Here is a 111,052-nt window from a genome sequence, read left to right as displayed (position 1 = left end):
CCGTTCCACCTTGACCTGCGTGATCCTGAAGCCTCGCCGGGTGCAGGTCTGCATCAGACGCGGCAGCAGGGCCGAGCCGGTGCGGTAGGTCAGGCGTGCCTCGAAGGCGGCGGCGGCCGTGCCCGGCAGCAGCCGGGACGTGAACCGCGCGTACCCCCGCACCACGAGGAAGTGCAGCGCCGTCACCGCCACCGCGAGGACCGGCAGCCCGCCGCCGCAGGCCATGCCGACCGCGCAGGTCAGCCAGATGGTGGCGGCCGTCGTCAGGCCGCGCACGGCGTCCCGTCGTACGAAGATCAGGCCGCCGCCGATGAAGCCGATGCCGGAGACGATCTGGGCCGCGACCCGGGAGGGGTCGAAGGAGACGTTCTGCAGGCCGAGCACGGCGGTGAACCCGTGCTGGGACACCTCCATCATCAGCGCGCTCGCGATGCCGACCAGCGTGTGCGTGCGCAGCCCGGCGCTCTTCTGCTGCGTCTCCCGCTCCCAGCCGATCAGGGTGGAGAGCAGCAGCGCCAGCGCCAGTTCGGACAGCTGCCGCAGCCCCTGGCCGTTGTGCAGGTCCCACAACGGTGCCGCCGAACCCGCTCCGGTCATGAACCCCTCACTCTCGCTCCGCCGGCGTCCGGATCGTCCGACGATCCGCCGATCACGCCTACCCCCGGGACGGCGCCGGCACTCCGGCGAGCCGGGTACCGGCCGCGGCGACCGGGTACTCGGGGCCTTGGGCGGGACCGGGTTGCGTGCCGTGCCCGCGGCCGGGCCGTACCGCGGTCGGCACGTACCGCACCGTTCGGGGCTTCGTGGAGAAGGGACCGGTCTCATGCGGCACGACGAGATGATCGGAAAGGTGCAGGCGCTGGCGCAACTGCCGGACCGGGGTTCGGCCGAACGGGCCGCGCACGCGGTCGTGCGGACGCTGGCGGAGCGGCTGCCGTCCGGGCTGGCCCGGCACGTGGCCGCCCAGTTGCCGCCCGACATGGCGGCGGCGATGCGGGAGGCGGCCGATGCCTCGGCCGGGACGGACGCCGGTGCGGCGGGCGAACGGTTCGGGCTGACGGTGTTCGCCGGACGCATCGCCGACCGGGCGGGCACCGACGAGGACCGGGCGCTGCGCGAGGCCGCCGCCGTGCTGGAGGTGCTCGACGCCGCGCTCGCCCCGGAACTGACCGAGCGGATGGCCGAGGCCCTCCCCCGGGACATCCGCGAGCTGCTGCCGGTGGCCCGGGCCACCGAGAGCGCACGCCAGGAGGCCTGACACCGGCGCGCGCACGCGGGCGCACGGGCCTGGAGCCGGCGCATCGGACGTGCGCGCCGGGTGGCACGCCGGTGCGGCGTGACGGTGACGTGCGCCGCTGGTTCAAATGGTGGTCAAGCGCCCATCGGGGGCCGGTGTGCAAGCATCCATCGAGGGCAGGCGTGGCAGTATGACGCCCTCCATCCGCAAAGGTGCTCCATGACCTTCTTCGCCCTCTCGCGGCACGACCCGCTGGTCCTGCTCTCGGCCACCGACCTCGCCGCGGAGTACGACCGGCTGGTCGCCGAGAACGACCAGCTGCAGCGTGCGGTGACCTCGCACGCGGTGATCGACCAGGCCATCGGCGCCGTGGTCGTCCTCGGGCAGATCGCCCCGGAGGAAGCCTGGCGGGCGCTGCGAGACGTCTCCCAGCGCACCAACACCAAACTGCGCACCGTCGCCGAGCACATCCTGGAGTACGCCCAGGGCGGCACGCTTCCCGAGGAGGAGCGCATCGAGCTGGGCCGGGCGATCGTGCGCTACCAGCGGTGCGCCGAGGCCGGCGAGGGCGGTACGACCGACCGGTGAGCGGTGCGCAGAGGCGGCCTCCCGAGGAGTCGGGGGCCGCCTCGCAGCTGTTCAGTGACGGCCCACCCTCATACGGCGGTGCCGGTGCGGCTTCGCCTTCCGAGCCTCGGGAGACCTCACGAACCACCGGTCCTCGACCTGGTCGAGGCCGTACAGCAGGATGCTGAGCACGGGGAGCAACAACACGGCGACAAATATCACGGCGGACTTCTCTCTGCCGGCGACACCGCCCGAGTGCCCCCGGCACCCCCGGCCACCCGTCACGCATGTGAATGTCCTGTGAGCGCCGTCCGACGGCGCCGCACACCGCCTCCTGTCTGTGGCAGGAGCGCACGGCTGGGGCCGGCGTGGCGACCCGGCGGGCGGTACAGCCTTCACGGACGGGTCCGTCCCGGGGGGAACCGCGCGCGGACGCATTCCGCGCGCCACCCACGCCGCGGGCGCTTACCGTTCTGTCCATGTGACCGACCGTCATCAGAGGTGACGGAGAGGAGCCGGAAGCGTGGTGGGCGATGCGCGTCGGCGGGCGACCGGGCCGGACGGCCGGCGGCGCGGTCGGTACGTGCTGCGCGGCCGGCCGGCGTACACCGTGCGGCTCCCGGCCGTCCCGCGCACCGAGCCGGTGCCGGTGGCCGAGCGCACGGTGCCGTGGCTGCGGGTCGGCGCGGCGTACGCCTGGCGGCTCATCCTCGTCGGGCTCGTCGTCTACGGCGTCTTCAGCGTCCTCGGCCGCTTCCAGCTCATCGCCGTGGCCCTGTTCCTCGCGCTGGTCGTCACCTCCGTGCTGCGCCCGCTCACGGATCTGCTGAACCGGTTCCTGCCGCGACCGCTGTCCGTCGCCGTGGCCCTGGTGGGCAGCATCCTGCTGCTGCTGGCGCTGCTCGCGCTGGTGGGCAACGCCGTGGCGGGCGAGTCGGCCCGGCTCGCGGGCGAGTTCCGGGGCGGTGTGCACCGTATCGAGCAGTGGCTGCGGCGGCCGCCGTTCCATCTCAGTCCGGGCCGGCTGTCCGCGCTGGAGAGCCAGGTGACGGGGTACCTCGCCGCGCACCGGTCCAGTCTGCTCAACCGCGCCGTCAGCGGGCTGACGCGGGTGATCGAGCTGGCCACCGGAGGCGCGCTCGCGCTGTTCGCCTCGGTGTTCTTCATCCACTCCGGCGAACGCCTGTGGCGCTGGATGCGCGACCAGCTGCTGCCGGCCGGTGCGCGTCCGGCCTGGGACCGGGCGGGCTGGGCGGCCTGGCGGGCCTTCGCCGGGTACACCCGCGGGATCATCATCGTGGCCGCCACCAACGCCGTACTCGTCGGCGTGGTGCTGCTCGTGCTGCGGGTGCCGCTCGCGCTGCCGCTGACGCTGCTGGAGTTCTTCGCCGCGTTCGTGCCGCTGGTGGGCTCGCCGGTCGCGCTCAGCGTGGCCACGGTCGTCGCGCTCGCCGGGCGGGGGCCGCTGACGGCGCTGGCCGTGCTGGCGCTGATCGTGGTGATCGGCCAGCTGGAGGGACATGTGCTGCATCCGCTGGTGATGAGCTGGGCGGTGCGGCTGCATCCGCTGGTCGTCGCGGTGTCGGTGATCGCCGGCAGCATCGTCGCGGGGGTGATCGGCGCCGTGGTGGCCGTACCGCTGGTGTCGGTGGTGTGGGCGGTGCTGCGCGCACTGCGCGCGGCGCCGCCGTGACGGGCGCCCGCCGGCCGCTCGGGAGCACGCCGGTCTCGCCGCTCAGCGCAGGGCCGCCGCCACCAGTCCGCGGATCTCCTCCTCCGACACGCTTCCGCCGTTCACCAGCCGGTCGAAGACCAGGCCGTCCACACAGGTCAGCAGCGTCACGGTGCGCTGCTCCGGGTCCGCCACGCCCTGGGCGGCGAGGAAGTCGCCCACCGCCCGGCGGGCCGCGTTGTCGCGGGGCAGGAGGATCTCGCGCAGCTCCGGATGCCGCGCGCTCTCCACCGCGCACGCGTAACGCGCCAGCGACCGTCTGCGGCTCTCCCCGCCGAGCCGTACGCCGGTCAACTCCACGAGTCCCGCGACGAGTTGCTCGGCGGTCAGCGGGGACGGCACCCGCGACCCGATCTCCGCCAGCTCGGCCTGGTCGAGTGCCACCAGACGCCGGACCAGTGCCGTCAGCAGGGCCTGCCGGGTGCGGAAGTAGGCCGAGGTGGTACCGGGAGGCAGCGCCGCCGCCCGGTCCACCGCGCGGTGTGTCAGGCCCCGCATCCCGGCGTCGGCGAGCACACCGATGGCCGCGTCGGCGAGGAGAGTACGTCGGTCGGTGGACACGCCCTCTTTCTACACCCCCTCCCGCACCCCGCTTCTACAGCCGTAGAGGGCTGGTTGTACGCTCTCGGCAGGTCTTCTACAGCTGTAGAAGACCGGGACGAACCGAGGTCGAAGGGGGTCCGGCATGGGCGGCACGGCGGTGGTGGTCGGCGGTGGCATCGGCGGTCTCGCGGCGGCGATCGGGCTGCGCCGGGCCGGCTGGGACGTAGGGGTCCTGGAGCGGGCCGGCACCCTGACGGACGCGGGTGCGGGCATCTCGCTGCACGCCAACGGGCTGCGCGCGCTCGACGCGCTCGGCGTCGGCGCGGCCGTGCGGGCGGCGGCCCGACCGCAGTACACCGGCGGCACCCGCACCCCCGGCGGCCGGTGGCTGGCGGCGATGGACGGTGCCGCCCTCGAACGCGCCCTCGGCACGCCCATCGTCGGCATCCGGCGCGCGGAACTGCACCGGCTGCTGCGCGCGGCCCTGCCGCCGGAGTGCCTGCACGTCGGCGTCACCGTGCCCGGGGTGTACCGCTCGGCCGCGGGCCGGGTGCGTGTGCCGGCCGGGGACGAGGTGCTGGAGGCGGACCTGGTCGTCGCGGCCGACGGGGTGGGCAGCCGGCTGCGCGGACTGCTGTTCCCCGGCCATCCGGGACCGGCGTACAGCGGCTCCACGGTGCTGCGGGCCGTCACCGACCGGCCGCTGGAGCTGCGCACCGACTTCGAGCTGACCTGGGGCGAGGGCGCGGAGTTCGGGCACATCGCGTTCGCCGACGGCCGGGCCGAGTGGCACGCGGTGCTGACCGCGCCGCCCGGCGTCCGCCACGCCGACCCGCTCGGCATGCTGCGCCGGCGCTTCGGCGGCTGGCACGATCCGATCCCGGCGCTGCTGGACGCGACCCGGCCGGAGGCCGTGCTCCACCACGACATCCATGAACTGGCCACACCGCTGCGGTCGTTCGTGGCGGGCCGGGTGGTGCTCCTCGGCGACGCGGCGCACGCCATGACGCCGAACCTGGGCCAGGGCGCCTGCCAGGCCCTGGAGGACGCGGCCACACTCGCCGCCGCGCTCGCCGCGGAAACCTCGGTGGGCTCCGCACTCGCCCGCTACGACGCCGAACGCCGGCCACGCGCCCAGGCCGTCGCCCGCGCCGCACGGCAGGCGGGCAGGATGGGCCAGCAACTGTCCCGTCCGCTGGCCGTCGCCCTGCGCAACACCGCGCTGCGGATCACCCCGTCCCGGGTGGCGATGCGCGCGATCCTCCGTCACGCCGACTGGACCCCGCCCGCCCTGCCCTGACAGCCACCGGGCCGCGCCCGCACCCGCCCCGGCGACCGCAGTGACCGGCGGCACCGCAGGTCCGCGGTGTGGGCCGGCATCTGGGTGGCACTCAGCACGGTGTGCGGGACATACGGAAGACGGGGCAGGCGCTGCGGCGGGAGGTGACCGCCTCGGCGCGCGCTGTGGGGCGGGCCTGGGCGGGGCCGTGCAGGGAGCGGGATCTGGCGGCGCAGGCGGTGAAGGCGGCGCTGGCCGCGTGGCTGGCGTGGGCGGTCGCGGGCTGGTGGCTGCACGCCCCGGTGGCGTTCGTCGCGCCGTGGGTGGCGGTGGTCCTGGTGGAGTCCACCGTGTACCGGTCGATCGCGCACGGCCTGCAGCAGCTGGCGGCGATCGCGGCCGGCACGGTCCTGGCCACCGCCGTGGCGCTGCTGCTGCCCGGCACGATGGTCGCGATGGCCGTCGTCCTGCCGCTGGCGATGCTGCTCGGCCAGTGGCGGCGCCTGGGCAGCCAGGGCATCTACGCGGCCACCGGCGCACTGTTCGTCCTGACCAACGGAGCCGTCAGCGTCGCCACCTCCGCGGCCCGGCTCGCCGAGGCGCTGTTCGGCGCCGTGGTCGGCATCGCCGTCAACGCGTTGCTCCGGCCGCCGCTGTACCTGCGGGACAGCCGGGCCGTGCTGCGGGACGCGACCGAGGAGGCCCACGACATCCTGCGGGCGGTCGCGGAGGGCCTGACCGAGGGACGCTGGGACGCCGAGGAGGCCACCGCCTGGCACCAGCGGGCGCTGCGGCTGCACGGGCTGGTGGAGCAGGCCCGCTCCACGGTCGCGTGGAGCCGGGAGAGCCTGCGCGCCAATCTGCGCCGCCGCACCGGCCGCGTACCACCGCCCGGCAAGGGGTACGACGACGCGATCCTGGTACTGGACTACGCGGCCGTGCACACGGCGGGCGTGACCCGCACGGTGCTGGAGGCCGCCACCGAGGACCGCGCCGCACCCCGCCCGCATCCGGAACTGGCGCGCCACTACGGCGAGTTCCTGTACCGCTCCGCCCACGCGCTGCGGCTCTACAGCCACAGCCGGTTCGACGACGAGCGCGGCGACGAACTGCGCGCCGCCGTGGCGCGGCTGCGCACGACGCTGGACACGCTCCGCCGGGACCTGGTCCGTTCCACGACGGACGACCCCGACGAGGTCGCCACGTACGGCGCGCTGCTCGCCCAGGCCCACCGGCTGGCCGACCAGCTGGTCGTCCCGGGCTCCTGACGGCGTCCGCGGCGCCCGGGTCGTCGTCCTCGTCCGCCGCGCGTCACTGCCTGGGCGGTCCGGGCTCCCGTACGCCGAACAGGGCCGGGCCGACGGTGAGGATGCCGTCGGTCAGCGGCCGGCAGCGCACTCCCCCGCCGCCGCGCAGCGCGCGCTGCGCACCGGGGCCGACCGTGGCGTCCATCCAGGCGCAGGGCCGCGCCGCGCTGTGCACCCGCAGTTCCACGGGGCCGGTGCCGCAGTCGAGGAAGACGGTCGCCCCGACGTAGTCGTCGATGTCGACGCCGTGCAGCAGGACGTTGCGCCGGGTGCGCAGCAGGTCCGCCGGCCCCGGCCGCGGAAGCCGTTCGACGGCCATGAGGGTGAGGGAGGCGTTGCGGTGCGCGGGCTGATTGAAGTACCGGTCGCCGACCAGGCCGAGCCCGGCACGCACCTGCGCCGTCGTCACCAGTTCGCCGGACGGCAGGTCGGGCACCCCGTCCCCCGGCCGGCCCGCGAGCCGGTGCACCGGGGAGACCAGCAGCTGAAGGATGTCCACACGCGGCACATGCCGAGCCTACGGGCCGCGCCGCGCGGCGGCAGTGCCGGAAAAGGAGTTGTCGCGGCGGCCTGACTGCCGTCATGATCGCGGCATGATCTCGCTGACCGCCCTCATGTCTCCGGCCACCACCGACCGATCGGTGTCCGGGCAGCAGCGCGGCCGACGGCAAAGGCCGGCACCCGTCTCCGCATGACCGCCGCCCTGGTCGCGGGGCTCGTCGCCGGGTACGGCATCGCCGTGCCGGTGGGGGCCGTCGGGACGTATCTGGTGGCGCTGACCGCCCGGACCTCGATGCGGACCGGCACCTGCGCCGCGCTGGGGGTCGCCACCGCGGACGGTGTCTACGCGCTGGTCGCCATGATCGGGGGCTCGGCGCTGGCACAGGCCCTCCAGCCCGTCATGAGCCCCCTGCGCCTGCTCGCCGGCTCGGTGCTGGTGGTGCTTGCGGTGCGCGGCGCCGCGACGGCCGTCGCGCAGTACCGCAGGCCTCGGGCGGCCGCGCGGAGCGACGGTACGCCGCAGCGCCCGGCCCGGGCCTTCCTGGGGCTGTGGGGTGTCACGATGATGAACCCGGTCACCGTGATCTACTTCGCCGCCCTGGTGCTGGGCGGCCAGGCCTCGGCGACCGCGGACCGCCTCGACCGGGCCGTGTTCGTGCTGGCCGCCTTCGCGGCGTCCGCCAGTTGGCAGCTTCTCCTCGCCGGCGGAGGGGCGCTGCTCGGCCGGCTCCTGACCGGCCGCCGCGGCCGGCTGGTCACGGCCGTGCTCTCCAGCACCGTGATGGCCGCGCTCGCCCTGCGCATGCTCGCCGCGCCCGGCTCCTAGCGGCGCCGGCCGCACGCGGGTGGGCGGCGGGTCAGCCGTTCGCGAACACCTTCAGCCGGTCCAGGGAGCCGTTGAAGCGGTCGTGGTCGCCCACGGTCTTGCCGGACGAGGTGTACTGCCACAGGGTGTAGATCGACCAGCCCGCCGGCAGTGTCCCGGCGGTCGAGGCGTAGCGGGCGATCCACAGCGGATTGCCGCCGAAGCCGGAGTAGTTGCCGGTGCACTGCTTCCACCAGTTGGTCGCCGTGTAGATGACGGCGTCCCGTCCGGTGCGGGACTTGTAGCGGTTGACGAAGTCGCGGATCCAGCCGACCATGGCGCTCGCGGACTTGCCGTAACAGGCGTCGCCGTACGGGTTCCACTCGATGTCGAGCACGCCGGGCAGGGTCTTGCCGTCACGGCTCCAGCCGCCGCCGTGCGCCACGAAGTAGTCGGCCTGCGCGGCGCCCCCGGTCGAGTCCGGGGTGGCGAAGTGGTACGCCCCGCGGATCATGCCCACGCCGTAGGAGCCGGTGTACTGCTGGGTGAAGTAGGGGTTGGTGTAGGACGTCCCCTCGGTGGCCTTGGTGTACGCCCACTTGGTGCCCGCGGCCCACAGGGTGGACCAGGCCACGTTGCCCTGGTGGCTGGAGACGTCGACGCCCTCCGGCTGGCTCGCCCGGCCGGCGGAGGGCAGGGCGTCGGAGGCGCGTCCGTCGTGGGCGAGGACGCCGATGCCCATGTAGGCGCTGCCGCGCGGGGGTGTGGCCGGGGCCCAGTCCGATCGGGCCGCGGGGCTGGACAGGGTCAGGAGAAGGCCGGTCAGGGCGCCCATGAGGGCCAGGCGTGAGCGGCCGCGCTTCAGGCACATGGAGCTTCGCACGTAACCCATCTGACCGGGTCCCGGGCCGTGCCGCACTCCGGGAGCGCCCCAACGAAGCCATCGCGGGCCGTGCTTGGGCCGTATGGGTGGCTCCGGTTGGCGTACGGGCCGGCCGTGGGAGCAGCCGGGAAGGAGTGGGCCGCACGGGCGTCCCGCGCCGGATCAGCCGCCGCCGCGGTGCCGGGTCCGGCAGGAGGCGGGGCCCGTGCTCGGGGCGGCGGCAAGCGCCGTACCGGTCACGAGGTGTGCAGCGACACGAGGACCGCGGTCAGCGGGGTGCCCTGCGGGTCCTGCCAGCCGCGCGCCACATGGCCGATGGCTCCCTCGGGACGCAGCGGCGGGTTCTCGGGGACGGGGCTCGGAACCCGGTGGATGTGGAGGACCGTGCCGTGCGGCGCGGGGATGCGGGTGCCCGCGTGGTCGTCGGCCGGCTCGGGGGTGCGGCCGTCCGGGATCAGGGGGGCGCCGGTGTAGGAGCGGACCACCTCGGGGTCGAGGGCGCCGTCGATGCTCTGGGCGTGCGCGGGGGCCCTGCCCTCGATCAGCGCGAGCAGTCCGGAGACCAGCACCGGGTCGTGGCAGCCGTCGTAGACCCAGCGCCTGCCCAGTACGCCGTGCTCCGTGGTGCCGACGAGGGCGTGCCCGGCACCCGCCAGCGGCGCGGCGCGGTAGGTCAACGGGACCAGATAGGCGGTCGGTTCGGGGGTGGAGGTGTCGGTGGCCACCATGAACTCGATGCCGACCTCGCCCTCGGGGTCCTCCAGCCGGAAGCCGCCGGACTTCGTCAGCACCGGGGCGTCCGGGCCGCCGCGGTACCAGGGGCGCGAGGGCAGCCAGTCGGTGAGCAGCTCCAGCTTCGTGGGCTCGAGCGTCGTGCGGTGGATGATGGCCATGCCGGCAGAACTCCTGGACGTCGTACGGAAGCTGACCCGCACCAGCTTGGCACACGGTTCCCGCAGCTCCTCCCCCGCGCCACCGCCGGCTGGACCTTCATATGCCGCCCGGCTGCCGGGAGTCGGGGCCCGGCGGTGCGGCGCGCGGCCGGGGCCGGGCGCGGGCGCGGGCGGCCCGGGGGACGCCCAACTCGTTGCCTCCCGCTTCTGGCCGGGGAGACCTACCGGACGGTATACAGACCCAGTCGAACGCGCGAGGGCCGCTCTTCGGGGCCGCAACCGTGCGATGAACCGGCCTCAGGGGGAGGATCCATGGCGAACGGCACGGATGCGGCGAGCGGGGCGAGAGGCCGGCGGGCATCGGCCGTACTGGGCGCGGTGCTGGGCGGGTGCGTCCTCGTGACCGCCGCCACGGCGCCCGCGTCCGCGCAGGCCCCGGGAAACGGACACGGCACCGACTACGTCGCCCTCGGCGACTCCTACACCTCGGGCCCCGGCATCCCGCAGCAGGTGGACGCCAACTGTGCGCGCTCCGACCACAACTACCCCTCACTGGTGGCGGCCCGGCGGCAGGTGAGCGGCTTCGACGACGTCAGCTGTGCCGGGGCCACGACCGCCGAGATGTGGCAGGCGCAGGGCACCAACGCCCCCCAGCTCGACGCCGTGCGGCGGGACACCGACCTGGTGACGCTCCAGATCGGCGGCAACGACGTGGGCTTCGGGCCGATCATCGGCACGTGCGCCCGCCTGGCCGCCCAGGACCCGACGGGCGACCCCTGCGAACGCTCCTACAACGCGGCCGGCTACGACCAGCTGGAACTGGCGATCGTGCAGACCGCGCCGAAGGTCGCCCGGGTGCTGCGGGCCGTGCACGCGCGGGCGCCGCACGCGCGCGTGATCGTCGTCGGCTATCCCGACCTGCTGCCCGACGACGGCAGCGGCTGCTTCCCGCAGGTGCCGTTCGCGCAGAAGGACTTCCCGTACCTGAGGGACACCGAGAAGCGGCTGAACCTGATGCTGCGCCTGGTGGCCGGGGTGAACCGCGCCGAGTACGTGGACACCTACACCCCGACCGCCGGCCACGACATGTGCAAGGCGCCCGCGGACCGCTGGATCGAGCCCCTTCAGCCGGCCGCCCCGGCCGCCCCGGCCCACCCCAACGCCAAGGGAGAGGACGCCATGGCGCAGGCCGTGCTGGAGCGGCTCGGCCAGGGACGCGGCCGGGACTGATCCGGGCCCGGGGCCGCCCGTCGGACGGCCCCGCCTCGGCTCAGCCGCCCAGTGCCGCCAGCACCACCGCCTGGGCCTCCTCCTGCACCCGGGCGAGGTGGTCGGGGCCGAGAAAGGACTCGGCGTAGACCTTGTAGACGTCCTCGGTGCCCGAAGGACGGGCCGCGAACCAGGCGTTGTCGGTGGTGACCTTGATGCCGCCGATCGCGGCGCCGTTGCCGGGCGCCTCGGTCAGCACCGCCGTGACGGCCTCCCCGGCGAGCGTGTCGGCGCCGACCTGGGCCGGTGACAGTTTGCCCAGCAGCGCCTTCTGTTCGCGGGTCGCGGGCGCGTCGGTGCGGGCGTAGGCGGGTTCGCCGAAGCGGGCGGTCAGGCCGGCGTAGTGCTCCGACGGGGTCCGGTCGGTGACGGCCGTGATCTCGGAGGCGAGCAGGGCGAGGAGGATGCCGTCCTTGTCGGTGGTCCACACCGATCCGTCCCGGCGCAGGAAGGAGGCGCCGGCGGACTCCTCGCCGCCGAAGCCGAGGGTGCCGCCGGCCAGTCCGTCGACGAACCACTTGAAGCCGACCGGCACCTCGACCAGCCGCCGGCCGAGGTCGGCGGCCACCCGGTCGATCATGGTGGAGGACACCAGCGTCTTGCCGATGCCGATGTCGGAGGGCCAGCGGTCGCGGTGCCGGTAGAGGTAGGAGATGGCGACCGCCAGGTAGTGGTTGGGGTTCATCAGGCCCGCGTCGGGCGTGACGATGCCGTGCCGGTCGGCGTCGGCGTCGTTGCCGGTGGCGATGCGGAACCGGTCGCGCTGCTCGATGAGGGAGGCCATCGCGTACGGCGAGGAGCAGTCCATGCGGATCCGGCCGTCCCAGTCCAGCGTCATGAACCGCCAGGTGGGGTCGGTGTGCGGGTTGACCACGGTGAGGTCGATGCCGTGCTGTTCGGCGATGCGTCCCCAGTAGGCGACGGAGGCCCCGCCGAGCGGGTCGGCGCCGATGCGCACCCCGGCCGCGCGCACGGCGTCCAGGTCCAGCACGCTGGGCAGGTCGCCGACGTAGGCGGTGAGGAAGTCGTACCGCCCGGTCGTCTGCGCCGCCAGCGCCCGCTCGTACGGCATCCGGCGCACGTCCTTCATGCCGCCGGTGATGATCTCGTTGGCCCGGTCCTGGATCCAGGAGGTGGCGTCGGAGGCCGCGGGGCCGCCGCTCGGCGGGTTGTACTTGAAACCGCCGTCGGCGGGCGGGTTGTGGGACGGAGTGACGACCACGCCGTCCGCAAGGCCGGTGGTGCGGCCCCGGTTGTGGGTGAGGATCGCGTGCGAGACGGCCGGGGTGGGCGTGTAGCCGTCGGCACTGTCGACGAGCACGGTGACGCCGTTGGCGGCGAACACCTCCAGCGCGGTGACCTTCGCGGGCTCGGACAGGGCGTGGGTGTCGGCGCCGAGGAACAGCGGGCCGTCGGTCCCCCGCAGCGCCCGGTACTCGCAGATGGCCTGGCTGGTGGCGGCGATGTGGTCCTCGTTGAAGGCGCTCGCCAGGGACGAACCCCGGTGGCCGGAGGTGCCGAACGCCACCCGCTGCGCCGGGTCGGCCGGGTCCGGGTGCAGTGCGTAGTACGCCGTGACCAGCCGGGCAACGTCGACAAGGTCCTCGGGACCGGCCGGCCGGCCGGCTCGCTCGTGCGGCATGAGTCCGCTCCTCCGCGTCGTCGGATCGATCGCTCAGGCCCATCTTTCCCGGTCAGGGCCCTGACACGCGAACGCACCCCGCCTTATGATCCGGTGCCGCGATCTTCCCGCGGGCCCGCCGCCGTGCGGGCCGCCTTCCACAGACAGGTCTCTCCGTGACCGGATCCCCCGTCAGAGCCCCCTGGGCACTCGCTCGTTGCGCCCAGATCGCCGTGTCCGCCGCCGCCGTCGCCGGGCTCGCCCGGGCGCTGGAGGTCCGTGCCCGTCTGCTGCATCCGTCCGCCGCGGCGGCCGCCGGCTCCGGCCGGGTGTCGGTGATCTACGTGAACGTGATGACGGTCGCGGTCGTGCTGTTCCTGCTGTGGTTCGCCCGCTGCCGGCGCAACGCCGAACTGCTCTCGCCGGGCCGGGTGCCCGGTTCCACCGCCTGGGCCGTACTGGTCTGGCTGATACCGGTGTTCAACCTCTGGGCGCCGCACGGGCTGGTCCGTGCCGTCGACCGCGCGAGCGCGCCCGACGGCACGGACGACGGCGCGGACGCGCGTCGCGCGGACCTCCTCGTGAACGTCTGGTGGGCGGCCTGGGTCGGGCGCGCGGTGCTGGCCCTCGCCGCCGCGAACCTGGCCGGCGGAACCTCGCTGCCGCTGCTGGTGGCGTCCGAGTCCCTGGACCTGCTGGCCGCCGCCCTGGCGGTCGTGCTGATCCAGCGGATCACGGTGCGGCAGGCCGCCGGGTCCGGCGCGGGGGGCCAGGTGCCCGCTCCCGCCGGCCTGCCGCACGTCTCGTGACGCCGGTGCGTCAGCCGATGTGGTAGCTGTCGCCGTACACCTTCCAGTCGAGCGGGGTGTTCAGGTCGAGGTTGCCCTTGTGCAGGAAGACCCGCTGCTCGGTGTCGACGCGGCTGGTGTCGCTGTGCGCCTCCTCCTGCTTCATGGCCCACACCCGGGCGTCGAGGAAGGCGTCGAGGTACGTCTTCTCGTCGCCGCCGCGCGCCGGCGGCTGGGCGTTGCGCAGGGCGCGCGCCCGGATGTTGCGGAAGCTGGTGGGGTCGTCGCCGTCGCCGTGCATGACGATGGCGTCGTAGTAGCAGAACTGGCCGAGGGCGCGCAGTCCGTCGGCCTTGCCCTGGGCCACCGCGGGGTTGAAGTAGACCCGGTCGCGTTCGTCGTTCTGGCACTGCTGGAAGACCGGGTCCTGGGCGGCCTTGCGCCAGTCCTTGGGGAAGTTCGGGTCCAGGCCCTCGTGCGAGTCGCTGCCGTTGACCCTGCGCAGGGCGGGCAGGTACTTGGCGAGGACGTTGCCGGGCTTGCGGTCGGCGTAGAGCTGGACCACCTCGAGCATGTCGCCGGTGCCGGAACAGAATCCGATGATGCCGGCGGTGTAGCCGCGGCCGTCGCCGATGTCCTCGATGTACTTGTACTGGGCCTTCCAGTCGAGCGAGGAGTTCTCCGCGCTCGACACCAGTTCCATGGCGATCTCCTTCTTCGCCGGGTCGTCGAGGCCCGGTGCCGCGGCCGGGGCGGCAGTGGCGCGCTGGGACACCAGCAGGGCGCCGGAGGCGACGCCGGCGCCGAGCAGGGCGACGACGCTGCGGCGGGAGATGTGGGCGGGGACTGCTGTCTCGCGGTCGGCGTTCACCACAGGGACTCCTGGGGTAAGTGGGGGGTGGGCGGCGGGAGTTGGACCCGCCAGCTCTGGTAGGAAAGTTTCCTATCAAATACACCGCGGCGCGGTAACCCGGCTCGCGAGAAGTTCGTAGGATCGAACGACGACGGGACGGCGGCGCCGCGTCAGCGGTTGCGCGCGCCGTCCCCGTGCTCCGCCAGGGTGGACAACTGCCGTGACACCGTGATGAGTTCGCTGCGCTCCTCGCGCGAGCCGACCATCGGCTGGGAGCCCTTGAGCGGCATCTGGGCGCTCTCCGGGAGGAACTTCACCGTCAGCAGGCCGATGGCACCGGCGAGCATCAGGTAGTACGCCGGCATCAGGTCGTCATGGGTGGCGGTGACCAGCGCGGCCGTGACCAGCGGGGTGGTGCCGCCGAACGCGGAGACGGCGACGTTGAAGCCGATGCCCATGGCCGCGTACCGGACGGCGGTGGGGAACAGCGCGGGCAGCGTGGCCGCGCTCGGCGCGGCGAAGCAGGCCAGCAGGGTGGACAGCACGAGCACCCCGAGGTACGGCGGCCAGGTGCCGTGCGCCTTGATGAGCAGGAAGGAGGGCACGGCCAGCACGATCATCGCGGCGGCGGAGACGCCGTAGACGGGCCGCCTGCCGACACGGTCGCTGAGCCGGCCGATGAAGGTGATCAGCACGACGATCCAGAGCATGCCGACGAGCACCAGGAGGTCCGCGGTGCCGCTGGATCGGTGCAGGGTCTCGGTCGCATAGGTCGGCAGATAGCCGGTGACCATGTAGTTGGTGACGTTGTACAGCAGCACCAGGCCCATGCAGACGAGCAGTTCCCGCCAGTGGCCGCGGATGATGTCCTTGAACTCGCTGCGCGCCGATTCCTGTGCCAGGGCCTTCTCGTGTTCGTCCAGCTGCTTCTGGAAGGCCGGGGACTCCTCCAGCTTGAGCCGCATGTACAGGCCGATCACGCCGAGCGGCCCGGCGATCAGGAACGGGATCCGCCAGCCCCAGGACAGCATCTGAGCGTCCGTCAGGGCGAGGTTGAGCACGGTGACCACGGCCGAGCCGAGCGAGTAGCCGACGAAGGTGCCGAAGTCGAGCCAGCTGGAGAGGAAACCCCGCCTGCGGTCCGGCGAGTACTCGGCGACGAAGGTGGTGGCGCCGCCGTACTCGCCCCCGGTGGAGAAGCCCTGGACCATGCGGGCCAGCAGGAGCAGCATCGGCGCGGCGATGCCGATCGTGCCGTAGCCGGGGATGACGCCGATGGCGAAGGTGCCCACCGCCATCAGGATCATGGTGGTGGCGAGCACCTTCTGCCGGCCGATGCGGTCGCCGAGCGGCCCGAAGACCAGGCCGCCGAGCGGCCGCACGACGAAGGCCGCGGCGAAGGTCGCGAAGGAGGAGATGACCTGGGCGGCCGGGGAGGCGCCGGGGAAGAACACCTTGCCGAGGGTGGCGGCGAGATAGCTGTAGACGCCGAAGTCGAACCACTCCATGCAGTTCCCGAGCGCCGAGGCGCCCACGGCGCGGCGCAGCAACGGCGGCTCGACGACCTGGATGTCGTCCGTGCCGAAGGCCCGCCGGCCCCGGACCCTGCGGATCAGCTCGTCGCGGACCTGGTGCGGCAGCCGCGCCACGGCCCCCGGCGCCCGCCCGTCCGGCCTCGCCTCGCTCACCTGAACGTCTCCTTCCGTCGGTCCACCGGTCACCGCCTGCCCCTTCGGGCGATTCAGAAACGGAACCGCTCAATCCCATCGCGTCCGGCGGTTGGACTTGCGCGGCGCGCCGGAGCAGGGTGGACGGGCCCGTCCGCGCACCGGAGGGGCGACCACCACGCACCACCCGGAGAAGACCCGATGACCCACGTCGCGGACCCCGCACGCTACGACGGCACCATGCGCTACCGGCGCACCGGCCGCTCGGGGCTGGACCTGCCCGTCCTGTCCCTGGGCTACTGGCACAACTTCGGCGACGACCGCCCCTTCGAGACCCAGCGCGAGATCGCGCTGCGCGCGTTCAACCTCGGGATCACCCACCACGACCTGGCCAACAACTACGGCCCGCCGTACGGCGCGGCCGAGCTGAACTTCGGCCGGCTGCTGAAGCGGGACCTCGCGCCGTACCGGGACGAGCTGGTGATCTCCACCAAGGCGGGCTGGGACATGTGGCCGGGCCCCTACGGGCAGGGCGGCGGCTCCCGTAAGTACCTGCTGGCCTCGCTGGACCAGTCGCTGCGCCGGATGGGCGTGGACTACGTGGACATCTTCTACTCGCACCGGCTGGACGCGTCCACGCCGCTGGAGGAGACGATGGGGGCGCTCGACACCGCCGTGCGCCAGGGCAAGGCGCTGTACGTCGGCATCTCCTCCTACGACGCCGAGCGCACCCGGCAGGCCGCGGCGATCCTGCGGGAGCTGGGCACCCCGCTGCTGATCCACCAGCCGTCGTACAGCATGCTCAACCGCTGGATCGAGACGGACGGCCTGCTGGAGGCGGCCGAGGAGGAGGGCTTCGGGGTCATCGGCTTCACGGCGCTCGCCCAGGGCCTGCTGACCGGGCGCTATCTGGAGGGGGTGCCCGAGGACTCGCGGGCGGCGCGCGGCACGTCGTTCGACCCCTCGTGGCTGACCGACGACATGCTGCGACGGCTCCGTGCGCTGAACGGCATCGCGGCCCGGCGCGGCCAGACGCTGGCGCAGCTGGCCCTGGCCTGGGCGCTGCGCGACGAGCGGGTCACCTCCGTCGTCATCGGCGCCTCCCGGACCGAGCAGCTGGAGCAGAACGTCGCCGCGCTGGAGAACCTGGCGTTCGACGCGGAGGAGCTGGCCGAGATCGACGCCTACGCGACCGACGGCGGCGTGGACCTGTGGCGGGAGGCCCGGCTGGGCCGGATGGGATGAGCCGGGCGGGCGGCCGCGGGGACGGAAGGGCGCCCGGAAGGGCGCTCAGTGAGATCCGTCACTGACAGCGGAAATAAATAGGACATAATGGACGTCATACGGACAGCGTTGTCAGCGCGGACGACAGCACGCACACCGTTCTCACGCGACTTCCGAGGAGCCGCTCACCCTATGGCGCACGGAGCCCACCGCAGCCCCTTCCTGCCTCCCCGCCCCGACATCGGCCTTGCCCGCGACTGCGAGGTGTGCCTCGGCTGGGGCACCGTCGTCACCCGCGACGGGACCCACGAGCTCTGCCACATGTGCCAGGGCGCCCCCGCCGACGGCGAGGGCATGATCCGCTCCGAGTCGTAGCCGCTCCCCCGCCCGGCGGCCCGCACCGCCGGTGCGGGGCGCCGAGGCTACCGTGGAGGCATGGCCGCCCCTCCGCTTCCGGGTCCGCTGGCGCATCTGGCGCCGCTGCTCGGCCACTACGGCTACTGGGCCGTGGGCGCCGTGATCCTGGTGGAGGACTTCGGGGTGCCGGCGCCCGGCGAGACGATCCTGCTGGCCGCGGGCGTGTACGCGGGCGCGGGCCGGCTGAACATCGTGGCCGTGGCCGTCATCGCCTTCGTGGCGGCCGTGGTCGGGGACAACATCGGCTATCTGATCGGCCATCTCGGCGGGCGGGCCTTCGTGCACCGGTGGGGACGGTACGTCTTCCTGACGCCCAAGCGGTTCCAGGCCGCCGAGGAGTTCTTCGGCCGGCACGGCGGCAAGATCGTGACCGTGGCCCGGTTCATCGAGGGCCTGCGCCAGGCCAACGGCATCATCGCCGGCACCACGGGCATGCCCTGGCGCCGCTTCCTCGCCTTCAACGCCCTCGGCGCGGCTCTCTGGGTGGGCCTGTGGACCACCCTGTCGTATCTGGTGGGCAGCCACATCACGACCGTCTACGACGAGGTCGCGCGCTACCAGATCTACGTCCTCGTCGGCGTGGCGGTGCTGATCGCGGCCTTCGTCGTACGGCACGTCGTACGCCGGCGCCGCGAGCGCTGACCGCAACAGCGGCGGGCGGTCCACGGCCGTGGGCGCCTACCCCGGCCGGGACGAGGTGCCCGTGGGCCGGTCCTCCGGCGTGCGGTCCGGCGCAGGCTGCCGGGTGTCGTCGTCGGCGCGCCGATGGCCGCCGCGCAGGGCGGAGGCGAGCGCGGACACCAGGGCCATGCCCGCGGCGACGCTGAAGACGATGGTCAGGCCGTGGTGGAAGGGCCCGGAGACCAGTTCGGGGAAGAAGGTGTGGCCGGTCAGGGTGGCTCGCTGGGCGTCGGTCAGACGGTCCAGGGTGCCGCCGTCGCCGAGCAGATGCCCGATCGGGTTGTTTCCGAGGAACGTGGCGAACAGGGTGCTGACCGGCGGCAGCGAGGCCGCCTCGTGCGCGGTCCCCGCGGGCACGCCGTGCGCCTGCAGTCCGCTGCTGAGCGTCTTCGGCAGGGAACCGGCGAGGCCGGAGACCATCAGCGAGAAGAACACGCCGATGGACAGGGCCGTACCCGAATTCTGGAAGGTGGAGCGCATGCCGGAGGCGACGCCCCGGTAGCGGGCCGGCACGCTGCCCATGATGGACGAGGTGTTCGGCGAGGAGAACATGCCCTGGCCGAGGCCGTTGAGCAGCAGCAGCGTCGCGAAGACGCCGTAGTCGAAGTCGACCGGCAGGGCCAGCAGGCCGAGGAAGGACCCGGCGACGACGAGCAGTCCGGCGGTGGAGAACAGGCGGGCGCCGAACCGGTCGGACAGATAGCCGGAGACCGGCCCGGCGATCAGGAAGCCGACGGTGAGCGGCAGCATGAAGATGCCGGCCCACAGCGGGGTGTCCTCGAAGTCGTAGCCGCGCAGCGGAAGCCAGATGCCCTGCAGCCAGATGATCAGCATGAACTGCAGTCCGCCCCGGGCGATCGCGGTCAGCAAAGCGGCCAGGTTGCCGGCGGCGAACGCCCGCACCCGGAACAGCGACAGCCGGAACATCGGCTCGGCCACGCGCCGCTCGACGCAGACGAACGCCAGCAGCAGGAGCACCCCGCCGATCAGACCGGCGAGCACCCAGGGGTTGGTCCAGCCGGTGGGGTGGCCGCCGTAGGGCTGGATGCCGTAGGTGATGCCGGCGAGCAGGATGCCGGCGCCGGCGGCGAAGGTGAGGTTGCCGAGCCAGTCGACGCGGCCCCGGCCGCCGGCGGAGGTCTCGCGCAGGCTGAGGTACGACCAGACGGTGCCGGTGACGCTGACCGGGACGCTCACCCAGAACACCGCCCGCCAGTCGACCTCGGCCAGCAGGCCGCCCGCGAGCAGGCCGAGGAACTGCCCGGCGAGGGCGGTGATCTGGTTGACGCCGAGGGCCATGCCGCGCTGCCGGGCCGGAAAGGCGTCGGTGAGGATGGCGGCCGAGTTGGCGGTGAGCATGGAGCCGCCGAAGGCCTGCACGATGCGCCACAGGATCAGCCACAGCGCGCCCGCACCGGCCGTGAAGGGGTCCAGGGACAGCGCCACGGAGGCGCAGGCGAAGACCAGGAAGCCCAGGTTGTAGATGCGGACCCGGCCGAACATGTCGCCGAGCCGGCCGAGGACGACCACCAGGACGGCCGAGACCAGCAGATAGCCGAGGATCATCCACAGCAGATAGCCGATGTTGCCGGCGGCGAGCGGGTCGAGGCCGATGCCCCGGAAGATGGCGGGCAGCGAGATGATCACGATGGAGGCGTCCATCGTGGCGATCAGGACGCCGAGCGTGGTGTTGGACAGGGCGATCCACTTGTAGCGGGGGCCCGCCGGCGTGTCCCTCAGCCGCGCCGAACGGGCGAGGAGGCGGCCGCGTATGCCCGCGGTGGGCGCGCCGCCGGTCACAGCCGGTCCGCCAGCCGGTCGAGCAGGGGCAGGGCGTCCTGCAGGGTCTGCCGCTCCTGCGGGGTGAACTCGTCCAGGGCGTGGGCGAGCCGGCCCACGGACTCCGAGCGTCGCTGCTCCAGCATGGTCCGTCCCTCGTCGGTGATCGAGACGATGGCCCGGCGACCGTCGGCCGTGTCGGGCGTACGGCGCACCAGGCCGCGCTGTTCGAGTCCGGCGAGGGTGCTGGCCATCGCCTGCGGCCGGACCCGTTCCCGTTCCGCGAGCGCGCCGGGCGAGTCCGGGCCGGTGCGGGAGAGCCGGGCCAGCACCGAGACGCCGGACAGCGTCACGTCGCCGACCGCGTGCGCCTGCCGCAGCCGGCGCACGATCCGGCCCATGGCCAGCCGCAGGGCGGCGGCGAGTGCGATCGTGTCCATGATTACTAACGATAGGTTTATCAGTCTGGACTGTTCAACCAAGCATAAGTAATCCCGGCACGCCCTTCCCCATGTGTCCGGGATTTCCGGTTTGGGTGGCGTCGCAGCGGCAAGCCGAGTGGGGACCGGAAATCGAAGAGAACACGGGAGATGAGACCCGATGGCTGGCAACCAGAAGGCGAAGGGCAAGGCGGAGCAGGCCAAGGGGAAGGCCAAGGAGGCCGTGGGCCGCGCCGTCGGCAACGAGCGGATGGAGGCCGAGGGCCGGATGAAGGGCGCGGAGGGAGACGCCCGGCAGGCCAAGGAGAAGACGAAGGACACCTTCAAGCACTGATCGCGCCTCTTCCAGGCGCTCTGCCGATCGCGAACCGGTCCGGGGGGAACAGCGTGTGTCGCGTGCCGACCACCTCCGGACCGGTTCCGTGTGTCCGGCCGGAACGCCGGTGACCAGGGAGGCCCGTGCAACCGGAGGATTCACGGCGGACGTCCCTTTGCCCGGGGGATCAGCGGGTATCCGGGAGGCGAGGGACGATCCGGCAGGCAGGCGCAGGAAGCAGGGACAGGGACGAGAACCGGGTGCCGGAGGAAAAGGGCGACGCCACATGGACATGACGGTCAGGACGCACACGACGACGCGGTCACGGCCCGCGCCCCTGCGCTACAGCCGTACCTGGGACTCCGCCGCGGCCGGCATCGCCGATGCCAGGGACGCCGTCGCCGACCTGCTCTCCCGGGTGCAACCGGCCCCGGGGAAGCGGTCGGTGCAGGACGCCCAGCTCGTCGTCAGCGAACTCGTCACCAACGTCGCCAAGCACGCCCCCGGTCCGTGCGCCGTGTGCCTGGAACTGCCGCCCGACGCCGCCGCGCTGCGCATCACGGTGACGGACACCTCCCCCGACCCGCCCCTGCGGCGCCCGCCCGATCCGCGCCGGGTCGGCGGCCACGGCCTGCATCTCGTCACGATGCTCGCCGGCGCCCTGGAGGTGACCCGGCTGTCCCACGGCAAACGGGTCACCGCCACGGTGCCGCTCACCGCCGACTGAGGGCCGAGCCCCGGACGCCCGGGGCTCGCTGGATCTCTGCGGGGCAGCCGGGACGCTACCGCGGCGACAGGAGCGAACCGGGCGTCTTCCGGCGTGCCGTCACCCCCGCCCGGCCGGATCCCCCGTCCCGAGCCCAGTCGGGCGGTGTCTCGCCGTCCACCACGAACTCGACGACCGACGGGCCGGGTTGGCGCAGCACGTCGGCCCAGACGGAGGCGACGTGCCGGGGCCGGTCGCAGCGTACGGCCGGCAGGCCGGCGAGCCGCGCCCACTCGGCGTACGGCATGGCGGGGACCTCGGCCGACAGCGGGATCAGCGGATCGCCGGCCGCGGAACGGCGCTGCCAGGTCAGCCGGTTCAGGTCGCCGTTGTTCAGCACGCAGAAGACCAGCGGGGGGAGGTCCGCCAGCCGGTCAAGGTGGCGGCGGACGGTGATGAGTTCGTTCAGCCCGCCGGACTGGAAGGCGCCGTCGCCGACGAGGGCGACGACCGGCCGGTCGGGGGCGGCGAACCGGGCGGCCACGGCGTACGGGACGGCGGCGCCCGGCATCGCGAGCCGGCCCGACAGCAGGGAGCGCATGCCGTTGCGGAGCCGCAGATGCCGGGTCCACCAGTCCAGGGCGGTCCCGGAGTCGGTGACGACGACGGCCCGTTCGGGCAGCCGCTCGGACAGCTCGGCGACGACGGAGCGCGGATTGACGGACGTGCCGAAATAGCGGTTCGCCCGCGTGTCCCCCTCCTCCCGCCAGGTCCGTACCGCGTCCTCGACCCGGGTGCGCCACGTCCGGTCGGCGGCGCGGTGCAGCAGGGGGATGAGCGCGTCCAGGGCCGCGGCGACGTCGCCGGTCAGCCGCACGGCCGGACGGGCCCGGTCCAGGGGGCAGTCGGCCGGTCCGGGGTCGACGCTGACGATCCGGCACGCGTCCTCGGGAGGCAGCAGCGCGGGGTCCAGGTCCTCCGCGCCGACGAGCAGCAGGGTGTCGCACTCGCGCAGCAGTGCGGCCGCCGCCTCGCTGCCGAGGGGCCCGGCCACGCCCGTCAGGTACGGCAGGTCGTCGGGCAGGACGTCGCGGGCCGGCGCCGTCGTGGCGACACCGGCGCCGAGGAGCGAGGCCACGCCCGTGACCTGGCCGGAGGCGGCGCGCCCGGCGTTGCCCACGACCACCGCCGGCCGCCCGGCGCCGGCGAGCGTCCCGGCGGCGCGCCGGAGATCCCCTTCGCCCGGGACGCGGACCGGCGGGGCCGCGTCCACGGGTACCGCGCGGCCCGGCCCGTCGGGCGCCGTCGCCTCGAGGACGCGGCGTGGGACGGCGAGGCTCGCCACGCCCCGGTCGGTGAGCGCGGCCCGTGCGGCCCGGCCCAGGGCGTCGCCCATGAGCTCCGGCGCGGAGACCTCCTCGCAGAACACCGACAGCTCCGCCAGATGGCGCACGATCCGGCCCCCCGCCGGCCGGGCGTCCGTTTCCTCTCCCACGACGGCGAGCACCGGCGTCCGGTCCGCGGCCGCGTCCCAGAGCCCGCCGAGCAGCCGGAGCGCCGCCGCGCCGGCCGGGGCGAGGCAGCAGCCGAGGCGGCCGGTGAGCTTGGCGTCGGCGCACGCCATGAGGGCGGCGGACTCCGCGCCGCGCGCCTGCACGAACCACGCCGCGTCCGGGCCGCCGCACAGGGCGGCGGCCAGCGGATCGGACTCCGGCCCCGGCACGCCGTACACCCGCTCGGCGCCCCAGGCCCGCAGCCGGGCCGCGACACCCTCCGACACGTTCACCACGCCGGCCTCCTCCCGCCCGCACCTGTCCGCGCCCACGGGTAGCCCGGCGCCGGTCGGGGCAAACGAGCGCCGGCCGTTTCGGGCGGGCGGAGCGGGGGGACCCGTGCCAGGCTCGAGGGAGAGCACCCTGAGTGAGGGTTCCGGCACGGACGGAAGGCGAGGGCGCGGTGGCGGTGTCCGAGGAACGGCGGTCGGAGGGGGGCGAGAGGCGCGGTGAGCGCCTGGTGTCCGCGCTGGACCGGCGGCTGCCCGTCGCCTCGGCCGGCAAGGAGTTCCTGCGCAAGGCGTTCCCGGACCACTGGTCGTTCCTGCTGGGCGAGTTGGCGCTGTACAGCCTGCTGGTGCTGGTGCTCACCGGGGTGTGGCTGACGTTCTTCTTCCATCCGGACATGACGGAACGGCCGTACACCGGCTCGTACCTGCCGCTGCGCGGCACGATGACGTCCGAGGCGTACGCGTCGGTGCTGCACATCAGCTTCGACGTGCGCGGCGGGCTGCTGGTACGGCAGATGCACCACTGGGCGGCGCTGGTGTTCGTCGCGGCGATCGGCGTGCACCTGCTGCGGATCTTCCTCACCGGTGCGTTCCGGCGGCCGCGGGAGGTCAACTGGACCGTCGGCGTGACGCTGTTCCTGTTCTCCCTGCTGGAGGGCTTCTGCGGCTACTCGCTCCCCGACGACCTGCTCTCCGGCACCGGTCTGCGCACCGCCCAGGGCATCGTGCTGTCGATCCCGGTCGTGGGCACCTATCTGTCGTTCTTCGTCTTCGGCGGCCAGTACCCGGGGCACGAGATCATCCCGCGGCTGTACGTGACCCACATCCTGCTGGTGCCGGGTCTGCTGCTGGCGCTCGTCGGGGCGCATCTGACGTTCGTCGTGGTGCACAAGCACACCCAGTGGGCGAAGCCCGGCCACACCAACCGCAACGTGATCGGCAAGCCGCTGGTCCCCCAGTACACGACGAAGTCCGCGGGCCTGTTCTTCATCCTGGCCGGCGTCCTCGCCCTGATGGCGGCCCTGTTCCAGATCAACCCGATCTGGTCCTTCGGGCCGTACCGCACGGACCATGTGTCGCTGGACGCGCAGCCCGACTGGTACGTGGGCTATCTGGAGGGCGCGCTCAGGCTGATGCCGGCCTGGGAGACGGACTTCGCCGGACACACGATCGTCTGGGACGTGTTCCTGCCGGGCGTGGTGCTGCCCGCGGTGCTGTTCCTGATCCTGTACGGCTATCCGTTCTTCGAGCGCTGGCTCACCGGGCCGCTGCCCGAGCAGCACCTGTGCGACCGGCCGCGCAACCAGCCGACGCGCACCGCGCTGGCCGCTGCGGCCGTCGCGGCGTACGCGGTGCTGCTGCTGGCCGGCGGACAGGACGTGCTGGCCTACAAGTTCGACCTGCCGGTCGAGCTGATCACCCGCACCCTGCGCACCGCCCTGTTCGTGCTGCCGTTCGTGACGTACCACGCCACCAAACGGGCCTGCCTCGGTCTGCAGGCCGCGGACCGGCAGCGGCTGCTGGACGGCGGGGCGACGGGGGAGGTGCGGCGCACGGCGGGCGGCGGCTACGAGGAGGCGCACACCCTGCTCCCCCGCGAGGAGGCCTACCGCATCCTCGTCCGCGACACGCCCCGCCCGCGCGCGGAGGGCACGGAGGCCTGGCGCTGGTTCCACCGGCACCGGCTGCGCAACGCCCTCAGCCGCTGGTACTTCGGCAAGAGCGTTGAGATGCCGGCCACCGCCTGGGAGAAACGCCGGGTGGAGTTCGTGCGGGCCGCGCCGGGCGAGGTACCCGAGGGGGGCGAGGAGTCGTGAGCAGGGAGGTACGGCGATGACAGACGGCGACGAGGTGCGCGGGCATCTGCTGTACGGCCCGCAGCCGGACGTGGCCGGGGCCTCCGGTTACCCGGACGCCCCGCCGAGGATGGGGTTCTTCACGGACACCTCGGTGTGCATCGGCTGCAAGGCGTGCGAGGTGGCGTGCAAGGAGTGGAACGCCGTCCCGGAGGACGGTCTGGTCTTCACCGGCATGTCGTACGACAACACCCAGGGTCTGGGCGCCGACACCTGGCGGCATGTGGCCTTCATCGAGCAGCGCAAGCCGTTCGGCGGCCAGGAGCCGGGGGTCGCGCACGAGGACGTCGACGTGTTCGCCGCCGCCGCACGGCTCGGCACGGACGCCTCCTCCCCCGGACCGGGCGCCACCGCTCCCCCGCCCGGGCGGGCCCCTGCGGCCGCCCCCGCCGGGGAGATCTCGCCCGTCTCCCCGGACGGCCGCACCGAGCTGCGCTGGCTGATGGCCTCCGACGTGTGCAAACACTGCACCCACGCCGCCTGCCTGGACGTGTGCCCGACGGGCGCGCTGTTCCGCACCGAGTTCGGGACGGTCGTCGTGCAGGAGGACGTCTGCAACGGCTGCGGCTACTGCGTGCCCGCCTGCCCCTACGGCGTCATCGACCAGCGCGAGGGCGACGGCCGGGTGTGGAAGTGCACCCTGTGCTACGACCGGCTCGGCGCCGGCATGGAGCCCGCCTGCGCCAAGGCCTGCCCCACCGACTCCATCCAGTTCGGCCCGCTGGAGGAACTGCGGGAGCGGGCCGCGGCCCGGGTGGCGCAGCTGCACGCGGCCGGGGTGACCGACGCCCGGCTGTACGGCGAGAGCCCGGACGACGGGGTCGGCGGCGACGGCGCGTTCTTCCTGCTGCTCGACGAGCCGGAGGTCTACGGCCTGCCCCCGGATCCGGTGGTGACCACCCGGGACCTGCCGGACATGTGGCGGCACGCGGCGCTCGCCGCCGTCTCGCTGGCCGCCCTCGCCCTCGGCAGCTTCGCGAGGAGGCCGCGATGAGCGAGTCCGACGTCACCCGGGACGGCCTCCAGGGCGCATGGCCCGGCAGGCAGGCGCCGACCGGCGCGCACGCCGGGCGCCGACGCGGACGGCGCGGGCGCGGCGAGCAGCCCATGGTGCCGGAGGCGGAGTTCTCGTCGTACTACGGCAAGCCGGTGCTGAACAAGCCGACGTGGAAGCCGCTGGACATCGCCGGATACCTGTACCTCGGCGGCCTGGCCGGGGCGTCGTCGCTGCTCGCGGCGGGGGCGCAGGCGAGCGGCCGGCCGGGGCTGGCGGCTCCGGCGAAACTGGGGGCGGCCGGGGCGATCTCGCTGTCGCTGGCCGCGCTCGTCCACGACCTGGGCAGGCCGGCCCGGTTCCTGAACATGCTGCGCGTGCTGAAGCCCACCTCGCCCATGAGCGTGGGCTCGTGGCTGCTGGCCGCGTACGCGCCGCTGACGCTGACCGCCGCGGCCACCGAGGTGGCGGGCCGGTACCGGCTGCTGGGCTCGGCGGCCACGACGGCCTCCGCGGTGCTCGGCCCGGCCGTGGCGACGTACACGGCGGTGCTGCTCGCGGACACGGCCGTGCCGTCCTGGCACGAGGGCTACCGCGAGCTGCCCTTCGTCTTCGCGGGCTCCGCCGCCACCGCCGCCTCCGGGCTGGCACTGGCCGCCGCCCCGGCCGCGCAGGCCGGACCGGCCCGCCGGCTGGCCGTCCTCGGCGCGGTCCTGGAACTGGGCGCGTTCCAGGCGATGAAGCGGCGCATGGGCCTGGCCGCGGAGCCCTTCGAGCAGGGCAGGGCGCACCTGCTGCTGCGGGCGGCGGAGGCGCTGACGGCGGGCGGTGCGGCCCTGGCCCTGTGCGGCGGGCGGGACCGGCGTCTGGCGCTGGCCGCCGGGGCCGCGCTGCTCACCGGCTCGGCGGCCCTGCGCTTCGGCGTGTTCCACGCCGGGGTCGCCTCGGCGGAGGATCCGAAGTACACGGTCGTGCCGCAGCGGGAGCGGCTGGAGCGGCGCGGGCGCTGACGGCCGCGCCGCCCTGCCCGGACGGGCTCAGAACCGGGGGCGCGGGGACTGGTCGAGGACCAGTTCGGCCGCCTCCTCGTCCGTCTCCACGCACGGCGGCGAACCGGCGAGGGGCTGCTGCGCGGTCTCCTTCATGCACAGCACCGCGACGACGCCGACGGCCGCGGCGAGCGTGGCGTAGTACGCCGGCATGAGCGTGGTGTGGAAGACGCTGATCAGGGCCGTGGTCACCAGCGGGGTCGTGCCGCCGAAGATCGAGGTGGAGAGGTTGTAGGCGACCGCGAGCGAGCCGTAGCGCACACGGGTGGGGAAGATCGCCGGGAGCGCCGCGGACATGGTGCCGAGCAGCGCCACCAGGCAGAGCCCGAGCAGCAGCAGGCCGAGGGCGATCAGGGCGATGCTGCCCTGCCGGATGAGCAGGTACGACGGCACGGACAGGACGAGGAAGCCGAGCATCCCCGTCATCAGCAGCGGCCGCCGCCCGAAGCGGTCCGAGAGCCGCCCGACCTGGTTGATCAGGCACATCTGGACGACCATCACCAGGACCAGGATCAGCAGGCCGCGGTTGGTGCCGTAGCCGAGTTCGTCGGACAGGTACGCCGGCATGTACGACAGCAGCATGTAGTCGGTGACGTTGTACGCCGCGACGAGGGCGAGGCACAGCACCAGCGGCCGCCAGTAGCGGGTGAAGATCTTCCCGAGGTCGGCGGTGGCCGAGGTCTCCGCCGCGGCGGCGTCGCCCGTCCTGGTGCGTCCGCCCTCCAGTTTCAGGAACGCGGGCGTCTCGTCCAGCTTGAGCCGCAGGTAGAGGCCGATGAAGCCGAGCGGGGCCGCGACCAGGAAGGGGATGCGCCAGCCCCAGTGCAGCATCTGGTCGTCGGTGAGGACGCCGCTGAGGACGACGACCAGGCCGGAGGCGCCGACGTACCCGGCGAGCGTGCCGAACTCCAGGAAGCTGCCGAAGTAGCCGCGCCGTTTGTCCGGCGCGTACTCGGCGATGAAGGTCGCCGCGCCGCCGTACTCCCCGCCGGTGGAGAAGCCCTGCACCAGCCGGAAGAAGATCAGCAGGCCCGGCGCCACGAGGCCGATGGCGTCGTGCGAGGGGATGAGGCCGATAGCGAAGGTCCCCACCGCCATCATGATCATGGTGACGGCGAGCACGCTCCGGCGGCCGATCTTGTCGCCGAGCGGTCCGAAGACCATGGCGCCGAGCGGGCGCACCAGGAAGGCCACCGCGAACGTCGCGAAGGAGCTGAGGAGCTGGGCGGTGTCGCTGCCGGAGGGGAAGAAGACCTTCCCGATCGTCCCGGCCAGATAGCTGTAGATGCCGAAGTCGTACCACTCCATCGCGTTGCCGAGGGCGGCGGCCTTCGTGGCGCGCTTGACCACGGCCTCGTCGGTCACGGTGATGTCGCTGCGGCGCAGCTTGGGGTGGCGTCGTTTCTCGACCGCGCGGAACAGCACCCGGTGCCGCCTCATCGCCGCCGGGTCCATCGACTCGCCGCCCGTCACCGCCATGGGGTCGTTCCTTTCGCCGTGCGTGTTCTCCCACCACCGCCTGCGCAGTTCTCGCGGACTCAAACGGAGGCGTTCATACGGCTACCGAGCGTGACGGGCGCTGCGTCGGGTGCGCTGCGGGGCCGGGCCGGGCCGGGCCGACGGCAGTGCGCCGGTGTGTGCGTGTGCCCCGGCCGGGGAACCTCGTCCAACCGGGTGTGCACCGGTGAGAGGAGCCCAGGTGACGAGGTCGGCTGCGGGCGGGCGGCACCAGGACGCCGCGGAGGCCGGGTACGAGCCGGATCCGAACCGGTGGCGGGCCCTGTGGGTCACCCTGGTGGCCGGCTTCATGAGCCTGCTGGACGTGACGATCGTGGCGGTCGCCCTGCCCACCGTCCAGCGTGATCTGCACGCCTCGCCCGCGCAGGTGCAGTGGGTGGTGTCCGGTTACGCCCTCACCTTCGGCCTGGCCCTCGTCACCGCCGGCCGCCTCGGGGACGCGCTGGACCGGCGCCGCATCTTCCTGCTGGTCCTCAGCGGTTTCGTGGTCTTCAGCGCGGCCTGCGGAGCGGCCCCGGACATCACGCTGCTGGTGGTGGCCCGGCTCGCGCAGGGGCTGGCGGCGGGCTTCATGGCGCCGCAGAACTCCGCGCTCATCCAGCAGATGTTCCGCGGCGCCGAGCGCGGGCGCGCCTTCGGCTTCTTCGGCGCCACGGTCGGTCTGTCGGCGGCCACCGGGCCGATCACCGGCGGCGCCATCCTGGCCCTGGCCTCCGGCCCCCAGGGCTGGCGGTGGATCTTCTACGTCAACGTGCCCATCGGCGTCCTGGCCGTCCTCCTCGGCCGTCGCCTGCTGCCCCGCACCCGGCGCTCCGGCCGCGGACACCTGGACGTGCCGGGGATCCTGCTGCTCGGTCTCGGTGTCCTCGCGCTGATGTACCCGCTGGTCCAGGCGGACTCAGGGGGCATCGGCCGCGTGTGGTGGCTGTTCCCGGCCGGCGCGGCGATCCTCTGCGTCTTCGCGTGGTGGCAGCGCCGGCTCGTCGCCCGGGGTGCCCAGCCGCTGCTCGACCCGCGGCTGTTCACCACCGTGCGCGGGTACGCCGTCGGGGCCGGCGTCGGCACGCTGTACTTCATCGGGTTCAGCGGCGTGTGGCTGGTCTTCGCGCTGTTCTACCAGCACGGGCTCGGCTACTCGCCGCTGCGCTCCGGGCTCGCCGTGACCCCCTTCGCGCTGGGCTCGGCGGGCTCGTCCGTGGTCGCCGGCCGGCTGGTGGACCGGTTCGGCCGGCTGCTCACCGTCTGCGGCCTCACCGCCGTGATCGTGGGCCTGGGCGGCACGGCGCTGCTGCTCCGCCTCGCGCCCCTCGGCATCGCGCCCTGGGCCGCCATGCCGGTCCTGTTCCTGGCCGGGGTGGGCAGCGGCTCGGTCGTCTCCCCCAACATCACCATGACGCTGCGGGACGTGCCGGTGCGCATGGCGGGCGCGGCGGGCGGCGCCCTGCAGACCGGGCAGCGCCTGGGCGCCGCGGTCGGCACCGCCGCCCTGCCCGGCATCTTCTACCTGGTCCTCGGCAGGGCCGGCGACTACCGCGCCGCCCTCGCCACCGCGCTGGGCTCCGCCCTCGCCGGCATGGCGGCGGCCCTGGCGCTCGCGGCGTTCGACTGGAAACACGACCGGCGCAGACCCCACCCACACGGAAGCCGCCCGGACGGGGTCGCGAACGACCCCATGCACTCCCAGCAGACGTGACCTGACCGCCCGGTCCGGCAGCGCCGCCTGCGGGCGGGACCCCGGCGGCGCCCCAGGCGATCGACAACTCGGAAGACCTGCGGGCGACTTGCCCTGCGGGCCAGCTGCGCCCGCCTTCGCCGAAGCGCCCCGGCGCCCCGGCCGCGCGCAGCATCCGGCGCGCGCCCAGCGAACGACGACTCGGCAAACGTGCAAGCGCGCGGCCGCGCAATCCAGCCCGTGGGTCCGCGCGAACCGGCGGAGCCCACCTACGGGCGCGCCCCGGCGTCGCCCGCACCCGGCGCACCAGGCGAAACACCCGCCGGCAGGATTGCCGGATTGCCACCGCGCGACCCAGCCCGGCGGCCCCCGCGGGGCCCTCAATGTCGCCTCCGGGCGGCGCCCCGGCGCCCCTGCGGCACGCAGCATCCGGCGGGCGGCCGCGCGACCCAGCCCGTCGGCCCGCGCGAGCCGACGGAGCCCGCCTGCGGGCGCGCCTCCGGCGACCCCAGCACCCGGCGCACCCGCGGACGGCAACCCGGCAGGTCTGCGGGCGTCCCGGCCGACGACTCGCGGCCTCCTGCCGCGCGGGGCGGCGCCATTGCCGGTGTGCAGGTCGGCGAGCTCGGCGGGGCGGAGAGCCGTAGCAGCCCGGTGGTCATGGCGGCGCCTGCGTCTCCCGGCGCGGGCCGGTGACGGCAGCGTCAGCGGGTGGTGGTGCCCGGTTCGGGTGTGGGGGTGCCGAGGGTCTGGGCCTCTCGTTCCTCGCGGTTCACCCAGGACCAGGTGAGGGCCGCCGCGGCGATGCCGATGGGCAGCATGCCGACGATCATGGTCAGGCCCTCCGCGGAGCGGCCCGTGGCGACGACGCCCACGGCGGGCAGGTCCAGCAGGGGCGTGGCGAGGAACAGGTACAGGCAGCGGCCGGGGTCGTCGAGGCGGTGCCGGGTGCGGGCGAGGACCGGGATCCAGAACAGGACGGCGGCGGCGAGCAGGGCGGGTTCCTCCGCCAGGGCGCCGCCGGGCGCGCGCAGGCCGGCGTCCGCGCCGAGGACGGCCCCGGCGTGCACCAGCACCAGCAGGGGCAGGGCCACGGGCGCGGGGACGCTGAACCGCTCCCACAGCGGGGAGCGCCGCAGCAGGTGGACGGCGCCGGGGACCACGGCGGCGACCAGGACGGCGGAGAAGGCCATCGGCAGGACGGACGTGTGCGCCGAGTGGTCCATGGCGTGGCTCACCTCTCCCGGGCCGTCGTACCGCGCACCGCGAGGGCCGCGGAGACGGCCAGCAGCGGTACGGCGACGGCGCACAGCCAGCGGCCGTAGACGAAGCACAGGGCGACCAGCAGCAGGCCGGCCGCCGCGGGCAGGACGGCGCCCGCGCCCCGGTCGGGCACCCGATAGCGGACGTGCTCGTCGGGGGCCGTGCGGGAGGACACCAGCACGGCCACGGCGGCCAGTTCGAGGACCAGGACGACGCCGCCCCACAGCCAGAAGACCAGCGCGCTCTCGCCGTAGACCGCGAGGACGGCGAGGAGGACACCGTTCAGCAGGCCCCAGCCGGCCACCACCACCGCGGACAGGTGTCGTTTCACGTGCCGCTCCTCTCCCGCTGCCGCAGGTCCAGCAGCGGGGCGAAGCTGCTGACCGGCGGCAGCGGCCGGTCGGCCGGGAAGTTCAGCCGCGGCGGCGGGGAGGTGGTCGCCCATTCCAGGGTGTGCGCCTCCCACGGGTCGTCACCGGCGGGTTCGGCCCGCCCCAGAGCGCGCCTGCGCAGGGTCCACAGCACGTTGACGGCGAACACGGTCATGCCGGCGGCGAGGAAGGCGGCGCCGGCGGTCGCGAGCAGGTTCAGCAGGCCGAACCCGTCGAAGGCCGCGTAGGTGGCGACCCGGCGCGGCATGCCGAGGTAGCCGAGGGCGAACATCGGCAGGAACGTCAGATTGGTGCCCACCACCAGCAGCCAGAAGTGGACGCGGCCCATGCGTTCGTCGAGCAGGGTGCCGGTGACCTTCGGGAACCAGAAGTACACGGCGGCGAAGAGGCCGAACGCGCTGCCGGCGAAGAGCACGTAGTGCAGATGGGCCACGACGAAGTAGCTGTCGGTGACGTGGTAGTCGATCACCGGGGTGCCGACCATGATGCCGGTGAGGCCGCCGATCAGGAACTGCGGGACGAACGCGAGCGCGAACAGCATCGGCGTGCGCAGCCGCAGCCGGCCGCCGAGGAGCGTGCCGAGCATGCCGAAGTACTCGACCCCCGCCGGGACGAGCAGGGCGATGGAGGTCAGCGAGTAGTAGTCGTTCGCCGCCTGGCCGGTGGCGAACATGTGGTGGCCCCACACGCTCATCGACAGCGCGGCGAACACCAGCAGCGACAGCGCGGTGCCCTTGTAGCCGAAGAAGCGGCGGCCGGAGAACACCGCCAGTACCTCGGCGACGGCGGCCAGGTACGGGAAGAACATCACGTACACGACGGGGTGGCCGTAGAACCAGAAGATGTGCTGGTAGCCGATGTTCCACACGTTGGAGGCGAAGACCGAGGGATCGGCCCGGCCCACGGCGAGCAGGGCGAGCGCGGCGAGCAGGGCCGGGAAGGCGCCGATCACCATCAGGCAGGTGGCGATCATCGACCAGCAGAAGACGGGCAGCCGGAGCATGGTCATCCCGCGGGTGCGGCGGCGCAGCACGGTCCACAGCACGGCCCAGCCCATCAGGATGGTTCCGGTGACCGCGAGGAGGACGCCGGCGATCCACAGGTCGGTGCCGGCGCCCGGCGAGTGCGTGCTGTCGGCCATCGGCGGATAGGAGAACCAGCCGTCGGCCGCCGCCCCGGTGGGGGTGGCGAAACCGGCCAGCATGGTGAGCGCGCCGAACACGTAGAGCCAGTAGCCGAGCAGGGTCAGGCGGGGCAGCGCCATGCCGGGGGCGCCGATCTGCAGGGGCACCAGGTAGACGCCCATGCCGATCGCGAACGGGGTCATGACCATGTAGATCATGCCGGAGCCGTGGATCGTGAACAGCTGGTTGTACGTCTGCGGGGTCAGGAAGCTCTCGTCGGGCTGGGCGAGCTGACCCCGCATGAAGAGGGCGAAGACGCCGTAGACCAGCATGAGGACCAGGGAGGTGCCGGCGGTCAGCAGACCGATGCGCTTGTGGTCGGTGGTGGAGACCCAGCCGAGCCAGCCGCCCGGCGGCACCGGGCGGCCCGCGTCGCCGCGCTGCTCGGCGGCGGGTGGCGCGACCGTCATACGGCAGCGCTCCCGCCGTGCGCCCAGCGGTCGTACTCCCGGGGCGGGACCGCCTTGATCCAGAAGTCCATGGTGGCGTGCCGCTGTCCGCAGAACTCCGCGCACCGCCCGCGCCAGCGGCCCGCCCGGTCCAGGGTGAGGGTGAAGGTGTTCACGTGGTGCGGGAAGGCGTCCATCTTGTACCGCAGGTCCGGCACCCAGAGAGAGTGGATGACGTCCCGGGAGGTGATGCGCAGCTGCACCGTGCGGCCGGTCGGCACGACCAGTGTGGGGATGTCCTTGCCCTTGCAGGTGCCGGTGACGCTGCGGTGCGCCGGGGACTGCGGATAGCCGAAGGTCCAGCACCACTGGAAGCCGGTGACGTCGACGCGCAGCGGTGCCGGGTCGGCCGCGTCGTGTTCGCGGTGGTTCTGCCAGGCGGTCCAGGCCACCAGGAAGACCGCGAAGGCGGCGAGGGCGCCGACGTAGAAGGCCTCCAGCCGGGGCCGTTCGGGCCGGTCCGAGGCCTCGGAGCGGCGCCGTGCCAGTGCCCAGGCGAGGACGCCGAGGATCACCAGGAACACGCCGGCGGCGACGATCGCCTCCAGCGCGAAGACGCTGCCGAAGATCTGACGCTGTCTCACCGGGCCACCGCCTTCACGCCGCCGGGCGCCGCGGCCGGCCGCCCGCCGAGTGCCGCCGGCGTCGTGCCGGCGGGCGTCGCCGCCGTCACCCCGATGCCCCTGACGCTCATGCGATCACTCCCGTCACCTCCGTCGGGACCGTGGCCATCCGGACATTACGGGCACCCGGTACGGTCCGTGCGCCGACACACCAGCGGCGGAGTTTCCCGGCTCGCCGCCCTCACACCTGCCGGTGTCCGTTTGGTCACCGCCGGTGCGGGTACTCCACGGCTCACCGCGGCCGGAGATGCCGTGGCGGCCGGGCTGCGGGAAAATCGAGGCACCGAGCGGGAGGAGTGGCCGTGGGCGTACGCACCTGGATCGGCTCCTGGCCGGTCTACCGCCAGTTGACGGGCACCGATCCGCTGGGCCGGGGCGCGGCGGCGAAGAGCGCGCGCAGTGAGCGCCTCACGCCCCGCGTGGCCGACGCCGATCAGGTCGTGAAGTCCGTCTGCCCGTACTGCGCGGTGGGCTGCGGCCAGAACGTGTACGTCAAGGACGGCCGGGTCACCCAGATCGAGGGCGACCCGGACTCCCCCGTCTCGCGCGGCCGGCTGTGCCCCAAGGGTTCGGCGAGCCTGCAGCTGACGACCGGGGACGCCCGTGAGCACCAGGTGCTCTACCGGCGCCCGCACGGCACCGAGTGGGAGCGCCTCGACCTGGACACGGCGATGGACATGATCGCCGACCGGGTGATCGAGGCCCGCCGGGCGGGCTGGCAGTGGGAGGTCGACGAGACCCGCACCCGGCGCACGCTCGGCATCGCCAGCCTGGGCGGGGCCACCCTCGACAACGAAGAGAACTACCTGATCAAGAAGCTGTTCACGGCGCTCGGAGCGATCCAGATCGAGAACCAGGCGCGCGTTTGACACTCCTCCACCGTTCCCGGTCTGGGAACCTCGTTCGGACGCGGCGGCGCGACCACCTTCCAGCAGGACCTGCAGAACGCGGACTGCATCGTCATCGAGGGCTCGAACATGGCCGAGTGCCATCCGGTCGGGTTCCAGTGGGTGATGGAGGCCAAGGCGCGGGGCGCGAAGGTCATCCACGTCGATCCGCGCTTCACCCGCACCAGCGCGCTGGCCGACGTCCATGTGCCGCTGCGCGCGGGCACCGACATCGCCTTCCTCGGCGGGATCATCCACTACGTGCTGGAACACGAGAAGTACTTCCGCGACTACCTCGTGGCCTACAGCAACGCTCCGGTGATCCTGCGCGAGGACTTCCGCGACACCGAGGACCTGGCCGGGGTGTTCTCGGGCCTCGACGCCCGGAACCGGTCCTACGACAACGGCAGCTGGCAGTACGAGGGCACGGAGGTGCAGGCGGCCTCCGGTGAGCGCGACCAGGAGTACGAGGAGCGCACCGGCGGCGGCAGCTCGGTGTCCGAGGCGGCGCGCGGCGAGGCGCACGGCTCCGGCGGCGCGGTCATCGGCGAGGGCGAGCCGGAGCGGGACGAGACCCTGGCCCATCCGCGGTGTGTGTTCCAGCTGCTCAGGCGGCACTACGCCCGCTACACACCGGAGCTGGTGGAGGAGGTCTGCGGGGTGCCGCAGGACCTGTTCCGGCAGGTGTGCGAGCTGGTCACGGAGAACTCCGGCCGCGACCGGACCACGGCGTTCGCCTATTCGGTCGGCTGGACGCAGCACACGGTGGGCGTGCAGTACATCCGTGCGGCGTCGGTGCTGCAGACCCTGCTCGGCAACATCGGCCGGCCGGGCGGCGGCATCCTCGCGCTGCGCGGGCACGCCTCCATCCAGGGCTCCACGGACATCCCGACCCTGTTCAACCTGCTGCCGGGCTACATCCCGATGCCGCACGCGCACCAGAACCAGGACCTGGAGGCCTTCGTGCAGGCCGAGGCGGCCCACAAGGGCTACTGGGGCAACATGCGCTCGTACCTGGTGAGTCTGCTCAAGGCGTACTGGGGCGACGCGGCGAGCGCGGACAACGACTTCTGCTTCGACTACCTGCCCCGGCTGACCGGCAGCCACTCGACGTACGAGACGGCCATGGCCCAGCGGGAAGGCACCTGCAAGGGCTACTTCCTGTACGGCGAGAACCCGGCGGTCGGCAACGCCAACTCCAAGCTGATGCGGCTCGGCATGGCGAACCTGGACTGGCTGGTCGTGCGCGACTTCTCCCTGATCGAGTCGGCGACCTGGTGGAAGGACGGGCCCGAGATCGACACCGGGGAGCTGCGCACCGAGGACATCCGCACCGAGGTGTTCTTCCTGCCGGCCGCCGCGCACACCGAGAAGGACGGCAGCTTCACCAACACCCAGCGGCTGCTGCAGTGGCACCACCAGGCGGTCGAGCCGCCCGGCGAGGCGCGCAGCGACCTGTGGTTCACCTACCACCTGGGGCGGATCATCCGGGAGAAGCTCGCGGGATCCGCCGACGAGATGGACCGGCCGGTGCTCGACCTGGCCTGGGACTACCCGACGAAGGGCCAGCACGCCGAGCCGGACGCGGAGGCCGTGCTCGCCGAGATCAACGGCCGGGACGCCGAGGGCCGTCCGCTGTCCTCGTACGAGGAGCTGAAGGGCGACGGCTCGACCGCCTGCGGCTGCTGGATCTACTGCGGGGTGTACGCCGACGGCGTCAACCAGGCCGCCCGCCGCAGGCCGGGCCGGGAACAGGACTGGGTGGCGGCCGAGTGGGCGTGGGCCTGGCCGGCCAACCGCCGGATCCTGTACAACCGCGCCTCCGCCGACCCGCAGGGCAGGCCGTGGAGCGAGCGCAAGGCGCTGGTGTGGTGGGACGCGGAGAAGGGCGAGTGGACCGGGCACGACGTGCCCGACTTCAAGAAGGACAAGTCGCCCGATCACGATCCGCCCGAGGACGCGACCGGCCCGGAGGCACTGACCGGCACGGACGCGTTCATCATGCAGGCCGACGGCAAGGCCTGGCTGTACGTGCCGTCCGGCCTGACCGACGGCCCGCTGCCCACCCACTACGAGCCGCAGGACTCGCCGTTCCCGAACCTGCTCTACGACCAGCAGCGCAATCCCGTACGGCAGTTGATGCCGTCGATGCCCGACAACCGCTACCAGCCGAGCGGTGACGAACCGGGCTCCGAGGTGTTCCCGTTCGTCGCCACCACCTACCGGCTCACGGAGCACCACACGGCGGGCGGCATGTCCCGCTGGCAGCCGTATCTCGCGGAGCTGCAACCGGAGTTCTTCTGCGAGGTCTCCCCCGAGCTGGCGGCCGAGCGGGGCCTGGAGCACACCGGGTGGGCGACGATCGTCAGCGCGCGCGGGGTGATCGAGGCACGGGTGCTGGTGACGGACCGGATGGCGCCGCTGACGGTGCAGGGCCGCCGGCTGCACCAGGTGGGGCTGCCGTACCACTGGGGGCCCAACGGCTACAGCACCGGGGACGCGGCCAACGAGCTGCTGCACCTGTCCCTGGACCCGAACACCCACATCCAGGAGACGAAGGCGTTCGCCGTGGACATCCGTCCGGGCCGCAGGCCCCGGGGCCCGGCGTCCGTGGAGCTGGTGCGGGCCTACCGGACGCGGGCGGGCATCGACGAGCACACGGGTACGGAGCCTTAGCGGCCCCCGCTCGCAGCGGCCCTAGCGCAGGACGACCGAGTGGGAGCCGCGCGGCACCAGTTCCCCCACGACCGGCGCCCCGGGCACCTCCCCGGCGATCAGCAGGCCGCCGGAGGTCTGGGCGTCGGCCAGCAGCAGCCGGGTCTCCTCGTCGGTGCCGCCGAAGTCGGTGTGCGGGGCGACCCATTCCAGGTTGCGCCGGGTGCCGCCGCTGACGTACCCGTCGCGTACGGCCTCCCGGGCGCCGTCCAGGTACGGCACGGCCGCGGTGTCGACCACGGCGGTCACGCCGGAGGCCCGCGCCAGCTTGTGGAGATGGCCGAGGAACCCGAACCCGGTGACGTCGGTGGCGCAGGCGGCCCCGGCCGCGAGGGCGGCCTCGGCGGCGTCCCGGTTGAGCGCGGTCATGGTGGCGACGGCCTGCTCGAACCGTTCGCCGGTGGCCTTGTGCCGGTTGTTCAGCACGCCGACGCCCAGCGGCTTGGTCAGGCACAGCGGCAGCCCCGGCCGGCCGGCGTCGTTGCGCAGCAGCCGGCCGGGGTCGGCGAGGCCGGTGACGGCCATGCCGTACTTCGGCTCCGGGTCGTCGACGCTGTGCCCGCCGCCGACATGGCAGCCGGCCTCGGTGGCGATGTCCAGGCCGCCGCGCAGCACCTCGCGGGCCAGGTCGAAGGGGAGCCGGTCGCGGGGCCAGGCCAGCAGGTTCACGGCGAGCACCGGCCGGCCGCCCATGGCGTACACGTCGGACAGGGCGTTGGCGGCGGCGATGCGTCCCCAGTCGTAGGGGTCGTCCACGACCGGGGTGAAGAAGTCGGCCGTGCAGACGAGTGCCGTTCCCCGGTGCGTGACGACGGCGGCGTCGTCGCCGGTGGCGAGCCCGACCAGCAGCGGGGTGTCGCCGCCGGCGAGCGGGGGCGCGGTCAGCCCGGCGACCACCTCCTCCAGCTCCCCGGGCGGGATCTTGCAGGCGCAGCCGCCGCCGTGGGCGTACTGGGTGAGCCGGACGGGCGCCCGGCGGGTCGGTGCGGATGTCGAGGTCATACCGGCGGTCTCCTGGGGCAGTAGCCTGACGAGCGGTGGAGGCGTGTGGGTGCCTGGTGGCCCTCCCGGTCTTCAAAACCGAGGGGCCCGAGGATCTCGGGCCGGCGGGTTCGATTCCCGTCCGCCTCCGTCCACCGCCTCCGTACGGCAGCGCCGGCGCTGGTCGTCGACGCGCTCGGTGTGTCCCCGGGCGTCCAGGAACTCCAGCAGCGGCACGGCGACCCGGCGGGTGGTGTCCAGCGCCTTGCGTGCCTCGCTGAGCGTGAACGGCTGGGGCAGGGTGCGCAGCACGGCGGCGGCCCGGGCGTCGGCGCCGGGCAGCAGCACGATCCCGTCGGCGATCCGCAGCAGCGCACCGGCCGCGACGGCGGCGGCCAACGCGCGGCGGTCCAGGCCCAGTTCGGCGAGTCGCCCGGCCTCGGGGGCGCGGAAGGGGGCCTGGGCGAGGTCGCGGCGCACGGCGTCGACGGCGGCGCGCACGGGCGGGGGCAGGCCGGGCCGGAGGCCGTCGGCGGGGTACAGCCGGCCCTGGCGGGCCCGGAGCCGGGGGGTGGCCTCGGCGAGCGCGTCGACCAGGGCGCGGTCGGGCAGGCCGAGCAGACGGCGGGCCGCCTCGGTGGGCAGCCCGGGGTCCAGCGGGTGGGCGCGGGCGTGCCGGCCGGCCTCGGCGGCCAGCCGTTCCTTCAGGGTGTTCCAGTACGCGGCGTCGGCCAGCCAGTCCCCGGCGACGGGGCCGACGGGCGCGCCCTTGTCCGCGTCTCCCGCCGAAGCGGTGCGCGCCGGGTCCCCGGCCTCGGACGCGGGAGGCGGCGGCACGCCCATCGCCCGCAGCTCGGCGCACCGGATCAGCCTGCGGCGGCCGAGTTCGGCGGCGGCGTCGGGCCGGCCGGTCATCCGGGCGAGTTCGGCGGCGCGGGCCCGGCCGGCGCCGCGCCGGGTCAGCCGGGGCGGCCGTACGTCGAGGACGGTCACGCCGCAGGGCATCCGTCCGCCGCCCGGTTCGCGCAGCACGGCCCGGTCGCCGACGCGCAGGGGCAGCGCGCGGGCGAGGGTGAGCCGGGCGGTGTCCTCGCCGAACGGCCGGACGGTCACCGGCACGGCGGCGGTGCCGATGTGCAGGGTGACGCAGCGGGGCAGGCCGGCCGCCGGCTCCCCGGCGACGCGCACGTCGATCACCTCGCTGCCCAGCCAGCGGTCCGGGGTCAGCAGCACCTGGCCGCGGCGCAGGGCGCCGTCCCCCGGGCCGTGCACGTTGACCGCCACGCGGGCCACCCCGCTGACCGCAGTGCGGTCCTGGTGCAGGCTCTGCAGTCCGCGCACCCGGAGCACGGCCGAGCCGTCGCCGGTGACCAGCCGGTCGCCGATCCGGAGGGTGCCCGCGCCGAGGGTGCCGGTCACCACGGTGCCGTGTCCGCGCACGGTGAAGGCCCGGTCGAGCCACAGCCGTACGTCGGCGTCGGGGTCAGGGTCGGGCAACTCCCCTGCCAGCCGGGCCAGTTCGCCGCGCAGCTCGTCGAGTCCCGCGCCGGTGACCGCGCTCACGGCGACCGCGGGCGCCTTGCCGAGGCTCGTGCGGGCGAGCCGCTCCACGGCGTCGGCGCGTACGGGTCCGGGGTCGGCGAGGTCGCTGCGGGTCACCGCGAGGACGGCGTGCCGGACGCCGAGCGCGTCGAGGACGGCCAGGTGCTCCTCGGACTGCGGCTGCCAGCCCTGGTCGGCGGCGACCACGAACAGCACGGCGGGGACCGGTCCGACGCCGGCCAGCATGGTGGGCACGAAGCGTTCGTGGCCGGGCACGTCCACGAAGGCGAGGTGGTCGCCGTCCGGGCCGAGCCGCGTCCACACGAAGCCCAGGTCGAGGGTGAGTCCCCGGCGGCGTTCCTCCTCGTACCGGTCGGGTTCCATGCCGGTGAGGGCGCGGACCAGGGCGGACTTGCCGTGGTCGACGTGGCCGGCGGTGGCGAGCACCCGCATCACGCCCGCCCTCCCCCGGCCGGCCGGGCGGAGCGCACGGCGTCGGCCAGCCGTTCGTCGTCGTCCGCCGGCACCGCGCGCAGATCCAGCAGACAGCGGCCCGCCTCCAGCCGCCCCACCACGGGCACCGGGCCGGTGCGCAGCGCGGCGGCGTACGCCTCGGGCAGACAGAGCGCCGCGCTGGGCAGCACGACACCGGGGGCGCCTCCGCCGCCGACCGTGGCGCGGGAGTCGACGGCCCGTACGTCGATGCCGTCGGCGGCGAGAGCACCGGCGAGCCGGTCGGCGCGCTCGCGCAGGCGGGCCGGGTCGGCGGTGAGGGCGCGGGCGGTCGGGGTGGGCGGGCCGGTGAGGGTGGCCTCCAGCGCGGCCAGGGTCAGCTTGTCGACGCGCAGGGCGCGGGCCAGCGGGTGCCGGGCGAGGGAACGCACCAGGTCCCGGTCGCCGAGCAGCAGCCCGCACTGGGGGCCGCCGAGCAGCTTGTCGCCGCTCGCGGTGACGAGCGAGGCGCCGGCCAGCAGCTGGGTCTCGGCGTCGGGTTCCTCGGGCAGCGCCGGGTGCGGGGCGAGCAGCCCGGAGCCGATGTCGACGACGACGGGCACGCCGAGCCCGGCGAGTTCGGCGGTCTCGGCGGACCGGGTGAAGCCGGTGATGCGGAAGTTGGAGGGGTGCACCTTGAGCACGAACCCGGTGTCCGGGCCGATCACGGCGGCGTAGTCGGCGGGGGTCGTGCGGTTGGTGGTACCGACCTCGCGCAGCCGGGCACCGGTGGACACCAGCAGGTCGGGCAGGCGGAAACCGTCGCCGATCTCCACCATCTCGCCCCGGCTGACGACGATCTCCCGGCCGGCCGCGAGGGCGGTGGCGGCGAGGACGAGCGCGGCGGCGCCGTTGTTGACGACGTGCGCGGCTTCCGCCGCCGGGACGCGCTCGGTCAGGGCGGCGAGCGCGGAGCGGCCCCGGCGGGCGCGCACCCCGGTCGCCAGGTCCAGTTCGACGTCCGTGGGCCCCGCCGCCTCCTGGACGGCCTGCCGGGCGGCCGCGGACAGCGGGGCCCGGCCGAGGTTGGTGTGCAGCAGGACGCCGGTGGCGTTGATCACCGGCCGCAGCCCGCTCGCGGTGCCGGGCAGCAGCGCGACGGCCGTCTCCGGCACCTGCTCGGGCCGGATGCCGCCTTCCCGGGCCCGCTGCTGCGCCGCGCGCACGGCGGCCTTCACCACACCGGCGCCGAGCCGCTGCATCGCCGCGGACAGCCGGGGGTCGCGCAGCAGGGCGTCGGTGCGCGGGATACGGCGGCGGGCATCGGCGCCGCCGGGAGGTTGCGCGCTGTCCTCCGGCAGCCGTACGACGCCGTCCGGCGCTCCCGCCGCCCTGGCGTCGGGCCGTGCTTCGCGGTGGGCGCGGGGCCGGTCCGCCGCGCCCGTCGTCCGCTGGTCCATGCCGCGTCCGCTCCTCCGGTCCCGCCCGTGCCCTTCCGGGCCGGCGCCCATCGTCTCCCAGTGCCCCGGACCGGCCGTCCGACACGCCGGAAGGTGGTGACGGCGGGAACCGTCCGGGTACTCGGCGCCGCATGGACGACAGGGACCGTAAGCACGACGACGGCCGTACGCACGGCCAGGGGCACGAGCGGCGGGGCGAGAGCCCGTCGGCCGCCGAGCAGGCCGCACGCCGGCAGCGCGAGAGCGACCGCGAGCGGGCCTCCGCCGAGCCGTTCGACTACCCGTACCCGGAGCGCCGGGCGGGGGTCCGGGCGCGGCGCCATGTGAGCGAGGCCCAGGCGGCCGCGGACATGCCCCCGGGCATCCCGGGCGGCTACGGCACCACCGGCGGCGGCCAGCCCGGTGCCGCCGGCGCCGCGCACCCGCCGACGCCCACGCCCCGCGACATCGGGCCGCGCAAAGGCTCGGCGGAGCCGGGCAGCGACGACGAGGGGCCGGTGAACCGCTCCGGCCGGTGAGGCGGGACGGACCGGCAACGGGCTGCCGAGTGGTGCGGGGGCCGGGCTAAGGGACTCCGCCCGGTGAAGGCGGGCCCGGTCCGCCGCCCATGCCGTCGGGTCCGACGCTGTGCCCGGGCTCGGTGCGGGGCGGTGGCGCCGCGCCGGCGTTGAGGTGTTCCAGGACCTCGACGAGTTCCTGGCATGCCTTCTCCACCGAGCGCCGGGTGTTGCGCTGCTCGGTGATCAGGGCGGACAGCAGGAGCGCGGTCAGGGCCATCGCGCCGTTGAACGCCTGGAGCTTCACCATGATCTCGATCCGGCTCAGGCCGGTGAAGGCCCCGGCATCGTCCGTCGCCGCGACGGTCGCCAGCACGGACGTCGCCAGCGCGCACAGCACACTGCCCGCCAGCTGGAACCGCAGGGCGGCCCAGATGATCAGCGGGTACACGAGGAAGAGCACGCTGATCGAGCTGTAGACGGCCACCGGGACGACCGCGCAGGTGACGACGGCCAGCGCGGTCGCCTCCTTCCAGCGGGCCGGCGAGGGCGGCCAGCGCGCGTTGTGGAGTAACAGCAGCAGGGGCGTGATGAGCAGCACGCCCATGGCGTCGCCGACCCACCAGGCCAGCCAGGCGGGCCAGAAGCTGTGCGCGTTCAGCCTGTGCATGAGCACGAGCAGGCCGGCGCCGGTGGTCGCGCTGATCAGCATCGCGGGCAGAGCGCCCAGGAACACCAGGACGATGCCGTCGCGCAGCCGGCTCAGGTCGGTACGGAAGCGGGCCCGGCGCAGCAGCAGCGCCGCGCACACGGGTGCGAGGGTCTGACCGGCGAGGGTGCCGAGCACGTCGATGCGGGGTGTGTTGACGGCCAGCACGGCGAAGAAGGCGCCGATGGTGATGCCGGGCCAGCAGCGCAGGCCGAGGATCAGCAGGGCGGCGACGGCGACACCCGTCGGCGGCCAGATGGGGCTGACGACCGCGCCCTCGACGGTGAGTTCGCGCAGGAGTCCCAGCCGGGCCGAACCGTAGTAGCAGGCCGCGACGGCCAGCACCTCGACGGCGGAGCCGCCCGGCCGGCGCAGATCGTCGTTACCCACCACAGCAGCCATCTCACACCGAAGGCCCCGGCTCGGCGAGGCGAGACCCGGCGCGGCCAGCCCTATGGCTGAATCCCGGAACCCTTTGCCGACGGCCGGCCGCGCAGCCCGTTCCGCATCCCCCTGGGCCGGTCACACGAACCCGCCACAGGGACTGGCCCCGTCACTCGGGACCTGTCGACCAGAGCACGCCCGTCACACGCGCCCTCCCGGACCCACCGGCCCCGGCGACAGGCGCCTGGCGGGGCCGTCCAGGCCGACGACCAGGACGGCCGCGTCGTCGTCGTGGCCGACGCCCTCGGCGCCCTTCATGACGGCGGCGGCCAGTGCGGGGGCCGCGAGGCCGGCGACGGCGGCGATGCCGGCGAGGTTCACCACCTGCTCCAGGCCGTCGTCGATGTCCAGCGAGGGGCCCTCCACCACTCCGTCGGTGACCAGGACGAAGTGGCCGCCGGTGGTGATCCGGTGCCTGCTCACCGGGAACTCCACGCGCGAGTCGATGCCGAGCGGCGGACCGCCCTCGTCGTCGGCGACGCCGGCCTTGCCGTCCGCCGTGGCCCACACGAACGGGATGTGGCCGGCCCGTGCGCTCTCCAGTACCCCGGTGGCCGGGTCGAGACGCATGAAGGTGCAGGTGGCGAACAGGTCGGCGCCCAGGGACAGCAGCAGGTCGTTGGTGCGGCAGAGCAGTTCGCCGGGATCCCCGGTCACGGAGGCGAGGGCGCGCAGTCCGGCCCGTACCTGGCCCATGAAGGCGGTGGCCTCGATGTTGTGCCCCTGGACGTCGCCGATGGCCAGCCCGATCCGCCCGTCGGGCAGACTGAACGCGTCGTACCAGTCGCCGCCCACGTTGAGGCCGAGGTTGGCCGGTGTGTACCGGACGGCGATGTGCAGTCCGGGCGCCGTCGGCAGGTCGCGCGGGAGCATGCCGCGCTGGAGGGCGATGGCCAGCTCCACCTGGCTGCGCTGCAGCTCCGCGCGCTCCCGTGCCTGGGCGGTGAGCCAGCCGAGTCTGGCCAGCAGCTCGTCGCCTTCGTCCGTGGAGCGCTTGCGGGGCATCGATCACTTCCGGCGAGGCGGTGGCCCTCGACGACGGCCGCCCTGACATTTCGGCAGACGCCTGAATTTTACCCGTACCAGGACATCTCGCCCCGCGGAGGCACGGGCTACGGCTCCCGGTCAGCGCACCTCGGAGTCGATCCCGGTGATGACGGCGGGGCCGAGCGCCGCGCTCCGCTCGTCCAGCCCCGCGTCCCGGAGGGCGGCGTCGGCGACCCGGCGGGCCTCCTCCTCGGCGTGCCGGCCGGTGTCCGCCTCGACGGTGAGGCGGAGCGTGAAGGTGTTGTCCTCGTTGACACTGAGCACGTCCAGGCCCTGGGCGTTGCCCATCCGGGTCCCGTGCGGGTCGGACGGGCCGAGCGTGCCGGCCAGGCGGGCACGGGTGTCCGTCCCGATGTCCGCGGTGAAGGTACCGGGAACGCTGATCACGTACGTCGTCATGGCGATCCTTTCCTCGGGCGTCCCCCGCCTACCCCGATTCACGGCGTTCGCACAACGCCGCCCCTGGGCATGGCGCTCCGGCCCGGGCTCACAGCGGGGAATGGGCCACCACCGTCACGAAGGCGCCGAACAGCAGGGACACCACGGTGAGGCCGCCGTAGACGACCACGGCGTGGGCCGGCCGGACCCGCCAGGTGCGGGTCAGCGCCCGGGCCACGGGGATGAGGAGCGGGAAGGCGGGCAGCAGGAACCGCGGCTTGGAGGAGAAGGAGCCGGAGCCGCCGACCACGAGCAGGACCAGGACCCCGGCGAAGACCACCAGAGGGAGCGGGGCCCGTTCCAGGCAGAGCAGCGCGAACAGCAGCACGCCCGCCGCGACGATCACCAGGGACATCGGGTAGACGGCGCCGCCCCCGTGCAGCAGCAGGGCCTTGACGAACCGCGCCGCGCCGACGCCGAAGTCGAAGCGGGAGTCCCAGGCGCTCTGCACCTTGAAGTAGCCGCCGAGCAGGTCTCCGGTCTGACTGCCCACCCACAGCACGTAGGCGAGCCAGCCCAGCGGGGCGGTCAGGGCGCCGGCCCACAGGCTCGCCGGGACCCTGCCGCGCCGCCGCAGCACCTCGTGGGCGGCGGCGAGGGACACCGCCACCGCGACCGCGAAGCCGCTGGGCCGGGACAGGCCGGCGAGCGCCGCCAGCGCGCCGGCCCACAGCCAGCGGCCCTTGAGCACGCAGTACAGGGACCACACGGCGAGGGCGGCGAACAGCGACTCGGTGTAGGCGATGGTCAGTTCGACGGAGTGCGGCAGGGCGGCCCACAGGGCGACCAGCGCGGTGGCGACCCCGCGCCCGTAGAGATGGTGGCCGACGACGTACACGCCGTACGCCGCCACGCCCGCGGCGGCCCAGGCGATCAGCAGCGCGGCCTGGCCCGGGGTGAACGGCAGCACGGTGGTCAGCGCCCTGATCAGGCCCGGGTACAGCGGGAAGAACGCCCAGTCGCTCTGCACGGCGCCCTGCGGGGTGATCCAGATCTTGTGGCCGTAGCCCTGGGCGGCGATGTGCAGGTACCAGCGGGAGTCCCAGGAGTGGGCGAAGCTCTTGACGAGCGGGTGCCCTCTGACGGCGTTCGTGAGGACCACCACGAGGATCCCGGCGAGCCGGACGGCGGCGAACAGGGCGAGGGCCGGGAGGGCCCCGTCGGGGACTCCGCGCCGGGCGAGCCGTGACAACGCCGGGGGACCGAGGGGCCGGGACGGGGCGGCGGCGTCGCGCCGCGGTACGGAGGAGGTGCTCACTCTGTTGACCTTGGGCACGCCAGGTAAGACGTGCAATCCGCGACCCGGGTTTCTTACGGACTTCCACCCTGATTCAGGAATGAGTCAAGGAATGGGTGCATTTCCCTTACTCCGCCTCCCCCGGACGGAGCAGCTGAGAGGTGTGGTTACCATATGAGCGCTCCCTAGCTCGAAAGATGGATCCGTGACTGTCAACGACGACTCGTTCACCAACTGGAAGATCCGCGAGGAGATCGCGGAGGCGATGATCCCGCTCATCGGGAAGCTGCACCGCGAGCGGGACGTGACCGTCCTGCTGCACAGCCGCTCCCTGGTGAACAAGTCGGTGGTCAGCATCCTCAAGACCCACCGCTTCGCCCGGCAGATCGACGGCGCGGAACTGTCGGTCACGGAGACCATGCCGTTCCTCGAGGCCCTGACCGCCCTCGACCTCGGCCCCTCCCAGATCGACCTCGGCATGCTGGCCACCACCTACAAGGCCGACGACCGCGGCCTGAGCGTGGCCGAGTTCACCGCCGAGGCGGTCGCCGGCGCCACCGGCGCCAACAAGATCGAGCGCCGTGAGCCGCGCGACGTCGTGCTGTACGGCTTCGGGCGCATCGGCCGGCTCGTCGCCCGGCTGCTGATCGAGAAGGCCGGCTCCGGCAACGGCCTGCGGCTGCGCGCCATCGTGGTGCGCGGCGGCGGCGCCCAGGACATCGTCAAGCGCGCCTCGCTGCTGCGCCGCGACTCCATCCACGGCCAGTTCCAGGGCACGATCACCGTGGACGAGGAGACCAGCACGATCGTCGCCAACGGCAACGCGATCAAGGTGATCTACGCCGACGACCCGTCGCACGTGGACTACACCGAGTACGGCATCCGGGACGCCATCCTCATCGACAACACCGGCAAGTGGCGCGACCGCGAGGGCCTGTCGAAGCACCTGCGTCCCGGCATCGAGAAGGTCGTGCTGACCGCGCCGGGCAAGGGCGACGTCCCGAACATCGTGCACGGCGTCAACCACGACACCATCAAGCCGGACGAGCAGATCCTGTCCTGCGCCTCCTGCACCACCAACGCGATCGTGCCGCCGCTGAAGGCGATGGACGACGAGTACGGGGTGCTGCGCGGCCACGTGGAGACCGTCCATTCGTTCACCAACGACCAGAACCTGCTGGACAATTACCACAAGTCCCAGCGCCGTGGCCGCTCCGCGCCGCTCAACATGGTCATCACCGAGACCGGCGCCGCCTCCGCCGTCGCCAAGGCGCTGCCGGACCTCAAGGCGAAGATCAGCGGCAGCTCCATCCGCGTGCCCGTGCCGGACGTCTCCATCGCGATCCTCAACCTCCAGCTGGCCCGCGAGACCACCCGCGAGGAGGTCCACGACTACCTGCGCGAGGTGTCGCTGACCTCGCCGCTCAAGCGCCAGATCGACTTCATCACGGCGCCCGACGCGGTCTCCAGCGACTTCATCGGCTCCCGCCACGCCTCGATCGTGGACGCCGGCGCGCTCAAGGTCGACGGCGACAACGCGATCCTCTACCTCTGGTACGACAACGAGTTCGGCTACTCCTGCCAGGTCGTCCGGGTCGTGCAGTACGTCTCGGGCGTGGAGTACCCGACCTTCCCCGCGACGTCGGTCTGACCCCGCTCGTCTCCCGGCCCACGGCCGCCGACCGGATTCCGGTCGGCGGCCGTGCCGTTTCTGGCCAACCAGTTTGCCTAAAAGCTTTAGGAAGTTTCATACTCGCTTATGGCAGAGAAGGGAGAGGTGATGGTGCGCGCAGGGCTGACCACCGAGCGCCTGGTGATTGCGGGCGCGGAACTCGCCGACGAGGTCGGCTTCGACCAGGTGACCGTGTCGGCGCTGGCCCGGCGGTTCGACGTGAAGGTCGCGAGTCTGTACTCGCACCTGAAGAACTCCCAGGACCTCAAGACCCGGATCGCGCTGCTGGCGCTGGAGGAGATGGCCGACCGCGCCGCCGACGCGCTCGCCGGCCGGGCCGGCAAGGACGCCCTCGCCGCCTTCGCCGACGTGTACCGCGACTACGCCCGCCGCCACCCCGGCCGCTACGCGGCGGCCCGGTACCCGCTGGACTCCGAGACGGCCGCCGCGAGCGCCGGCCCGCGGCACGCCCAGCTGACCCGGGCGATCCTGCGCGGCTACGACCTGGCCGAACCCGACCAGACGCACGCCGTCCGCCTCCTCGGCAGCGTGTTCCACGGCTACGTCAGCCTTGAGTCGGCCGGCGGATTCAGCCACAGCGCCCCCGACTCCCAGGAGTCCTGGACCCGGATCCTGGACGCCCTCGACTCCCTGCTGCGCCACTGGCCCACCCCCTGAACCCCGAGAAGCAGGCCGACACCATGCACACCGTCCCCCTCAGTCCCGACCTCCTGCGCGGCGCCCTCGACTGGGAACGCACCGCCCACGGCCTGCTGCCGCACCGGCTGCCGGCCCGCGCCCGCGCGCAGTGCGCCGATCCGCAGCTGGCCATGGCGGAGTCCCAGCCCTCCGGCGTACGGCTGGTGCTGCGCACCCGCGCCACCGCGATCGAGCTGGACACCCTGCCGACCAAGCGCGTCTACGCCGGCGCGCCGCCCCGCCCGGACGGGGTGTACGACCTGCTCGTCGACGGGCGCCCGGCGGGCAGCGCCGTCGTGGCGGGCGGCAACACGCTCACGATCGACATGACGACCGGCAGCGCCGAGCACCGGCCGGGCGAGCCCGGCACCGTGCGGTTCTCCGGGCTGCCCGGCACCCTGAAGGTCGTGGAGATCTGGCTGCCGCACAACGAGACCACCGAGCTGGTCGCCCTGCGCGCCGACGCGCCGGTCGAAGCGGTGCCGGACCAGGGGCGCAGGGTCTGGCTGCACCACGGCAGTTCCATCAGCCACGGCTCCGACGCCGCGAGCCCCACCACCACCTGGCCCGCCCTCGCCGCGTCCCTCGGCGGCGTGGAGCTGATCAATCTGGGGCTGGGCGGCAGCGCACTGCTCGACCCGTTCACCGCGCGCACGCTGCGCGACACCCCGGCCGACGTGATCAGCCTCAAGCTCGGCATCAACGTGGTCAACGCCGATCTGATGCGGCTGCGCGCGTTCGGCCCCGCCGTCCACGGCTTCCTCGACACCATCCGCGACGGGCACCCGGCGACGCCGCTGCTCGTCGTGTCGCCGATCCTGTGCCCCGCCCATGAGGACACGCCGGGCCCCAGCCTTCCGGACTTCTCCGCCGTGAGCGAGGGGCGGCTGCGGTTCGTGGCCGCCGGGGACCCGGCGGAGCGGGCGAGCGGGAAACTGACCCTGGCGGTCATCCGACAGGAGCTGGACCGGATCGTGCGCGAGCGCTCGGCCGAGGATCCGCACCTGCACTACCTCGACGGCCGTGAGCTGTACGGCGAGGCGGACTTCGACGAGCTGCCGCTGCCCGACGGCCTGCACCCGGACGCCGCCGCGCACCGCCGCATGGGCGAACGGTTCGCGGCGCTGGCGTTCGGTCCGGGCGGCGCCTTCGCGGACGGCGCCGCCTGACCCGTACCGGCAGGCTCACACCAGGTGGGCGAAGACCACGAGGTTCTCCGTGTAGTCCTTGGCCGTGTGGTCGTACGGCCCCGCACAGGTGATCAGCCGGACCTCCGGGCGCCGGGCGTCGGCGTAGACCCGCCGGCTGGGGAAGTCGTCCTTGGCGAAGGTCTGGGCGTCGTCCACGACGAACTCGGCGTCGCGTCCGTCGGCGCGCTCCACGGTGAAGCGGTCGCCGCGCCGCAGCGCGTACAGGTTGGCGAAGACGGCCGCGGAGGTCTTCGTGTCGACGTGTCCGGCGATGATCGCGGTGCCCTTCTCGCCGGGCGAGGCGCCCTTGGCGTACCAGCCGACGAGGTTGGTGTTGCCGGCCGGCGGCGGCTGGAGCTGCCCCGAGGAGTTGAGGCTCAGGGTGGTGAAGGGGGCGTTCACGGAGATCTTCGGGATGACCAGGCGGGTCGGCGTGGACCGGGGCAGTCCTGTGACGCCCTGCTCCCAGTCGCTCCGCGGCGGTTCGGTCTGCCGCGTGCCGCCCTGTTTCGGGTCGGTCTGCTGCAGGTCGGTCTGGTCCTGGACGGTCTGCTGCGGGTCGGACTGGGCGGCGCCGGCGCTCGCGGCACGGGACCGCTGCGGGGTGTCGTCCGGACTCTGGTGGCCGCCGAACACGCTGACGGTGAGAAGGACGATGGCCACGCCCCACAGCATCAGCCGCCCGCCACGGCCGGAACTCCGCCCGTCCGCCTGCTGCTCGGGGGGCGGGGAGGAGGGATCTGCTGCCATCGGACACCACCTCATTCGGACGCGGCAGCACGGGGATCAGGACAGGGGGCGCCGGGAGAAAGGGCCCGGCGCACGGGGAGAGCACGTGCAGACACGTGCGGGGGCGGGTCCGGGCGCGGGCCGCCGACACGGTGGGAGCTGCCGGCGGCTGCCGCTGCCTCTGGACGGTTCGCGTCGGTCAGGACGCCGACTGGCCGGCCTTGCGGCGGCGCAGCAGGTACATGCCGCCGGCCCCTACGGCCAGCACGGCCAGGCCACCCGCGGTCACACCCGGGTCGGCGAGCGCGCCGCCACCGGTGTGCATACCGCCGTGCGGCCTCTCGTGTCCGCCGCGCTCGTCGTCGTCGCGACCGCCGTCACGGCCGCCTTCCCGGCCGCCTTCCCGGCCGCCGTCGTGACCGCCGTCCCGGCCGCCGTCCTGGTAGTGGTCGTCGCCGAACCCGTCGTCGTCGCGGTCGGAGCCCCAGTCGTCCCCGCGGACCGCGGCGAGCGCGCCACCACCGGTGTGCATGCCGCCGTGGGGCCCTTCGTGGCCGCGGCCGTGGCCGTCGCCATGACCGCCGTCCTCGTCCCGGCCGCCGTCGTCGTCCCGGCCGTGGTCCTCGCCCCGGCCGTGCTCGTCGTCACCCCGGTCGTCACCGCGGCCGTCGCCGCGGACCACGGAGAGCGCTCCGCCACCCGTGTGGATTCCGCCGCGGGGCCCGTCGTGTCCGCGGCCCCCGCCGTGGTCGTCTCCGTGATCATTGTCGTGGTCGCGGCCCGAGTCGTCGTCGCGGCCGTGGTCTTCGCCGGAACCGTGGTCGTGGTCCTGGCTGTAGGAGGAGTCGTCGCGGCCGCCGTCATCACCCGCGGGAACGGCGAAGGCGGCACTGGGCGCGGCGAAGGTCAGAGCGGCGGTTGCGGCCGCCGTGGCCAGAAGCATGCGGGCAGAACGCATAGCGATGTCCTTCCGCCGTGGCCGGGCAGCGGATACCTCATCAGCTGGATGGACCCGGCCTCGACATGAACCACCGTCAGCGAGTCCGCAAGCTCCCACCATCCGAGCCGCCCAGCCGTGTCACCCTGCCACCCGTCTGTCCCAGTGTTCGCGCTCCGCGGCCCCTCGTCCGGGGGAATCGTCCAGCGCGTCGCACCCCTCCCCCACAGCCGGACACCGCGGTCCCCTGCCCCCCTCTTGTTATGACAGCCGTCATAACGCAGGCTGGTGCCGACAGGACGTCAGATCGACGTGGTGGGAGGCAGCCGTGGCCGACGTGATGGCACGGGTCCTGTGGGAGCGGTACGAGCCGGTGCACGACCTTCTCTATTTCGCCCCGGAGGTGCGCCGGGCGGCGGACGCACTCGGGATGCGCGGGTACTGGATGGGCTACTTCGCGCTGCGCGCCGCACCGCTCGGCGCGGCGCATCCGTCCGTCGTGACGAGCAGTTTCTACGTCTTCCACCCCGCCCGGGTGACCCGTGCCCTGCCGGACGCCTGGACGTACGCGACTCCGGCCGACGTGCTGGCCGCCCGCGAGGACGCCCTGGACGCGGCGATGACCGCCCTCTTCGGACCGGACACGGTCGGCTCGGCCGAGTTCGTCCGGGCCGCGGACCTCGCCTGGGAGGCGGCAGCGGCGGCGGACACCACGGGCCGGGTGCTGGCCGCCGCCAACCAGGCGCTGGAGCAGCCCGGCCGCCCCGCGGCACGGCTCTGGCAGGGCCTCACCACCCTGCGCGAGCACCGGGGCGACTCGCATGTCGCGGTGCTGGTCGCCCACGGCCTGGGACCGGTCGAGGCCATGATCCTCAAGGCGGCGGCCGGCGAGTCCGACGGGGCGCTGCTGCGGGAGACGCGAAAGTGGGAGCAGGCGGACTGGGACGCGGCCGGAATGCGGCTGCGCGAGCGGGGTCTGCTCGCGGCCGACGGGTCCCTCACCCCGGCCGGCGCTGCCGTGCGCGCGGAGGTGGAGGCGCTGACGGACGCGGCCGCCGAAGCGCCCTGGACCGCGCTCGGCGCCGACCGCACCGCCCGCCTGGCCGAACTGCTGGAGCCGCTGGCCCGCACGGTCGAGACCTCGGGCCTGCTGCCGGCGGGCAACCCGGTCGGCCTGACCCGCAGCGCCCACCCGGCCGACCGCTGACCGGCCTCGGCTCCCCCATGCGCCCCATGGCCCCGGCTCCGGCCCACCCCTCGGGACCACCCCGGGCTGCCTTGCCCGGCGGCGCGCCCCACGCCCCGGCACGGCCCCGAAGCCGCCCAGCCCGGCTCAAGGGCACCGCCCCCGACGACCCCGTCGCCCTGAGCGCCCGCACACGGGGAGAGCGGGCTGCGGTAGGGGGACCCGCCCTCCCCTCAGTGACGGTCGGCCGCCCGCCGGGGCAGCACCGCGACCTCCGCGCGCACGGCTCCGGGGCCCGCTCACGGACGCCCGCAGTCGGCTGCCCGACTCCACGCCGCCCGGAGAACGCCCGCAGTCGCCCGCCCCGGTTCCGCGCCGCCCGCTTCAAGGCCCCCAGCCGCCCGGCCGCCGGCGCCCCGTCCAGGAGAAGGGGACGGGGGCGCCGTACGGTCGGCCGGGCGGGGTCACCAGGCCACCGGCAGGCGTTCCGGGATGCGCTTCATGAAGCCGGTGCGCCAGACCAGTTGGCCGGGGGGTACCGCGAGCGCGAGGTCGGGGAGGCGGGCGAGGAGCACCTCCAGCGCGATCCTGGCGTGGGTGCGGCCGAGCGCGGTCGCGGGGCAGTAGTGGGCGCCGCCGCCGAAGGAGAGGTGGTCGGCGGTGTTGTCCCGGTGGACGTCGAAGCGGTGCGGGTCGGGGAACTTCGCCGGGTCGAGGTTGGCGCCCTCCACCAGCACGAGGACGAGTTCGCCCGCGCGGATGTCGACGTCGCCGAGCCGGACGTCGGCCAGGGCGAGGCGGGGCAGGGCGTCGCCGATGGAGAGGTTGACCCGCAGGAGTTCCTCCACGCCCCGGCCGATCAGGTCCGGGCGGTCGCGCAGGAGGTCGCGGGCGATGGGATGGGTGAGCAGGTGGACGAGGGCCATGGAGAGGAAGCCGGAGGTGGAGATGACTCCGGCGCCGAACATGGTGACGCCGACGGTGGCCAGCATCTCGTCGGTGAGGTGGGCGTACTCGGGATCGTCGCGCAGAGCGGCGAGTTCACCCATCAGGCCGTGCGTCGCCGGGTCGTCGAGCAGGGCCGTCATCCGGGCGATGTCCCGGTCCCAGTTGATCTTCGCGCCGTCGACCGGGCACGGCGCGTTCATGAAGGCGATGTCGAGGCTGCGCAGGAAGGCCGGGGCCTCGGTCTGCGGGATGCCGAGGATGCGGCAGTGCATGCCGGCCGAGTACGGCTCGCAGAACGCGCCGCGCAGATCGGCCGTCGGGCCGTCGGCGGCGATGCGGTCCACCAGCCGGTGGGCCTCCTCGCGCAGCCACTCCACCAGGCCCGGCGCCTTGGGGTTGAGCGCCTTCAGCACCGCCCGGCGCAGCCCGGCCCCGGTGATGTTGCCCATGTTGTTCACGACCTCGGGCGGGATCGTGAGCGCGTACTGGCGGGGCACTCCGGGGGCGGAGGTGTCCTTCAGGGAGAACCGGTCGTCCTTCAGGACCTGTGCGCACAGCTCGTACGACGACACCAGCCAGGCCTCGTCGCCGGCGATGGTCCGCACGCGCCGTACGGGGGTGGTGGCGCGCAGGTCCTCGACCTCGGCGGGCACCCGGGTGCCGTCCCAGGAGAAGGGGAAGTCGAGCAGCGGCGGCAGGCCGGCGCGGATGTCGGAGGCGGTGCTCATGCGGCGGTTCCTTCGAGTGCGGCGGGGGTGACGACGGCGTGACCCTGGTTGCGGGAGGCGCGCAGGCCCGCACCGCGGGAGTACAACAGCTCGGCCATCGGAAGCAGTTGGTGGTAGCAGTTGAGCGAGGAGGGCACCTTGAGGATGGCCGGGGTGTCCAGGAACAGGGGCGCCTCGGCGCACACGTACTCCAGGCACACCGCGCGCTGCCGCTCGGTCGGCGTCTCGCCCCGCGCGCTGAGGAAACGATTCACCAGGGCGTCGCAGACGGCCCGGAAGGCTCCGTCGGAGGCGAGGCGGGCCTTGAGGTGCCGGTGGATGTCCTGGTAGGCGGGGTTGGTACGGAACTCGGACATCGGGTGCCAGTCCAGGCGCGCCCCCTCCGGGTCGGCGGCCGACACGGCGTCACGGACCTTGGCGCGCACCCCGCGCAGGTTCTTCACCGCCTTGCGCCGGGCCTCGTCCGGGGGATAGCCGGATGCCTCGTACATCTCGGCGACGTACAGGTCGGTGTAGACGAAGTCGACCTTGTCGAAGTGGTCCAGGCCCCAGCGGGCGAGGTCGTGCAGGCGGCGGGCGGAGAAGTAGCTGTTGCCCGGGGAGACGCCGATCACGGCGTGGGCTCCCTCGCCGAGGATGACTTCGCAGTGGGAGGTGTACGGCTGGACTTCGAAGACGTCGGCCATCAGCACGGATGCTGTGGTCACAGAGGAAATCCTCCGCCGCGTGCTAGTCCCTGCGGGCCCTGTGCCCCCGGTGTGGCGACGCGGCGCCCTCACGCTAGCGGTACGGATTCCGCACGGGTAGTGACCTCCTGGGTTTGGCTGAAATCAGTCGTAGCAATGGTCGAAGTCGCCCGCTCGGGAGCTGTCTTGGGGGACGTACGCTGGGCCCGTGGTCAACCGGGACGAGGAGCGCGAGGGTCCGGCACAGGTGGCGGCCAGGCTCACCGGACGGCCGGCGGACGGTGCGCGGACGGCCGCGTCCGGTTCGCCGGCCGAGGTGACGCTGGAGGGCGGTACACCGGCGATGGTCAAGCGGGGCGAGGCTCCCGGGGCCGTGCGCGCGGAGGTCGCGGGGCTGCGCTGGCTGGCCGCCGCGAACGCGGTGCGGGTGCCGGCGGTGCTCGGCCACGACGACCGCTGGATGGTGACGGAGCGCGTGCCGACCGGGCGGCCGGATCCTGAGACGGCGATGCGTTTCGGCCAGGCTCTCGCCGCCCTGCACGCGGCGGGTGCTTCGGATTTCGGAGCCCCGCCGCCCGGCGGGCCGGCGGACGCCTTCATCGGTCTCGCCCCCATGCGCAACGAGACGGGCCCCGACTGGCCCGGCTGGTACGCGGAGCACCGGGTGCTGCCGTATGTGCGCGGCGCCGTCGACCGCGGCACGCTCCGCCCCCGCGAGGCGGCAGTGTTCGAGCGGGTCTGCGCGGTGCTGCCGGACCTGGCGGGCCCCGCCGAGCCGCCCGCGCGGCTGCACGGCGACCTGTGGCAGGGCAACGTGCTGTGGGGCGCGGACGGCGAGGTCCGGCTCATCGACCCGGCCGCGCACGGCGGCCACCGGGAGACCGACCTCGCGATGCTCCGGCTCTTCGGCTGCCCCCATCTCGACCGGGTGCTCGCCGGGTACGAGCAGAGGGCGCCGCTCGCCCCCGGCTGGCGCGAGCGCGTCGGCTTGCACCAGCTCTTCCCGCTCCTGGTCCACGCGGTGCTGTTCGGACGCGGGTACGCGGAACAGGCCGTGGCGGTGGCGCGGGACGCGCTGGCGCGGGCGGTCTGACGCGGCGGCGGTTCCCGGGCCGGGCAACGCCTCGGGCCGTATTCGGCGTCCTGTGCCATGCGGGCGCCCGCGCGCCCGCACAGGTGCGGGACAGCGTCGTGCCGTCTCCTGGTTCAGGGTCCCCTCGGGACGCCCTCCGGCCTGCGGTGACTCAGCGTGAGGAAACCAATCACCCGTTCGATTCGTATAAGGACGTGAAAGCCTAATCAGGGAGAGACCATGCAACCGTTCACGCTCAACTACGCGCGCCCCGCTGTGCAGTTGGACGTCACCACTCCGTATGCGTACGACTCCGGACTGCAGTTGAACGTCCTCCCGGACGGGCGGATCGCCGCCACCGACCACGCGACCCTGAGAGCGCTGGGGACCACCACCTCCACCGCCGGTTCCAAGACGCACTTCGACGACTGAGCCGCGGGCCGCGACAGATGACGGTGCTCATCCTGACCAGTGAAGAAGACGTGACCGCCGACATGGTGGTCCTGCGTCTCGGGGAGGCCGGGGTTCCCGTGGTCCGGCTCGACCCCGCCGATCTGACCAACGGGGTGGCGCTGTCGGGCGAGTACGTGCGGGGCGCCTGCCGTGGGCATCTGTCCGTCGGTGGGCGCCTGGTGAGCATGGGCGGCCTGCGCTCGGTCTGGGTGCGCAGGCCCGGGACCGCGGCCGCGCGCGCCGCCCAGCCGTCCGGCTGGCTGACCGAGGAGTCGTCGCAGGCGCTGTACGGCATGCTCCGCACCACCGGCGCACGCTGGATGAACCATCCGGACGCGGCCCACCGCGCCCGGCACAAGCCCTGGCAGCTCCATCTCGCCCAGGGCAGCGGCCTGGCGGTGCCGGCCACGCTCATCACCACCTTCCCGCAGGCGGCGCGGGAGTTCGCGGAGCGCTTCCCGGACCTCGTGGTCAAGCCGGTGTCCGGCGCGCATCCGCAGGAGCCGCCGCGCGCCGTGCCGACCAGCCGGGTCGCGCCGGACGCCGACTTCTCGGCGGTCGCCTTCGGCCCGACGCTGCTGCAGCGCCGCGTCGCCAAGCGGGCGGACGTCCGGCTCACGGTCGTCGGCGACACCCTGCTGGCCGCGCGCAAGCCCGCCGACCCGGACGCCCACCCGGACGACGTGGACGTCCGGTTCGCCCCGTCGGTCTCCCCCTGGCTGCCCGCCGAGGTGCCCCCGCGCGTGGCCGACGGCGTACGGCGGTACATGCGGGGCGCGGAACTGGCCTACGGCGCCTTCGACTTCGCGGAGGACGCGGACGGGATCTGGTGGTTCCTGGAGTGCAACCAGTCGGGCCAGTTCGGGTTCGTCGAGATGGACACGGGCCAGCCCATCGCCGCCACGATCGCCGAGTGGCTCGCCGGGGACGGGGATCCGGACGGCGGGTGTGCGCAGGGCGAGCGGGGCGCAGCCTGTTGATGGTGCGGGATCGGCTCTTGAGAAGGGAACGCCATATGCGCATCGGACTGCTGGGGACGGGGCCGTGGGCCCGGGCGGCGTACGCGCCCGCCCTCGCCGGACACCCGGGAGTGGAGTTCGCGGGGGTGTGGGGCCGCCGGCCCGCGGCGGCCACCGCGCTGGCCGAGCAGTACGGGGTGGCCGCGTTCGACGACGTGGACGCGCTGCTGGCGGACGTGGACGCCGTCGCGGTGGCCCTGCCGCCGTCCGTGCAGGCCGAGATGGCGGTGCGCGCGGCGCAGGCGGGCCGTCATCTGCTGCTGGACAAGCCGCTCGCGGTGTCGGTGGCCGAGGGGCGGGCCGTCGTGGCCGCGGCCGAGCGGGCGGGGGTGGCGTCGGTGGTGTTCTTCACCGCGCGCTTCCAGAAGGAGCCGGACGCCTGGATCGACGAACAGGCGGCGGTGGCGGGCTGGTTCACGGCGCGGGCGCAGTGGCTGGGCGCGGTGTTCACCTCCGACAGCCCGTTCGCGGCCTCGCCGTGGCGGCGGGAGAAGGGCGCGCTGTGGGACGTGGGCCCGCACGCCCTGTCGGTGCTGCTGCCGGTGCTCGGTGACGTACGGCAGGTCGTCGCGGCGGCGCACGGCCCGGCGGACACCGTGCATCTGGTCCTCGACCACGCCACCGGCGCGTCGAGCACGCTCACGCTGAGCCTGACGGCGCCGCCGGCGGCGGCCGGGGCCGAGGTGGAGCTGCGCGGCGAGGCGGGCGTGGCGCTGATGCCGGGCAGCTCCGAAGGGGCGGTCCCGGCGCTCACCCGTGCCGTCGACGCCCTCCTGACCGCAACCCGCACGGGCCGCCCGCACGCCTGCGACGCCGCGTTCGGCCTCCGCGTCACCGAGATCCTGGCCCTGGCCCAGTCCCGGCTGACCGACGGCCGGCACTAGCCCCTGCCCCGCCGGGGCCCGCTCCTGGCCGTGGCGGCGCCTGGCCGGCCCGGTCGGGGCCGCCCTGGGTGCTCCCCACGGCCCGGGCGGGCCCTCGGCCTGTCACCCGGCGGCGGCAGCGGACGCGGACCAGAAGTTGATGCGCTCACGGACGACGGGATAACCGGCCTTCGTGAAGTGGGCGGCCATGGGGAAGTTGGTGCGGTCGGTCGCGGCGGCGATGGCGCCGCCGCCCTGGGCGGCCAGGAAGTGGGTGCATTCGGCGAGCAGGTCGTATGCGTATCCGTGGCCGCGCTGTTCGGGCAGGACGCCGACGAAGCCGACGCAGGGGCCGGCCGGATTGCGCGCGGGGATGTGGATGCCGACGGTCTCCCCCTCGGCGGTGCGCGCGATCTGCCACCAGTCCCGCGGGGAGGGGAACCACCTGAAGACGTCCAGCTCCTGCTGGGCGGCCCGGTCGGCTCCGCCCTGCTCGATCGCCCTGCGGGCATGGGCGTCGAGGGTGACGGAGTGGATCCGGCGCAGCAGGTCGAAGAACACGGTGTCGTCCGGCTCGGCGGAGAACAGGAGGCGGCCGGGCCGCGGGGGCAGGCCCCGGTCGGGGGTCCAGCGGTACAGGAAGCGCTCCACCAGCGGGACGTAGCCGGCGGCGCGTGCGGCGGCGGTCCGGGCCGCCACGGCCGCTCGCTGCCGGGGGTCGGTGCGCCAGCCGGAGGGCGGGTCGATCTCGAGTTCGTCGGTGCGCCAGGGTGCCGTGCGCAGGAGTGCGGCCCCGGCCTCTTCCTCGCCCTCGGCCACGTCGAACCAGTTGATCACGAGTGGCTGGGAGTCCTCGGGCCCTCCCCACCAGGCGGCGCGGGCCACGGTACGGCCGTCGCGCACGGCGATGCGGCGCCAGTCGGGGCGGTAGCGGGTGCTGCGGTGCCTGTCACCGAACCCCAGCGGGTCGGGCATGGTGTCGAACAGGTGCGCGCTGCTCTCGTCGAGCGTGCGGACGACCAGGCTGGTCATGATGCCTCCGGGATGCGTGCCGCGATGCGGCGGCGGTGACGCGCTCCCGGTCAGGCGTGGCACACCCGGATGACGGGAAGGGGGGAGCGCGGGATGACTGCGGCCATGACGCTCGCCTCCTTCCGTCCGTCTCGGGCGTGCCGGGCCAGCGTAGGGGAGCCGTGCGCGCAAGGTCCACCGCTTTTCAGCGGCATCCGCCGTCCGGCCCGGCGGCCGGGCAGGCCGCACCGGGCGGGAGGCCCGGGTGGGGCGGGCGGCGTAGCTTGGGGGTGTGAGAGCGGTGCGCGGCGGGTCGTCGCATCGGGACCTCGAGCATCGCGGCTGGTTGCGGGGTGCGCCGCCGCCGTGGTGGGTGCGGGTGCTGCCCGTGCTGCTGCTCGTGGCCGTCACCACGGCCACAGTGATCACGCCGGACGCGCGCGACGCCGGTTTCCTGCTGGGCGCGATCCCGCCGCTGGCCGTCCTCTCGTACGGCCCGGTGGCGACCGCTGTCCTCGGTGTCGGGGTGGTCGCGGTGCTGAACGTCCCCGCCACCCATCTCAACCGCCCCGGCAACACCGATCTGCTCACCATCGTCTTCGTGGCGGTCCTGAGCGTGTTCGTGTCCTATGTGCGCAGCCGCCGGGACGCCCAGCTGGACACCGAGCGGGCGATCGGCGAGGCCGTGCAGCGGGCCGTGATGCCGCCGCTGCCGGAGCGGGTCGGCGGCGTGGAGTGCGCGGGCTTCTACCGGGCCGCGCAGGACGGCACGCTGGTGGGCGGGGACTTCTTCGACGTGCGCGAGGGGCCGTGCGGGGTGCGCGCGGTGATGGGCGACGTGCAGGGGCACGGGCTGGCCGCGGTGGCGACGGTGGTGGCGCTGCTGGGCGCGTTCCGCGAGGCGGTGCTGGACCAGCCGGACCTGGAGTCGGTGGCCGCGCGCATGGACCGCAGGCTGGCGGTGGACTCGGCGGGCGTACGGCACGCGGAGCTGTTCGCCACCGGGGTGCTGCTGGAGTTCTCCCCCGACGCGCGTGCGGTGCGGGTGGTGGCCTGCGGTCATCCGCCGCCCGTGCTGCTGCACGGCCGGGAGGCCGTGGAGCTGACGGTCGCGCCGGGACCGCCGCTGGGGGTCGGGCTGGTCGGCGTCGACCCGCCCAAGGCCGTCACGGTTCCGCTGGAGCGGGGCGACCGGCTCTTCCTGGCCTCCGACGGGGTGTGGGAGGCCAGGAACGCCGACGACGTCTTCTACCCGCTGCCCGCGCGCCTGACCACCCTCACCGGCGCCGCGTCCGCCGGGCTGCCGGGTTCGGTGTGGGCGGACGTGGCGCGGCTGGGTTACGAGGTCCGGGACGACGTCAGCATGCTGGTGCTGGCGCCTCGGCCTCCGGCCCGCTGACCGCCGCGCCGGTCAGCCCACGTCCCACAGGAAGCGGTGGGTGTGGATGGCGAAGTAGGGGAACGACTGGATCTCGCGGACGCCTTCGAGGGGCCGTACCTCGTCGTTGACGAAGTCCAGCAGCGCCTTCGGGCCGGGCGCGACCACCTCGGCGAACAGGTCGAATCCGCCGGAGGTCAGCACCGAGTAGACGACCTCGTCCCGATCGGCGAGGGCGTCGGCGACGGTGCGGGGATCGCCGTCGACGCGGATGCCGAGCAGGGCCATGGCCTGGCCGCCCATGGCCATCGGGTCGGTGACGCCGACCACCTGGACGGCCCTGGAGTCCAGCAGTCGCTGCAGCCGCTGCCGCGCCGCCGAGGCGGACAGGCCGACCTTCGGGCCGAGGTCGGCGTAGGCGATACGGCCGTCGGTCTGCAGCTCGCGCAGGATGGCCCGGTCGATGTCGTCCATGGCGTCGGTCCCCCGTTCAGCCGGCGAGTTCGGTGAGCGCGGCCGCGAAGACCTCGGTGTGGGTGTCGACGTCCTGCTCGGTGGTGTCGGGGCACATGAGCGCCATGTTGTGGAACGGGGTCAGCAGGATGCCGCGGTTGGCGAGGTAGAGGTGCAGGAAGTCCTCCAGCTCCGGGTCGGAGGCGGCCGCGGACTCGGTGCCGGTGCGCGGGGCCTGGCTGGTGAAGCGGTACTCGGTGCGGGCCCCGAGCCGGCTCACCGACCACGGCAGCCGGTGTGCGTCGATGCCCGCCCGGACGCCGGCCTCGAAGCGCTCGGAGAGCTTGGACATCCGGGCGAAGGCCTCGTCGGTGAGGACGTGTTCGACGGTGGCCCGCATCGCGGCGACCGAGAGGGCGTTGCCGGCGAGGGTGCCGCCGACGCCGCCCATGTCGACGAGGTCCAGGTCGGTGCGGGCCAGCAGCCGCTCGGCGAGTTCCGCGGACAGCCCGTAGGCGCCGGCCGGGATGCCCCCGCCGATGGCCTTGCCGATGGTCAGCAGGTCGGGTTCCAGGTCCCAGGCGGCCGTGCAGCCGCCCGGTCCGGCGGAGAAGGTGTGCGTCTCGTCGTTGATGAGCAGGCTGCCGTACCGCCGGGTCAGCTCGCGTACCCCGGCGAGATAGCCGGGTTCCGGCAGGACGATGCCGATGTTGGTGAGGACGGGCTCCATCAGGACGGCGGCGACGTCGCCGTGGGCGAGTTCGCGCTCCAGGCCGACGAGGTCGTTGAACTCGGCGACCCGGCTGGTCAGCGTCACGTCGCACGGGGCGCCGACGTTGCCGGGGCGGGCGGTGCCGGTGCCGTCGGGGCCGACGACGATCAGCGACTCGTCGACGCTGCCGTGGTAGCAGTAGCTGTTCACCAGGATCTTCGGGCGCCCGGTGACGGCGCGGGCCAGCCGGATCGCCCAGCGGTTGGCGTCGGTCGCGGTGAGCGAGAAGCTCCAGCGGGCCAGGCCGAACCGGCGGGTCAGCTCGGCGCCGACCCACTCGGCGTCCTCCGTGGGGAGCATCGCCGTGGCCCCGCCCAGCTCGGCGAACCTCCGCTGGACCGCCCGGGTCACCGGAGCGGGCGAGTGGCCGGCCATCGCACCGGTGTCGCCGAGGCAGAAGTCGACGTACTCGTGCCCGTCCACATCGGTGACCCGGGCGCCGCGCGCCCCGGCCAGATAGCGGGGGAAGGCGCCTGCCGTCTTGTTCATCCAGGTCATCGGCACCCGGCCGAAGAGGTGGCCGGCCCCGGCATAGGCAGCGCGCGAGCGGGGGTTACGGCGCTCGGCCTCGGCGCTCTCGCGGGCGAGGAGGGCGTGCAGACGCGTGCGGTCCATGAGGTGCCTCACTGCAGACGGTGACGGATGCCCAGACTCTACGATCGAAAGAGCGGTCGCCTCAAGACTTCACGCCCGATTCGATCGCCAGCTCAATCGATTCGATCGCGCCACCGAGGTTCGGGTGTCGGGAGGGTGACGCACCACCCCTCCCCCAACTGACGAACCCGGGGCCGGAGTTCGAACGTTCCGACTGAAACGCCAGGGTGCGCCACCCCTTCCGCCACGTAGAAATATCTACGAGCATGCATATGCCGAGGCCCGGCGGACGAGGACACCCGGAGCAGCGCATGGCGAACACGATGTGGATGCGGGGCGTGGAGTGGCTGGCCGCCGCGGCGGCCGACCCGCGCTCCTGCAAGTGGGAGTGGGATCACGGCGAGGGCGTCTCGCTGCTGGAGGCGGGCCGCTTCTGGGACGTGCTGAGCGTCCCGGAGCGGCTGGGGCTGCTCGCCCTCGATCTGCTGTGGCGGCCCGGGATGCCGGTGCCGGGGCCGACGCTGATCGACACGGCGGCGGGCCGGGTCGGGTTCTTCCTGCCGCCGGACCCCTCCGGAGGGTGGGTGGGCGCGGGTCTGCGCTACGCGACCAAGGGAGCCTGGGTCGCCGTACCGCCGCCGTACCGGCCCGCGCGGTCCCTGGAGTGGCTGGTCCCGCCGGACGGCACCGGGGCGCTCCACTCCCCCGGCGTCCTGGAGGAGACGCTGCGGCAGGCCAACGGCACCCTCGCCGTCCTCGCGCCGCTGTGCGGGCCGTGACGGCTCAGCTGCGCCCGGGCGCGGGCCGCGTGCCCGCGGCGGGGACGGGGCGGACGGCGGCGAGCCCCTCGGGTTCGGCGGGGACGGTCCGGCCCTGCGCACGCCATTCGGCCACCAGCCGGGCGTAGATCGGCTCCTGGGTTCGGTCCGCCGGCGCGAGCACGGTCCGCCGGCGCATCCGGTCCACGTGATCGAGCCGGTCCAGCCAGTCCAAGCGGTTCGCCGGGTCCAAGCGGTTCATGCCGGGGGCAACGCCCGCGCGCCGCCACCGGTACGCCCCCGGACCGCCGCTCACCGGGTCGGGTGAGGGCGTCGCCCGAACGGGACGTTCCGCCCGTCGGACAAGCATCCCGCGGGCCGTCCCCCGGCCGCGCACCCCGGCGGCCGTCCCGGGCGCCCCGTCGGCGACCACCCCGGTCGGCCGTCACTCCGACGGGCGAGGCGGTGGGCGCGCTCCTATCCTGAGGAGGTCCCGGCCCGGCGCCGGGGAGGCCCGGCTCCGGCGTCCCGTCCGCCGCACGGTCCGGCTCTCACCTGCCTGGAGTCAGCCCATGTCGTCCATCTCCGCACGCCTGGCGAGGGGGGCGGCGGCCGCCGTCACCGCGGGGACGCTGCTGGCGCCGCTCGCCCCCGGGCCCGCCGGGGCCGCACCGGCCGTCCCGCGGGCCGCACCCTCCGCGGGCTCACCCCGCCCGAGTCCTTCCGGAACAGGCGTCCGCCCCCTCACCCCCGGCGTGGCGCGCCGACTCGACACCGCCGTACGGAAGGTGATGCGCGAGGCGGGCATCCCCGGCGTGAACGTCGGCGTCTGGACACCCGGGCAGCCGGACTACGTCCGTTCGTTCGGGGTCGCCGACAAGGGCACCGGCCGGAGGATGACGCCGGACCTGTACCTGCGCATCGGCAGCGAGACCAAGACGTTCACCGTGACCGCGCTGCTGCAGCTGGCCGACCGGAAGAAGGTCGGACTGGACGACCCGATCGGCAGGTACGTCACCGGCGTGCCCCACGGCGGCGAGATCACACTGCGTCAGCTCGCCGACATGCGCAGCGGGCTGTTCAACTACTCCGAGGACCCGGGCTTCTTCAAGGCGCTGGCCTCGAACCCGCGGCGGCCCTTCACCCCCCGGCAGCTGCTCGCCTACTCCTTCGGGCACCCGCTGCTGTTCCGGCCGGGGCAGAGGTTCTCCTACTGCAACACCAACCTGATCCTGCTTGGTCTGGTGGTGGAGAAGCAGAGCGGGCAGCGCCTCGGGGACTACATCAAGCGGCACATCCTGGATCCGGCCGGCATGAGGCACACGCTGTTCCCCGCCGGCAGCGAGTTCCCGGCCCCGCGCGCGCAGGGCTACACCCGGCAGACGGCGCACGGCGACGAGGCCGACGCGACCGGCTGGAACCCCTCCTGGGCCTGGGCGGCCGGCGCGATGATCTCCGATCTCGGGGACATGCGCACCTGGGCGCGCACCGTCGCGACGGGCCGGTTCCCCGACGGCAGGCGGATGGTCGGCGCCGCCCTGCAGAAGCAGCGGCTGGCCATCCCGCCGGCCGGCTCGGTCAAGGGCGCCGGATACGGCATGGGCATCTTCGACGTCCAGGGCTGGATCGGCCACAACGGCTCACTGCCGGGCTACGAGTCGCTGACCGTCCACCTGCCGGAGACCGGGACGACCCTCGTCGTGCTGCTGAACACGGACACCGGCTACCGCTCGCAGGAGCCCAGTACGGTGCTGGGCGAGGCGATCACGAAGATCGTCTCCCCGGGTCACGTGTACCGCCTGCCCGGCACGCCGGCCCGGTGAGGCGCGGGGCCCCGACCGGTCCCCCGTTCCGGTCGTGCCCCGCGGATGCCGAAGGTACGTGTGCCGCCGGGCGCGGACCAGTGCACCGGTGCCCTGCGCCGGCCGCACGGCACTCACCGGTGCACAGGGGCGTCCGGTTGGTCCGGGTTCGCCGCGCGGAGGCCGGGTCAGCCCGCCGCTCCGAGGTCCGGCAGGGCCAGCTCACCGGTGACCAGGTGGGCGAGGACGACCTCGTACAGATCGGTGCCGCCGGCCGTCAGCCGGCGTTCCAGGACGGCCTCGGCGGCCCGGACGTGTTCGCGCACGGTCTGGGCGTGCACGCCGAGCGCCTCGGCGGCACGTTCGGCGTGCGCGTCGGCGCCGGTCCAGGCGCGCAGGGTACGGCGCAGGTCCCGGCCGTCCTCGTCGAGCCGGCCGAGCAGCCCCTCCGCCCAGGAGCGCAGCGCGCCGGTGCCGAGCAGCCCGGCGAGCCGGATCCGGGCCGGCCGCTCGGCCGCGCCGGACGAGGGGCCGTAGGGGCCGTGCAGCGCCTCGGTGTTGAGGGCGGCGTGGGCGAGGGCGCGGACGGCCAGCCGGGAGAGGTCGGCGCCGAGCAGCCCGGCGACCCGGTCCATCCGGGCGCGCACCGTGTTGCGGCTGACGCCGAGCACCTTGGCCGCGTTCACGGCGGTGAACTCCAGGCCCAGCCGGGCGGTGGCGACCAGTTCGGCGCGCACATGGTGCGGCAGGGTGTCGAGGGGGCGCAGCACGACGGCGGCCCAGGCCCGCAGCCCCGCGGGGTCCATGAGCTGCGCGGGGCGGGTGCGGGCGGCGTAGACGGCGGACCGCTCGGGCCGGAACCGGGCCACGGCGAGGGCGGTGACGGCCTGCCCGTAGGCGGTGGAGGTCAGCGCGAGCCGCTGCCGGGGGCTGCCGCCCAGGTAGGTGCCGGGCCGGCCGGCGACGATGTCCTGCAGCCGCTCCCCGACCTCGGCCGACGGGCCGACGACGATGACGTGTTCGTCCACGGCGGGGCAGCGCACCACCAGGGCCCGGCCGTCGGTGGCGTCGACGCACGCCTCGGCGAGCCTGTCGCGTTCGGCGGCGGCGCCCTCCAGGACGTACACGCGGGCGGTGTCCTCCTCCAGCAGGCCCGGCCACAGCCCGGCGGCGACCCGGCGGGCCGACACGGTGTCCTCCACCATGAGCAGTTGCAGGATCGCCAGCCGCAGATCGGCCGTGGCCCGCCGCAGCCGCCGCCCCGACTCCGCCAGCTCCCGCTCCCTGAGCAGCAGTTCCAGGACGACGGCGGTGTGGTTGAGGACCTCCGCGGTGTGCCGGTCGAAGGGCTCGGGGCGGGCCACCGCGAGGACGGCCGCCGCCTCCGGGCCCGGCCCCTGATGCCGTATCCCGACCAGGCGGACCTGCCGTGCCCCGTCGGCGAGGGCCGCGGCCGAGACCCGTCCGGCGGCGACGTCGGCCAGCACGGCGGGGTCGAGCGGCAGCCGCTGTCCGGCGAGCAGGTCGCCGCGGCCGTCCTGCAGGCACACCGAGGCGCCCACGGTCCGGGCGAGCCAGTCGACGAGCCGGCCGAGATCACGCCCGGCGGGCCGCAGCCGGTCCAGCAACTCCTGCGCCCAGGCGCTGTCGTCGGCGTACGGCTGCTGGAACGCCGGGCCCTCGTCCGGTCGGCCGGCCACGTGCCTTCTCCCCGTCTCCCTGATGACCTGCGCCTACGCAGGCGCACGTTACCCGACCCGCCGCACGTCCCGCGCCGAAAAGGCTCCGCCGGCGGCCCGGGGGGGTGTGGGCGGCCGGCGGAGACTTCGCGTCCGGGGCGGGGGGATGCCCAGGACGGTTCTCCCCGCGCCTGCCCCGGAACCGGGGAAGTACACCGGAAAACCACCGGGGAATCCGGCCGGTGCCGCCGGCGGCGCGTGCGGGGCGCGTGTGACGGGCGGTACGGCATAAGCTCGGTGAATGGCGAAGTACTTCGACGTGCACCCCGAGAACCCGCAGCCGCGCAGCATCTCCCAGATCGCCGACGCGGTGCGCTCGGAGGCGCTCATCGCATACCCGACCGACTCCTGTTACGCGCTGGGCTGCCGGCTGGGCAGCCGGGACGGCATGGAGCGGATCCGTTCCATCCGCCATCTGGACGACCGGCACCATTTCACCCTGATGTGCCGGGACTTCGCCCAGCTCGGCCAGTTCGTGCACGTGGACAAGGACGTGTTCCGGGCCGTGAAGGCGTCCACGCCCGGCAGCTACACCTTCATCCTGCCGGCCACCCGGGAGGTGCCGCGCAAGCTGCTGCACCCGAAGAAGAAGACGGTGGGCGTGCGCATCCCGGACCACGTGGTCGCCCAGGCGCTGCTGGCGGAGCTGGGCGAGCCGCTGCTGTCCAGCACGCTGCTGCTGCCGGACGAGGAGGAACCGCTGACGCAGGGCTGGGAGATCAAGGACCGTCTCGATCACGTGGTGGACGCGGTGATCGACTCCGGCGACTGCGGCACCGAGCCGACGACGGTCGTGGACTTCTCCGGCGGCGAGGCGGAGATCGTCCGGCGGGGCGCCGGGGACACCAGCCGCTTCGAGTGAGACCGCGTACCCGGTGCGAGCGTGCGGATCTTGCGTGACAGCATGGTCGCAGCCGTGGCGATGGTCCCGCAGCCGTGGCGTCGAGGGCCGTCGCCGCCTACCCCCATGTCCCCCACGGAGGCCTGCCCACCATGACCGATGTCCAGGGAACCGATCTCGACATCACCACCGAGGACGGTGTCGCCGACGCCTACCTCGCCCGTCCGGCCGACGGCCGCCCCCGCCCGGGCGTGCTGTTCTACCAGGACGCCTACGGTCTGCGCCCGCATCTGAGGTCGATGGCCGACCGGCTGGCCGCCGCCGGCTACACCGTGCTGGTGCCCAACGTGTTCTACCGCCTCGGGCGGACCCCGGTCGTCGACCTGCCCGAGTTCATCGACCCGGGCGCCGATCCGACCATCTGGGAGCGGCTCGGCCCGGTCGTGTCCTCGCTGACGCCGGACCTGGTGAAGCGGGACGCCGGCGCCTATCTGAGCTGGCTGGCCGACAGCCCGCTGGTCGCCGACGGGCCCGTGGCGATCACCGGTTACTGCATGGGCGCCCGCCTCGCCCTGTGGACGGCGGCGGCGCATCCGGACCGGGTCGCGGCGGCGGCCGGGTTCCACGGCGGTGGGCTCGCCACCGACGATCCGGGCAGCCCCCACCTCGGCGCCCCGCGGATCACCGCCGAGCTGTACTTCGGGCACGCCGACAACGACCGGTCGCTGCCGCCGGAGCAGATCGAGCGTTTCGAGAAGGCGCTGACGGAGGCCGGGGTCCGGCACACCTGCGAGGTGTATCCGGGCGCCCACCACGGCTACACCCAGGCGGACACCCCGGCGTACGACCGCGAGGCCGACGAGCGCCACTGGGCGGCGCTGCTCGGCCTGCTCGAACGCACCTTCTGACGCCCGCGAAAGGGCCGCTTCGGAAGGCCGCTTCGGCACGGCGCCCGCCGTCCCGAGGCGGCCCTTCCCCCGTTCACTCATTGACATGTTCGCGTCTCGGTACGACTCTGAGAGCGCTCTCACGCAGGTACGGACCAGTCGTCCGTACGGCCCCGACCCCACACGGAGGCAGGAGAGTGCCTCACGCACGCCCACGCCCGGCGCTCGCCGCGGCGGCTGCCGCGGCCCTGGTCGGCGGAGTGCTCGTCCTGAGCGCCCCCGCCCCCGCCGAAGCCGCGGTACCGGACACCATCCCACTGAAGATCACCAACAACTCCGGCCGCTCCGAGCCGGTCTACCTCTACGACCTCGGCACCCAGCTGTCCTCCGGGCAGCAGGGCTGGGCCGACGCGAACGGGACCTTCCACGCCTGGCCGGCGGGCGGCAACCCGCCGACGCCCGCGCCGGACGCGGCGATCACCGGACCGGCCGCGGGACAGTCCACCACCATCCGGATCCCGAAGTTCTCCGGCCGCATCTACTTCTCCTACGGCCAGAAGCTCGACTTCCGGCTGACCACCGGCGGCCTGGTGCAGCCGGCCGTGCAGAACCCCTCCGACCCCAACCGGGACATCCTGTTCAACTGGTCCGAGTACACCCTCAATGACTCGGGGCTGTGGCTGAACAGCACCCAGGTGGACATGTTCTCCGCGCCGTACGCGGTCGGGGTGCAGCGCTCCGACGGCGGGGTGAGCACGACGGGGCACCTGAAGTCCGGCGGCTACAGCGGCTTCTTCGACGAGCTGCGCAGCAGGCCGGGCGGCTGGTCCGGGCTGGTCCAGACCCGCTCGGACGGCACGGTGCTGCGCGCCCTGTCCCCGCTGTACGGGGTCGAGACCGGGGCCCTGCCCGCGAACGTCATGGACGACTACATCGACCGTGTCTGGCGGAAGTACTCGACGTCCACGCTGACGGTGACGCCGTTCGCCGACCAGCCGAACACCAAGTACTACGGCCGGGTGTCGGGCGGCGTCATGAACTTCACCGACGGCTCGGGGGCGGTCGTCACCAGCTTCCGGAAGCCGGACGCGGACAGCGTCTTCGGCTGCCGCAAGCTGCTCGACGCGCCGAACGACACCGTGCGGGGCCCGATCTCGCGCACCCTGTGCGCCGGGTTCAACCGCTCGACGCTGCTGACCGATTCCGACCAGCCGGACACCACGCCCTCCGACTTCTACCAGGACTCGGTGACCAACCAGTACGCGCGTGCCGTCCACGACCAGACGGCCGACGGCAAGGCCTACGCGTTCGCCTTCGACGACGTCGGCGACCAGGAGTCGCTGGTCCACGACGGCAGCCCGCAGCAGGCGTATCTGACGCTGGATCCGCTGAGCTGAACAGGCCGCGGCCCCGCACCACCCGGTGCGGGGCCGCGGTTGCGGGGAGGGCGATCAGCCGGTCGTCAGGGCGGTGTCGTCCACGACGAAGCTGGTCTGCAGCGAGGAGTCCTCCACGCCGTTGAACTTCAGGGTGACCGTCTGGCCCGCCAGCGAGGACAGGTCGAAGGTCTTCTGGCTGTAGCCGGAGGCCGCGTTGAGGTTCGAGTAGGTCGCGAGGGTCTTCGAACCCGCGGTCACCGTCAGCTTGTCGTACTGGGTGCTGGTGGTGGTCTCCGAGGTGTCGATGTGCAGGTAGAAGGTCAGGGTCGCCTTGCAGCCCGCGGGGATCGTCACCGACTGCGACAGCGTGTCGGTGTGGCTGGTGCCGTAGCCGTCGAGCCAGGCCTTGTAGGAGCCGCCGTGGGCGGCCTCACCGGTGTCGGTGGTGATGACACCGCTGGTCGCGGTCCAGCCGGTGGCTCCGGACTCGAAACCGGGGTTGCTCAGCAGCTGGGTCGCGGTGCAGCCACCGCCGCCGCCACTGGGGTTGACCGTCCAGGTGAAGGTCGCGGTGCCGGTGGCGCCGGTGGAGTCCTTGACCGTCACCGTGGTGCTGGAGGTGCCCGCCGTGGTGGGCGTGCCGGTGATCAGACCGGTGGAGCTGTTGATCGACAGGCCCGCGGGCAGCCCGGAGGCGCTGTAGGTCAGGGCTCCGCTGTTGGTGCTGCTCGCGCTGATCTGCAGGCTCACGGAGGTGCCGACGGTCGAGGTCTGGTTGCCCGGGTTGGTGACCGTCACGCCGCTGCTGGGCGGTGTGATGTGGCTGCCGACGTTGATGCCGGCGAAGGCGTTGCCGACTCCGGCGTACTGCGTGGAGTTGGTGCCGTACAGGGCGGCCGCCGCGTTCAGGGCGGCGGTGCGGGCGGCCGCGTAGTTGGTGCTGGACGTCATGTACGTCGTCAGCGCCTTGTACCAGATCTGCAGCGCGGCGGCCCGGCCGATGCCGGTGACGGCGACGCCGTCGGAGGTCGGGCTGTTGTAGGTCACGCCGTTGATGACCTTGGTGCCGCTGCCCTCGGACAGCAGGTAGAACATGTGGTTCGCCGGGCCCGAGGAGTAGTGGACGTCGAGGTTGCCGACGCCGGAGTACCAGCTGTCGGCGCTGCCGCCGTCCTTGCTGGGCTTGTCCATGTAGCGCAGCGGGGTGCCGTCGCCGTTGATGTTGATCTTCTCGCCGATGAGATAGTCACCGGGGTCGGAGCTGTTGTTGGCGTAGAACTCCACGCCGGTGCCGAAGATGTCGCTGGTGGCCTCGTTCAGGCCGCCCGACTCGCCGCTGTAGTCGAGGCCGGCGGTGTTGGAGGTGACGCCGTGGCTCATCTCGTGCCCGGCGACGTCCAGCGAGGTCAGCGGGTCGTTGTTGTTCGAGCCGTCGCCGTAGGTCATGCAGAAGCAGCTGTCGTCCCAGAACGCGTTCACGTACGAGTTGCCGTAGTGGACGCGGGAGTAGGCGCCGACGCCGTCGTTGCGGATGCCCGAGCGGCCGAAGGTGTTCTTGTAGAAGTCCCAGGTCTCCTGCGCGCCGTAGTGCGCGTCCGCACCTGCGGTGGCGGCGTTGGAGTTGGTGCCGTCGCCCCAGGTGTCGCTGCTCTGCGAGAACAGGGTGCCGGTGCCCGAGGTGCCGTGGTTGAGGTTGTACGTCTTGTGGCCGCCGCGGGTGCCGTCGGTCAGCGTGTACGCCGAGCCCGACTGGGTCGTCGTCAGCGACACCTGCCCGCTGTAGTGGGTGTTGCCGACGCCGGTCTCGATCGCCTGGTACCGGTACAGCTCCTTGCCGGTGGTGGCGTCGGTGATGACGTGCAGTTTGCTGGGCGTGCCGTCGTCCTGGAACCCGCCGATCACGGTCTCCCAGGCGAGCTTCGGGGTGCCGGTGCCGGCCCAGATGACCTTGCGGGCGCTGTCGGCGGCGGGCTTCTTGGCGAGGGTCTTGGCGGTCTTCAGGGCCGTGGACTCGGCGGCGGACCTGCTGACGGCCGGGGTGGTCGAGGCGACCTGGATCTTGTGCTTGTTGTTGAAGGTGGTGCTGACGGTGCCCGCGGCCAGGGAGGCGGGCGGGGTGTGCACGACGAGGTCGCCGCCGAGGACGGGCAGACCGGCGTAGGTGCGTTCGTAACGGGTGTGCAGGGTGCCGTCGTTGTCCTTGACGACGTCCTTGACGACCAGCTTCTCCTTCGCGCCGAGCCCGAGGGTGCGGGCGGTCGCGGCGGTGCTCTGCTGGGCGCTCCTGATCAGAGCCTGGTGCTGGGCCGGGCTGAGCTTCGCCTCCAGGCCGCCGGTGCGCAGCGGGCTGGGGTGGGGAGCGGCGGGCTTGGCGACGGCCGGGGCGGCCTGCATGCCGATGGCGAGAAACGCCGCGGCGGAGACCAGGGCGGCTCCGGCCGTGGCCCGCTGGCGGGGAAGGCGTCTGTGGGGTCTCACTCGTACTCCTCCTGCTGCGGCCGCCGGGTCGCGGCCGGTGACAGACGGGCAGACGGGTCTGCTGCCCGGGTGAGCTGAGCTGTGCGGGGACCGCGATCCGTGAACGCACCGGAGATGTGCGGTGCGTGGGGAAGGATGGCAGGCTTGTCCCGCACATGTCAGTCATGCGGAGGTATTCGAGGGTTTTCCCTATGCCGCCGGGCGCGGCCGCGGCACTGGGGGCGGCCCTGCGGCCAGGTGCCGGCGCAGAAAACGCGCCTGGTGCCCGAGCAGGCCGGCGGTGACGTCGGTGCCGATGGGCTGGTGCCCCGCGCCCGGCAGGAGCAGCACCTCGTGCGGCCGGCCGGCGGCGAGCAGCGCGTCGGACAGCCGCAGGGTGTGCACGGGCAGGACCTTGGGGTCGGCGAGGCCGTGCACGAGCAGCAGCGGCCGGCTGAGCCGGTGCGCCTCGCGGAGCAGGGAGCAGGCGTCGTACCGCTCCGGATGCATTCGCGGGTGACCGAGGAAGCGCTCGCGCCAGTGCGCGTCGTACAGACGCTGGTCGGTGACGCCCGCGCCGGCCACGGCGGCGCGGAAGACGTCCGGGCGGCGCAGTACGGCGAGTACGGCGAGCGAGCCGCTGAAGGACCAGCCGCGGATGCCGACCCGGCCGAGGTCGAGCACGGGGTGCGCGCGGACGGCCTGGTGCAGCGCGGTCACCTGGTCGTCGAGGACGGGCCCGAACAGGTCGCCGTGCACCGCGCGTTCCCAGTCCGGGCCGCGCCCCGGGGTGCCCCGGCCGTCGGTCACCAGCACCGCGAAGCCCTGCTCGGCGAACCACTGCGACACCAGCGTCTTCCAGTCGTGGGCGGCGGTGACCCGCCGGCCGCCCGCGCCGCCGTAGGGGTCGAGCAGCACCGGGAGCGGGCCGTGCTCCGCCGGCCGGTGCCAGGAGGGCAGATGGAGGGCGGCCCGCAACGCGTGCGGCCCGAGCCGGAGCAGACTGCGGCGCACCTCCAGCACCGGTGACTCGGCGTGCGACGGCACGGCCACGGGAGCCCGGCCGGCACGCAGCACCTCGGCGCGCGGGGCCGCCCCGCCGGTGTCCGCGACGGTGCGCACGAGGGTGCCGGCGCGCAGCGCTCCCCCGTGCACTCCCGGGCCCGCGCTCCGCCGGCGCGGCTCGGTTCCTGGCCGCCAGGACCACAGGTCGGTCTCGGTGGGTTCGTCGGACGCGGTGAACAGCACCTCGTCGCCGTCGACGCCGAGGACGGCGCCCAGTTGGCGGCCCGGGGGCGTGACCGGCGCACCGTCGGCCGTGAGGTGTCTGGTGCCGTGCAGATCCGCATGGGCGAGGACGGCGCCGGAGGCGGTGCGGGCCGGCAGTCCGGGCACCAACTCCACCCAGTGCTCGCCCCGTTGCTCGTGCAGGACCGTCGTGCGGCCGTCCGCCGGGTCGATGCCGAGGAGCCGGACGGTGCGCTGGTCACGGGACTGCACGACGGCGAAGGGACCGTGCGCGTCCCAGCCGGCGCCGACGACGTACTCGAAGGCGTCACGGTCCCAGCGCACGGCGGTGAGCGGCCCGTCCGTGCCGACCGGCACCAGCCACAGGGTGACGTCGGGGTTCGGGTCGCCGGCGAAGGCGTGGTGACGTACCTCGGGCGGTCTCTCCGGCCCGGCCGGATCGGTGCTGTGCAGGCGCCGCACGCGCCGGCGATCGGTGCGGGCGCACAGCAGGGCGGTGCCGTCGGGCGCCCACCAGTGCCCGCGCGGCCCCTCGGGCAGCGTGGCAGCCGTGTGCACGGCCGTCCCGAACTGCACGTCCCCGTGGCCCACATGCTCGACCGCGCGGCCGACCCGGCCGGCCCGGGCGATCACCCGGTCTCCGCCGCCGTCCGTTCCGATCACGCGCAGCGCGCCACGGCAGACGTAAGCGACCCGCCCACCGGCGGGATCCGGCCACGGATCGAGGGCGGGCCGCGCGGCGGGCAGCCGCCGGGGCTCGCCGCCCCGCAGCCCCACGGTCCACAGCACACCGCCCAGCGCGAAGACGACGACCCCGGCCGCCGCATCGGTGCCGTACCCCTCGATCCCCCTCGGCCTGCGCCCGGCACCGCGCAGCCTGACCGGATCGGCCAGCAACCGCTCCCGCCCCGACCCGAGTTCGACCGCCCACAGACAGTCGGCCGGGTCGTCCCCCGTACGCCCCCGCAGGTACAGCACGACCGTGCCGTCCCCGCTCACGGTGAACCGCCGGGGGACTCCACGGGTGAACCGGGCGGTACGGACCAACTGGGCGGGGAGAAGATCGGGGCGCACGTACAGGTCTCTTCCCTCACCCCCACTCTCGTACACTTATTCGATTCCATGCGCCCCGCCCCCTCCGGTCTGCCGCCCTCTCCTGAACCCGGTGGCCGGTCGCGCCCGGATCCGCCTAGGTTCGCGGCATGGCTGACGCATGCTTCGGGCATCCCCGGCTCGCCGCGATCTACGATCCGCTCGATCCCGACCGCAGCGATCTCGACGCCTACCTGCGGATGACGGCGGAGTTCGGAGCGCGCCGGGTGCTGGACATCGGCTGCGGGACCGGCGTCTTCGCGCTGCTGCTGGCCGAACGGGGGATCGAGGTCGTCGGCCTCGAACCCGCCGCTGCGTCCCTCGACGTGGCACGGGCCAAACCGGGCGGTGAGCGGGTCCGCTGGATCCACGGTGACGCAGCGGACCTCCCGCCGCTGCGGGTCGACCTCGCGACCATGGCGGCGAATGTCGCGCAGGCCATCGCCGATCCCGGCACGTGGCAGAAGACACTGCGGGGAGCCCACGAGGCGCTGCGGCCCGGCGGGCGGCTCGTCTTCGAGACCCGCGTGCCGGCCCGGCGTGCCTGGCAGGAGTGGACGCGCGAGAACACCTGTCGCGTGAGGGAGATCCCGGGTGTCGGCACGGTCGAGCACTGGGTCGAGCTGATCGAGGTGAGCGGGCCCGTGGTGACGTTCCGTCAGACGTACGTCTTCGCCGCCGACGGTCAGGTGCTGACGTCGGATTCCACGCTGCGTTTCCGCGAGCGCGACGAGATCGAGCAGGACCTGGCCCGGCACGGCTATGCGGTGGAGGACGTCCGCGATGCGCCGGACCGGCCGGGACGGGAGTACGTGTTCGTGGCACGGCGGCCGTGACGTACGAAATCGTTGGTACCGCCTTGCCGGACCGTGGCAGCATGACCCGCATGACGACGAACCGAAAGGGCTGTGCGGCGTAGACGGCCAGGGAGTCTCCGGGGTCCCGCTCCGAGCGCCCGGACCCGTGGGAGCACGCACATCGACGGACTGCCCTCCCGGGTTCTGTTCGAGATCGCGCGCCTCGAGCGGACCCGCAGCTATCTGCGTCCAGGGGATGTGGGCGCCGCGCTGCGCCATTGGCGGGAGTACGTCCATCTGCCGCAGCGCCGGCTGTGGCAGGACTACGAGTGGGGCAACCCTTACTGGTACTGCTGCGAGGCGGATCCCTTCGAAGCGCGCGCTCTGCTCGACACCGTCATGGGGGCACTCTCGGCCCGCCGCGCCCGTGAACTGCGGCGGATCGTCAGCCGCTTCGATGCCGTCTGGAACCGGCCGTCACCGCCGTACGACCCGGGCGGAGGCTGACGGAGTCCACGTCGGGCTCTCGCGCAGCCGTGGACCTGGCGGCCGGCGCGGGTCTCACAGGCGTACGGTCATCGCGACGGTCACCTCGTCGCCCGGTGCGAGGCCCTCCGGGCGGCGCACGGCGCTTTTGAGCGGCAGCAGGTAGGCGCCGTCCTTGGGGATGAGGGACGTGGTGAAGGCGGTGCCGCCGATCCTGGCCTCGACCGGGATCACACCCCAGCCGTAGCTGGCCAGGGCGGCCACGTCACGGATGTCGGCGGACTCCGCGCCCGGGACGGCGACGAAGTAGTACGGCGCCGGTCCGCGCCACTCCACGACCCGTCCGGCGAAGGCGAGTTCCATGGGCATCCCCTTCCGAAGGCCGCCCAGCGTACCGGCGCCCGCTTGCGGACGCCGGGGACCCGCCAACCGCCGCTGAACGGCGCGTTGTTACCGTGCACCGCGTGTCTGACTCCTCCCGCGATACCGCCCGGGGCGCCGGCTGGGGCTCGGCCGAGCCCGGCGCCTACCGGCAGCTGATGCCGGACCACGTCGAGAAGCTGTCGTGGCTCAGCCCGCGCACCCTGTGGGCCGCCCGCAACGGCGTGCTGGCCTCCTGGTTCGGCGATCCCACCGGCCGTACGCGCAGCCGCTGGGTGGCGCGCCGGGAAGCGGCCGGGGCGCCCGCCGGCAAGGTGATCCGGCGGGAGGCTGGCGACCGGTTCTCCTTCATGGTCCTCGGCGACACCGGGGAGGGCGACGACTCGCAGTACGCCGTTGTGCCCGGCTTCCTGAAAACCGGTCAGGGGACCGACTTCGCTGTCATCGCGAGCGACGTGATCTACCCGGTGGGCGCCACCGACGACTACGGCGACAAGTTCTTCCGCCCCTACCAGGACTACCCGGCCCCGATCTACGCGATACCGGGCAACCACGACTGGTACGAGGATCTCGGCGCCTTCATGCGGGTCTTCTGCGGCGACACCGGGCCGCTCCCGCCCGAGCCCCGCCCGCGCCCGCTCACCCGCGCCTGGTGGCGGGCCCTGCTGTGGCACCGGCCCCGGCCGGCCGACGAGCAACGGTTCGCCGCGGCACGGGAGTTGCGCTCGGCGCCCGGTCAACAGGCCGTGCAGCCGGGGCCGTACTGGGCCATCGACGCGGGCCCGGTGCGGATCGTCGGCATCGACACCGGGCTGCTCGGCACCATCGACGCCGAACAGGGCGCCTGGCTGCGCGAGGTCTCCCGGGACCCCAAGCCGAAGATCCTGATCACCGGGTCCCCGCTGTACGTCGACGGCGAGCGCCATCCGTGCGCGATCGAGGGCGGCGGGACCGTGGACGACATCGTCCGCGACCCGGCGCACCGCTACGTGGCCTCGATCGGCGGCGACATCCACAACTACCAGCGCTACCCGGTCGACGTGGACGGCCGCACCATCCAGTACGTGGTCGCGGGCGGCGGCGGGGCGTTCATGCACGCCACCCACACCATCCCGCGCGTGTCGGTCGGGGGCGTCACCGAACGGGACTTCCGCTGCTACCCGCTGCGCGGCGACTCGCTCGCCTTCTACAGCCGCCTGTACGGCCACCGGCTGCGGCTGCGCCGCTTCTTCACCCTCACCGAGGCGGAGGCGACCGCGGTCGTCGCCGAGCGCCTCGGCATCGAGCCGGCCCGCAAGCCCGGGCCCGACGTCCGGATCACCCGGCGCACCCGGCTGGTCGCGAGCCTGCTCGGCACCGGCGGTCGGCCGGACCGCGCCTCCCGGATCCGGCTGCCCGTGCGCAAGCTCTACACCCAGCTGTTCTCGCCCGGCTCGGCCACCTACAGCCCGCCGTTCTTCAAGTCGTTCCTGCGGCTGGACGTCACCCCGGAGGCGGTCCGGCTGCGCTGCTTCGCCGCGACCGGCAACCGGGCGCAGGAGACCGACCCGCCGGTCGAGGACGAGGTCGTCATCCCGCTGAAGTGATCTGAAGTGATCACACGGTTGTCACACTCGCCTGCCAGAATCCAAGGGCGGAACCGCCGCACCACCGCTGGAGGAGCCCGTGCCGTCCACGCCCCGACCGCTGCGCAAGCTCGGCTTCCTCACCATCGGCCTGTTCGACCCGGCCGATCCGGCCCGGGGCCACGAGTCCACGCTGGAGATCATCGAGCTGGGCGAGCGGCTCGGCTTCGACAGCGCCTGGGTCCGCCACCGCCATCTGCAGTACGGGATCTCCTCCCCGGTCGCCGTCCTCGCCGCCGCCTCCCAGCGCACCCGCCGTATCGAGCTGGGCACCGCGGTGATCCCGCTCGGCTGGGACAACCCGCTGCGTCTCGCCGAGGACCTGGCGACGGTGGACGTGCTGTCCGGGGGCCGGCTGAACCCGGGCGTCAGCGTGGGCCCGCCGATGCACTTCGAGCAGGTCAAGGACGCCCTGTACCCGGACACCGCGGACGTCGAGGACTTCTCCTACGAGCGGGTGCGGCGGCTGCTGGACCTGGTGCGGGGAAAGCCGGCCAGCGATTTCAGCGGGACCGAGGGCTTCGAGACCTTCTCCGATGTGGTCCAGCCGCACTCCCCCGGGCTGGGGCGGCGGCTGTGGTACGGCGGCGGCAGCCTGGGCTCGGCGCGCTGGGCGGGCGAGCACGGCATGAACTTCCTCACGAGCAGCGTCGTCAAGGCGGAAGGGCCGGACGGGCCATGGGACTTCGCCGAGATCCAGCTCTCCCTCGTCCGGGAGTTCCGTGCCCGTCACCCCGACGGCGAGGGGGCCCGGGTCTCGCAGGGGCTGGTCGTGATACCCACCGACTCGGCGAGCGAGGAGCAGCGCGCCAGGTACGTGGCGTACGCGGCGAAGCGCCTGCCCCGCACGGCCTCCCCGCAGGGGCCGGGCCGGTTGCTGTTCGCCCCCGACCTGGTCGGGCGCTCCGAGGAGATCGCGGAACGGCTGCGCGCGCACGCCGCGTTCCGGGAGGTGGACGAGGTGGCGTTCGCGCTGCCGTTCACCTTCGAGCACGAGGACTACGTGCAGATCCTCACCGACATGGCGACGAAGCTGGGCCCGGCACTGGGCTGGCAGCCCCGGGGCTGAGCGCGGACGCCGACCGGGCCCTGGAGGGCGGTCACCGACGAGGTGAGTGGCGGCCGCCACCGGCGCCCCACCACTCCCACCGCCCCGCCCGTCTCACCAGCGGCCCGGCTCCGGCCCCGCCAGCGGCTCCGACGGCCTGCCGTCCACCCCCACCGGTACGTCGCCCGCGAGCATCACCCGGTGCATGATCCGGGGCGCGTTCAGGTGGGCGGTGTCGCCGGGGGCGAGGTGGATGGCGGCCCGGTTGTCCCAGAAGGCGACGCTGCCCGGCTCCCAGCGGAAGCGGACGGTGTACTCGGGGCGCACCGCCTGCTCCAGCAGCATCTCCAGCAGGGCGGCGCTCTCCGGGCGGGAGACGCCGGTGATCTGCTCCAGGTAGTAGCCGTTGACGAACAGCAACCGCTCCCCCGTCTCCGGGTGCACCCGGACCAGCGGATGCACCGAGGCCACCTGGTGGTCGAGGAGATGACGGACGTAGGCGTCGTCGCCGGGCCGGGGCTGGTAGCCCACGCCGAGCCGGTGCTCGGCGCGCAGCCCGTCCACGAAGGCCCGCACCGGCGCCGAGAGCCCGGCGTAGGCGGCGGCCAGGTTGGCCCACGTGGTGTCGCCGCCGTAGGGCGGTACGGTCTCGGCGCGCAGGATCGTGGCGGCCGGCGGATCGATCCGGGCGCCGTGGTCGCAGTGCCAGCCGCGCAGCAGGGTGTGCCGGCGGCGCCGGAGCCACTCCTCGTGCTCCATGCCGAACCGGCCGCCCCGCTCCAGCCGGTCCGCGGTGGTCTCCACCTCGGGGAAGTCCGCCGGTGAGGCGCAGCCCCGGCGGGCGAGGACCACGGGCTCGCCGAAGCGGCGGGCGAAGTCGACGTGCGCGGCGTGGTCGAGGTCCTGCCCCCGGAAGAACACCACCTTCCAGCGCAGCACGGCCCAGCGGATCAGCGCCACCACGGCGTCGTCCAGCGGCCCGGCGAGGTCGACGCCGGTGACCTCGGCCCCGATGTGTCCGGCGACGGGCCTCACCTCCACGCCCTCGACCCGCTCGCCCTGATCCGCGGTCGTCCTGTACGTCGTCATGCGCGCTCCGAGGCTTCGTCCGATCCGGCTCCACCCCTTGATCGTGGCACTGCCGCCCCTCACCCGGCGAACTCCAGGACGACCGTGTTCCGGAACACCGCCGTGCGCCGTCGGGTTGATCACCGCGCACCCCATCGGTGAGGCTGGGAAGACGACACCGCCGAGGGAAGGTCCATCGTGAACGGCATTCCGGCGCACACGCTCAACGACGGCACGACGATCCCCGCCATCGGCCTCGGCACCTGGCCGCTGGACGACACCGCCGCCGAGCAGGCCGTACGCTCCGCGCTCGGCCTGGGCTACCGGCTGGTGGACACGGCCGTGAACTACCGCAACGAGACCGGGGTCGGGCGGGGCCTGGCGGGCAGCGGCGTGCCCCGCGAGGAGGTGGTGGTGACCACCAAGCTGCCCGGCCGGCACCACGGCTACGAGGAGACCCTCGCCTCCTTCGAGGAGTCCCGGCGGCGGCTCGGCCTGGAGTACGTGGACCTGTATCTGATCCACTGGCCCAACCCCCGGGTCGGCAGGTACGTCGACTCCTGGAAGGCGATGATCAAGCTGCGCGAGGACGGGCTGGTCCGCTCGATCGGCGTCTCCAACTTCACGCCGGAGCACATCACCCGGCTGGAGAAGGAGACGGGGGTGCTGCCGTCGGTGAACCAGATCGAGATGCATCCGCTGTTCCCGCAGGAGGAGCTGCGCGCCTTCCACGGGGACAAGGGCATCGTCACGGAGAGCTGGAGCCCGCTGGGCCGGGGCAGCGACCTGCTGGACGAGCCGGCGGTCGCCGACGTCGCGGCGGCGCACGGGGTGACGCCTGCGCAGGTGCTGCTGCGCTGGCACCTGCAGCTGGGCGCGCTGCCCGTCCCGAAGTCGGCCGACCCGGGCCGGCAGCGGGCCAATCTGGACGTCTTCGGCTTCAAGCTGGACTCCGCCCAGCTGGCGGCGGTCTCCCGCCGTGCTCCGCGGCGGCTGGGCGGGGACCCGGAGACGCACGAGGAGTTCTGAAGGTTCTGGAGCCGGCCCTACTGCTCCTCGATCCGCTGCTGCGGGCCGGCGGTCCGGCCGCCGTCGCCGGCGGGCGCGGCGAGGCTGCCGAGGATGTCCAGCAACTCGGCGCTGCGGCTGCCGGGCTCGGCGTGGAAGACGACCAGGATGAGGCCGTCGGTGCCGTCCACGGACAGCTTGTGCGACTGCAGGTCGAGGTCGCCGACCTGCGGATGGGTGAGCCGGCTCACCCGGCCGCGGCGGGGCCGCACCTCGTGCCGCGCCCACAGGGTGCGGAAGCGTTCGCTGCGCAGCGACAGCTCGCCGACCAGGTCGCGCAGCCGCGGGTCGTCGGCGTCCGCGCCGGCCTCGGAGCGCAGCACGGCCACGCCCTCCTCGGTGAGGTCCTCCCAGTCGCGGCGCAGTTCGCGCTCGGCCGGGTCGAGGAAGACGGCCCGCAGGATGTTGACGCCGGGCCGGTAGTTCGGGGTGAGCGCGGTGGCGAGGGCGTTGGCGGCCAGGCATTCGGTGTAGCGGTTCTGGACGTAGGCCGGGTTGCGCGGCCAGCCGTCGATCAGCTGCAGCAGGCTCGCCGGGACCTCGCGGGTGCGGCGCCCGGGCCGGACGCCGGGGGCGGGCCGGTCTTGGGCGAGGCCCGTGAGGTGGGCCGTGCCGGCGGCGTCCAGGCGCAGGACGCGGGCGATGGCCTCCAGGACCTGCACGGACGGGTTGCGGTCCCGGCCCTGCTCCAGCCGCAGGTAGTAGTCGGAGCTGATGCCGGCGAGCATGGCGACCTCTTCGCGGCGCAGCCCCGGCACCCGGCGCAGGCCGCCGCCGGGCAGTCCCACGTCCTCGGGCCGTACCAGCGCCCGGCGGGCACGCAGGAACTCACCGAGCGCGTTCGATCGGTCCATGGGGTCACCGTACGACGGCGCGGCCGGCGGTGACTGTCCCTGCCGGTCCCAGGATCGACGGGGTACTGCAACGGCGGGCGCGAGGGGCGCAGGGTGGAGTGCGGGGCCGCCGGATGGAAGCGGTGGCCCGGACTTCTTCGAATGGGAACTCTGCGAGGTACGAGATGAGCGCACAGCTCGGCGGCACCGTCACCCCGGCCGACGGCCTGACCCTGACCCGCGTGGGGTACGGCGCGATGCAGCTGGCCGGACCGCACGTCTTCGGTCCGCCGAAGGACCGCGACCGGGCCGTGGCGGTGCTCCGCGCGGTGGAGGAGGCGGGCATCACGCACATCGACACCGCCGACTTCTACGGGCCGGTGGTCGTCAACCAGCTGATCAAGGAGGCCCTGCACCCCTACCCCGAGCAGCTGCACATCGTCACCAAGGTCGGCGCCCGCCGCGGAGCGGACGGCAGCTGGGTCCTGTCCCGGCACCCCGAGGACCTCAAGGCCCAGGTGTACGACAACCTGCGCAACCTGGGCGTGGAGGCGCTGGACGTCGTCAACCTGCGGGTGGGCGGGGTGGACGCCCCGAACGACGAGCCGCTGGCCGAGCAGTTCGGCGCGCTGGCCGAGCTGCGGGAGCGGGGTCTGATCCGGCACCTGGGGCTGAGCACGGTGACCGCAGCGCAGCTGGACGAGGCCCTGGCGATCGCGCCGGTGGTGTGCGTGCAGAACATGTACAACCTGGCCGAACGGCGGGACGACGCCCTCGTGGACCGCACTGCGGCCGGGAACATCGCCTTCGTGCCGTACTTCCCGCTCGGCGGGTTCAGCCCGCTGCAGTCCGAGACGCTGGCGAAGGTGGCCGCCCGGCTGGAGGCCTCGCCGCAGCAGGTGGCGCTGGCCTGGCTGCTGCGCCGGTCGCCGAACATCGTGCTGATCCCGGGGACGTCCTCGCCGGAGCACCTGCGGGAGAACATAGCCGCCGCGTCCCTGGCGCTGCCGGACGAGGCGGTCGCCGAGCTGGACGGCATCGCGGGCTGAGCGTCCCGGCGCGGGGTACCCGGGATCCGTGGGACGGACGTACGGAGAGGAGCCGCAGGTGGCAGCGGAGGACCGGCTGCGGACGTACCGCGGCAGGCGCGACTTCGAGCGGACCCGCGAGCCGTCGGGGCAGGGGCCCCGCGCCGGGGGCGACGAGCCCCGTTTCGTGGTGCAGATCCACGACGCGAGCCGGATGCACTTCGACTTCCGGCTCCAGGTCGACGACGTGCTGAAGTCGTGGTCGGTGCCGAAGGGCCCGTCCACGGACCCCGCCGACAAGCGGATGGCGGTGCCCACCGAGGACCATCCGCTGGAGTACGAGGAGTTCGAGGGCGTGATCCCGAAGGGCGAGTACGGCGGCGGCACCGTGATCGTGTGGGACCACGGCACGTACGAGCCGCTCAGCCACGACCGCAGGGGCCGCCCGGTGGACTTCGCCGAGTCGCTGGAGCGCGGGCACGCCACCTTCCGGCTGCACGGCAGCAAGCTGCGCGGGGAGTATGCGCTGACCCGGTTCCGCGGGGGCGAGGGCGAGCAGGAGGCCTGGCTGCTGGTGCGCAAGGGACGGGCGGGGGCCTCGGGTCACGGCACCGTGGATCCCCGGCGGGCCCGCTCGGTGCGCACCGGACGCACCCTCGCCCAGGTCGCGGCCGGCGACGGTCGGCGCAGCGGCTGAACGCCGCCAGCCTGGGCCGGTCAGCGCTGGTGGGCGCGGAGTGCGGCGAGGGCCCGGTCGGCGTGGGTGTTCATGCGCAGTTCGCTGCGGACGGTCTCCAGCACGGTGCGGTCCTGGGCGATCACGAAGGTGACGCGCTTGGTCGGGGCGAGGGCGAAGCCCCGCTTGACGCCGAAACGCTCACGGACCGTGCCGTCGGCGTCGGAGAGGAGCGGCATGCCGAGGCCGTGCCGGCCGGCGAACTCCTGCTGCTTGTCGACGGTGTCCCCGCTGATGCCGACCGGCCGGGCGCCGACGGCGGCGAACTCGGCGGCCAGGTCGCGGAAGTGGCAGGCCTCGGCGGTGCAGCCGGGGGTGAGGGCGGCCGGGTAGAAGAAGAGGACGACCGGTCCGTCGGCCAGCAGTTCGGTGAGCCGGCGGATGGCGCCGGTCTCGTCGGGCAGCGCGAAGTCCTCGACGCGGTCCCCGACCTCGATGCGTCCCGTCACGGCCGGGCCCCCTCCGTACGGGCCACGGCGCGGGCCCACAGCACCAGCGGCAACTGAAGGGGCAGCCGGGCGAGGGCGGCCGTGCGCAGCGGCGCGGGCCGGTGCCGCCAGTCCGCGGCCATCTGCACGTTCGCCGGGAACACCCCCACGAAGAAGGCCGCCGCGGCCTTCGCGGCGACCGCGCGGGTCCGGGGCGCGGCGATCCCGGCCGCCAGGGCCAGCTCGACGGCGCCGCTGCCGTACGTCCATGCCCTGCGCGAGCCCGGCAGCGCACTCGGAACGATGGCGTCGAAGGGGCGCGGGGCGGCGAAGTGGGCGACCCCTGCGGCGGCCAGCAGACCGGCGAGCAGCAGGGGCGAGCGTTCGGACCGGGACACGGTTCCTCCTCTGATGGCCTGCCGCGGATATTACTGGACGGTAGCCGAGGGGGTGACCGGTTGGGCGAAGGCGCGGTGTGCGGGATGGAAGCAGGGGAGCCCCGGCGCGCGAGGACGAACGGACGCGGGCGGCCGCCAGGCCGTGCCGTGGGCGGTGTCGCCACGCGCGGGCAAGGACGCCCAGCTGTCGGCAGGCCGGGGCCGCGGCGGCGAGGTGACGCCGCGAGCGGGCAGGATCGAGCGGCTGCCGGCCGGCAGGCCGTGGTGGCGCGGTGCCGGCACAGACCGGTGGCGACGGCGACCGGATGCCGGCCATCAGGCCGTGGCGGCGCAGTGCCGGCCCGGGCCGGTGGCGACGGCGACGGCGACGGCGACGGCGACCAGATGCCGGTCGTCGGGTGATGGCGCCGGGGCCGGCGGTACTGCCCGGGCGATGGGCCGTCCGCGGGCACCGGCCGCGTGTCGCGCGGGCCGCACCGCGCGGGAAGCTGCTGGAATCGGCAGGTCGACCGCCGTTCGTGAACACCGGAGGAATCCATGGCCTTCGCCGTCGTCGCCCAGTACCAGTGCGACCCCGCCGACGCGGACACCGTGCGGGACGCGCTGCGCAAGATGCGTGAGCTGGTCTTCTCGGAGCCGGCGAACCTCGCCTACGAGGCGCACGAGGTCGTCGACCGGCCCGGAGCGTTCATGCTGTACGAGCGCTACACGGACCGGGCCGGCTTCGAGGCGCACAAGGAGACGGAGCACTTCGCGGAGCTGATCCGGGGAACGGTGTTCCCGCTGCTGAAGGAGCGGACCGTCACCTTCGCCGAGACGATCTGACGATCTGCCGCGGACGGCCTCCCTCCCGCTCGCCGTACCGGATGTACTCCTCAGCCACCGGAGGCCCGTTCGCCGACCCCCGAACGGGCCTTCGGTTCGTGGAACGCGGCCGGCGCCGCACCCGGGGACAGGTGCGGCGCCGTGCGCGGAGCCGGTGCGGACGCGAGGCCCTGCTCAAGGGGCCGCCCAGGCGGGTCAGCCCGCGGTGACCAGCTTCTGGCCGGTACCGGTGGTTTCCGGGCGGCGGGAGGAGCGGACGGCGGCGATGCCGATGAACACCATGGACGACACACCGGCGAGGGCGAAGGCGGTGAAGCCCCAGTCGCCGTTGCCCGACGCGAGCAGCTGGCCGCCGAGCCAGGGGCCGAAGACGGCGCCGAAGCGGCCCATGCCGGAGGTCCAGCCGACGGCGGTGGCGCGGCTGTCCGGGGTGGAGCGGATGGAGACGGTCGCGTAGATCATCACCTGGGCGCTGTTGAGGAACACGCCGGTGACGAAGACGACGAGGTAGGTCAGGCCGAGCGGCATGTGCACGCTGAGCAGGAAGACACCGGCCGCGGTGAGCGCGAACCAGATCGCCGAGATGCGCGGGGCGCCGAAGCGGTCGGAGGCGCGGCCGGCGACGAGCATGCCGACGATGCCGCCGAGGTTGAACAGCACCACGAAGCTCAGGGCGGAGCCGAGGTTGTAGCCCTCGTTCCGCATGAGGGTGGGCAGCCAGGTGGCGACGCCGTAGACGAGGAGCAGGCCGCCGAAGGAGGCCAGCCAGTACAGCAGGGTCTGCAGCCACTCGTCCTTGCGGAACAGGCCCAGCAGGGCGTCCCAGCGACGGGCCGGGGCCTTCGTGCCGGGCGCGGCGGGCAGGTCGACCTCGTAGCGGGCGGCGAGGGACCGCGCCTCCTCGCCGCGGCCCTTGGCGAGCAGGAAGCTCAGGGACTCGGGCATGACCTTGGCGAGCACCGGGACGAAGAGCAGCGGCACCACGCAGACCCAGAAGGCGGACCGCCAGCCGTGCGGCTCCACCAGCCACTTGGCGACGTACGCGGAGAGGATGCCGCCGGCGTGGTGGGCCGTCATCAGCAGGCCGACGGTCAGCGCGGCCCGGCCGCCGCGGGCGAAGTCGGAGACCATGCTGATCGCGGTGGGCAGCAGACCGCCGAGGCCGACGCCGGCCAGCGTCCGGCCGAGACCGAAGACGGCGACCGAGCCGGACAGGGCGCACATCCCGGACGCCAGCGAGAACAGGGTGACGCAGCCGACCATCAGCTTCTTGCGGCCGACGCGGTCGGCGACCGTGCCGGCGGCCAGCGCGCCCACCAGCATGCCGAAAGTGGCGTAGCTGCCGAGGTCGCCGGCCTGGCCCGGGGTGATCCCGAGGGCCTTGGTCGCCAGCATGTGCGGCAGGACCGAGCCGTAGATGAACATGTCGAGGCCGTCGAAGAGGACGGCGAGCCAGCACAGCGCGACGACCAGCAGGGCCAGTCTGCCGCCGCGGGCGGACGGGGTCGGGGAGGAGGACATCGTTGGTTACCTCTCGTGCGGGGTGTGCCCGACGGTAGGAAGCCGCCCCCGTGGAGTCAACAATTTTGTCAACAATCAAAGCAACAATCTGCTCACGGGGGCGGCTTCGCCGGCCGTCACGCCACGGGCGGCGTGCCGTGGGTGTGGAAGGACTCGATGGTCTTCAGGCCCCAGGCCTGCCCCTTCTTCCGTTCCGCCTCGGTCCAGGTGATCAGCGGCCAATCCGGGGCGAGGACCAGCCGGGTGAGCGGGTTGCACAGCTCGATGCGGTTGCCGCCCGGCTCGTAGACGTACAGGAAGAACGTCTGCTGGATGGCGTGCTTGTGCGGCCCGGTCTCGATGAACACACCGGCGTCGATGGCGAGATCGGCCGCCCGCAGGATGTCCTCGCGGGTGTCGGTCGCGAAGGCGATGTGGTGCAGCCGGCCGGCCGAGCCGGTCCAGTCCTCCGTGTACACCACGTCGTACGACTTGTTCGTGAAGGTCAGCCAGCGGGCCGCGATCCGGCCGGAGTCGAGCCGGATCTGCTCCGTGGGCCGGGCGCCGAGCACGTTCTGCTGGAACTCGGCGTTGGTGAGCACGTCGGCCGCGAGGAAGTTGACGTGGTCCAGGCGGCGGACTCCCACGCCCCGGTTGGGCTTGGCCTGCGGCTGGTTCTTCAGCGCGGGTTTCAGCTCCTCGGGTGCCCGGTAGTGCTCGCTCTCCCAGTACAGGGCGTGCTCGTGGCCGTCGGGGTCGGTGGTGACGTACAGCTTGCCGAGTCCGGGTTCGTCCTCCACCCAGCGGCCGGTGCCGCCGGCCTCCTCGACCGCCCTCACCCGGCGCTGGAGCGCCTCCTCGCCGGAGGTGCGCAGCGCCAGCCGGCCGAGGCCGGGGGTGTCGCGGGCGGTGAGGACCAGGCTGTGGTGCTCGTAGTCGTCGAAGGTGCGCAGGTAGACGGTGCCGCCGTCCTCCCCGTTCACCGTGAGACCCAGGTAGTCGGTGAAGAAGGCGACACTCGCGTCCAGGTCGGGGGTGAACAGCTGGGTGTGGCCGATATGGGCGATGTCACCGAGGGGCGGAGCCATCATTGCCTCCTTGGGGGCGTGCTGGGACGGCGGCGCGGGGGAAGACGCTGCCGTCGAAGATCTTGCGGGCGGTGCGGACGACGGCAGTACGCCGCACCCTCGGGCCCTGCGGGTCGACGTCCGTGTCGATGTCCAGGAAGCCCGTGGGGTGTTCGATGCGGACGCGGTCGCCGTGCTCGGGCAGTTCGGCGATCCCCTCCCCCACTCCCCCGGGCAGCCTGAGCCCGGCGGCCACGCTCGCGGCGCCGAGGACGCCGATGGAGGTGTGGCAGCGGACGGGGATGAAGGTGCGGGTGGTGACCGCGCCGCCGGAGCGGGGCGGAGCCAGCAGGGTGAGCTTGGGGACGGTGGCGTGCTCGACGTCGCCGAGCCCCATCAGCTTCCCGGCGGCGAGCCGGATGTCCCTCAGGCGGTCGCCGAGCGCCAGGTTCTCCTCCAGGTCGCCTGGCGGCTCGTACCCGCTGACGCCCAGAGCGGCCGCGGGGATCAGCACGGTCGGCATCCCGTTGTCCACGCAGGTCACCTCGGTGCCGGCGACGGTGTCCCGGACGCTGCCGGTGGGCAGCAGGGGCGCGTCGGCGGGCGGGAACTCGATCACGACGGGCGCCGCGGTGCCGGGCACCCCGGAGATCTCGGCGTCCCCGGTGTAGTCGACGCGTCCGCCGGGGGTGGGGAAGGTGGCGACGGCCCTCTCCCCGGTGTTCAGCATGCGGATCCGTACGGAGGTCTCGCCGTCGGCGGGGGCCACGAGCCCCCGCTCGACGGCGAACGGGCCGACTCCGGCGAGGATGTTCCCGCAGTTCTGACGGTCGCTCACCTCGGCCCGGTCGACGGCAACCTGGAGGAACAGGTAGTCGACGTCGGCGTCCGGGCCGGCGGAGGCGGAGACCACGGCCACCTTGCTGGTGAGCGGGTGGGCGCCGCCGAGGCCGTCGATCTGGCGCGGGTCGGGGCTGCCCATGATCCGCAGCAGCAGGTCGTCCCGGGCCTCGGGGTCGTCGGGGAGGTCGCCGGCCAGGAAGTAGGCGCCCTTGGAGGTGCCGCCGCGCATCAGCGTGCAGCGCACCTCCGCAGGCCCGGTCATGCCCCGGCTCCGTCCCGGGCGACGTCGTCGTACGGCCGGTAGGTGACGCCCAGTTCGGCGAGCCTCTCGCGCAGTCCGTAGCGGTCGAGGCCGAGTTGGCCGTCCTGGAAGGCGGCGCGGGAGGCGGCCTCCTTCACCTCGCGTGCCTCGGCGGCCTCGGCGGCCCGGCGGGCCCTGTGCCGGGGGACGACCACCACGCCGTCGTCGTCGGCGAGGATCACGTCGCCGGGGTTGACGACCTGGCCGCCGATGGCGACCGGGACGTTGACCGAGCCGCCGGTCGCCTTCACGGTGCCCTGCGCGCTCACGGCCGCCGCCCAGCCGGGAAAGCCCAGCTCCCGCAGCTCCTGGGTGTCGCGGATGCCCGCGTCGATGACGACGCCGCGCACCCCGCGCCGCTTGAGCGCGGTGGCGAACAGCTCGCCGAACATGCCGTCGGTGGAGGGCGAGGTGGTGGTGACGACCAGGATGTCGCCCTCGCCGCACTGCTCCACGGCCGCGTGGATCATGAGGTTGTCGCCGGGCCAGGACAGCACGGTGACCGCGGTGCCGGCGACCCGGACGCCCTGCTGGACGGGGCGCAGCCGCGCGGGGAGCAGCCCGGTGCGGCCCATCGCCTCGTGCACGGTGGCCACGCCGTACCCGGCGAGGGCGTCGACGTCCTTGGCCTCGGCCCGGGGTACGTCGGTGATGATCACGCCGCTCATGCCAGCTCCTTCGTGACCTGCGGGTAGGGACGCATGTAGGCCTCGGCCATGGTCTTGTGCGGCAGGCCCAGGTTCGGGCCCGCGTTGCGCTTGAGCTGCACACCGCGGCGGACGGCGAGATCGGTGTAGTAGTCCCACAGGTGCTGCTGGGCGCCGAGGCACTCCATCGCCTTGCGCTTGGTCTCCCACACCTCGGTGATGTCGAGCAGGACCTCGGGCCTGAAGCCGCTCATCTCGGGCTGGTGGGGCTCGAAGTAGAAGACGGGCGGGGCACCGATGATCTCGCCGGGGCCCGGGTAGCCGATGGCCTGGGCGAGCACACGGGCTTCCAGGGCCATGCGGTTGGCGGCCGGGTGGTCGCCGTTGTACGGGTCGTCCACCGGGTGGGTGAGGACGACGTCGGGCTGTGTCTCGCGGTAGACGGCGACGAGGCGGTCGGTCAGCTCGGCGGTGGCGACGAGGGGGTAGTCGCCGGCGTCGAAGAAGCGGACCTCGGCGCCGAGGGTGGCGGCGGCCCGCTCGGCCTCGTCCCGCCGGATGGCCTTGATCTCCTCCAGGGTCCGGCCCTCGCGCCACGCCTTGGCGGACTCGCCGCGCTCGCCGAAGGTCAGACAGGCGATGGTGACCTTCTCGCCGCGGGCCGCGGCCAGGGCGATGGCTCCGCCCGCGCGCCACACGAAGTCCCCGGCGTGCGCGGTGACGACCAGGGTCGAACGAGGTGGGTTTTCGGGCGCGTCGGCGTGCGTCATTGCAGAGTTCTCCCTCTTCGGGCTCGGTGCGCCGCACGGACGGATCCCTGCGGCGCCCTCGCCTCGGTGGACAGGTGCGCGCCCGTGTCCCGTTCGGCGTGCTCAGTCCTTGAGCGCCTCGATCACGCCGGCGAGGTGGGCGCGGACGGCCGCTTCGGCCGCCTGCGGGTCCCTGGCCCTGATCGCGTCGATCATCGCCAGGTGCTCGCTCAGGGATTGCTGCGGACGCCCCGGCCGGAGCGCCAGCTGGAAGCGGTGTCGGACCAGTTGGGCGTTCAGCCGCTCCAGCAGCTCGACCGCGGTCCGCTGTCCGGAGATCAGCCGGATCCGCTCGTGCAGCCGGTGGTTGAGGTCGGAGTACGTGACCGGCTCGCCGGCGGCGACGGCCTTCTCCATCGCCACGCCGAGGTCGGCCAGCTCCTCCAGCTGCTCGTCGCTGGCGGCGACGGCGGCCTTGGACGCGCACAGGCCCTCCAGGACCATGCGGCACTCCGTGATCGCGACCGCTTCCTCCACGGTCACCACCCGCACCCGCGAACCGCGGTTGCGGATCCTCTCGACCAGTCCCTGCGCCTCCAGATCGATCAGCGCCGCACGGATGCTGGCCCGCGTCACACCGAACTGCTCGGCGAGTTCGTTCTCCACCAGCCGCTGGGCCGGCGCCATCTCGCCGTGCAGGATCGCCTGCCGCAGCTTCGTCAGCGCGTGCTGCTTGGCCTGCTCTCCGGTGGTCGGACGGGCTTCCTTCGGCATGTGCCCTCCCTGAGTGAGTGCCTGTCGAAACTAAATCTAGCCCGACAAGATTGTCAACAATTTTGTCTGAGCTTTTCGTGTCTTGCCCGGGCCGCGACGACCGGCGCAGTCTGGAGGTATGGCTGCTCAGGAGGGCCCCACGCTGATCGCTTCCGTGCAGCGGGCCTTCCGGCTGCTGGAGGCGGTGAGCGCGCACGAGAACGGCGCGCCGGCGAAACAGCTGGCCCGCGAGACGGAGTTGCCGCTGGCCACCGCCTATCACCTGCTGCGCACGCTGGTGCACGACGGCTATGTGCGCAAGCTGGACGACGGCGGCTTCGTCCTCGGCGACCGGCTGGGCTCCCTGCGGACGGCCGGCCGCGCACAGACCCTGCTCAGCCGGGTGCGCCCGGCGCTGGCCGCCCTCCGGGACGACCTGGCCACGGCCGCGTACCTCACCTTCTACGAGGAGGGCGAGATCAGGGTCGCCGAGATCGTGGACAGCCCGCGCACGCCCCGCGTGGATCTCTGGGTGGGCTTCGAGGACGCCGGCCACGCCACCGCCCTGGGCAAGTCCGTGCTGCGCGAACTGGACGAGGAGGGCCGCCGGGAGTATCTGTCCCGCCACCACCTGGCCGACCTCACCCCGCGGACGATCACCAGCCTTCCGGTGCTGCTCCGCCGGCTCGAGACGCCCCCGCTGGCGCCGGCCGTCACGGACCTGGAGGAGTACGCGCTCGGCACCGTGTGCGTCGCCGTGCCCGTCTACCGCGGCAGCACCCCCGGATCGCTCGGCGTCTCCCTGCCGGTGGAGCGGCAGGACCGGCTCCAGGAGGCCAGGGAGCGTCTGCTCCCGGTCGCGAGCCGGATCACCAGGAGCCTCTCGCTCACTATCTGAAAACCCGCTCCTTGTGACCGCCCTCACCCAGCGCTTTTCCTGGACGTAACCGACATTCCGGGCGAGACCCACCTACGGGAGAGGACTGCGGACGAGACATGCTCCAGGCCCCACACCATGGCGACCATGACGCGGCGAGGCGGCTGCCCGGGAAGGGTGCGGCCGCCGCCCGGAGAGCACTTGGCCGGTGTGCCGACGGGCACGTGGCCTCGGGCCTGCACATGCTGCCGGTGCTGGTCGTCGCCGTCATCGCCCTCGTGGACGTCACGTCCGGGGTGGGGATGCCCTGGCTGCCGCTGCTGGCGGCCGGCCCCGCGCTCGCGGCCTCCACCAACGGGCCGCGCGGTGTGCTCTGCGTCGGCCTGCTCGCCGGTGCGGTGGGCGTGGCGCTGGCCGTGCTGCACGCGGCTCCGGTGCGCGAGCCCGCGGCGGTGGTGTCCGTCCTGCTGGCCGTCACCACGGCGAGCGGCCTGGCCAGCGCGCTGCGCGCCCGCCGGGAGCGGGTGCTCGCCGCCGTCCGCTCGGTCGCCGAGGCCGCCCAGCACGCCCTGCTCCAGCCCGTCCCGGAGACCGTGGGCCCGTTCCAGGTGGCCGTCCGCTACAGCGCCGCGGCGGCGGAGGCGAGGATCGGCGGGGATCTGTACGCCCTGGTGCCCACGCCCTACGGCATCCGGCTGATCGTGGGCGACGTGCGGGGCAAGGGGCTGCCCGCCGTGGGCACCGCCGCCCTCGTGCTCGGAGTCTTCCGGGAGGCCGCCCATGACGAACCCGACCTGCTCGACGTCGTCACGCGGATCGAGCGGAGCCTGGCGCGCAACCTGGGCGCCGACGACTTCGTCACCGCCGTGGTCGCGGGACACACCCGGTCGGGCCACCTGGAGATCGTCAACTGCGGACACGCCCCGCCGCTGGTGATCTCCGCCTCCGGCCGGGTCCGGGCGGTGGAGTCCGACCGCCCCGCCGCGCCGCTCGGCCTGCGCGCCCTCTCGGGCGAGGCCCCCCGCCTGCAGCGTCTGCCCTTCGCGGTGGGCGACCAGCTGCTGTGCTACACCGACGGGGTCACGGAGGCCCGCGACCACACGCGTGCCTTCTATCCGCTGGCGGACGGCGTGGCCCGCCATGTGTGCGAGGACCCGGCGCGCACGCTCACCGCGCTGCACGACGAGCTGCTGGACCATGTGGGCGGCCGGCTGCACGACGACGCCGCCCTGCTGCTGCTCCGGAAGACCGCCGCGGAGGAGCCGGACCGCGCGCCCGCGTCGTACGAAACGGCGCTGCGGCCCTATGCCACCCGGGTCAGTACGTCTGACGCACGTCCAGTTCCGCCCACCGGGTGACGCCGTCGAGGTGGGTGCGTATGCCGTGGCGCGTCGCCAGGGCGTGGACGATCGCCTCGCCCCTGCCGTGCTCGTCGGGGTCGGCGCCGACGAGGGGCGCCGTGAGGGCGGGGCCCGCGTCGGCGACCTCGATCCGCAGTGTCCCGCCGCGCTCGCCCCGCACCCAGGACAGCCGCAGCACGGCCGGGGGCCGGGCGTGCAGGATCGTGTTGGTGACGAGTTCCGACACCACCAGCAGCGCGTCGTCGGCGAGGAGCGGACACACCCGCCAGCCGTCGAGGACCACCTCGGCGCGACGGCGTACGGCCGACACCGCCGCGGTGACGGGCGGCACCGGGCACACGTGTTCGTACGCCGCCTGAACCAGCGTCTTGAGCTGTGCCGCCATGTTCTCTCCCGAGGGTCTCTCCGGCCGGTCCGGCACGACATTTCCGGTCCTTTCCGGGCTCCCCAGCACGCTATGGAGACAAATCGGACCGGTCAATGAACGGCGGTCGGCATTACCGAACGCCCGCTGCTCCTCCCCCACGGGCAAGCCACCCGTGCGGGTAATAGGCTCGCTTCATGGCCGGACCGGTCCAGTCGATCGAACGGGCTGCGGCGATCCTGCGGCTGCTCGCCGGCGGGCCCCGCCGGCTCGGTCTCGGCGAGGTGGCGGCCTCGCTCGGGCTGGCGAAGGGCACCGCCCACGGCATTCTGCGCACGCTCCAGCACGTGGACTTCGTGGAGCAGGACGCGGCGACCGGGAAGTACCAGCTCGGCGCGGCCCTGCTGCATCTCGGCACCAGTTATCTCGACGTCAACGAGCTGCGTTCGCGCTCCCTGAACTGGGCCGACGCCCTGGCCGCCCGCAGCGGGGAGGCGGTACGGCTGGGCACTCCCCTGGAGGGCAGTGTCCTCGTCGTCCACCACGTGTTCCGGCCGGACGACACCTTCCAGACCCTGGACGTGGGCACGCTGCTGCCGCTGCACGCCTCCTCGCTCGGCAAGGTGCTGCTGGCGTTCGGCACCGCGAGCATCGAGGAGGCGCCCGGGCGGGGCCTGGAGGCGTACACCCGGCACACCCTGGTCGATCCCGAGCGGCTCGCCCGGGCGCTGGCGGAGGTCAGGGACCTCGGCTGGGCCGCCGAGGTCCAGGAGATGAGCATGGGCGAGGCGGGGATCGCCGCACCGATCCGCGGGCACGGCGGGCTCGTCGTCGGCGCCATCGGGCTGTCCGGGCCGGTCGAGCGGATCTGCGACGGCCAGGGCCGGCCGCGCCCGAGTCTGATCACGCTGCTCCGGGAAGCCGCGCGCGCGATCTCCCGGGACCTGGGAGCCGCCCGCTGGTAGGCCAGGACAGCCGCCCCTCTACCCGTCGGAAGGCAGACCCGATCATGGCTGAACGGTACGTAATGTCCATCGATCAGGGCACCAACTCCACCCGATGCATCCTGTTCGACCACCGCGGGCGGCTGGTCTCGGTCGCGCAGAAGGAACACCGGCAGCACTTCCCCCGGCCCGGCTGGGTGGAGCACGACGCCATGGAGATCTGGCAGAACCTGCGGCACGTCGTCCCCGAGGCCCTGGCCTGCGCCGGTGTCGACGCCGGGCAGGTCAGCGCCATCGGGCTGGCCAACCAGCGGGAGACGACGGTGCTCTGGGACCGGCGCACCGGCGCCCCGCTGGGCCGGGCGATCGTCTGGCAGGACACCCGCACGGCGCCGCTGGTGGACGCCCTCCGAGAGCACCCCGGGGAGGAGTTCTTCCAGCAGCGGTGCGCGCTGCCGCCCTCGACGTACTTCTCCGCGCTGCGGCTTCGCTGGCTGTTCGACCACGTCAAGGGCGTCCAGCAGCGCGCCGAGGACGGCGATGTGCTGTTCGGGACGATGGAGAGCTGGCTGATCTGGAATCTGACCGGCGGCGCCGCGGGCGGCCTGCACATCACCGACCCCACCAACGCCAGCCGCACGATGCTGATGAACATCCGCACGCTGACCTGGGACGACGAGCTGCTGGCCTTCTTCGGCGTGCCGCGCGCCATGCTGCCCGGGATCCGCCCCTCCGCGCAGCCGTACGCCGAGGCCCGCGCCCTGCTGCCCGGGGTCGCGATCACGGCCGCCCTCGGCGACCAGCAGGCCGCCCTGTTCGGCCAGACCTGCTTCTCCCCGGGCGAGGCCAAGTGCACCTACGGCACGGGCAGCTTCCTGCTGCTCAACACCGGCAGTGAACTCGTGCGCTCCCGGCACGGGCTGCTCACCACCGTGGCGTACAAGATCGGGGACCAGCGGCCGGCCTACGCGCTGGAAGGGTCGATCGCCGTCACCGGCGCGCTTGTGCAGTGGTTCCGCGACCGGCTCGGGCTGATCGGCAGCGCCCCGGAGATCGAGACGCTGGCGCGGACGGTCGAGGACAACGGCGGCTGCTACATCGTGCCCGCGTTCTCGGGCCTGTTCGCACCCCGCTGGCGCAGTGACGCGCGCGGGGTCATCGTCGGCCTCACCTCGTACATCACCAAGGGGCACCTGGCGCGGGCCGTGCTGGAGGCCACCGGCTGGCAGACCCGGGAGGTCGTCGACGCCATGAACGCCGACTCCTCGGTCTCCCTCAAGCAGCTCAAGGTGGACGGGGGCATGACCGCGGACAACCTGCTCATGCAGTTCGTCGCCGATGTGCTGGACGTGCCGGTGGTACGGCCCATGGTGGCCGAGACGGTGTCCCTGGGGGCCGCCTACGCGGCGGGGCTCGCCGCCGGCTACTGGCCCGATCTGGAGGTGCTGCGCCACAACTGGCACCGGGCTGCCCAGTGGCTGCCGGACATGGACCCCGGGCTGCGGGAGTCGGAGTACGACAACTGGCAGCGGGCCGTCGAACGCTCCCTGGGCTGGGTCCGGCCCCCGCGGCCGGGCTGACGCCGGCCCGCCGGCAGGCGCCGCGGGGCTCGGCGAGGCGCGGAGCACGGCCTGCGGCCCGCGGTCACGCCGGGGACGGCGGAGAAGGCCGGGGTGAGGTCCGCCGCCCGGCCCGGCCGACCGGGGCCAGCCACAGGCCCAGGATGGCGTCCGCGAGCCCCGCGGCCGCGTCCGCCCAGGTGGCGCGCGGGGTGGGGGCGCCCTCGGCGAGAGCGCGCTCGCGTTCTGCGCAGGTGTGCAGGATCAGCAGGCGGACCATCTGGCCGCGTTCGGCGCGGACCTCGGACGGCAGCTCCGGGAGGGTGCGGTTCAGCCCCTCGACGGCCTGCCGCAGCGCCGGCGAGGTCATGGACTCCTCGACCATGATCTGGTGCAGCGCCGGGTCGGTCATGACCTGGGCGCAGAACCGGGCGTACCAGGTGGGGCTGCCGAGCCCGGCGAGGTGCTCGGTCATGGGCCGTACCAGGCAGTCCACCCAGTCGCGTACATCGGTGGAGTCGCCCGCCGCGGTGAGGGCCCGCTCTCTGAGCACCTCGAGGCGCTCGGTGTGCCGGCGGGCCACCGCGCGGACCAGATCGGCCTTCGTGCCGAAGTGGTAGCCGACCGCCGCGTTGTTGCCCTGGCCCGCGGCCTCGCTGACCTGGCGGTTGGAGACGGCGTACACGCCGTGCTCGGCGAACAGCCGTTCCGCCGCGGTCAGAATGGCCTCCCGCGTAGCACTCACCTGCTCGGCCCGCGCCGTCCTGCGCGCCATGCTCACCACCGTTCCGGGACCGTGCACCGCCCCGGAACGGCCGGTCCCGCGCGCCGCCCCGGGCCCTCGACCGGGCGGCGAGGTCCAGCCGGAGAAGCCTACGGCGCGCGCCGGCCCCCACCTCGTACGGGCCCCGCGTGTGCCGCTTCTCCGGACCGCTACAGTAAGTCAAGCACTTGACTTAAAAGCTGGCCCCTTCTCGGCCGATGCCCGTTTCCCGCTCCTCCCGGAAGGTCTCTCCCATGACCGATGCCCCCGACCGGCCCGCCGAGGCCGGCGCAGTCCTGCCGCCGCGGCCCGGTGCCGTGGTGGCAGTGCTGGCCCTGGCCGGTATCACCGTGTCGCTGATGCAGACCCTGGTGATCCCGATCGTTCCGGAGCTGCCCGTCTATCTGCACGCCTCGGCTTCCGACGCCGCCTGGGCGGTGACGGCGACCCTGCTGGCCGCCGCCGTGGCCACTCCGGTGGCGGGCCGGCTCGGCGACATGTTCGGCAAGCGGCGTCTGCTGCTGGCCAGCCTGGTGCTGCTGGTGGCCGGTTCGGTGGTGTGCGCGCTCAGCGACGCGCTGGTGCCGATGATCGCCGGCCGTGCGCTCCAGGGGCTCGCCGCGGCCGTGGTGCCGCTCGGCATCAGCATCATGCGGGACGAGCTGCCGCCGGAGAAGCTGGCCGGCTCGACCGCGCTGATGAGCGCCTCGCTCGGGGTCGGCGGCGCGCTCGGGCTGCCCGCCGCCGCGTTCATCGCGGACCACTTCGACTGGCACGTGCTGTTCTGGACGTCCGCCTCGCTGGGCGTCGTCGCCTTCGTCCTGGTCCTGAGCCTGGTGCCGGAGTCGGGTGTGCGGACCGGCGGCCGGTTCGACCTGGTGGGTGCGCTCGGCATGGCCGTCGGGCTTGTCTCGCTGCTGCTCGCCGTCTCCAAGGGCGCCGACTGGGGCTGGGGCAGCGGCACCACCCTCGGCCTGTTCGCGCTCGCGGTGCTGGTCCTGGCTGCCTGGGGTCTCTTCGAACTGCGCACGTCCGCCCCGCTGGTCGACCTGCGCACCACGGCCCGCCGCCAGGTGCTCTTCACCAATCTGGCGTCCATCGCGTTCGGCTTCTCGATGTTCGCCATGTCCCTGGTCCTGCCGCAGCTGCTCCAGCTGCCCACGCAGACCGGTTACGGCCTGGGCCGGTCCATGCTGACCGTGGGCCTGGTCATGGCACCGCAGGGCCTGGTGATGATGGCCATGGCGCCCGTCTCCGCAATGATCACGAAGGCGCGGGGGCCGAAGATCACGCTGATGGCGGGGGCGTTGATCGTCGCCGCGGGCTACGGCCTGAACATCGTGCTGATGAGCGAGGTCTGGCAGCTGGTCCTGGTGTCCTGCGTCATCGGCGCGGGTGTCGGTTTCGCCTACGGCGCCATGCCGGCCCTGATCATGGGCGCGGTCCCGCCGTCGGAGACGGCCGCCGCCAACAGCCTCAACACGCTGATGCGGTCCATCGGCACCTCGGTGGCCAGCGCGGTCGCCGGGGTGATCCTGGCGCAGATGACGATCAGCCTCGGCGGCCACGCGCTGCCGTCCGAGAACGGCTTCAAGGCCGTCATGGCGGTCGGCGCGGGCGCGGCAGTCCTGGCCTTCGTCCTCGCCTCGTTCCTCCCCCGGCCCCGCCCGGCCGCCCAGGACCGGGCTCCGGCACCGAAGGAGCCCTCGGCGGAGACGGTCGGCTGACGCGGGGGCGTGGCCGCACAAGTGCGCCCGTGCGGCCACGCCCCGGTCACGGTCCCCGGACAGGATCGGCCCGGTGCCGCGGGATCCGTTCAGGGGAACCCGGCGGCGAAGGCGCGTGAGGGCGCCGGGAGTGGTCGAGATGTTCAGCCGTGACCGCCGTGACCCTGCCGCTGATCGCGCCGATGCTCGCCACCCCCGGCACGCTGCCGCCCGCCGCCCAGGACGCGCGGTGGGCGTACGAGACCAAGCAGGACGGGCAGCGGGTGATGGTCTATCTGCCGGGTGACGGCAGCCTGCTGCTGCGCGCCCGCTCGGGCGAGGACATCACCGCGGCCTATCCCGAGCTGCGGCCGGTCGGCGCGGCGCTGGGCGGCACGCCCGCCGTGCTGGACGGCGAGGTGCTGGCCCTGGACGAGCACGGGCGGGCCGACTTCCAGCTGCTGCAGAGCCGGATGGGCCTCGCCCACGCGCCCGCGCGGGCGGCGCGCCGGGCCGCCCAGGTGCCGGTGCACCTGGTGCTGTTCGACGTGCCGTACCTGGAGGAGCCCCTGCTGCGGCTGCCGTACGCACAGCGGCGCGCCCGGCTGACCGGGCTGGGCCTGTCGGGGCCGTACTGGTCGACGCCGGGCGCGGTCACCGGGCACGGCGCCGAGGCGCTCGCGGCGACCCGGGAGCACGGCCTGGAGGGCCTGGTGTGCAAGCGGCTGGACTCGGTGTACGAGCCCGGGGTCCGCTCCCGCGCCTGGATCAAGATCCGGAACATGCGGGCCGAGGACGTGATCGTCGGCGGCTGGCTGCCCGGCAAGGGGCGGCTGAGCGGGCTGCCCGGCGCCGTGCTGGTGGGACAGCGCGACGCGGCCGGCCGGCTGCGGTACGTCGGCGGGGTGGGCACCGGCTGGAGCGAGGCGGAGCGCGCCGAACTGGCCCGGTTGCTCGCCGAGACGGCGAGCCGGCGGTGCCCGTTCGAGCCGGCGCCGCGCGTCCCGGACGCGCGCTGGGTGCGGCCCGTGCTGGTCGGCGAGGTCAGCTACAGCACCCGTACCCGGTCGGGGATGCTGCGCCAGCCGTCGTGGCTGCGGCTGCGCCCCGATCTGCCGCCGGAGGAGTCGGCGGCGGACCTGCCCGGGGACGCCGGCTGAGCCCGCGGGGTCTATCGTGTGCGCATGCCGGTTCCCGAACTGATCCGTGTCGTCTCCCGTGACTCCCCCATGGCGCTGGCCCAAGTGGAGCGGGTGCGCGCCGAGTTGGCCGTGCTGCACCCGGGTGTGCGCACCGAGGTGGTGCCGGTGAAGACCACCGGCGACAAGTGGCTCGGCGATCTGTCCCAGGTCGAGGGCAAGGGGGCGTTCACCAAGGAGGTCGACGCGGCCCTGCTGGCCGGTGAGGCCGATCTCGCCGTGCACTGCGTCAAGGACGTGCCCGCGGACCGGCCGCTGCCCGCCGGGACGGTGTTCGCCGCCTTCCTCAAGCGGGACGACGTCCGGGACGCGCTGGTCCACCCGGACGGGCTCACCCTGGACGAGCTGCCGGCCGGCACCCGGATCGGGACCTCCGCGGTGCGCCGGATCGCGCAGCTGGCGGCCACGCATCCGCACCTGGAGTGCGTGCCGTTCCGCGGCAACGCCAACCGCCGGCTGGAGAAGCTGGCCGCCGGGGACGCCGACGCGCTGCTGCTGGCGGTGTCCGGTCTGGAGCGGATCGGCCGCACGGACGTGATCAGCCAGGTGCTGTCGCCGGAGGAGATGATGCCGCCGATCGGCGCGGGCATCCTCGCTCTGCAGTGCCGCGAGGACGACACCGCGGTGATCGACGCGGTCAGCGGGCTCGGCGACCCGGACACCCATCGGGAGGCGACGGCCGAGCGGATGTTCCTGCATGTGCTGCAGGGCCACTGCAACAGCCCGATCGCCGGGTACGCGCGCGTGGACCGCAGCGGGGAACTGTCCCTGCGCGCCTGTGTGTTCACCCCGGACGGCAAGACCCGGCTGAACGCCCACGAGTGGGCGGGCCGGCTCGACCCGGCCACGCTGGGCACCTCGGTCGCGGTCGCGCTGCTGCGGCAGGGCGCGCGGGAGATCATCGACGGCATCCCCCACTGACCGCACCGCCCGGACGGGCTCTGCGCGATCCGGCCGCTGCGGGACGGGCCGTACGACGGCCCCGTCCCCGGGCCCGAAGGGGACCGGCCCCGGTCAGGCGGTGCCGGGTTCCGTCTGGTCCCTCAGGTCCTGCAGGAAGGCGCTGACCTGGTGGGCGAGTCCGCCCTGGCCGGCGGCGCAGGCCGTCGCCGCGCTGGTCTCCAGCACGCCGATCCCCCCCGTCCACAGCCGGCGGTCGGCCCACTCCTCCTCGACCCGCAGCTGCACCTGCACGTCCACGTGGCTCAGGGCGGCCTCGGGGGCGGCGGCGTAGACCACGGCGGTGGCCCGGCGCAGCGGGTAGACGTCGAAGCCCTCGATGAACTGGGAGTTGCGCCAGTCGATGAACGCGCCCTCGCCGTCGGGGCCGACCCGGACGTCGATCTGACCGTCCTCCAGGTGGACTCCCAGGGGCCGTGCGCCGCGGTTCTCGACCGTCACCCGGACACTGAAGTACGTCAGCCCGGCGGCGGCGTCGTCGCGTCCGCGTGGCGGCTCCGCGGCCTCCAGGCGGTGGACGCGGACCCGCAGACCGGCGTGCTCGTCGTACTCGTGCCAGTCCCCGACCACGTTCGGCTCGTACACAGTGCCCCTCTCGACCTTCGAGAGCTGCTGTCTATCTGTGTGCTCAGCGCACTGTCAAATGAGCGGAATGCACTGTGGCCAGGGGGTTCGCCCGCTTTGATCGCTGATCAAGCGCTGCGCAGGAAGGATGCGTGCGCGGCACCCGAGGGCGGGGTGCGGGTGCGTGCCGCACATCACGTCCGCGCCAAGATCACCGGGCGAGCCGGCCGAGCAGCGAGGAGGCCGCGGTGATGCCGAGCGCGGCGGCCACCACCAGCACCGCGAAGTCGGCGCCGAGATGCGCATGCGTGCCGAGCAGCAGACCGCGCAGGGCGTCGACCTGATAGCTCAGCGGGTTGACCTTGCTGACGGCCTGGAGCCAGCCCGGCATCACCGAGACGGGGTAGAGGGCGTTGGAGCCGAAGAACAGCGGCATGGTGATCGCCTGTCCGAAGCCCATCAGCCGGTCGCGGCTGAGGACGATGCCGGCGATGGTCATCGACAGACAGGAGAAGAAGACGGAGGCGAGGGCCACCGCGAGGGCCACGCCGAGCAGCTTCAGCGGGTTCCAGGTCAGGGCGACGCCCAGCACGGCGGCGATGACGATCACGACGATCGCCTGCACCAGCGACTTCACGCCGGCCGCGAACGCCTTGCCGGTGATCAGCGCCGAGCGGGGGGTCGGGGTGACGAGGAGCTTGTTGAGGATGCCCGCGTCGCGCTCCCAGATGATCTGGATGCCGTAGAAGATCGCGATGAACATCGCCGACTGGGCGATGATGCCCGGCGCCATGAAGTCGATGTACGGCACACCGCCGGTGGGGATCGCCCGGATCCTGGTGAAGGTCTGACCGAAGATCAGCAGCCAGAGGGCGGGCTGGACCGCGCGGGTGTACAGCTCGGTGCGGTCGTGGCGGAGCTTTTGCAGCTCGACGGCGCACAGGGCGACGACACGGGCGGGCAGCAGCCGCCAGCCGGCGCGCGGCACGGGCGGGGTGAGCAGCAGGGCGGTGTCGCCGCCTGGGGCGGGGTCAGCCGACGCGGCGCGCGGTGCGGCGGGTGCTGCGGACATCGCGGAAACCTCCTCCGGAGTGGTCGTCGAGGCCGCTGCCGGCGACGTCCCGGAAGACGTCCTCCAGCGTGGGCAGGGTGTCGGTGCCCTGGCGTTCGGCGAGGCCATGGCGCAGTTCGGCCGGGGTGCCGAGGGCACGGATGCGGCCGCGGTGCATCAGGCCGACGCGGTCGCAGTACTGGTCGGCCTCGTCCATGTAGTGGGTGGTGACGAGGACGGTCATGCCGGTGGCCGCGCGGACGGCGTTGATGTGCTCCCACACGCCGGTGCGGGCGATCGGGTCCAGGCCGATGGTGGGCTCGTCCAGGATCAGCAGCCGGGGCGCGCTGACCAGGGCCTGGGCGAGTTCCAGCCGGCGGATCATGCCGCCGGAGTAGGTGCTGGCGAGCCGGTCGGCGGCGTCGGCGAGCCCGACGGCGGCCAGCGCCTGGCCGACCCGCGCGGCGCGCTCCTTGCGGGGCACGTCGAAGACGCGGGCGAACAGGGCGACGTTCTCCCGTCCGGTGAGCCCGCTGTCGGCCGACAGCTGCTGCGGGACGTAGCCGAGCAGCCGGCGCACCGCCATCCGCTCCTTGGCCGCGTCGTGCCCGAACACGCCGACCATGCCGGCCGGCACCGGCAGCAGCGTGGTGATGCACCGGATCGCGGTCGTCTTGCCCGCGCCGTTCGGCCCGAGCAGCCCGAACACCTCACCCTCCCGCACCACCAGGTCCAGCCCGTCGACGGCCCGGGTGTCACCGAAGGCGTAGACGAGCCGCGTACAGCTGACGGCGCCGACACCGGCTGCGGGCGTGTCGGCCGTTCGGGTGATTCCGGGGGCCTCGGCGGTCGGCCCGGACGTGTCCTGGGCGTCGGCCGCGCCTGGCGTCCTCGGGGTTCCGGTGGCGCCGGACCTGCCCTCGCACGTGCTGCTGGTGTCGCTCGTCATGGCTGCTCCTGGACCGTCATGAGTGCTGCTGGGCCCTGTGCGGTGATCGTCGGCCTCCGTCATGGATCCTCAGTCTCCTCGTGCAGACCGGCGGCCAGCCTCCGCAGCGCCGGGAGGGCCGCGCGCAGGGCCTCACGGTCGGCGTCGTCGAGGCGGGACACGTGCCGGCCGATCAGTTCGGCCCGGCGCCGCTGCCAGTCGCCGAGCCGCTTCTCGGCGGCACCGGTCAGCCGCAGCCGTGCCGCGCGCCGGTCGGCGGGATCGGTCTCGCGGAGCAGATAACCGCCCCGGACGAGCTGGTTGACCAGGGTGGACACGGAGTTGCTCGCCAGGTGCAGAGCCCGCGCCGCGTCCGAGACGCCGATGCCCGGCCGGGACTCGACCAGCCGCAGCAGCTCCACCTCGGCGCCGCGCAGCCGGGGCCCGCTCATGCCGCCGCGCAGCCGTCGCCGGATCAGCCGCTGGATGCGCACCAGCGCGTCTGCCAGTTCCTCGGAGAAGGTCTCGGACACACCGAGAAGATTACCTCTGTTACAGAGATACTTCGGCCAAGGGAAGACCAAGAACCGGGACCCCGACAAACGTCCTGTTTACGACGATTTGTTTGGTGATGTCCGAGAGCGGGAAAAGGACATACAGTGCTTCGGACCGGAGGCATCTCCGTGGGAGCCGGCGATGCCGGCCGCCCCGTTCCCCTGTCCACGGTCCGAGCGCGCCTCCCACGGTGTCTGTACATCCAGCACCTGCCGAGAGAGGTGCGCACCATGAGTGTCACCGGTAGCACGACCTCCCACCCCCACGACGACGCCCCCGACACGGCCGAGTCCTTCGAGCGGCTCGCGACGCTGCCCGACGGATCGGAGCGGCGGGCGCTGCGCGACGAACTGGTCCGGGTGTGGCTCCCCATGGCCGAGCGGATCGCCGTGCGGTTCCGCGGCCGCGGGGAAGCCCTGGAGGACCTGTACCAGGTGGCCGCGCTGGGGCTGGTGAAGGCCGTCGACCACTACGACCCGTCCCGCGGCCGCGCCTTCGAGGCGTACGCCGTGCCGACGATCACCGGTGAGATCAAGCGCCACTTCCGCGACCACATGTGGACGCTGCACGTCCCGCGCCGGGTGCAGGACCTGCGCAACCGGGTCCGCTCCGCCGTGAAGGAACTCGCCCAGAGCACCTCCGGACGCCCGCCGTCCGTGGCGGAGATCGCCGCGTACACACGGCTCACCGAGGACGAGGTGCGCACGGGCATGGAGGCGCTGGAGTGCTTCTCCGCGCTGTCCCTGGACGCCGAGGTGGCCGGCACCGACGGCTACGCCCTCGGGGACTCCCTCGGCGGACCCGACCCCGGTTACGACCTCGTCATCGACCGCAACGCCGTCAAGCCGTGCCTGGAGGCCCTGCCCGAGCGCGAGCGGATCATTCTCTACCTGCGGTTCTTCCGCGGGATGACGCAGAGCCGGATCGCCCAGCAGCTCGGCATCTCGCAGATGCACGTCTCCCGCCTGCTCAGCGGCTGCTTCGACCGGCTGCGCGAGGAGCTGCTGGCGGAGGCCCGCTGAGCAGCCGTACCCCGCACGCGCCCGGCACCGGCACCGGCACGGCCCGGCCGCTCACTCCTCGACGGCGCCGGGCACCTCGGTGGGGCCGTAGCGGTCCAGCGCGTCCTCCAGCTCGGCGCGGATCTCGGGCGGGATGTCGCCGCGGCGCGCCCAGACCAGAATCAGCTCCGCGACGTTGCGGAGCTTGATGTTGGTGTGCTGGGAGACCTCCTTGAGCACCTCCCAGCCCTGGTCCGGGGTCACTCTGCCCCAGGCCACCACCATCCCGATGGCCTGGTCGACGACCGCGTGGGAGGTCACGGCCTCCTTCAACTGGTCGACCTCCGCCTGCAGCTCCGACAGCCGGTCGGACTCGCTCGCTCCCATGCCCCCATGGTCCTCGGTGGCCTGCACCGATGCCACCCGGGGTACTCGGCATGCGCCCGACCCACCCACGGCCGGACACCGGGTGCTCAGCCGGTGGCCGCCCGGCTCCGAGATCAGGACGCGACGCACATGAACCACAACGCCCCCGCCGGTGGTGACCCGCGGACACGAGACGTCGTCTCCACCCGCTCCGTCTTCGGCGCGCCGTGCTGGGTGAGTCTGACCAGCCGTGACCTGGAGGCCACCCAGGAGTTCTACTCGGCCGTCCTCGGCTGGCGCTGGCGCGGCGTCAAGCTCGGCGAGCACTTCCGCATCGCGCTGGCGGACGGGGTGCCGGTGGCCGGGATCGCCGCCGTTGCCGCGATGTGGCAGATGGCGGTGGCCTGGACGCCGTACTTCGCCGTCCCGGACGCCGACGTGGCGGTGTCCCGGGCCCGCGAGCGGGGCGGCACGGCGGCCGTCGGGCCGCTGTCCTTCCCACCGGGCCGGGCCGCGCTGCTCGCCGACCGCGACGGGGCGACGTTCGGCATCTGGCAGGGGGAACTGGTCGCCAACTGGGAGACGTGGCGGCGGGCGGCGCCGACGTTCATCCGGCTGCACACCCGCAACGCCTTCGACTCGGCGATCTTCTACGGCGAGATCCTCGGCTGGGCGAGCGGGCTGCCGGGCTGCTGCGAGGTGGAGTACGAGGGCGGCGAGGTGGTGCTGCGCAGCCAGGGCGACGTCGTGGCGCGCATCGACTCCGGCGCGGTGGAGGCGGCCCCGGACCCCTCGGTACGGCCGCACTGGCAGATCCACTTCGCCGTCGCGGACGTCACGGGCTGCGCCCGCGCGGCGGAGAAGCACGGCGGCAGCGTGCTCCGCGAGAGCGAGGACGAGGCGATCCTGCGGGACCCGGACGGCGCCCAGTTCACGGTGACGTCACGCCGGGCCCGCTGAGCGCCCGCCCGCCGTGGCGGGCGGGCGCCGGCGCTCAGCCGTCCGCCCGCGACGGTCTCGACAGCAGGACCAGGCTGCGGGCCTCCACACGGAGCCGGGTGCCGGCCTTGCGTTCGCGTTCGTCGGGGACGCCGTCCGGGTCGGCGGTGTCCACCAGGGTCGTCCAGCACTCGCCGAAGGTGTCGTCGGGCAGCCGGAAGTCGACCGGCTCCCAGTAGCCGTTGACCAGCAGCAGGAAGGAGTCGTCGGCCATCCGGCGGCCGTAGGCGTCGCGTTCGGCGATGGCGTCACCGTTGAGGAACACCCCGACCGAGTGCGCGTCGCCGCGCTGCCAGTCACGGTCCGTCATCTCGCGGGCGTCCGGCCTGAGCCACATCAGGTCGGGCAGCGGCTGACGGTCGTTGGTCGCGGTCTCGCCGCGGAAGAAGCGGCGGCGCCGCAGCACGGGGTGCGCGGCGCGCAAGGCGATCAGATGCCGGGTGAACTCCGCGAGGCGGCGCTGCTCGTCGGTCAGCTCCCAGTCGACCCAGGAGATCTCGTTGTCCTGGCAGTAGGCGTTGTTGTTGCCCTGCTGCGTGCGGCCGAGTTCGTCGCCGTGGCAGAGCATCGGGATGCCCTGCGACAGCAGCAGCGTGGCCAGCAGGTTGCGCTGCTGGCGGGCGCGCAGTTCGCGGACGGCCGGGTCCTTGACGGGGCCTTCCGCCCCGCAGTTCCAGGACCGATTGTGGCTCTCGCCGTCCCGGTTGTCCTCGCCGTTGGCCTCGTTGTGCTTGTCGTTGTACGACACCAGGTCGCGCAGCGTGAAACCGTCGTGCGCGGTGACGAAGTTGACGCTCGCGCGCGGTCGGCGCCTGCTGTGCTGGTACAGGTCGGAGGAGCCGGTCAGCCGGGAGGCGAACTCGCCGAGCGAACCGGGCTCCGCCCGCCAGAAGTCCCGTACGGCGTCCCGGTACTTGCCGTTCCACTCCGACCACAGCGGCGGGAAGTTCCCGACCTGGTAGCCGCCCTCGCCGACGTCCCAGGGCTCGGCGATGAGCTTGACGCGGCTGATCACCGGGTCCTGCTGGATCAGGTCGAAGAACGCCGACAGCCGGTCCACCTCGTGGAACTGCCGTGCCAGGGTGGCCGCGAGGTCGAAGCGGAAGCCGTCGACGTGCATCTCGGTGACCCAGTACCGCAGCGAGTCCATGATCAGCTGCAGCACGTAGGGGTGCCGCATCAGCAGACTGTTCCCGGTGCCGGTGGTGTCGTAGTAGTGCGCCCAGTCGCCGTCGACCAGGCGGTAGTAGGAGGCGTTGTCGATGCCCCGGAAGGACAGGGTGGGGCCCATCTCATTGCCCTCGGCGGTGTGGTTGTACACCACGTCGAGGATCACTTCGAGGCCGGCCGCGTGCAGCGCCTTCACCATGGCCTTGAACTCGTTGACCTGCTGGCCCCGGCTGCCGAAGGCGGCGTAGGCGTTGTGCGGGGCGAAGAAGCCGATGGTGTTGTAGCCCCAGTAGTTGGACAGGCCCCGGTCCTGGAGCACGCCGTCGTGCACGAACTGGTGCACCGGCATCAGCTCCACCGCGGTCACCCCGAGCGAGGTCAGGTGCTCGAGGACGGCCGGGTGGGCGAGGCCGGCGTAGGTGCCGCGCAGCCGCTCGGGGACCTCGGGATGGGTGCGGGTCAGGCCGCGCACATGGGCCTCGTAGATCACCGAGTCCGCGTACGGCGTCCGGGGCGGGCGGTCGTCGCCCCAGTCGAAGTACGGATCGGTGACCACGCCCAGCATCGAGTGCCCGGCGCTGTCGTCGGGGGCGGGGCCGTCCGGGTTCCGCTCGTACAGCGAGGGGTGGTTGTCGATCTGGCCGTCCACCGCGCGGGCGTACGGGTCGAGCAGCAGCTTCTTCGGATTGCACCGGTGGCCGAGGGAGGGCTGCCAGGGGCCGTGCACCCGGTAGCCGTAGCGCTGGCCCGGTGCGATGCCCGGCAGATAGGCGTGCCAGACGAATCCGTCGACCTCGTGCAGCCGGATCGGGGTCTCGGCGCCGGCGTCGTCGACGAGGATCAGGTCGACCCGCTCGGCCACCTCGCTGAACAGGGCGAAGTTGGTGCCCTGGCCGTCGAACGCGGCGCCCAACGGGTAGGGCTGCCCGCTCCACACGGGCAGCCCTTTCCGTCGCCTGCGGGCGGTCACCGGCTGCCCTCCAGGGCGTCGGCCGGTACGGCGGACGCGGCGGCCGGCGCGGCGAGCGCGTCGTCCATGGCCGCGGCCGGCGCGGCCAGTACGGCCACCCGCTCCTCGCGGGGCACCTGAAGGCCCGTCCGCAGCGTGGGCGCGGGGGCGGTCGGCACCAGCGGGACGCGCTGGCCGGCCCGGGCGCGCTGCGAGAACCAGATGATCTTGCTGCCGGTGTCCGAGGCGCAGCAGCCCCAGCCGTCGCTCATGGCGGCGATGTCCGCCAGGCAGGAGCGCAGGTCCTGGTCGGGGCGCAGATCCGGGTCGTCTCCACCGAAGGCGGTGATGAGGTGCTGGCCGTTCCACCACATCTCGATGGAGGTGTGCTTGTCCTTCGCGTGTTCGTCGATCGCCCGCAGCAGCATTTCGGCGCCGCGGCAGACGGGATCCGTCAGGTTCTCGAGATCCCAGTAGCGGAGGTGGGCGGCCAGGATGCGGCTGACCTGTCCCACCCGTTCCGGGCTGACTTCCACGTCGAGGTGGTAGTAGCAGGGCACTGCGGTCTTCATTGTCGCTTGCTCCTCACCGGCGAAGCTCTCGCTCCCCTCGCCCGTCCGGGAGAGTTCCCGGATGCCCGTCCGGGACGGATACCCGGACACACAGCGTGAGCGCTGATCGCTTCTGAGTCACCTCCACGGTGAGGGCGCTACGCCATTCGTGCAACACGAGGGCCCGACACACACCCCTCGTTGAAGATCCAACAAGACGCTGCGTCGTCGTCCGTGCACCATAAGTGAAAGCCTCGATCGCCGTAACGGTGCCGCGCGCTTCCGTGCGCGGACGCCACCCGACAGTCGGGAACGCGCCCAGTCGAGAGCGTGGAAGGTGAAGAGGGCAATGCTGCTACCCGCCAAGGCCGAAGTGGCCCGGGCGTTGCGGCGTTACCGGGCGTGGGAGCGCGTGATGCTCGCCTCGCCCCACGACCGCACGGTCCGGGCCACCTTCGAGGACTCGGGCTACACGCTGTGCGTACTGATGGGCAAACGCTGTGCCCGCGAGGCCGCGGACGCGGCGGAGCGCTATCTGCGCACCAGTCTGGTCACCTACCTGCGCGAGCAGGACGGACGGCCGCGGCCGCGCCGATCGGCCAGAAGAGCGCCGCCACCGGAGCGGCGTTCCACGGCGCCAAGCCCCTGACCTGGCACCGTAACAAGGCGTTCCCCCGGGGACCGGCGCACGTCGGTCCCTCTCGGATCGCGGAGCCGGGCCGGGTGCCCGGCTCCGCGCACGGCGGAGGTGAGATACATGCGCAGGACCCCGGCCATCGGCCGTGTACCGGTACGCGACGTCCGGCCGGCCGTGGAGTGCGGCAGGCGCCCGGCGAAGGCGGTGGCCGGCGAGACCTTCCAGGTCACGGCCACCGTGTTCCGTGAAGGGCACGATGCCGTGGGCGCCAACGTGGTCCTGCGCGATCCCAAGGGCCGCCGTGGCCCGTGGACGCCGATGCGCGAACTGTCGCCCGGCAGCGACCTGTGGGGCGCGGAGATCACCCCGGACGCCACGGGCCGTTGGACCTTCCGCGTGGAGGCGTGGAGTCATCCGCTGGCCACCTGGCGGCACACCGCCTCGGTCAAGGTGCCGGCCGGAATCGACGTCGGGCTGGTGCTGGAGGAGGGGGCCGAGCTGTACGAGCGCGCCGCCGCCGGAGTGCCGAAGGGCCCGGAGAGAAACGTTGTCCTCGCCGCCGCGCGGGCCCTCGGGGACGACTCCCTGCCGGTGCACGAGCGGCTCGCGGCGGCGCTGGCGCCGGAGGTGACGGACGTGCTGGCCCGTCATCCGCTGCGGGAGCTGGTGACCGCTTCCGATCCGATGCCGCTGC

General features: G+C 73.5%; 105 protein-coding genes, 1 tRNA gene and 1 pseudogene (1 of these 107 cut by a window edge). 53 read left to right on the top strand and 54 right to left on the bottom strand.

Going from position 1 to position 111,052, the window contains the following annotated elements; translation table 11 throughout:
* Positions 1-597: the 5' portion of an MgtC/SapB family protein gene (locus ACGFZN_RS16250; protein ID WP_393859106.1), read on the bottom strand. It extends 141 nt beyond the left edge of the window; only the first 597 of its 738 coding nucleotides appear in the window; it begins with the start codon at positions 595-597; the stop codon falls past the left edge of the window.
* A gap of 226 nt (positions 598-823) precedes the next feature.
* Between ACGFZN_RS16250 and ACGFZN_RS16245 the strand changes: the two genes are divergently transcribed.
* The 3 genes from ACGFZN_RS16245 (at position 824) to ACGFZN_RS16235 (ending at position 3,497) form a co-directional block, all read left to right on the top strand.
* Complete coding sequence (locus ACGFZN_RS16245) at positions 824-1,258, top strand: DUF2267 domain-containing protein (protein ID WP_330341878.1); 435 nt, start codon at positions 824-826, stop codon at positions 1,256-1,258.
* A 198-nt stretch (positions 1,259-1,456) separates the two neighbouring features.
* Positions 1,457-1,825, top strand: a complete 369-nt coding sequence (locus ACGFZN_RS16240; RefSeq protein ID WP_393859105.1) for an ANTAR domain-containing protein — start codon at positions 1,457-1,459, stop codon at positions 1,823-1,825.
* 505 nt (positions 1,826-2,330) lie between these two features.
* Positions 2,331-3,497 carry an AI-2E family transporter gene (locus ACGFZN_RS16235; RefSeq protein WP_393859104.1) on the top strand — a complete coding sequence of 389 codons (1,167 nt, stop codon included), beginning with the start codon at positions 2,331-2,333 and terminating at the stop codon, positions 3,495-3,497.
* A 42-nt stretch (positions 3,498-3,539) separates the two neighbouring features.
* On the opposite strand, the gene ACGFZN_RS16230 is transcribed toward ACGFZN_RS16235, so the two are convergent.
* The gene (locus tag ACGFZN_RS16230; RefSeq protein WP_393859103.1) at positions 3,540-4,097 is read right to left on the bottom strand and encodes a TetR/AcrR family transcriptional regulator; all 558 of its coding nucleotides are present in this window, start codon (positions 4,095-4,097) and stop codon (positions 3,540-3,542) included.
* A gap of 124 nt (positions 4,098-4,221) precedes the next feature.
* On the opposite strand from ACGFZN_RS16230, the gene ACGFZN_RS16225 reads away from it, so the two are divergent.
* Positions 4,222-5,379, top strand: a complete 1,158-nt coding sequence (locus ACGFZN_RS16225; RefSeq protein ID WP_393859102.1) for an FAD-dependent monooxygenase — start codon at positions 4,222-4,224, stop codon at positions 5,377-5,379.
* 110 nt (positions 5,380-5,489) lie between these two features.
* Positions 5,490-6,626, top strand: a complete 1,137-nt coding sequence (locus tag ACGFZN_RS16220) for an aromatic acid exporter family protein (protein WP_393859440.1) — start codon at positions 5,490-5,492, stop codon at positions 6,624-6,626.
* Between the two features lie 43 nt (positions 6,627-6,669).
* On the opposite strand, the gene ACGFZN_RS16215 is transcribed toward ACGFZN_RS16220, so the two are convergent.
* Positions 6,670-7,173, bottom strand: coding sequence for a molybdenum cofactor biosysynthesis protein (locus tag ACGFZN_RS16215; RefSeq protein WP_393859101.1), 504 nt, complete (start codon positions 7,171-7,173; stop codon positions 6,670-6,672).
* A 183-nt stretch (positions 7,174-7,356) separates the two neighbouring features.
* Here ACGFZN_RS16215 and ACGFZN_RS16210 point away from each other — a divergent pair, with 183 nt between their 5' ends.
* Positions 7,357-7,992, top strand: coding sequence for a LysE family transporter (locus ACGFZN_RS16210; RefSeq protein WP_393859100.1), 636 nt, complete (start codon positions 7,357-7,359; stop codon positions 7,990-7,992).
* A gap of 31 nt (positions 7,993-8,023) precedes the next feature.
* On the opposite strand, the gene ACGFZN_RS16205 is transcribed toward ACGFZN_RS16210, so the two are convergent.
* Together ACGFZN_RS16205 and ACGFZN_RS16200 are read right to left on the bottom strand one after the other, a co-directional pair.
* Entirely contained in the window at positions 8,024-8,863 is an 840-nt protein-coding gene (locus ACGFZN_RS16205; RefSeq protein ID WP_393859099.1) for a lysozyme, read from the bottom strand.
* Between the two features lie 227 nt (positions 8,864-9,090).
* The gene (locus ACGFZN_RS16200) at positions 9,091-9,747 is read right to left on the bottom strand and encodes a 1,4-alpha-glucan branching protein (protein WP_393859098.1); all 657 of its coding nucleotides are present in this window, start codon (positions 9,745-9,747) and stop codon (positions 9,091-9,093) included.
* Positions 9,748-10,059: 312 nt separating this feature from the next.
* On the opposite strand from ACGFZN_RS16200, the gene ACGFZN_RS16195 reads away from it, so the two are divergent.
* A complete protein-coding gene (locus tag ACGFZN_RS16195) occupies positions 10,060-10,977 on the top strand; it encodes an SGNH/GDSL hydrolase family protein (protein WP_393859097.1) in 918 nt (305 codons plus the stop codon).
* Positions 10,978-11,017: 40 nt separating this feature from the next.
* On the opposite strand, the gene pgm is transcribed toward ACGFZN_RS16195, so the two are convergent.
* Positions 11,018-12,658 carry a phosphoglucomutase (alpha-D-glucose-1,6-bisphosphate-dependent) gene (gene pgm, locus ACGFZN_RS16190; protein WP_393859096.1) on the bottom strand — a complete coding sequence of 547 codons (1,641 nt, stop codon included), beginning with the start codon at positions 12,656-12,658 and terminating at the stop codon, positions 11,018-11,020.
* 155 nt (positions 12,659-12,813) lie between these two features.
* On the opposite strand from pgm, the gene ACGFZN_RS16185 reads away from it, so the two are divergent.
* On the top strand, positions 12,814-13,446 hold the full coding sequence (locus tag ACGFZN_RS16185) for a DUF4328 domain-containing protein (RefSeq protein ID WP_393859095.1): 633 nt from the start codon (positions 12,814-12,816) through the stop codon (positions 13,444-13,446).
* Positions 13,447-13,456: 10 nt separating this feature from the next.
* Here the strand turns inward: ACGFZN_RS16185 and ACGFZN_RS16180 are convergent, their stop codons facing one another.
* Both ACGFZN_RS16180 and ACGFZN_RS16175 read right to left on the bottom strand, forming a co-directional pair.
* Positions 13,457-14,299 carry a chitosanase gene (locus tag ACGFZN_RS16180; protein ID WP_393859094.1) on the bottom strand — a complete coding sequence of 281 codons (843 nt, stop codon included), beginning with the start codon at positions 14,297-14,299 and terminating at the stop codon, positions 13,457-13,459.
* A gap of 149 nt (positions 14,300-14,448) precedes the next feature.
* On the bottom strand, positions 14,449-15,966 hold the full coding sequence (locus ACGFZN_RS16175) for an MFS transporter (protein WP_393859093.1): 1,518 nt from the start codon (positions 15,964-15,966) through the stop codon (positions 14,449-14,451).
* Positions 15,967-16,146: 180 nt separating this feature from the next.
* On the opposite strand from ACGFZN_RS16175, the gene mgrA reads away from it, so the two are divergent.
* The 3 genes from mgrA to ACGFZN_RS16160 all read left to right on the top strand — a co-directional run bounded on the left by mgrA (position 16,147) and on the right by ACGFZN_RS16160 (position 18,228).
* Positions 16,147-17,190: an L-glyceraldehyde 3-phosphate reductase gene (gene mgrA / locus ACGFZN_RS16170; protein WP_393859092.1), complete on the top strand. Its 1,044-nt coding sequence runs from the start codon at positions 16,147-16,149 to the stop codon at positions 17,188-17,190.
* A gap of 171 nt (positions 17,191-17,361) precedes the next feature.
* Positions 17,362-17,544, top strand: a complete 183-nt coding sequence (locus ACGFZN_RS16165) for a hypothetical protein (RefSeq protein ID WP_393859091.1) — start codon at positions 17,362-17,364, stop codon at positions 17,542-17,544.
* 60 nt (positions 17,545-17,604) lie between these two features.
* Positions 17,605-18,228 (top strand): DedA family protein, encoded by a 624-nt coding sequence (locus ACGFZN_RS16160; protein WP_393859090.1) that lies wholly within the window; start codon positions 17,605-17,607, stop codon positions 18,226-18,228.
* Positions 18,229-18,264: 36 nt separating this feature from the next.
* On the opposite strand, the gene ACGFZN_RS16155 is transcribed toward ACGFZN_RS16160, so the two are convergent.
* A complete protein-coding gene (locus ACGFZN_RS16155; protein ID WP_393859439.1) occupies positions 18,265-19,929 on the bottom strand; it encodes an MFS transporter in 1,665 nt (554 codons plus the stop codon).
* Between the two features lie 134 nt (positions 19,930-20,063).
* Positions 20,064-20,486, bottom strand: coding sequence for a MarR family winged helix-turn-helix transcriptional regulator (locus ACGFZN_RS16150; RefSeq protein ID WP_393859089.1), 423 nt, complete (start codon positions 20,484-20,486; stop codon positions 20,064-20,066).
* Between the two features lie 160 nt (positions 20,487-20,646).
* On the opposite strand from ACGFZN_RS16150, the gene ACGFZN_RS16145 reads away from it, so the two are divergent.
* Together ACGFZN_RS16145 and ACGFZN_RS16140 are read left to right on the top strand one after the other, a co-directional pair.
* Positions 20,647-20,820 (top strand): CsbD family protein, encoded by a 174-nt coding sequence (locus ACGFZN_RS16145; RefSeq protein ID WP_393859088.1) that lies wholly within the window; start codon positions 20,647-20,649, stop codon positions 20,818-20,820.
* A gap of 268 nt (positions 20,821-21,088) precedes the next feature.
* On the top strand, positions 21,089-21,529 hold the full coding sequence (locus ACGFZN_RS16140; protein WP_393859087.1) for an ATP-binding protein: 441 nt from the start codon (positions 21,089-21,091) through the stop codon (positions 21,527-21,529).
* A gap of 55 nt (positions 21,530-21,584) precedes the next feature.
* Here the strand turns inward: ACGFZN_RS16140 and ACGFZN_RS16135 are convergent, their stop codons facing one another.
* Positions 21,585-23,297: a thiamine pyrophosphate-dependent enzyme gene (locus tag ACGFZN_RS16135; RefSeq protein WP_393859086.1), complete on the bottom strand. Its 1,713-nt coding sequence runs from the start codon at positions 23,295-23,297 to the stop codon at positions 21,585-21,587.
* A gap of 173 nt (positions 23,298-23,470) precedes the next feature.
* Here ACGFZN_RS16135 and ACGFZN_RS16130 point away from each other — a divergent pair, with 173 nt between their 5' ends.
* Genes ACGFZN_RS16130 through nrfD form a run of 3 tightly spaced genes read left to right on the top strand, consistent with a single transcriptional unit; the run spans position 23,471 to position 27,151 of the window.
* Entirely contained in the window at positions 23,471-25,108 is a 1,638-nt protein-coding gene (locus ACGFZN_RS16130; protein ID WP_393859438.1) for a cytochrome bc complex cytochrome b subunit, read from the top strand.
* A gap of 16 nt (positions 25,109-25,124) precedes the next feature.
* A complete protein-coding gene (locus tag ACGFZN_RS16125) occupies positions 25,125-26,141 on the top strand; it encodes a 4Fe-4S dicluster domain-containing protein (RefSeq protein ID WP_393859085.1) in 1,017 nt (338 codons plus the stop codon).
* Positions 26,138-27,151 (top strand): NrfD/PsrC family molybdoenzyme membrane anchor subunit, encoded by a 1,014-nt coding sequence (gene nrfD / locus ACGFZN_RS16120; protein ID WP_393859084.1) that lies wholly within the window; start codon positions 26,138-26,140, stop codon positions 27,149-27,151. The genes ACGFZN_RS16125 and nrfD overlap by 4 nt, the downstream gene beginning before the upstream one ends.
* A gap of 27 nt (positions 27,152-27,178) precedes the next feature.
* Here the strand turns inward: nrfD and ACGFZN_RS16115 are convergent, their stop codons facing one another.
* Positions 27,179-28,669, bottom strand: a complete 1,491-nt coding sequence (locus tag ACGFZN_RS16115) for an MFS transporter (protein WP_393859083.1) — start codon at positions 28,667-28,669, stop codon at positions 27,179-27,181.
* Positions 28,670-28,889: 220 nt separating this feature from the next.
* On the opposite strand from ACGFZN_RS16115, the gene ACGFZN_RS16110 reads away from it, so the two are divergent.
* Entirely contained in the window at positions 28,890-30,401 is a 1,512-nt protein-coding gene (locus tag ACGFZN_RS16110; RefSeq protein WP_393859082.1) for an MFS transporter, read from the top strand.
* Between the two features lie 683 nt (positions 30,402-31,084).
* Here ACGFZN_RS16110 and ACGFZN_RS16105 read toward each other — a convergent pair.
* Genes ACGFZN_RS16105 through ACGFZN_RS16090 form a run of 4 tightly spaced genes read right to left on the bottom strand, consistent with a single transcriptional unit; the run spans position 31,085 to position 34,252 of the window.
* A complete protein-coding gene (locus ACGFZN_RS16105) occupies positions 31,085-31,606 on the bottom strand; it encodes a hypothetical protein (protein ID WP_393859081.1) in 522 nt (173 codons plus the stop codon).
* An 8-nt stretch (positions 31,607-31,614) separates the two neighbouring features.
* Entirely contained in the window at positions 31,615-31,974 is a 360-nt protein-coding gene (locus ACGFZN_RS16100) for a hypothetical protein (protein WP_393859080.1), read from the bottom strand.
* Positions 31,971-33,629 carry a cbb3-type cytochrome c oxidase subunit I gene (locus tag ACGFZN_RS16095; protein ID WP_393859079.1) on the bottom strand — a complete coding sequence of 553 codons (1,659 nt, stop codon included), beginning with the start codon at positions 33,627-33,629 and terminating at the stop codon, positions 31,971-31,973. Before ACGFZN_RS16095 ends, ACGFZN_RS16100 begins: the two co-directional genes overlap by 4 nt.
* Positions 33,626-34,252: a cytochrome c oxidase subunit II gene (locus tag ACGFZN_RS16090; protein ID WP_393859078.1), complete on the bottom strand. Its 627-nt coding sequence runs from the start codon at positions 34,250-34,252 to the stop codon at positions 33,626-33,628. The genes ACGFZN_RS16095 and ACGFZN_RS16090 overlap by 4 nt, the downstream gene beginning before the upstream one ends.
* A 341-nt stretch (positions 34,253-34,593) precedes the next feature.
* Here ACGFZN_RS16090 and fdh point away from each other — a divergent pair, with 341 nt between their 5' ends.
* A complete protein-coding gene (gene fdh, locus ACGFZN_RS16085; protein ID WP_393859077.1) occupies positions 34,594-37,854 on the top strand; it encodes a formate dehydrogenase in 3,261 nt (1,086 codons plus the stop codon).
* 21 nt (positions 37,855-37,875) lie between these two features.
* Here fdh and selD read toward each other — a convergent pair whose 3' ends face one another.
* The gene (selD, locus tag ACGFZN_RS16080; RefSeq protein ID WP_393859076.1) at positions 37,876-38,895 is read right to left on the bottom strand and encodes a selenide, water dikinase SelD; all 1,020 of its coding nucleotides are present in this window, start codon (positions 38,893-38,895) and stop codon (positions 37,876-37,878) included.
* A 37-nt stretch (positions 38,896-38,932) separates the two neighbouring features.
* Here selD and ACGFZN_RS16075 point away from each other — a divergent pair.
* Positions 38,933-39,029, top strand: a tRNA-Sec gene (locus tag ACGFZN_RS16075).
* 31 nt (positions 39,030-39,060) lie between these two features.
* Here ACGFZN_RS16075 and ACGFZN_RS16070 read toward each other — a convergent pair.
* Positions 39,061-40,869 (bottom strand): annotated as a pseudogene (locus tag ACGFZN_RS16070) (SelB C-terminal domain-containing protein); the annotation flags it as partial.
* Positions 40,869-42,308: an L-seryl-tRNA(Sec) selenium transferase gene (selA, locus tag ACGFZN_RS16065; RefSeq protein WP_393859075.1), complete on the bottom strand. Its 1,440-nt coding sequence runs from the start codon at positions 42,306-42,308 to the stop codon at positions 40,869-40,871. The pseudogene ACGFZN_RS16070 and the gene selA, both read right to left, overlap by 1 nt.
* A 131-nt stretch (positions 42,309-42,439) precedes the next feature.
* Between selA and ACGFZN_RS16060 the strand changes: the two genes are divergently transcribed.
* On the top strand, positions 42,440-42,826 hold the full coding sequence (locus ACGFZN_RS16060; RefSeq protein ID WP_393859074.1) for a hypothetical protein: 387 nt from the start codon (positions 42,440-42,442) through the stop codon (positions 42,824-42,826).
* Between the two features lie 46 nt (positions 42,827-42,872).
* Here ACGFZN_RS16060 and ACGFZN_RS16055 read toward each other — a convergent pair whose 3' ends face one another.
* The 4 genes from ACGFZN_RS16055 to ACGFZN_RS16040 form a co-directional block, all read right to left on the bottom strand.
* Positions 42,873-43,916: an MASE1 domain-containing protein gene (locus tag ACGFZN_RS16055; RefSeq protein ID WP_393859073.1), complete on the bottom strand. Its 1,044-nt coding sequence runs from the start codon at positions 43,914-43,916 to the stop codon at positions 42,873-42,875.
* A 183-nt stretch (positions 43,917-44,099) separates the two neighbouring features.
* Entirely contained in the window at positions 44,100-44,963 is an 864-nt protein-coding gene (locus ACGFZN_RS16050) for a PP2C family protein-serine/threonine phosphatase (protein ID WP_393859072.1), read from the bottom strand.
* A gap of 120 nt (positions 44,964-45,083) precedes the next feature.
* Positions 45,084-45,404, bottom strand: coding sequence for a hypothetical protein (locus ACGFZN_RS16045; protein ID WP_393859071.1), 321 nt, complete (start codon positions 45,402-45,404; stop codon positions 45,084-45,086).
* 88 nt (positions 45,405-45,492) lie between these two features.
* Entirely contained in the window at positions 45,493-46,701 is a 1,209-nt protein-coding gene (locus ACGFZN_RS16040) for a hypothetical protein (protein ID WP_393859070.1), read from the bottom strand.
* A gap of 184 nt (positions 46,702-46,885) precedes the next feature.
* Here ACGFZN_RS16040 and ACGFZN_RS16035 point away from each other — a divergent pair, with 184 nt between their 5' ends.
* From ACGFZN_RS16035 to ACGFZN_RS16025, 3 genes are all read left to right on the top strand, one after another.
* Positions 46,886-48,331: a glyceraldehyde-3-phosphate dehydrogenase gene (locus ACGFZN_RS16035; protein WP_393859069.1), complete on the top strand. Its 1,446-nt coding sequence runs from the start codon at positions 46,886-46,888 to the stop codon at positions 48,329-48,331.
* 129 nt (positions 48,332-48,460) lie between these two features.
* Complete coding sequence (locus ACGFZN_RS16030; RefSeq protein ID WP_393859437.1) at positions 48,461-49,030, top strand: TetR/AcrR family transcriptional regulator; 570 nt, start codon at positions 48,461-48,463, stop codon at positions 49,028-49,030.
* Between the two features lie 23 nt (positions 49,031-49,053).
* Positions 49,054-50,220, top strand: a complete 1,167-nt coding sequence (locus ACGFZN_RS16025; RefSeq protein WP_393859068.1) for a GDSL-type esterase/lipase family protein — start codon at positions 49,054-49,056, stop codon at positions 50,218-50,220.
* A 15-nt stretch (positions 50,221-50,235) separates the two neighbouring features.
* Here the strand turns inward: ACGFZN_RS16025 and ACGFZN_RS16020 are convergent, their stop codons facing one another.
* Together ACGFZN_RS16020 and ACGFZN_RS16015 are read right to left on the bottom strand one after the other, a co-directional pair.
* Positions 50,236-50,991: a class F sortase gene (locus ACGFZN_RS16020; RefSeq protein ID WP_393859067.1), complete on the bottom strand. Its 756-nt coding sequence runs from the start codon at positions 50,989-50,991 to the stop codon at positions 50,236-50,238.
* A 178-nt stretch (positions 50,992-51,169) separates the two neighbouring features.
* Positions 51,170-51,928, bottom strand: a complete 759-nt coding sequence (locus ACGFZN_RS16015) for a hypothetical protein (RefSeq protein WP_393859066.1) — start codon at positions 51,926-51,928, stop codon at positions 51,170-51,172.
* Between the two features lie 307 nt (positions 51,929-52,235).
* Here ACGFZN_RS16015 and ACGFZN_RS16010 point away from each other — a divergent pair, with 307 nt between their 5' ends.
* Positions 52,236-53,114 carry a hypothetical protein gene (locus tag ACGFZN_RS16010; protein ID WP_393859065.1) on the top strand — a complete coding sequence of 293 codons (879 nt, stop codon included), beginning with the start codon at positions 52,236-52,238 and terminating at the stop codon, positions 53,112-53,114.
* A gap of 443 nt (positions 53,115-53,557) precedes the next feature.
* Here ACGFZN_RS16010 and ACGFZN_RS16005 read toward each other — a convergent pair whose 3' ends face one another.
* Both ACGFZN_RS16005 and ACGFZN_RS16000 read right to left on the bottom strand, forming a co-directional pair.
* Positions 53,558-54,769 (bottom strand): cytochrome P450, encoded by a 1,212-nt coding sequence (locus ACGFZN_RS16005; RefSeq protein ID WP_393859064.1) that lies wholly within the window; start codon positions 54,767-54,769, stop codon positions 53,558-53,560.
* A complete protein-coding gene (locus ACGFZN_RS16000) occupies positions 54,766-55,476 on the bottom strand; it encodes a tRNA-dependent cyclodipeptide synthase (RefSeq protein WP_393859063.1) in 711 nt (236 codons plus the stop codon). The genes ACGFZN_RS16005 and ACGFZN_RS16000 overlap by 4 nt, the downstream gene beginning before the upstream one ends.
* A 226-nt stretch (positions 55,477-55,702) precedes the next feature.
* Between ACGFZN_RS16000 and ACGFZN_RS15995 the strand changes: the two genes are divergently transcribed.
* From ACGFZN_RS15995 to ACGFZN_RS15980, 4 genes are all read left to right on the top strand, one after another.
* Positions 55,703-56,548, top strand: coding sequence for a fructosamine kinase family protein (locus ACGFZN_RS15995; RefSeq protein WP_393859436.1), 846 nt, complete (start codon positions 55,703-55,705; stop codon positions 56,546-56,548).
* A 219-nt stretch (positions 56,549-56,767) separates the two neighbouring features.
* Entirely contained in the window at positions 56,768-56,959 is a 192-nt protein-coding gene (gene tgmA / locus ACGFZN_RS15990; protein WP_020938095.1) for a putative ATP-grasp-modified RiPP, read from the top strand.
* Positions 56,960-56,976: 17 nt separating this feature from the next.
* Entirely contained in the window at positions 56,977-57,960 is a 984-nt protein-coding gene (tgmB, locus tag ACGFZN_RS15985; protein ID WP_393859062.1) for an ATP-grasp ribosomal peptide maturase, read from the top strand.
* 35 nt (positions 57,961-57,995) lie between these two features.
* Positions 57,996-58,883 carry a Gfo/Idh/MocA family protein gene (locus ACGFZN_RS15980; protein WP_393859061.1) on the top strand — a complete coding sequence of 296 codons (888 nt, stop codon included), beginning with the start codon at positions 57,996-57,998 and terminating at the stop codon, positions 58,881-58,883.
* 102 nt (positions 58,884-58,985) lie between these two features.
* On the opposite strand, the gene ACGFZN_RS15975 is transcribed toward ACGFZN_RS15980, so the two are convergent.
* Positions 58,986-59,894 carry a GNAT family N-acetyltransferase gene (locus ACGFZN_RS15975; RefSeq protein WP_393859060.1) on the bottom strand — a complete coding sequence of 303 codons (909 nt, stop codon included), beginning with the start codon at positions 59,892-59,894 and terminating at the stop codon, positions 58,986-58,988.
* Positions 59,895-60,165: 271 nt separating this feature from the next.
* On the opposite strand from ACGFZN_RS15975, the gene ACGFZN_RS15970 reads away from it, so the two are divergent.
* Positions 60,166-61,272 carry a PP2C family protein-serine/threonine phosphatase gene (locus tag ACGFZN_RS15970; protein ID WP_393859059.1) on the top strand — a complete coding sequence of 369 codons (1,107 nt, stop codon included), beginning with the start codon at positions 60,166-60,168 and terminating at the stop codon, positions 61,270-61,272.
* 12 nt (positions 61,273-61,284) lie between these two features.
* On the opposite strand, the gene ACGFZN_RS15965 is transcribed toward ACGFZN_RS15970, so the two are convergent.
* Entirely contained in the window at positions 61,285-61,725 is a 441-nt protein-coding gene (locus tag ACGFZN_RS15965) for an Lrp/AsnC family transcriptional regulator (protein WP_393859058.1), read from the bottom strand.
* 16 nt (positions 61,726-61,741) lie between these two features.
* Positions 61,742-63,091, bottom strand: coding sequence for a transaminase (locus ACGFZN_RS15960; protein ID WP_393859057.1), 1,350 nt, complete (start codon positions 63,089-63,091; stop codon positions 61,742-61,744).
* 290 nt (positions 63,092-63,381) lie between these two features.
* Between ACGFZN_RS15960 and ACGFZN_RS15955 the strand changes: the two genes are divergently transcribed.
* The gene (locus ACGFZN_RS15955) at positions 63,382-63,849 is read left to right on the top strand and encodes a hypothetical protein (RefSeq protein WP_393859056.1); all 468 of its coding nucleotides are present in this window, start codon (positions 63,382-63,384) and stop codon (positions 63,847-63,849) included.
* Positions 63,850-63,853: 4 nt separating this feature from the next.
* Here ACGFZN_RS15955 and ACGFZN_RS15950 read toward each other — a convergent pair whose 3' ends face one another.
* A complete protein-coding gene (locus ACGFZN_RS15950) occupies positions 63,854-64,090 on the bottom strand; it encodes a hypothetical protein (RefSeq protein WP_393859055.1) in 237 nt (78 codons plus the stop codon).
* A gap of 310 nt (positions 64,091-64,400) precedes the next feature.
* On the opposite strand from ACGFZN_RS15950, the gene ACGFZN_RS15945 reads away from it, so the two are divergent.
* Positions 64,401-65,651 (top strand): serine hydrolase domain-containing protein, encoded by a 1,251-nt coding sequence (locus tag ACGFZN_RS15945; RefSeq protein WP_393859054.1) that lies wholly within the window; start codon positions 64,401-64,403, stop codon positions 65,649-65,651.
* A gap of 167 nt (positions 65,652-65,818) precedes the next feature.
* Here ACGFZN_RS15945 and ACGFZN_RS15940 read toward each other — a convergent pair whose 3' ends face one another.
* Positions 65,819-67,330, bottom strand: coding sequence for a helix-turn-helix domain-containing protein (locus tag ACGFZN_RS15940; RefSeq protein ID WP_393859053.1), 1,512 nt, complete (start codon positions 67,328-67,330; stop codon positions 65,819-65,821).
* Between the two features lie 280 nt (positions 67,331-67,610).
* Between ACGFZN_RS15940 and ACGFZN_RS15935 the strand changes: the two genes are divergently transcribed.
* The 3 genes from ACGFZN_RS15935 to ACGFZN_RS15925 all read left to right on the top strand — a co-directional run bounded on the left by ACGFZN_RS15935 (position 67,611) and on the right by ACGFZN_RS15925 (position 70,494).
* On the top strand, positions 67,611-68,231 hold the full coding sequence (locus ACGFZN_RS15935) for an L-threonylcarbamoyladenylate synthase (protein WP_393859052.1): 621 nt from the start codon (positions 67,611-67,613) through the stop codon (positions 68,229-68,231).
* A 131-nt stretch (positions 68,232-68,362) separates the two neighbouring features.
* A complete protein-coding gene (locus ACGFZN_RS15930; protein ID WP_393859051.1) occupies positions 68,363-69,118 on the top strand; it encodes a dienelactone hydrolase family protein in 756 nt (251 codons plus the stop codon).
* 176 nt (positions 69,119-69,294) lie between these two features.
* Positions 69,295-70,494, top strand: coding sequence for a glycoside hydrolase family 64 protein (locus ACGFZN_RS15925; RefSeq protein WP_393859050.1), 1,200 nt, complete (start codon positions 69,295-69,297; stop codon positions 70,492-70,494).
* 54 nt (positions 70,495-70,548) lie between these two features.
* Here the strand turns inward: ACGFZN_RS15925 and ACGFZN_RS15920 are convergent, their stop codons facing one another.
* Both ACGFZN_RS15920 and ACGFZN_RS15915 read right to left on the bottom strand, forming a co-directional pair.
* Positions 70,549-72,954, bottom strand: coding sequence for a M4 family metallopeptidase (locus ACGFZN_RS15920; RefSeq protein WP_393859049.1), 2,406 nt, complete (start codon positions 72,952-72,954; stop codon positions 70,549-70,551).
* Positions 72,955-73,143: 189 nt separating this feature from the next.
* Positions 73,144-75,255: a prolyl oligopeptidase family serine peptidase gene (locus tag ACGFZN_RS15915; protein WP_393859048.1), complete on the bottom strand. Its 2,112-nt coding sequence runs from the start codon at positions 75,253-75,255 to the stop codon at positions 73,144-73,146.
* Positions 75,256-75,383: 128 nt separating this feature from the next.
* Between ACGFZN_RS15915 and ACGFZN_RS15910 the strand changes: the two genes are divergently transcribed.
* Complete coding sequence (locus tag ACGFZN_RS15910; RefSeq protein WP_393859047.1) at positions 75,384-76,109, top strand: class I SAM-dependent methyltransferase; 726 nt, start codon at positions 75,384-75,386, stop codon at positions 76,107-76,109.
* 72 nt (positions 76,110-76,181) lie between these two features.
* On the top strand, positions 76,182-76,577 hold the full coding sequence (locus ACGFZN_RS15905) for a hypothetical protein (protein ID WP_393859046.1): 396 nt from the start codon (positions 76,182-76,184) through the stop codon (positions 76,575-76,577).
* Positions 76,578-76,631: 54 nt separating this feature from the next.
* Here ACGFZN_RS15905 and ACGFZN_RS15900 read toward each other — a convergent pair whose 3' ends face one another.
* Positions 76,632-76,919 (bottom strand): DUF1905 domain-containing protein, encoded by a 288-nt coding sequence (locus ACGFZN_RS15900; RefSeq protein WP_393859045.1) that lies wholly within the window; start codon positions 76,917-76,919, stop codon positions 76,632-76,634.
* Between the two features lie 101 nt (positions 76,920-77,020).
* On the opposite strand from ACGFZN_RS15900, the gene ACGFZN_RS15895 reads away from it, so the two are divergent.
* Both ACGFZN_RS15895 and ACGFZN_RS15890 read left to right on the top strand, forming a co-directional pair.
* A complete protein-coding gene (locus ACGFZN_RS15895) occupies positions 77,021-78,523 on the top strand; it encodes a metallophosphoesterase family protein (RefSeq protein WP_393859044.1) in 1,503 nt (500 codons plus the stop codon).
* A 79-nt stretch (positions 78,524-78,602) separates the two neighbouring features.
* Positions 78,603-79,631: an LLM class flavin-dependent oxidoreductase gene (locus tag ACGFZN_RS15890; protein ID WP_393859043.1), complete on the top strand. Its 1,029-nt coding sequence runs from the start codon at positions 78,603-78,605 to the stop codon at positions 79,629-79,631.
* A gap of 93 nt (positions 79,632-79,724) precedes the next feature.
* Here the strand turns inward: ACGFZN_RS15890 and ACGFZN_RS15885 are convergent, their stop codons facing one another.
* Positions 79,725-80,699 (bottom strand): TauD/TfdA dioxygenase family protein, encoded by a 975-nt coding sequence (locus ACGFZN_RS15885; RefSeq protein WP_393859042.1) that lies wholly within the window; start codon positions 80,697-80,699, stop codon positions 79,725-79,727.
* 177 nt (positions 80,700-80,876) lie between these two features.
* Between ACGFZN_RS15885 and ACGFZN_RS15880 the strand changes: the two genes are divergently transcribed.
* Positions 80,877-81,707 (top strand): aldo/keto reductase, encoded by an 831-nt coding sequence (locus ACGFZN_RS15880; protein WP_393859041.1) that lies wholly within the window; start codon positions 80,877-80,879, stop codon positions 81,705-81,707.
* 17 nt (positions 81,708-81,724) lie between these two features.
* Here ACGFZN_RS15880 and ACGFZN_RS15875 read toward each other — a convergent pair whose 3' ends face one another.
* Entirely contained in the window at positions 81,725-82,600 is an 876-nt protein-coding gene (locus ACGFZN_RS15875) for a helix-turn-helix domain-containing protein (RefSeq protein ID WP_393859040.1), read from the bottom strand.
* Positions 82,601-82,764: 164 nt separating this feature from the next.
* Here ACGFZN_RS15875 and ACGFZN_RS15870 point away from each other — a divergent pair, with 164 nt between their 5' ends.
* Both ACGFZN_RS15870 and ACGFZN_RS15865 read left to right on the top strand, forming a co-directional pair.
* On the top strand, positions 82,765-83,628 hold the full coding sequence (locus tag ACGFZN_RS15870) for an oxidoreductase (RefSeq protein WP_393859039.1): 864 nt from the start codon (positions 82,765-82,767) through the stop codon (positions 83,626-83,628).
* 58 nt (positions 83,629-83,686) lie between these two features.
* On the top strand, positions 83,687-84,304 hold the full coding sequence (locus ACGFZN_RS15865; RefSeq protein WP_393859038.1) for a DNA polymerase ligase N-terminal domain-containing protein: 618 nt from the start codon (positions 83,687-83,689) through the stop codon (positions 84,302-84,304).
* 20 nt (positions 84,305-84,324) lie between these two features.
* Here ACGFZN_RS15865 and ACGFZN_RS15860 read toward each other — a convergent pair whose 3' ends face one another.
* Positions 84,325-84,792, bottom strand: a complete 468-nt coding sequence (locus ACGFZN_RS15860; protein ID WP_393859037.1) for a peroxiredoxin — start codon at positions 84,790-84,792, stop codon at positions 84,325-84,327.
* On the bottom strand, positions 84,789-85,169 hold the full coding sequence (locus ACGFZN_RS15855; RefSeq protein ID WP_393859036.1) for a hypothetical protein: 381 nt from the start codon (positions 85,167-85,169) through the stop codon (positions 84,789-84,791). The genes ACGFZN_RS15860 and ACGFZN_RS15855 overlap by 4 nt, the downstream gene beginning before the upstream one ends.
* Positions 85,170-85,706: 537 nt before the next feature.
* Between ACGFZN_RS15855 and ACGFZN_RS15850 the strand changes: the two genes are divergently transcribed.
* Positions 85,707-85,994, top strand: coding sequence for a putative quinol monooxygenase (locus ACGFZN_RS15850; RefSeq protein ID WP_393859035.1), 288 nt, complete (start codon positions 85,707-85,709; stop codon positions 85,992-85,994).
* A 195-nt stretch (positions 85,995-86,189) separates the two neighbouring features.
* On the opposite strand, the gene ACGFZN_RS15845 is transcribed toward ACGFZN_RS15850, so the two are convergent.
* The 6 genes from ACGFZN_RS15845 to ACGFZN_RS15820 all read right to left on the bottom strand — a co-directional run bounded on the left by ACGFZN_RS15845 (position 86,190) and on the right by ACGFZN_RS15820 (position 91,875).
* Positions 86,190-87,515, bottom strand: coding sequence for an MFS transporter (locus tag ACGFZN_RS15845; RefSeq protein WP_393859034.1), 1,326 nt, complete (start codon positions 87,513-87,515; stop codon positions 86,190-86,192).
* Positions 87,516-87,631: 116 nt separating this feature from the next.
* Positions 87,632-88,582, bottom strand: coding sequence for a catechol 2,3-dioxygenase (locus tag ACGFZN_RS15840; RefSeq protein ID WP_393859033.1), 951 nt, complete (start codon positions 88,580-88,582; stop codon positions 87,632-87,634).
* Entirely contained in the window at positions 88,563-89,666 is a 1,104-nt protein-coding gene (locus tag ACGFZN_RS15835; protein ID WP_393859032.1) for a 4-oxalomesaconate tautomerase, read from the bottom strand. The genes ACGFZN_RS15840 and ACGFZN_RS15835 overlap by 20 nt, the downstream gene beginning before the upstream one ends.
* On the bottom strand, positions 89,663-90,373 hold the full coding sequence (locus tag ACGFZN_RS15830; RefSeq protein ID WP_393859031.1) for a 4-carboxy-4-hydroxy-2-oxoadipate aldolase/oxaloacetate decarboxylase: 711 nt from the start codon (positions 90,371-90,373) through the stop codon (positions 89,663-89,665). The genes ACGFZN_RS15835 and ACGFZN_RS15830 overlap by 4 nt, the downstream gene beginning before the upstream one ends.
* Positions 90,370-91,122: a PIG-L deacetylase family protein gene (locus ACGFZN_RS15825; RefSeq protein ID WP_393859030.1), complete on the bottom strand. Its 753-nt coding sequence runs from the start codon at positions 91,120-91,122 to the stop codon at positions 90,370-90,372. Before ACGFZN_RS15825 ends, ACGFZN_RS15830 begins: the two co-directional genes overlap by 4 nt.
* Positions 91,123-91,224: 102 nt before the next feature.
* Complete coding sequence (locus ACGFZN_RS15820) at positions 91,225-91,875, bottom strand: GntR family transcriptional regulator (RefSeq protein WP_393859029.1); 651 nt, start codon at positions 91,873-91,875, stop codon at positions 91,225-91,227.
* 118 nt (positions 91,876-91,993) lie between these two features.
* On the opposite strand from ACGFZN_RS15820, the gene ACGFZN_RS15815 reads away from it, so the two are divergent.
* Both ACGFZN_RS15815 and ACGFZN_RS15810 read left to right on the top strand, forming a co-directional pair.
* On the top strand, positions 91,994-92,752 hold the full coding sequence (locus ACGFZN_RS15815) for an IclR family transcriptional regulator (RefSeq protein ID WP_393859028.1): 759 nt from the start codon (positions 91,994-91,996) through the stop codon (positions 92,750-92,752).
* 98 nt (positions 92,753-92,850) lie between these two features.
* On the top strand, positions 92,851-94,089 hold the full coding sequence (locus ACGFZN_RS15810) for a PP2C family protein-serine/threonine phosphatase (RefSeq protein ID WP_393859027.1): 1,239 nt from the start codon (positions 92,851-92,853) through the stop codon (positions 94,087-94,089).
* Here ACGFZN_RS15810 and ACGFZN_RS15805 read toward each other — a convergent pair.
* Complete coding sequence (locus ACGFZN_RS15805; RefSeq protein WP_393859026.1) at positions 94,049-94,477, bottom strand: ATP-binding protein; 429 nt, start codon at positions 94,475-94,477, stop codon at positions 94,049-94,051. The genes ACGFZN_RS15810 and ACGFZN_RS15805 overlap by 41 nt on opposite strands.
* A gap of 176 nt (positions 94,478-94,653) precedes the next feature.
* Between ACGFZN_RS15805 and ACGFZN_RS15800 the strand changes: the two genes are divergently transcribed.
* A complete protein-coding gene (locus ACGFZN_RS15800) occupies positions 94,654-95,421 on the top strand; it encodes an IclR family transcriptional regulator (RefSeq protein WP_393859025.1) in 768 nt (255 codons plus the stop codon).
* A 44-nt stretch (positions 95,422-95,465) separates the two neighbouring features.
* Positions 95,466-96,980 (top strand): glycerol kinase GlpK, encoded by a 1,515-nt coding sequence (gene glpK / locus ACGFZN_RS15795; protein WP_393859024.1) that lies wholly within the window; start codon positions 95,466-95,468, stop codon positions 96,978-96,980.
* Positions 96,981-97,044: 64 nt separating this feature from the next.
* Here glpK and ACGFZN_RS15790 read toward each other — a convergent pair whose 3' ends face one another.
* Positions 97,045-97,734, bottom strand: coding sequence for a TetR/AcrR family transcriptional regulator (locus ACGFZN_RS15790; RefSeq protein WP_393859023.1), 690 nt, complete (start codon positions 97,732-97,734; stop codon positions 97,045-97,047).
* Between the two features lie 242 nt (positions 97,735-97,976).
* Here ACGFZN_RS15790 and ACGFZN_RS15785 point away from each other — a divergent pair, with 242 nt between their 5' ends.
* From ACGFZN_RS15785 to hemC, 3 genes are all read left to right on the top strand, one after another.
* Positions 97,977-99,449: an MFS transporter gene (locus tag ACGFZN_RS15785; RefSeq protein ID WP_393859022.1), complete on the top strand. Its 1,473-nt coding sequence runs from the start codon at positions 97,977-97,979 to the stop codon at positions 99,447-99,449.
* 158 nt (positions 99,450-99,607) lie between these two features.
* A complete protein-coding gene (locus ACGFZN_RS15780) occupies positions 99,608-100,588 on the top strand; it encodes an ATP-dependent DNA ligase (protein WP_393859435.1) in 981 nt (326 codons plus the stop codon).
* A gap of 18 nt (positions 100,589-100,606) precedes the next feature.
* Entirely contained in the window at positions 100,607-101,548 is a 942-nt protein-coding gene (gene hemC, locus ACGFZN_RS15775; RefSeq protein WP_393859021.1) for a hydroxymethylbilane synthase, read from the top strand.
* 93 nt (positions 101,549-101,641) lie between these two features.
* Here hemC and ACGFZN_RS15770 read toward each other — a convergent pair whose 3' ends face one another.
* The 4 genes from ACGFZN_RS15770 to ACGFZN_RS15755 form a co-directional block, all read right to left on the bottom strand.
* Positions 101,642-102,172, bottom strand: coding sequence for a hypothetical protein (locus ACGFZN_RS15770; RefSeq protein ID WP_393859020.1), 531 nt, complete (start codon positions 102,170-102,172; stop codon positions 101,642-101,644).
* 190 nt (positions 102,173-102,362) lie between these two features.
* Positions 102,363-103,223 (bottom strand): ABC transporter permease, encoded by an 861-nt coding sequence (locus tag ACGFZN_RS15765; RefSeq protein WP_393859019.1) that lies wholly within the window; start codon positions 103,221-103,223, stop codon positions 102,363-102,365.
* Complete coding sequence (locus ACGFZN_RS15760) at positions 103,183-104,151, bottom strand: ABC transporter ATP-binding protein (RefSeq protein WP_393859018.1); 969 nt, start codon at positions 104,149-104,151, stop codon at positions 103,183-103,185. Before ACGFZN_RS15760 ends, ACGFZN_RS15765 begins: the two co-directional genes overlap by 41 nt.
* Positions 104,152-104,210: 59 nt before the next feature.
* Positions 104,211-104,663: a MarR family winged helix-turn-helix transcriptional regulator gene (locus tag ACGFZN_RS15755; RefSeq protein ID WP_393859017.1), complete on the bottom strand. Its 453-nt coding sequence runs from the start codon at positions 104,661-104,663 to the stop codon at positions 104,211-104,213.
* Between the two features lie 252 nt (positions 104,664-104,915).
* Between ACGFZN_RS15755 and ACGFZN_RS15750 the strand changes: the two genes are divergently transcribed.
* Positions 104,916-105,707, top strand: coding sequence for an RNA polymerase sigma factor SigF (locus ACGFZN_RS15750; RefSeq protein WP_393859016.1), 792 nt, complete (start codon positions 104,916-104,918; stop codon positions 105,705-105,707).
* A gap of 51 nt (positions 105,708-105,758) precedes the next feature.
* Here the strand turns inward: ACGFZN_RS15750 and ACGFZN_RS15745 are convergent, their stop codons facing one another.
* On the bottom strand, positions 105,759-106,073 hold the full coding sequence (locus ACGFZN_RS15745; protein ID WP_393859015.1) for an ANTAR domain-containing protein: 315 nt from the start codon (positions 106,071-106,073) through the stop codon (positions 105,759-105,761).
* A gap of 129 nt (positions 106,074-106,202) precedes the next feature.
* Between ACGFZN_RS15745 and ACGFZN_RS15740 the strand changes: the two genes are divergently transcribed.
* Positions 106,203-107,012, top strand: a complete 810-nt coding sequence (locus tag ACGFZN_RS15740) for a VOC family protein (RefSeq protein WP_393859014.1) — start codon at positions 106,203-106,205, stop codon at positions 107,010-107,012.
* A 34-nt stretch (positions 107,013-107,046) separates the two neighbouring features.
* Here ACGFZN_RS15740 and glgX read toward each other — a convergent pair whose 3' ends face one another.
* Both glgX and ACGFZN_RS15730 read right to left on the bottom strand, forming a co-directional pair.
* Positions 107,047-109,191, bottom strand: a complete 2,145-nt coding sequence (glgX, locus tag ACGFZN_RS15735; RefSeq protein WP_393859013.1) for a glycogen debranching protein GlgX — start codon at positions 109,189-109,191, stop codon at positions 107,047-107,049.
* Positions 109,188-109,742 (bottom strand): pep a2, encoded by a 555-nt coding sequence (locus ACGFZN_RS15730; protein WP_393859012.1) that lies wholly within the window; start codon positions 109,740-109,742, stop codon positions 109,188-109,190. Before ACGFZN_RS15730 ends, glgX begins: the two co-directional genes overlap by 4 nt.
* 328 nt (positions 109,743-110,070) lie before the next feature.
* Between ACGFZN_RS15730 and ACGFZN_RS15725 the strand changes: the two genes are divergently transcribed.
* Together ACGFZN_RS15725 and ACGFZN_RS15720 are read left to right on the top strand one after the other, a co-directional pair.
* Positions 110,071-110,370: a DUF5133 domain-containing protein gene (locus ACGFZN_RS15725; protein ID WP_330341786.1), complete on the top strand. Its 300-nt coding sequence runs from the start codon at positions 110,071-110,073 to the stop codon at positions 110,368-110,370.
* 108 nt (positions 110,371-110,478) lie between these two features.
* The coding region (locus ACGFZN_RS15720) for a maltotransferase domain-containing protein (RefSeq protein ID WP_393859011.1) at positions 110,479-111,052 on the top strand (574 nt) is incomplete at its 3' end.

It is taken from the genome of Streptomyces sp. NPDC048192, assembly GCF_043202415.1.
Taxonomy (GTDB): domain Bacteria; phylum Actinomycetota; class Actinomycetes; order Streptomycetales; family Streptomycetaceae; genus Streptomyces.
Note: the sequence above shows the minus strand (reverse complement) of the source record. Positions and strands in the feature narration are given on the sequence as shown.

Bases quoted from the DNA above. Each gene is read 5' to 3' on its own strand.
- ACGFZN_RS15835 (WP_393859032.1), bottom strand. From the start codon at position 89,666: ATGACCGGGCCTGCGGAGGTGCGCTGCACGCTGATGCGCGGCGGCACC.
- ACGFZN_RS16030 (WP_393859437.1), top strand. From the start codon at position 48,461: ATGGTGCGCGCAGGGCTGACCACCGAGCGCCTGGTGATTGCGGGCGCG.
- tgmB (WP_393859062.1), top strand. From the start codon at position 56,977: ATGACGGTGCTCATCCTGACCAGTGAAGAAGACGTGACCGCCGACATG.
- ACGFZN_RS16060 (WP_393859074.1), top strand. From the start codon at position 42,440: ATGGACGACAGGGACCGTAAGCACGACGACGGCCGTACGCACGGCCAG.
- ACGFZN_RS16095 (WP_393859079.1), bottom strand. From the start codon at position 33,629: ATGACGGTCGCGCCACCCGCCGCCGAGCAGCGCGGCGACGCGGGCCGC.
- ACGFZN_RS15955 (WP_393859056.1), top strand. From the start codon at position 63,382: ATGGCGAACACGATGTGGATGCGGGGCGTGGAGTGGCTGGCCGCCGCG.
- ACGFZN_RS16125 (WP_393859085.1), top strand. From the start codon at position 25,125: ATGACAGACGGCGACGAGGTGCGCGGGCATCTGCTGTACGGCCCGCAG.
- ACGFZN_RS15935 (WP_393859052.1), top strand. From the start codon at position 67,611: ATGGCGAAGTACTTCGACGTGCACCCCGAGAACCCGCAGCCGCGCAGC.
- ACGFZN_RS16210 (WP_393859100.1), top strand. From the start codon at position 7,357: ATGACCGCCGCCCTGGTCGCGGGGCTCGTCGCCGGGTACGGCATCGCC.
- ACGFZN_RS15900 (WP_393859045.1), bottom strand. From the start codon at position 76,919: ATGGAACTCGCCTTCGCCGGACGGGTCGTGGAGTGGCGCGGACCGGCG.
- ACGFZN_RS15875 (WP_393859040.1), bottom strand. From the start codon at position 82,600: ATGGACCGATCGAACGCGCTCGGTGAGTTCCTGCGTGCCCGCCGGGCG.
- ACGFZN_RS16020 (WP_393859067.1), bottom strand. From the start codon at position 50,991: ATGGCAGCAGATCCCTCCTCCCCGCCCCCCGAGCAGCAGGCGGACGGG.
- ACGFZN_RS16115 (WP_393859083.1), bottom strand. From the start codon at position 28,669: ATGGCGGTGACGGGCGGCGAGTCGATGGACCCGGCGGCGATGAGGCGG.
- selA (WP_393859075.1), bottom strand. From the start codon at position 42,308: ATGGACCAGCGGACGACGGGCGCGGCGGACCGGCCCCGCGCCCACCGC.
- ACGFZN_RS15965 (WP_393859058.1), bottom strand. From the start codon at position 61,725: ATGGACGACATCGACCGGGCCATCCTGCGCGAGCTGCAGACCGACGGC.
- ACGFZN_RS15870 (WP_393859039.1), top strand. From the start codon at position 82,765: ATGAGCGCACAGCTCGGCGGCACCGTCACCCCGGCCGACGGCCTGACC.
- mgrA (WP_393859092.1), top strand. From the start codon at position 16,147: ATGACCCACGTCGCGGACCCCGCACGCTACGACGGCACCATGCGCTAC.
- ACGFZN_RS15765 (WP_393859019.1), bottom strand. From the start codon at position 103,223: ATGTCCGCAGCACCCGCCGCACCGCGCGCCGCGTCGGCTGACCCCGCC.
- ACGFZN_RS16025 (WP_393859068.1), top strand. From the start codon at position 49,054: ATGCACACCGTCCCCCTCAGTCCCGACCTCCTGCGCGGCGCCCTCGAC.
- ACGFZN_RS15825 (WP_393859030.1), bottom strand. From the start codon at position 91,122: ATGACGCACGCCGACGCGCCCGAAAACCCACCTCGTTCGACCCTGGTC.
- selD (WP_393859076.1), bottom strand. From the start codon at position 38,895: ATGACCTCGACATCCGCACCGACCCGCCGGGCGCCCGTCCGGCTCACC.
- ACGFZN_RS16155 (WP_393859439.1), bottom strand. From the start codon at position 19,929: ATGGACGCCTCCATCGTGATCATCTCGCTGCCCGCCATCTTCCGGGGC.
- ACGFZN_RS15850 (WP_393859035.1), top strand. From the start codon at position 85,707: ATGGCCTTCGCCGTCGTCGCCCAGTACCAGTGCGACCCCGCCGACGCG.
- ACGFZN_RS15820 (WP_393859029.1), bottom strand. From the start codon at position 91,875: ATGCCGAAGGAAGCCCGTCCGACCACCGGAGAGCAGGCCAAGCAGCAC.
- ACGFZN_RS15830 (WP_393859031.1), bottom strand. From the start codon at position 90,373: ATGAGCGGCGTGATCATCACCGACGTACCCCGGGCCGAGGCCAAGGAC.
- ACGFZN_RS15840 (WP_393859033.1), bottom strand. From the start codon at position 88,582: ATGGCTCCGCCCCTCGGTGACATCGCCCATATCGGCCACACCCAGCTG.
- ACGFZN_RS16225 (WP_393859102.1), top strand. From the start codon at position 4,222: ATGGGCGGCACGGCGGTGGTGGTCGGCGGTGGCATCGGCGGTCTCGCG.
- ACGFZN_RS16140 (WP_393859087.1), top strand. From the start codon at position 21,089: ATGGACATGACGGTCAGGACGCACACGACGACGCGGTCACGGCCCGCG.
- ACGFZN_RS15760 (WP_393859018.1), bottom strand. From the start codon at position 104,151: ATGACGAGCGACACCAGCAGCACGTGCGAGGGCAGGTCCGGCGCCACC.
- ACGFZN_RS15960 (WP_393859057.1), bottom strand. From the start codon at position 63,091: ATGGACCGCACGCGTCTGCACGCCCTCCTCGCCCGCGAGAGCGCCGAG.
- ACGFZN_RS16160 (WP_393859090.1), top strand. From the start codon at position 17,605: ATGGCCGCCCCTCCGCTTCCGGGTCCGCTGGCGCATCTGGCGCCGCTG.
- ACGFZN_RS15945 (WP_393859054.1), top strand. From the start codon at position 64,401: ATGTCGTCCATCTCCGCACGCCTGGCGAGGGGGGCGGCGGCCGCCGTC.
- ACGFZN_RS16200 (WP_393859098.1), bottom strand. From the start codon at position 9,747: ATGGCCATCATCCACCGCACGACGCTCGAGCCCACGAAGCTGGAGCTG.
- ACGFZN_RS15930 (WP_393859051.1), top strand. From the start codon at position 68,363: ATGACCGATGTCCAGGGAACCGATCTCGACATCACCACCGAGGACGGT.
- ACGFZN_RS15815 (WP_393859028.1), top strand. From the start codon at position 91,994: ATGGCTGCTCAGGAGGGCCCCACGCTGATCGCTTCCGTGCAGCGGGCC.
- ACGFZN_RS16165 (WP_393859091.1), top strand. From the start codon at position 17,362: ATGGCGCACGGAGCCCACCGCAGCCCCTTCCTGCCTCCCCGCCCCGAC.
- ACGFZN_RS16045 (WP_393859071.1), bottom strand. From the start codon at position 45,404: ATGACGACGTACGTGATCAGCGTTCCCGGTACCTTCACCGCGGACATC.
- ACGFZN_RS16055 (WP_393859073.1), bottom strand. From the start codon at position 43,916: ATGGCTGCTGTGGTGGGTAACGACGATCTGCGCCGGCCGGGCGGCTCC.
- ACGFZN_RS16195 (WP_393859097.1), top strand. From the start codon at position 10,060: ATGGCGAACGGCACGGATGCGGCGAGCGGGGCGAGAGGCCGGCGGGCA.
- ACGFZN_RS16050 (WP_393859072.1), bottom strand. From the start codon at position 44,963: ATGCCCCGCAAGCGCTCCACGGACGAAGGCGACGAGCTGCTGGCCAGA.
- pgm (WP_393859096.1), bottom strand. From the start codon at position 12,658: ATGCCGCACGAGCGAGCCGGCCGGCCGGCCGGTCCCGAGGACCTTGTC.
- ACGFZN_RS15785 (WP_393859022.1), top strand. From the start codon at position 97,977: ATGACCGATGCCCCCGACCGGCCCGCCGAGGCCGGCGCAGTCCTGCCG.
- ACGFZN_RS15750 (WP_393859016.1), top strand. From the start codon at position 104,916: ATGAGTGTCACCGGTAGCACGACCTCCCACCCCCACGACGACGCCCCC.
- ACGFZN_RS15910 (WP_393859047.1), top strand. From the start codon at position 75,384: ATGGCTGACGCATGCTTCGGGCATCCCCGGCTCGCCGCGATCTACGAT.
- ACGFZN_RS15845 (WP_393859034.1), bottom strand. From the start codon at position 87,515: ATGTCCTCCTCCCCGACCCCGTCCGCCCGCGGCGGCAGACTGGCCCTG.
- ACGFZN_RS15810 (WP_393859027.1), top strand. From the start codon at position 92,851: ATGCTCCAGGCCCCACACCATGGCGACCATGACGCGGCGAGGCGGCTG.
- ACGFZN_RS15980 (WP_393859061.1), top strand. From the start codon at position 57,996: ATGCGCATCGGACTGCTGGGGACGGGGCCGTGGGCCCGGGCGGCGTAC.
- ACGFZN_RS16245 (WP_330341878.1), top strand. From the start codon at position 824: ATGCGGCACGACGAGATGATCGGAAAGGTGCAGGCGCTGGCGCAACTG.
- ACGFZN_RS16015 (WP_393859066.1), bottom strand. From the start codon at position 51,928: ATGCGTTCTGCCCGCATGCTTCTGGCCACGGCGGCCGCAACCGCCGCT.
- glpK (WP_393859024.1), top strand. From the start codon at position 95,466: ATGGCTGAACGGTACGTAATGTCCATCGATCAGGGCACCAACTCCACC.
- ACGFZN_RS15790 (WP_393859023.1), bottom strand. From the start codon at position 97,734: ATGGCGCGCAGGACGGCGCGGGCCGAGCAGGTGAGTGCTACGCGGGAG.
- ACGFZN_RS15805 (WP_393859026.1), bottom strand. From the start codon at position 94,477: ATGGCGGCACAGCTCAAGACGCTGGTTCAGGCGGCGTACGAACACGTG.
- ACGFZN_RS16150 (WP_393859089.1), bottom strand. From the start codon at position 20,486: ATGGACACGATCGCACTCGCCGCCGCCCTGCGGCTGGCCATGGGCCGG.
- ACGFZN_RS15745 (WP_393859015.1), bottom strand. From the start codon at position 106,073: ATGGGAGCGAGCGAGTCCGACCGGCTGTCGGAGCTGCAGGCGGAGGTC.
- ACGFZN_RS15740 (WP_393859014.1), top strand. From the start codon at position 106,203: ATGAACCACAACGCCCCCGCCGGTGGTGACCCGCGGACACGAGACGTC.
- ACGFZN_RS15725 (WP_330341786.1), top strand. From the start codon at position 110,071: ATGCTGCTACCCGCCAAGGCCGAAGTGGCCCGGGCGTTGCGGCGTTAC.
- ACGFZN_RS15950 (WP_393859055.1), bottom strand. From the start codon at position 64,090: ATGAACCGCTTGGACCCGGCGAACCGCTTGGACTGGCTGGACCGGCTC.
- ACGFZN_RS16240 (WP_393859105.1), top strand. From the start codon at position 1,457: ATGACCTTCTTCGCCCTCTCGCGGCACGACCCGCTGGTCCTGCTCTCG.
- ACGFZN_RS15800 (WP_393859025.1), top strand. From the start codon at position 94,654: ATGGCCGGACCGGTCCAGTCGATCGAACGGGCTGCGGCGATCCTGCGG.
- ACGFZN_RS15975 (WP_393859060.1), bottom strand. From the start codon at position 59,894: ATGACCAGCCTGGTCGTCCGCACGCTCGACGAGAGCAGCGCGCACCTG.
- ACGFZN_RS16145 (WP_393859088.1), top strand. From the start codon at position 20,647: ATGGCTGGCAACCAGAAGGCGAAGGGCAAGGCGGAGCAGGCCAAGGGG.
- ACGFZN_RS16205 (WP_393859099.1), bottom strand. From the start codon at position 8,863: ATGGGTTACGTGCGAAGCTCCATGTGCCTGAAGCGCGGCCGCTCACGC.
- tgmA (WP_020938095.1), top strand. From the start codon at position 56,768: ATGCAACCGTTCACGCTCAACTACGCGCGCCCCGCTGTGCAGTTGGAC.
- ACGFZN_RS15885 (WP_393859042.1), bottom strand. From the start codon at position 80,699: ATGACGACGTACAGGACGACCGCGGATCAGGGCGAGCGGGTCGAGGGC.
- nrfD (WP_393859084.1), top strand. From the start codon at position 26,138: ATGAGCGAGTCCGACGTCACCCGGGACGGCCTCCAGGGCGCATGGCCC.
- ACGFZN_RS15730 (WP_393859012.1), bottom strand. From the start codon at position 109,742: ATGAAGACCGCAGTGCCCTGCTACTACCACCTCGACGTGGAAGTCAGC.
- ACGFZN_RS16105 (WP_393859081.1), bottom strand. From the start codon at position 31,606: ATGGACCACTCGGCGCACACGTCCGTCCTGCCGATGGCCTTCTCCGCC.
- ACGFZN_RS16005 (WP_393859064.1), bottom strand. From the start codon at position 54,769: ATGAGCACCGCCTCCGACATCCGCGCCGGCCTGCCGCCGCTGCTCGAC.